96 protein-coding genes, 5 pseudogenes and 1 other annotated feature (1 of these 102 only partly in view) are annotated in these 115,343 nt (G+C 41.6%); of the genes and pseudogenes, 43 read left to right on the top strand and 58 right to left on the bottom strand.

Features of this window, described 5'->3' with window-relative positions:
- Nucleotides 1-290 precede the first annotated feature (290 nt).
- The 4 genes and pseudogenes from AAC852_RS18910 (at nucleotide 291) to AAC852_RS20105 (ending at nucleotide 4,186) form a co-directional block, all read left to right on the top strand.
- A complete protein-coding gene (locus AAC852_RS18910) occupies nucleotides 291-458 on the top strand; it encodes a hypothetical protein (protein ID WP_340622324.1) in 168 nt (55 codons plus the stop codon).
- Between the two features lie 10 nt (nucleotides 459-468).
- Nucleotides 469-1,803: pseudogene (locus AAC852_RS18905) on the top strand (reverse transcriptase domain-containing protein).
- 233 nt (nucleotides 1,804-2,036) lie between these two features.
- A pseudogene (locus tag AAC852_RS18900) lies at nucleotides 2,037-3,055 on the top strand (IS110 family RNA-guided transposase).
- A gap of 822 nt (nucleotides 3,056-3,877) precedes the next feature.
- Nucleotides 3,878-4,186, top strand: a complete 309-nt coding sequence (locus AAC852_RS20105; protein WP_422824321.1) for a GNAT family N-acetyltransferase — start codon at nucleotides 3,878-3,880, stop codon at nucleotides 4,184-4,186.
- A gap of 63 nt (nucleotides 4,187-4,249) precedes the next feature.
- Here AAC852_RS20105 and carB read toward each other — a convergent pair whose 3' ends face one another.
- The 3 genes from carB to dapB form a co-directional block, all read right to left on the bottom strand.
- On the bottom strand, nucleotides 4,250-7,474 hold the full coding sequence (gene carB, locus AAC852_RS18895) for a carbamoyl-phosphate synthase large subunit (RefSeq protein ID WP_340622323.1): 3,225 nt from the start codon (nucleotides 7,472-7,474) through the stop codon (nucleotides 4,250-4,252).
- A 17-nt stretch (nucleotides 7,475-7,491) separates the two neighbouring features.
- The gene (gene carA / locus AAC852_RS18890) at nucleotides 7,492-8,652 is read right to left on the bottom strand and encodes a glutamine-hydrolyzing carbamoyl-phosphate synthase small subunit (RefSeq protein WP_340622322.1); all 1,161 of its coding nucleotides are present in this window, start codon (nucleotides 8,650-8,652) and stop codon (nucleotides 7,492-7,494) included.
- A 436-nt stretch (nucleotides 8,653-9,088) separates the two neighbouring features.
- Entirely contained in the window at nucleotides 9,089-9,910 is an 822-nt protein-coding gene (gene dapB, locus AAC852_RS18885; RefSeq protein WP_340622321.1) for a 4-hydroxy-tetrahydrodipicolinate reductase, read from the bottom strand.
- 616 nt (nucleotides 9,911-10,526) lie between these two features.
- On the opposite strand from dapB, the gene AAC852_RS18880 reads away from it, so the two are divergent.
- The 4 genes from AAC852_RS18880 to AAC852_RS18865 all read left to right on the top strand — a co-directional run bounded on the left by AAC852_RS18880 (nucleotide 10,527) and on the right by AAC852_RS18865 (nucleotide 13,768).
- Complete coding sequence (locus AAC852_RS18880) at nucleotides 10,527-11,369, top strand: AraC family transcriptional regulator (protein ID WP_340622320.1); 843 nt, start codon at nucleotides 10,527-10,529, stop codon at nucleotides 11,367-11,369.
- A gap of 155 nt (nucleotides 11,370-11,524) precedes the next feature.
- Nucleotides 11,525-12,235, top strand: a complete 711-nt coding sequence (locus tag AAC852_RS18875; RefSeq protein ID WP_340622319.1) for an AzlC family ABC transporter permease — start codon at nucleotides 11,525-11,527, stop codon at nucleotides 12,233-12,235.
- Nucleotides 12,232-12,543: an AzlD domain-containing protein gene (locus tag AAC852_RS18870; RefSeq protein WP_340622318.1), complete on the top strand. Its 312-nt coding sequence runs from the start codon at nucleotides 12,232-12,234 to the stop codon at nucleotides 12,541-12,543. The genes AAC852_RS18875 and AAC852_RS18870 overlap by 4 nt, the downstream gene beginning before the upstream one ends.
- A 175-nt stretch (nucleotides 12,544-12,718) precedes the next feature.
- Entirely contained in the window at nucleotides 12,719-13,768 is a 1,050-nt protein-coding gene (locus tag AAC852_RS18865; RefSeq protein ID WP_340622317.1) for a fatty acid desaturase, read from the top strand.
- 181 nt (nucleotides 13,769-13,949) lie between these two features.
- Here AAC852_RS18865 and AAC852_RS20100 read toward each other — a convergent pair whose 3' ends face one another.
- Nucleotides 13,950-14,189, bottom strand: a complete 240-nt coding sequence (locus tag AAC852_RS20100) for a hypothetical protein (RefSeq protein ID WP_422824320.1) — start codon at nucleotides 14,187-14,189, stop codon at nucleotides 13,950-13,952.
- A gap of 141 nt (nucleotides 14,190-14,330) precedes the next feature.
- Between AAC852_RS20100 and AAC852_RS18855 the strand changes: the two genes are divergently transcribed.
- The 4 genes from AAC852_RS18855 to AAC852_RS18840 all read left to right on the top strand — a co-directional run bounded on the left by AAC852_RS18855 (nucleotide 14,331) and on the right by AAC852_RS18840 (nucleotide 16,959).
- A complete protein-coding gene (locus tag AAC852_RS18855; protein ID WP_340622316.1) occupies nucleotides 14,331-14,582 on the top strand; it encodes a hypothetical protein in 252 nt (83 codons plus the stop codon).
- 67 nt (nucleotides 14,583-14,649) lie between these two features.
- A complete protein-coding gene (locus AAC852_RS18850) occupies nucleotides 14,650-15,288 on the top strand; it encodes a LysE family translocator (RefSeq protein ID WP_340622315.1) in 639 nt (212 codons plus the stop codon).
- A 243-nt stretch (nucleotides 15,289-15,531) separates the two neighbouring features.
- Entirely contained in the window at nucleotides 15,532-16,134 is a 603-nt protein-coding gene (locus AAC852_RS18845; protein ID WP_340622314.1) for a hypothetical protein, read from the top strand.
- Nucleotides 16,135-16,392: 258 nt separating this feature from the next.
- Complete coding sequence (locus tag AAC852_RS18840) at nucleotides 16,393-16,959, top strand: GNAT family N-acetyltransferase (RefSeq protein ID WP_340622313.1); 567 nt, start codon at nucleotides 16,393-16,395, stop codon at nucleotides 16,957-16,959.
- A gap of 130 nt (nucleotides 16,960-17,089) precedes the next feature.
- On the opposite strand, the gene ispH is transcribed toward AAC852_RS18840, so the two are convergent.
- The 5 genes from ispH to ribF all read right to left on the bottom strand — a co-directional run bounded on the left by ispH (nucleotide 17,090) and on the right by ribF (nucleotide 22,942).
- The gene (ispH, locus tag AAC852_RS18835; RefSeq protein ID WP_340622312.1) at nucleotides 17,090-18,043 is read right to left on the bottom strand and encodes a 4-hydroxy-3-methylbut-2-enyl diphosphate reductase; all 954 of its coding nucleotides are present in this window, start codon (nucleotides 18,041-18,043) and stop codon (nucleotides 17,090-17,092) included.
- Nucleotides 18,024-18,494, bottom strand: a complete 471-nt coding sequence (gene fkpB, locus AAC852_RS18830; protein ID WP_340622311.1) for an FKBP-type peptidyl-prolyl cis-trans isomerase — start codon at nucleotides 18,492-18,494, stop codon at nucleotides 18,024-18,026. The genes ispH and fkpB overlap by 20 nt, the downstream gene beginning before the upstream one ends.
- Before the next feature lie 97 nt (nucleotides 18,495-18,591).
- Nucleotides 18,592-19,128, bottom strand: a complete 537-nt coding sequence (gene lspA, locus AAC852_RS18825) for a signal peptidase II (RefSeq protein ID WP_340622310.1) — start codon at nucleotides 19,126-19,128, stop codon at nucleotides 18,592-18,594.
- Nucleotides 19,128-21,950, bottom strand: a complete 2,823-nt coding sequence (ileS, locus tag AAC852_RS18820; protein WP_340622309.1) for an isoleucine--tRNA ligase — start codon at nucleotides 21,948-21,950, stop codon at nucleotides 19,128-19,130. The genes lspA and ileS overlap by 1 nt, the downstream gene beginning before the upstream one ends.
- A gap of 47 nt (nucleotides 21,951-21,997) precedes the next feature.
- Nucleotides 21,998-22,942: a bifunctional riboflavin kinase/FAD synthetase gene (gene ribF, locus AAC852_RS18815; protein WP_340622308.1), complete on the bottom strand. Its 945-nt coding sequence runs from the start codon at nucleotides 22,940-22,942 to the stop codon at nucleotides 21,998-22,000.
- Nucleotides 22,943-23,290: 348 nt separating this feature from the next.
- Between ribF and rpsT the strand changes: the two genes are divergently transcribed.
- A complete protein-coding gene (gene rpsT, locus AAC852_RS18810) occupies nucleotides 23,291-23,551 on the top strand; it encodes a 30S ribosomal protein S20 (protein WP_340622307.1) in 261 nt (86 codons plus the stop codon).
- A 116-nt stretch (nucleotides 23,552-23,667) separates the two neighbouring features.
- Here the strand turns inward: rpsT and nhaR are convergent, their stop codons facing one another.
- The 6 genes from nhaR to dnaK all read right to left on the bottom strand — a co-directional run bounded on the left by nhaR (nucleotide 23,668) and on the right by dnaK (nucleotide 31,388).
- On the bottom strand, nucleotides 23,668-24,588 hold the full coding sequence (nhaR, locus tag AAC852_RS18805) for a transcriptional activator NhaR (RefSeq protein WP_047679096.1): 921 nt from the start codon (nucleotides 24,586-24,588) through the stop codon (nucleotides 23,668-23,670).
- A gap of 200 nt (nucleotides 24,589-24,788) precedes the next feature.
- Nucleotides 24,789-25,982 carry a Na+/H+ antiporter NhaA gene (gene nhaA, locus AAC852_RS18800; RefSeq protein ID WP_340622306.1) on the bottom strand — a complete coding sequence of 398 codons (1,194 nt, stop codon included), beginning with the start codon at nucleotides 25,980-25,982 and terminating at the stop codon, nucleotides 24,789-24,791.
- A gap of 404 nt (nucleotides 25,983-26,386) precedes the next feature.
- Nucleotides 26,387-27,028: a LysE family translocator gene (locus AAC852_RS18795; protein WP_340622305.1), complete on the bottom strand. Its 642-nt coding sequence runs from the start codon at nucleotides 27,026-27,028 to the stop codon at nucleotides 26,387-26,389.
- Between the two features lie 350 nt (nucleotides 27,029-27,378).
- Nucleotides 27,379-28,128 carry a hypothetical protein gene (locus AAC852_RS18790; protein WP_340622304.1) on the bottom strand — a complete coding sequence of 250 codons (750 nt, stop codon included), beginning with the start codon at nucleotides 28,126-28,128 and terminating at the stop codon, nucleotides 27,379-27,381.
- Between the two features lie 111 nt (nucleotides 28,129-28,239).
- Nucleotides 28,240-29,373, bottom strand: a complete 1,134-nt coding sequence (gene dnaJ / locus AAC852_RS18785) for a molecular chaperone DnaJ (RefSeq protein ID WP_340622303.1) — start codon at nucleotides 29,371-29,373, stop codon at nucleotides 28,240-28,242.
- Between the two features lie 104 nt (nucleotides 29,374-29,477).
- Nucleotides 29,478-31,388, bottom strand: a complete 1,911-nt coding sequence (gene dnaK, locus AAC852_RS18780) for a molecular chaperone DnaK (protein WP_340622302.1) — start codon at nucleotides 31,386-31,388, stop codon at nucleotides 29,478-29,480.
- Nucleotides 31,389-31,737: 349 nt separating this feature from the next.
- Between dnaK and satP the strand changes: the two genes are divergently transcribed.
- Complete coding sequence (gene satP, locus AAC852_RS18775) at nucleotides 31,738-32,310, top strand: acetate uptake transporter (RefSeq protein ID WP_340622301.1); 573 nt, start codon at nucleotides 31,738-31,740, stop codon at nucleotides 32,308-32,310.
- A 90-nt stretch (nucleotides 32,311-32,400) separates the two neighbouring features.
- On the opposite strand, the gene AAC852_RS18770 is transcribed toward satP, so the two are convergent.
- From AAC852_RS18770 to AAC852_RS18730, 9 genes are all read right to left on the bottom strand, one after another.
- Nucleotides 32,401-33,693: an MFS transporter gene (locus AAC852_RS18770; RefSeq protein ID WP_340622300.1), complete on the bottom strand. Its 1,293-nt coding sequence runs from the start codon at nucleotides 33,691-33,693 to the stop codon at nucleotides 32,401-32,403.
- Between the two features lie 318 nt (nucleotides 33,694-34,011).
- Entirely contained in the window at nucleotides 34,012-34,581 is a 570-nt protein-coding gene (locus tag AAC852_RS18765) for a flavoprotein (protein ID WP_340622299.1), read from the bottom strand.
- Between the two features lie 29 nt (nucleotides 34,582-34,610).
- Entirely contained in the window at nucleotides 34,611-35,453 is an 843-nt protein-coding gene (locus AAC852_RS18760; RefSeq protein WP_340622298.1) for a metallophosphoesterase family protein, read from the bottom strand.
- Between the two features lie 34 nt (nucleotides 35,454-35,487).
- On the bottom strand, nucleotides 35,488-35,955 hold the full coding sequence (locus tag AAC852_RS18755) for a group II truncated hemoglobin (RefSeq protein WP_340622297.1): 468 nt from the start codon (nucleotides 35,953-35,955) through the stop codon (nucleotides 35,488-35,490).
- Between the two features lie 63 nt (nucleotides 35,956-36,018).
- Complete coding sequence (locus AAC852_RS18750) at nucleotides 36,019-37,155, bottom strand: acyl-CoA dehydrogenase family protein (protein ID WP_340622296.1); 1,137 nt, start codon at nucleotides 37,153-37,155, stop codon at nucleotides 36,019-36,021.
- Nucleotides 37,156-37,179: 24 nt separating this feature from the next.
- Nucleotides 37,180-37,905, bottom strand: coding sequence for a thioesterase II family protein (locus AAC852_RS18745; RefSeq protein ID WP_187649727.1), 726 nt, complete (start codon nucleotides 37,903-37,905; stop codon nucleotides 37,180-37,182).
- Complete coding sequence (locus AAC852_RS18740; RefSeq protein WP_340622295.1) at nucleotides 37,895-39,544, bottom strand: GMC family oxidoreductase; 1,650 nt, start codon at nucleotides 39,542-39,544, stop codon at nucleotides 37,895-37,897. Before AAC852_RS18740 ends, AAC852_RS18745 begins: the two co-directional genes overlap by 11 nt.
- Nucleotides 39,541-42,942 (bottom strand): non-ribosomal peptide synthetase, encoded by a 3,402-nt coding sequence (locus AAC852_RS18735; RefSeq protein WP_340622294.1) that lies wholly within the window; start codon nucleotides 42,940-42,942, stop codon nucleotides 39,541-39,543. Before AAC852_RS18735 ends, AAC852_RS18740 begins: the two co-directional genes overlap by 4 nt.
- A 945-nt stretch (nucleotides 42,943-43,887) precedes the next feature.
- Nucleotides 43,888-44,244, bottom strand: a complete 357-nt coding sequence (locus AAC852_RS18730) for a carboxymuconolactone decarboxylase family protein (protein WP_340622293.1) — start codon at nucleotides 44,242-44,244, stop codon at nucleotides 43,888-43,890.
- A gap of 563 nt (nucleotides 44,245-44,807) precedes the next feature.
- On the opposite strand from AAC852_RS18730, the gene trxA reads away from it, so the two are divergent.
- The 4 genes and pseudogenes from trxA (at nucleotide 44,808) to AAC852_RS18710 (ending at nucleotide 49,209) form a co-directional block, all read left to right on the top strand.
- Nucleotides 44,808-45,128, top strand: a complete 321-nt coding sequence (gene trxA, locus AAC852_RS18725) for a thioredoxin (RefSeq protein ID WP_047679118.1) — start codon at nucleotides 44,808-44,810, stop codon at nucleotides 45,126-45,128.
- Between the two features lie 100 nt (nucleotides 45,129-45,228).
- Nucleotides 45,229-46,178, top strand: a pseudogene (trxB, locus tag AAC852_RS18720) (thioredoxin-disulfide reductase).
- Nucleotides 46,179-46,553: 375 nt separating this feature from the next.
- Entirely contained in the window at nucleotides 46,554-47,990 is a 1,437-nt protein-coding gene (locus AAC852_RS18715; RefSeq protein WP_340622292.1) for an MFS transporter, read from the top strand.
- Nucleotides 47,983-49,209 carry an MFS transporter gene (locus AAC852_RS18710; protein WP_340622291.1) on the top strand — a complete coding sequence of 409 codons (1,227 nt, stop codon included), beginning with the start codon at nucleotides 47,983-47,985 and terminating at the stop codon, nucleotides 49,207-49,209. The genes AAC852_RS18715 and AAC852_RS18710 overlap by 8 nt, the downstream gene beginning before the upstream one ends.
- 131 nt (nucleotides 49,210-49,340) lie before the next feature.
- Here the strand turns inward: AAC852_RS18710 and AAC852_RS18705 are convergent, their stop codons facing one another.
- Complete coding sequence (locus tag AAC852_RS18705; RefSeq protein WP_340622290.1) at nucleotides 49,341-50,396, bottom strand: DUF4942 domain-containing protein; 1,056 nt, start codon at nucleotides 50,394-50,396, stop codon at nucleotides 49,341-49,343.
- Nucleotides 50,397-50,764: 368 nt separating this feature from the next.
- Between AAC852_RS18705 and AAC852_RS18700 the strand changes: the two genes are divergently transcribed.
- Entirely contained in the window at nucleotides 50,765-52,198 is a 1,434-nt protein-coding gene (locus AAC852_RS18700) for an NAD(P)/FAD-dependent oxidoreductase (RefSeq protein ID WP_340622289.1), read from the top strand.
- A 330-nt stretch (nucleotides 52,199-52,528) separates the two neighbouring features.
- On the opposite strand, the gene AAC852_RS18695 is transcribed toward AAC852_RS18700, so the two are convergent.
- Nucleotides 52,529-53,026: a DUF2938 domain-containing protein gene (locus tag AAC852_RS18695; protein ID WP_340622288.1), complete on the bottom strand. Its 498-nt coding sequence runs from the start codon at nucleotides 53,024-53,026 to the stop codon at nucleotides 52,529-52,531.
- A gap of 191 nt (nucleotides 53,027-53,217) precedes the next feature.
- Between AAC852_RS18695 and AAC852_RS18690 the strand changes: the two genes are divergently transcribed.
- From AAC852_RS18690 to AAC852_RS18680, 3 genes and pseudogenes are all read left to right on the top strand, one after another.
- A complete protein-coding gene (locus AAC852_RS18690) occupies nucleotides 53,218-53,859 on the top strand; it encodes an ArsR/SmtB family transcription factor (protein WP_340622287.1) in 642 nt (213 codons plus the stop codon).
- A gap of 329 nt (nucleotides 53,860-54,188) precedes the next feature.
- Nucleotides 54,189-55,553 (top strand): annotated as a pseudogene (locus AAC852_RS18685) (PTS transporter subunit EIIC); the annotation flags it as partial.
- 88 nt (nucleotides 55,554-55,641) lie between these two features.
- Entirely contained in the window at nucleotides 55,642-57,036 is a 1,395-nt protein-coding gene (locus tag AAC852_RS18680) for a glycoside hydrolase family 1 protein (RefSeq protein ID WP_340622286.1), read from the top strand.
- Nucleotides 57,037-57,170: 134 nt separating this feature from the next.
- Here the strand turns inward: AAC852_RS18680 and mog are convergent, their stop codons facing one another.
- Nucleotides 57,171-57,746: a molybdopterin adenylyltransferase gene (gene mog / locus AAC852_RS18675; protein WP_340622285.1), complete on the bottom strand. Its 576-nt coding sequence runs from the start codon at nucleotides 57,744-57,746 to the stop codon at nucleotides 57,171-57,173.
- 104 nt (nucleotides 57,747-57,850) lie between these two features.
- Nucleotides 57,851-58,804, bottom strand: coding sequence for a transaldolase (gene tal / locus AAC852_RS18670; RefSeq protein ID WP_340622284.1), 954 nt, complete (start codon nucleotides 58,802-58,804; stop codon nucleotides 57,851-57,853).
- A gap of 197 nt (nucleotides 58,805-59,001) precedes the next feature.
- Between tal and yaaA the strand changes: the two genes are divergently transcribed.
- Complete coding sequence (yaaA, locus tag AAC852_RS18665; protein WP_340622283.1) at nucleotides 59,002-59,778, top strand: peroxide stress protein YaaA; 777 nt, start codon at nucleotides 59,002-59,004, stop codon at nucleotides 59,776-59,778.
- 42 nt (nucleotides 59,779-59,820) lie between these two features.
- Here the strand turns inward: yaaA and thrC are convergent, their stop codons facing one another.
- The 3 genes from thrC to thrA are packed head-to-tail and all read right to left on the bottom strand — an operon-like array spanning nucleotide 59,821 to nucleotide 64,507.
- Nucleotides 59,821-61,113: a threonine synthase gene (gene thrC, locus AAC852_RS18660; protein ID WP_340622282.1), complete on the bottom strand. Its 1,293-nt coding sequence runs from the start codon at nucleotides 61,111-61,113 to the stop codon at nucleotides 59,821-59,823.
- A 2-nt stretch (nucleotides 61,114-61,115) separates the two neighbouring features.
- On the bottom strand, nucleotides 61,116-62,045 hold the full coding sequence (thrB, locus tag AAC852_RS18655; protein ID WP_479715110.1) for a homoserine kinase: 930 nt from the start codon (nucleotides 62,043-62,045) through the stop codon (nucleotides 61,116-61,118).
- 2 nt (nucleotides 62,046-62,047) lie between these two features.
- Nucleotides 62,048-64,507 (bottom strand): bifunctional aspartate kinase/homoserine dehydrogenase I, encoded by a 2,460-nt coding sequence (gene thrA, locus AAC852_RS18650; protein WP_340622280.1) that lies wholly within the window; start codon nucleotides 64,505-64,507, stop codon nucleotides 62,048-62,050.
- Nucleotides 64,508-64,544: 37 nt separating this feature from the next.
- Nucleotides 64,545-64,661: a sequence feature (Thr leader region), on the bottom strand.
- Nucleotides 64,662-65,360: 699 nt separating this feature from the next.
- Here thrA and arcA point away from each other — a divergent pair.
- Nucleotides 65,361-66,077, top strand: coding sequence for a two-component system response regulator ArcA (gene arcA, locus AAC852_RS18645; protein WP_047679140.1), 717 nt, complete (start codon nucleotides 65,361-65,363; stop codon nucleotides 66,075-66,077).
- Nucleotides 66,078-66,217: 140 nt separating this feature from the next.
- Here the strand turns inward: arcA and creA are convergent, their stop codons facing one another.
- Nucleotides 66,218-66,694 carry a protein CreA gene (creA, locus tag AAC852_RS18640; RefSeq protein WP_340622279.1) on the bottom strand — a complete coding sequence of 159 codons (477 nt, stop codon included), beginning with the start codon at nucleotides 66,692-66,694 and terminating at the stop codon, nucleotides 66,218-66,220.
- Between the two features lie 679 nt (nucleotides 66,695-67,373).
- On the opposite strand from creA, the gene robA reads away from it, so the two are divergent.
- Nucleotides 67,374-68,255: an MDR efflux pump AcrAB transcriptional activator RobA gene (gene robA, locus AAC852_RS18635; protein WP_340622278.1), complete on the top strand. Its 882-nt coding sequence runs from the start codon at nucleotides 67,374-67,376 to the stop codon at nucleotides 68,253-68,255.
- On the opposite strand, the gene gpmB is transcribed toward robA, so the two are convergent.
- Nucleotides 68,252-68,899, bottom strand: a complete 648-nt coding sequence (gpmB, locus tag AAC852_RS18630; protein ID WP_340622277.1) for a 2,3-diphosphoglycerate-dependent phosphoglycerate mutase GpmB — start codon at nucleotides 68,897-68,899, stop codon at nucleotides 68,252-68,254. The two genes, robA and gpmB, sit on opposite strands and share 4 nt — an antisense overlap.
- Nucleotides 68,900-68,954: 55 nt before the next feature.
- On the opposite strand from gpmB, the gene yjjX reads away from it, so the two are divergent.
- A complete protein-coding gene (gene yjjX, locus AAC852_RS18625; RefSeq protein WP_340622276.1) occupies nucleotides 68,955-69,488 on the top strand; it encodes an inosine/xanthosine triphosphatase in 534 nt (177 codons plus the stop codon).
- A gap of 117 nt (nucleotides 69,489-69,605) precedes the next feature.
- Here the strand turns inward: yjjX and trpR are convergent, their stop codons facing one another.
- Both trpR and sltY read right to left on the bottom strand, forming a co-directional pair.
- Nucleotides 69,606-69,926: a trp operon repressor gene (trpR, locus tag AAC852_RS18620; RefSeq protein ID WP_340622275.1), complete on the bottom strand. Its 321-nt coding sequence runs from the start codon at nucleotides 69,924-69,926 to the stop codon at nucleotides 69,606-69,608.
- A gap of 56 nt (nucleotides 69,927-69,982) precedes the next feature.
- Nucleotides 69,983-71,899, bottom strand: coding sequence for a murein transglycosylase (sltY, locus tag AAC852_RS18615; RefSeq protein WP_340622334.1), 1,917 nt, complete (start codon nucleotides 71,897-71,899; stop codon nucleotides 69,983-69,985).
- Between the two features lie 223 nt (nucleotides 71,900-72,122).
- On the opposite strand from sltY, the gene ettA reads away from it, so the two are divergent.
- Nucleotides 72,123-73,790, top strand: a complete 1,668-nt coding sequence (gene ettA, locus AAC852_RS18610; RefSeq protein ID WP_340622274.1) for an energy-dependent translational throttle protein EttA — start codon at nucleotides 72,123-72,125, stop codon at nucleotides 73,788-73,790.
- A gap of 149 nt (nucleotides 73,791-73,939) precedes the next feature.
- On the opposite strand, the gene AAC852_RS18605 is transcribed toward ettA, so the two are convergent.
- From AAC852_RS18605 to serB, 4 genes are all read right to left on the bottom strand, one after another.
- Nucleotides 73,940-74,668: an ATP-binding cassette domain-containing protein gene (locus tag AAC852_RS18605; protein ID WP_340622273.1), complete on the bottom strand. Its 729-nt coding sequence runs from the start codon at nucleotides 74,666-74,668 to the stop codon at nucleotides 73,940-73,942.
- Between the two features lie 749 nt (nucleotides 74,669-75,417).
- Nucleotides 75,418-76,644 carry a multifunctional transcriptional regulator/nicotinamide-nucleotide adenylyltransferase/ribosylnicotinamide kinase NadR gene (gene nadR / locus AAC852_RS18600; protein ID WP_340622272.1) on the bottom strand — a complete coding sequence of 409 codons (1,227 nt, stop codon included), beginning with the start codon at nucleotides 76,642-76,644 and terminating at the stop codon, nucleotides 75,418-75,420.
- Nucleotides 76,645-76,804: 160 nt separating this feature from the next.
- Entirely contained in the window at nucleotides 76,805-78,193 is a 1,389-nt protein-coding gene (gene radA / locus AAC852_RS18595; RefSeq protein ID WP_340622271.1) for a DNA repair protein RadA, read from the bottom strand.
- Between the two features lie 45 nt (nucleotides 78,194-78,238).
- Nucleotides 78,239-79,216 (bottom strand): phosphoserine phosphatase, encoded by a 978-nt coding sequence (serB, locus tag AAC852_RS18590; RefSeq protein WP_340622270.1) that lies wholly within the window; start codon nucleotides 79,214-79,216, stop codon nucleotides 78,239-78,241.
- 118 nt (nucleotides 79,217-79,334) lie between these two features.
- Between serB and AAC852_RS18585 the strand changes: the two genes are divergently transcribed.
- Nucleotides 79,335-79,991: a YtjB family periplasmic protein gene (locus tag AAC852_RS18585; protein ID WP_340622269.1), complete on the top strand. Its 657-nt coding sequence runs from the start codon at nucleotides 79,335-79,337 to the stop codon at nucleotides 79,989-79,991.
- Nucleotides 79,992-80,619: 628 nt separating this feature from the next.
- Here AAC852_RS18585 and AAC852_RS18580 read toward each other — a convergent pair.
- The 4 genes from AAC852_RS18580 to metC all read right to left on the bottom strand — a co-directional run bounded on the left by AAC852_RS18580 (nucleotide 80,620) and on the right by metC (nucleotide 84,808).
- Nucleotides 80,620-80,997, bottom strand: coding sequence for a putative signal transducing protein (locus AAC852_RS18580; protein ID WP_340622268.1), 378 nt, complete (start codon nucleotides 80,995-80,997; stop codon nucleotides 80,620-80,622).
- 303 nt (nucleotides 80,998-81,300) lie between these two features.
- Entirely contained in the window at nucleotides 81,301-82,146 is an 846-nt protein-coding gene (dkgA, locus tag AAC852_RS18575; protein ID WP_340622267.1) for a 2,5-didehydrogluconate reductase DkgA, read from the bottom strand.
- Between the two features lie 543 nt (nucleotides 82,147-82,689).
- Nucleotides 82,690-83,361 carry a DedA family protein gene (locus AAC852_RS18570; protein ID WP_340622266.1) on the bottom strand — a complete coding sequence of 224 codons (672 nt, stop codon included), beginning with the start codon at nucleotides 83,359-83,361 and terminating at the stop codon, nucleotides 82,690-82,692.
- A gap of 232 nt (nucleotides 83,362-83,593) precedes the next feature.
- A complete protein-coding gene (gene metC / locus AAC852_RS18565) occupies nucleotides 83,594-84,808 on the bottom strand; it encodes a cystathionine beta-lyase (RefSeq protein WP_340622265.1) in 1,215 nt (404 codons plus the stop codon).
- A 389-nt stretch (nucleotides 84,809-85,197) separates the two neighbouring features.
- Here metC and exbB point away from each other — a divergent pair, with 389 nt between their 5' ends.
- Both exbB and exbD read left to right on the top strand, forming a co-directional pair.
- Nucleotides 85,198-86,244, top strand: a complete 1,047-nt coding sequence (gene exbB, locus AAC852_RS18560) for a tonB-system energizer ExbB (RefSeq protein WP_340622264.1) — start codon at nucleotides 85,198-85,200, stop codon at nucleotides 86,242-86,244.
- A 6-nt stretch (nucleotides 86,245-86,250) separates the two neighbouring features.
- A complete protein-coding gene (gene exbD, locus AAC852_RS18555) occupies nucleotides 86,251-86,676 on the top strand; it encodes a TonB system transport protein ExbD (RefSeq protein WP_340622263.1) in 426 nt (141 codons plus the stop codon).
- 115 nt (nucleotides 86,677-86,791) lie between these two features.
- On the opposite strand, the gene AAC852_RS18550 is transcribed toward exbD, so the two are convergent.
- The 6 genes from AAC852_RS18550 to AAC852_RS18525 form a co-directional block, all read right to left on the bottom strand.
- Nucleotides 86,792-87,178, bottom strand: a complete 387-nt coding sequence (locus AAC852_RS18550; protein WP_340622262.1) for a cytidine deaminase family protein — start codon at nucleotides 87,176-87,178, stop codon at nucleotides 86,792-86,794.
- Nucleotides 87,179-87,215: 37 nt separating this feature from the next.
- On the bottom strand, nucleotides 87,216-87,476 hold the full coding sequence (locus AAC852_RS18545) for an HPr family phosphocarrier protein (RefSeq protein WP_340622261.1): 261 nt from the start codon (nucleotides 87,474-87,476) through the stop codon (nucleotides 87,216-87,218).
- An 18-nt stretch (nucleotides 87,477-87,494) separates the two neighbouring features.
- Complete coding sequence (locus AAC852_RS18540; protein WP_340622260.1) at nucleotides 87,495-88,934, bottom strand: glycoside hydrolase family 1 protein; 1,440 nt, start codon at nucleotides 88,932-88,934, stop codon at nucleotides 87,495-87,497.
- Nucleotides 88,921-89,283: a PTS sugar transporter subunit IIA gene (locus AAC852_RS18535; protein ID WP_340622259.1), complete on the bottom strand. Its 363-nt coding sequence runs from the start codon at nucleotides 89,281-89,283 to the stop codon at nucleotides 88,921-88,923. The genes AAC852_RS18540 and AAC852_RS18535 overlap by 14 nt, the downstream gene beginning before the upstream one ends.
- 35 nt (nucleotides 89,284-89,318) lie before the next feature.
- Nucleotides 89,319-90,554, bottom strand: a complete 1,236-nt coding sequence (locus tag AAC852_RS18530) for a PTS transporter subunit EIIC (protein ID WP_340622258.1) — start codon at nucleotides 90,552-90,554, stop codon at nucleotides 89,319-89,321.
- A 72-nt stretch (nucleotides 90,555-90,626) separates the two neighbouring features.
- The gene (locus AAC852_RS18525) at nucleotides 90,627-90,941 is read right to left on the bottom strand and encodes a PTS sugar transporter subunit IIB (RefSeq protein WP_340622257.1); all 315 of its coding nucleotides are present in this window, start codon (nucleotides 90,939-90,941) and stop codon (nucleotides 90,627-90,629) included.
- Between the two features lie 182 nt (nucleotides 90,942-91,123).
- Between AAC852_RS18525 and AAC852_RS18520 the strand changes: the two genes are divergently transcribed.
- Entirely contained in the window at nucleotides 91,124-93,046 is a 1,923-nt protein-coding gene (locus AAC852_RS18520; protein WP_340622256.1) for a BglG family transcription antiterminator, read from the top strand.
- Nucleotides 93,047-93,133: 87 nt separating this feature from the next.
- Here the strand turns inward: AAC852_RS18520 and AAC852_RS18515 are convergent, their stop codons facing one another.
- Nucleotides 93,134-93,772: a TetR/AcrR family transcriptional regulator gene (locus tag AAC852_RS18515; RefSeq protein ID WP_340622255.1), complete on the bottom strand. Its 639-nt coding sequence runs from the start codon at nucleotides 93,770-93,772 to the stop codon at nucleotides 93,134-93,136.
- Nucleotides 93,773-94,295: 523 nt separating this feature from the next.
- Between AAC852_RS18515 and AAC852_RS18510 the strand changes: the two genes are divergently transcribed.
- On the top strand, nucleotides 94,296-95,447 hold the full coding sequence (locus tag AAC852_RS18510; RefSeq protein ID WP_340622254.1) for a porin: 1,152 nt from the start codon (nucleotides 94,296-94,298) through the stop codon (nucleotides 95,445-95,447).
- A gap of 146 nt (nucleotides 95,448-95,593) precedes the next feature.
- On the opposite strand, the gene rdgC is transcribed toward AAC852_RS18510, so the two are convergent.
- The gene (gene rdgC / locus AAC852_RS18505) at nucleotides 95,594-96,505 is read right to left on the bottom strand and encodes a recombination-associated protein RdgC (RefSeq protein WP_340622253.1); all 912 of its coding nucleotides are present in this window, start codon (nucleotides 96,503-96,505) and stop codon (nucleotides 95,594-95,596) included.
- 278 nt (nucleotides 96,506-96,783) lie between these two features.
- Between rdgC and mak the strand changes: the two genes are divergently transcribed.
- The 6 genes and pseudogenes from mak to AAC852_RS18475 all read left to right on the top strand — a co-directional run bounded on the left by mak (nucleotide 96,784) and on the right by AAC852_RS18475 (nucleotide 103,534).
- On the top strand, nucleotides 96,784-97,692 hold the full coding sequence (mak, locus tag AAC852_RS18500) for a fructokinase (RefSeq protein ID WP_340622252.1): 909 nt from the start codon (nucleotides 96,784-96,786) through the stop codon (nucleotides 97,690-97,692).
- A 133-nt stretch (nucleotides 97,693-97,825) separates the two neighbouring features.
- Nucleotides 97,826-97,954: a hypothetical protein gene (locus AAC852_RS18495; protein ID WP_340622251.1), complete on the top strand. Its 129-nt coding sequence runs from the start codon at nucleotides 97,826-97,828 to the stop codon at nucleotides 97,952-97,954.
- Between the two features lies 1 nt (nucleotide 97,955).
- Entirely contained in the window at nucleotides 97,956-99,911 is a 1,956-nt protein-coding gene (locus tag AAC852_RS18490) for a bifunctional 2',3'-cyclic-nucleotide 2'-phosphodiesterase/3'-nucleotidase (RefSeq protein WP_340622250.1), read from the top strand.
- Between the two features lie 336 nt (nucleotides 99,912-100,247).
- Nucleotides 100,248-101,882, top strand: coding sequence for an ABC transporter substrate-binding protein (locus tag AAC852_RS18485; RefSeq protein WP_340622249.1), 1,635 nt, complete (start codon nucleotides 100,248-100,250; stop codon nucleotides 101,880-101,882).
- A gap of 106 nt (nucleotides 101,883-101,988) precedes the next feature.
- Nucleotides 101,989-102,684 (top strand): annotated as a pseudogene (locus AAC852_RS18480) (IS1 family transposase).
- Nucleotides 102,685-102,787: 103 nt separating this feature from the next.
- Nucleotides 102,788-103,534 (top strand): SDR family oxidoreductase, encoded by a 747-nt coding sequence (locus AAC852_RS18475; RefSeq protein ID WP_340622248.1) that lies wholly within the window; start codon nucleotides 102,788-102,790, stop codon nucleotides 103,532-103,534.
- Nucleotides 103,535-103,638: 104 nt separating this feature from the next.
- On the opposite strand, the gene AAC852_RS18470 is transcribed toward AAC852_RS18475, so the two are convergent.
- The 6 genes from AAC852_RS18470 to AAC852_RS18445 all read right to left on the bottom strand — a co-directional run bounded on the left by AAC852_RS18470 (nucleotide 103,639) and on the right by AAC852_RS18445 (nucleotide 108,241).
- Complete coding sequence (locus AAC852_RS18470; protein WP_340622247.1) at nucleotides 103,639-103,986, bottom strand: hypothetical protein; 348 nt, start codon at nucleotides 103,984-103,986, stop codon at nucleotides 103,639-103,641.
- A gap of 240 nt (nucleotides 103,987-104,226) precedes the next feature.
- Nucleotides 104,227-104,805 (bottom strand): TerD family protein, encoded by a 579-nt coding sequence (locus AAC852_RS18465; protein WP_340622246.1) that lies wholly within the window; start codon nucleotides 104,803-104,805, stop codon nucleotides 104,227-104,229.
- A 97-nt stretch (nucleotides 104,806-104,902) separates the two neighbouring features.
- Nucleotides 104,903-105,961 carry a TerC/Alx family metal homeostasis membrane protein gene (locus AAC852_RS18460; RefSeq protein WP_340622245.1) on the bottom strand — a complete coding sequence of 353 codons (1,059 nt, stop codon included), beginning with the start codon at nucleotides 105,959-105,961 and terminating at the stop codon, nucleotides 104,903-104,905.
- 27 nt (nucleotides 105,962-105,988) lie between these two features.
- Nucleotides 105,989-106,444, bottom strand: a complete 456-nt coding sequence (locus AAC852_RS18455; protein WP_340622244.1) for a tellurite resistance TerB family protein — start codon at nucleotides 106,442-106,444, stop codon at nucleotides 105,989-105,991.
- A 61-nt stretch (nucleotides 106,445-106,505) separates the two neighbouring features.
- Nucleotides 106,506-107,654 (bottom strand): TerD family protein, encoded by a 1,149-nt coding sequence (locus AAC852_RS18450; RefSeq protein WP_340622243.1) that lies wholly within the window; start codon nucleotides 107,652-107,654, stop codon nucleotides 106,506-106,508.
- Nucleotides 107,654-108,241, bottom strand: a complete 588-nt coding sequence (locus AAC852_RS18445) for a TerD family protein (RefSeq protein WP_340622242.1) — start codon at nucleotides 108,239-108,241, stop codon at nucleotides 107,654-107,656. The genes AAC852_RS18450 and AAC852_RS18445 overlap by 1 nt, the downstream gene beginning before the upstream one ends.
- 489 nt (nucleotides 108,242-108,730) lie before the next feature.
- On the opposite strand from AAC852_RS18445, the gene AAC852_RS18440 reads away from it, so the two are divergent.
- The 4 genes from AAC852_RS18440 (at nucleotide 108,731) to AAC852_RS18425 (ending at nucleotide 112,574) form a co-directional block, all read left to right on the top strand.
- Nucleotides 108,731-109,900: a phosphoribosyltransferase domain-containing protein gene (locus AAC852_RS18440; protein WP_340622241.1), complete on the top strand. Its 1,170-nt coding sequence runs from the start codon at nucleotides 108,731-108,733 to the stop codon at nucleotides 109,898-109,900.
- A gap of 36 nt (nucleotides 109,901-109,936) precedes the next feature.
- Nucleotides 109,937-111,016, top strand: a complete 1,080-nt coding sequence (locus AAC852_RS18435) for a cysteine protease StiP family protein (RefSeq protein WP_340622240.1) — start codon at nucleotides 109,937-109,939, stop codon at nucleotides 111,014-111,016.
- 13 nt (nucleotides 111,017-111,029) lie between these two features.
- Nucleotides 111,030-111,980, top strand: a complete 951-nt coding sequence (locus tag AAC852_RS18430; protein WP_340622239.1) for an HpcH/HpaI aldolase/citrate lyase family protein — start codon at nucleotides 111,030-111,032, stop codon at nucleotides 111,978-111,980.
- 90 nt (nucleotides 111,981-112,070) lie between these two features.
- Nucleotides 112,071-112,574: a tellurium resistance protein TerW gene (locus tag AAC852_RS18425; protein ID WP_340622238.1), complete on the top strand. Its 504-nt coding sequence runs from the start codon at nucleotides 112,071-112,073 to the stop codon at nucleotides 112,572-112,574.
- Between the two features lie 46 nt (nucleotides 112,575-112,620).
- On the opposite strand, the gene AAC852_RS18420 is transcribed toward AAC852_RS18425, so the two are convergent.
- On the bottom strand, nucleotides 112,621-113,115 hold the full coding sequence (locus AAC852_RS18420) for a TIGR00645 family protein (RefSeq protein WP_047678335.1): 495 nt from the start codon (nucleotides 113,113-113,115) through the stop codon (nucleotides 112,621-112,623).
- Between the two features lie 379 nt (nucleotides 113,116-113,494).
- On the opposite strand from AAC852_RS18420, the gene AAC852_RS18415 reads away from it, so the two are divergent.
- Nucleotides 113,495-115,343, top strand: the 5' portion of a protein-coding gene (locus AAC852_RS18415; RefSeq protein ID WP_340622237.1) for an autotransporter domain-containing protein. 1,349 nt of this gene lie beyond the right edge of the window; 1,849 of the gene's 3,198 nt are visible here — the first part of the coding sequence; the start codon lies at nucleotides 113,495-113,497; its stop codon lies beyond the right edge, outside the window.

Below are 115,343 nucleotides of genomic sequence, written 5' to 3'. Positions count from 1 at the left end.
CAAAGCTGTACTGATCTTGCGGGTGAAAGTCCCGTCGTAGAAAGGGATTAGCCAGACCACTACGTAGCGAGTCTTGCATCTCCGGCGGTAACAAAGGAGATGAAGCGTAGACAGCGAAACACTCGAGCCGAAACCAAAAGGTGAACGTGATAGCGCCGAAATACATTTAATCGTGTGTGCCGATAGTTTTGTCCAGCCAGCAGGCAGCAGCGTCTGAATGGTCATACTGGCAATTATCCATTCAGCAGCACACACCGGAGCCGCAGGCGTCGGCGAGTTTGTAGAGAACAGTGCGGAACCCAGGAGATCCCGATATTTCTCAAGGGAATGAGTATTTCGGGTACAAGTGCCAAACACAAGGCCTGAGAAATGAATATCAGGAAGTCGGAGTCAGTCATAGTAGCGTTGAAACGGGTAATGACCGTGGAGCGAAGGGCTGGCAGACAGATCGAACGTAAGAGGGCAACAATGATCGTACACAGCAACGACGGAGTATCATGGTTAACGAAACTTGAGCGTATAGGCGAGAAATCAGCAGGTAACAAGCAGCAGGTGTTCAATAATTTAGGGCATTTGTTGAACGGTGACATGCTGAAATGGCAATTCCAGCGGCTGGACGGGAGTAAAGCCGTGGGTATTGATCGCATGACAAAAGCCGCTTACGGTGAACATTTGGATGAGAATATACAACCTCTTATCCTGCGGATACGCAGAGGGACGTATCACCCGAAAGCAGCCCGGATAACCGAGATCCCAAAAGAGGATGGCAGTAAACGGCCTCTGGCCATTTCGTGCACAGAGGATAAACTTGTCCAGCTTACGGTCAGTGATATCCTCAGCCGGATTTATGAACCGTTGTTTATGCCCTGTTCCTATGGCTTCCGGCCGGGATTAAATTGCCATGCGGCATTAAAGGCACTGCAACAGCAAACATTCCATAACTGGAATGGAGCGGTAGTAGAAATTGACATCCGAAAGTATTTCAACATGATACCTCATGATGAGTTAATGAATATACTTCGGAAGAAAATATCAGATCGCCGTTTCCTCAGATTGATCGAGGTATTAATCACGGCGCCCGTCATAGTGGGTAAAGAGATGTCCAGCAATGTGTGCGGATGTCCGCAAGGTTCAATCCTGTCGCCGATACTGGCCAATATCTACCTGCATCATGTCATAGATGAATGGTTTAATGAAATCAGCCACTCTCATATTCACGGACGGGCAGAGATGGTGAGGTATGCCGATGACATGGTGTTTACCTTTCAGTATCCCAGAGAGGCAAAACGTTTCTATAAGGTGTTACCTAAGAGACTGAATAAGTATGGCTTGGCGTTGCACGAAGACAAATCGCAATGAATCCCTGCGGGTCACATCGCGGCAATGCGAGCCAACCAGTCGGGAAAACGCTTGCCCACGTTCAATTTTCTGGGGTTTACCTGTTATTGGGGGAAAACGCGAAAAGGTTTCTGGCGGCTGAAGTTAACCAGCCGAAAAGACCGTTTTGCAGCCAAATTGAAGGGATTCAGGGACTTCCTTTGGAAGAATCTGAATACGACTGACAAAAGGCTTATCCTGAATACCGTCATCAGAGTGATCAGAGGCTGGATAAATTACCACGGTATCTCTGATAACCAGAGACGAGTCGGGCAGTTTATCTACCAAAGTACGCGAATAATCTACCGATGGTTCAACCGTCAAGGGGGACGCCGCCGACTGACGGGGAAGAAACTGAATCTGATCCTGAAAATGCTGGGTTATCCGTTACGATGGAAAACACATTCAATGTTCAATTCTTGCTGAATAGGTGTGGGGGCACGGATCTGTCGGGAGCCGGATGCGGTAGTTCCGCACGTCCGGTTCTGCGGAGGGGGCTGTCTGGGTGACCGGACAGCTCTACTCATCCATCCCAACCATTTAGCCCTCGGCATGATTGTGCTGGGATTGAGAGATGAGGCGTGGATCCTCACCGATTTCCGGCCTTATAGTGCCTAAACGTGGGAGCTTGTTGCTCCCTGATGACTGGAGGAACCCCCATGAAATTTACTCCTTTTGGTGTCGATATTGCAAAACATTTGATGCAAATTCATTTTGTCGATGAATACACCGGTGAAATCATTGATAATCAGCTACGGCGGTAGGATTTTTTAACGTTCTTCAGCAACCTGCACTTTGCTTGATTGGTATGGGAGCGTGTGGCGGTGCGCATTATTGGGCACGGGAACTGAGAAAACTGGGGCATGAAGTGCGTTTGCTTCAAGCTCGGTTTGTCAGGGCATTCAGGATGGGAAATAAAAATGATGTGCAGGATGCCCGGGCCATTTGGCTAGCGGTTCAGCAACCCGGTAAATCCGTTGCAATCAAAAACGAGGAACAGCAGGCCATCCTGTCATTGCACCGGATGCGCGAACAACTGGTCAAATTCAGAACCGCGCAAATCAATGCATTACAGGGTTTGTTACTGGAGTTCGGCGAAACCGTACATAAGGGCAGAACCTCATTGGATAAAGCAATGCCGGAGGTGCTTGAACGGCTAAGGGAAAAGTGGGCTCCCTTCCTGCCTGAGCTACTTGAAGAACAATACCACCGCTTGAACGAAATCGATGAACACATTGAACAGATGGAAAACCAACTGACATCGTGGGCAAAACAGAATGCCGATTGCCAACGGATTATGAAAATACCCGGTGTCGGTGTGCTGATTGCGATAGCCGCCATCGCAACGATGGGCGCCCCCAGTGCGTTCCGGTCGGGCAGAGAATTTTCGGCCTGTCTGGGATTGGTGCCGAAACAGACGGGGACGGGAGGCCGGATCAAATTACTGGGGATCAGTAAACGGGGAGATACCTATCTGAGAACGCTATTTATCCATGGATCAAGGGTCGCCACCTTAACCACAAAAACGCCCTTACCATGGGTGACGGAGCTAAAAAAACGGCGTCCGATCTGTGTGGCTATTGTGGGGATGGCCAATAGGCTGGCCCGCACTGTTTGGGCATTGGTGGCTCATAAACGGGGCTACCCAAAAGATTACGTTAGTGTCAGGCCTTATTGAGGCCTTTCACCAATTAACTTTCATTTTTAACCACAAGGATGAATGCAGAAAGATTGCCGAGGCAATAATAATGATGACAAGGACAGGTAAGACCGTGACTTGCTAAACCTGTATGGTCGCCAGAGCGTCAAGCTCGTCGGAGGAATGAGGAGCCAGCCAGCGGATTACATCGAGGCCCGCCGCATCGGCTGCAATAAGGCTGATGTTATGAACTCCCGCTCCTCACGGAGTAAGATGGGAATTCATCAATAAAATCTAGCCAGTTTTGGGAGGAAATTATGCCTAATCTCATCATCGGCCTTGATATTGCTAAAAATATTTTTCAAGTTTATGGGACCAACCACTGTGGCGTAGCCACTATTAAACAGAAGTGACGTCGAAATAGTGTGTTGAAGTTTTTTGCGACTTTAGATTGGGATTGAAGCCTGCCATAGTGCATATTATTGGGCACGGGAATTGACAAAGTTGGGGCGCACGGTTCATTTGTTGTCGGCGGAAAAAATGATGCTAATGATGCTGCGGCGATCGGTATGGCAGTAACAAGACAGGATATTCACTGTGTGTCCACAAAAAGTGCCGAGCAGCAATCATACAGTCATTGCACCGAATACGGGAAGGGGCTACTCAGGAAAGAACGGCTAAATCAAATCAGATCCGTAGTCTGTTTTCAGAAGAAGGCCATATCAACAAACTGCTCTTTCATGCCGGGTTTGCAGGCTTTAAAGAAAGCTTAGAGTGCATTAACCGAAATTTCTCAGTGCTGGCATCCTGCACGATACATGTTGTGGATCATTTCAGTGAACAAAATCGTGCTCTCAACTTATATGGAACAGCCACTTTAGGGCAACTACTATTGAATTCTGTTTTTACATTTTACCCTTACCTCAAGCCATCAAATGTCTGTATAGATTACTTGTTTCCACATCTGCCACGCCTAAACCGAAAGATGATTCTTGCGTTCTCTACAACCTTTCTGTTGATCCGGAATTTTCCCGTCAAGGGATTGGTTCCCAACTATTCGAACAGGAAATCCTCCGGGCTCGAAACCGAAAGTATAAAATGATTGAGAGCTGGACGTTGCTACTACCAACCAGCGCGCTATCAGCTTATATCAACATTTTCACCAGATAAAAAAATAGCTCCCTGACTTATTGGAGAACCAACTTTGGGGGAGCTGTTTTTTATACGATTAAATTACCCAGTAATTTTTGCGTGCATTTCCTGTACAGAAATTACCTGCTCAGTCGGATCAGCACTGAGAGCCATCGTGGTTGCAAAACCGCCATTCAGGGTGGTGTCATAGTGCACTTTATATTGTAGTGCACTGCGCCGGAGCAGTTTTGAATCTTCAATTGCCTGGCGGCCAGCGGTAGTATTGACGATATAGTCATATTCACCGTTTTTGATTCTGTCCTGAATATGTGGACGGCCTTCATGAACTTTGTTCACCAGACGTGGGTTGATCCCGGCTTCACCCAATACAATGGCTGTACCGTGAGTTGCGTCCAATTCAAAGCCATGTTTGAGCAGTTTGGCTGCTAAATCAACAATGCGTTCTTTATCCTCTTCACGTACTGACAGTAATGCCCGGCCTTTTTTACGCAGAGTGGAGTTACTGCCCAGCATCGCTTTGGAGAAGGCTTCCGCAAAAGTGCGACCAACACCCATCACTTCACCTGTAGAGCGCATTTCTGGCCCCAGAATCGGGTCAACTCCAGGGAATTTGTTGAATGGCAATACCACTTCTTTCACGGAATAGTAAGGAGGAATGATTTCTTTAGTGACTCCCTGTGACTGCAAGGATTGCCCGGCCATCACACGTGCTGCAACTTTCGCCAATGGCAGACCTGTCGCTTTGGAAACAAATGGAACCGTGCGTGCTGCACGTGGGTTCACTTCGATCAAGTACACTTCGTTGTTTTTCACAGCGAACTGGACATTCATCAAACCACGGACACGCAATTCAAAAGCCAGTTTTTCAACTTGTTGACGCATAACATCCTGAATCTCCTTGCTTAAGGTATATGCAGGCAAGGAGCAGGCTGAGTCACCAGAGTGAACACCCGCCTGTTCGATATGTTCCATAATGCCACCTATCAGGACATGTTCCCCGTCACAGATAGCATCAACATCGACTTCAACAGCATCATCAAGGAATCGATCCAACAGAACCGGAGCATCGTTGGAAACACTCACAGCGGTTTGGAAATAACGGCGCAGGTCTGATTCATCGTATACGATTTCCATTGCACGACCACCTAATACATAGGAAGGACGAACCACCAGCGGGTAGCCAATGTTGTTCCCTTTCTCTACCGCCTGTTCAATAGTGGTGACAGTGGCATTGGCTGGTTGTTTCAGACCAAGACGATTTACCGCCTGCTGGAAACGCTCACGGTCTTCTGCACGGTCAATGGCATCCGGGCTGGTGCCGATAATGGGTACGCCTGCTGCTTCCAGTTCGCGAGCCAGTTTCAGTGGCGTTTGACCACCATACTGGACGATCACACCTTTTGGTTGCTCAACGCGTACAATTTCCAGTACGTCTTCCAGTGTTACTGGCTCAAAGTAAAGGCGGTCGGAAGTGTCGTAATCTGTTGAAACCGTTTCTGGGTTACAGTTAACCATGATGGTTTCATAACCATCTTCACGTAACGCCAGTGCCGCATGTACACAGCAATAATCGAATTCAATGCCCTGGCCGATGCGGTTCGGGCCACCACCCAATACCATAATTTTCGGCTTGTCGCTATTTGGATTAGCTTCGCATTCATCTTCATAAGTGGAGTACATGTATGCAGTGTCAGTTGCAAACTCTGCGGCACAGGTATCTACTCGTTTGTAGACCGGATACAGGTTGTAATCCTGGCGCAGTTTGCGGATCTCTTTACCGGATACGCCGACCAGTTTTGCCAGACGTGCATCTGCAAAACCTTTACGCTTGAGCTGACGCAGGAAGTCGGAAGTCAGGCCGTTGATGCCTTGCTCTGCTACTTGTTCTTCCAGACGTACCAGTTCTTCGATCTGTACCAGGAACCAGCGGTCAATGTTGGTCAGGTTAAAGATACCATCAACGGACATACCGGCACGAAAAGCATCTGCAACATACCAGATACGCTCAGCGCCCGCATCTTTTAGTTCGCTGCGGATTTTGGTCAGTGATTGCGGGTCATCCAGATTGACTTTCGGATCGAAGCCGGTTGCTCCGACTTCCAGGCCACGCAAAGCTTTTTGCAGGGATTCCTGGAAAGTACGGCCAATTGCCATGACTTCACCAACAGATTTCATTTGAGTTGTCAGGCGATCATTGCTGCCGACAAATTTTTCGAAATTAAAGCGAGGGATCTTAGTCACTACATAGTCAATTGATGGTTCGAAAGAGGCCGGAGTACGCCCACCCGTGATATCGTTCATCAGTTCATCAAGGGTATAACCAACGGCCAGTTTTGCTGCAATTTTTGCGATAGGGAAGCCTGTTGCTTTGGAGGCCAGAGCAGATGAACGGGATACACGTGGGTTCATCTCGATAACAATCAGGCGGCCATTTTTAGGGTTAACAGCAAACTGTACGTTTGAACCACCGGTTTCTACACCAATTTCACGCAGTACGGCCATCGAGGCATTACGCATGATTTGGTACTCTTTATCCGTCAATGTCTGGGCGGGAGCCACAGTAATGGAGTCACCAGTATGGATCCCCATTGGATCGAAATTTTCAATGGAGCAGACGATAATGCAGTTATCGTTTTTGTCGCGTACTACTTCCATTTCATACTCTTTCCAACCAATCAGAGATTCATCGATCAGCAATTCATTGGTTGGGGAGAGATCTAAACCACGTTCACAGATCTCTTCAAATTCTTCGCGGTTATAAGCGATACCCCCCCCTGTTCCACCCATAGTGAAAGAAGGACGGATGATACAAGGGAAGCCAACGTCTTCGGCTACAGCCAGCGCTTCTTCCATTGAATGGGCAATCCCAGAACGTGCAGTATCCAAGCCGATTTTTTTCATCGCCTTGTCAAAACGCTGACGATCTTCTGCTTTATCAATTGCATCTGCGGTAGCACCAATCATGGTTACACCGAATTCTTGCAATACACCCTGACGTTCCAACTCTAGTGCACAGTTCAGTGCTGTTTGCCCCCCCATGGTTGGCAAAATTGCGTCCGGGCGCTCTTTTTCAATAATTTTACGTACGACTTCCCAATGAATTGGCTCAATGTAAGTGGCATCTGCCATTCCTGGATCGGTCATGATAGTGGCTGGGTTAGAGTTCACCAGTATGACCCGATAGCCTTCTTCCCTCAGAGCCTTACAAGCCTGTGCTCCTGAGTAGTCAAATTCACATGCCTGACCAATAACAATCGGACCAGCACCTAAGATCAGGATACTTTTAATATCAGTACGTTTTGCCATTTTTCCTTTTCTCCTGATTATTTGGTGTTCTGAATATCTTGCTGACGATACTGTTCAATCAATTCAATAAAGTGATCGAACAGAGACGCGGTTTCATGTGGACCAGGGCTGGCTTCAGGGTGTCCTTGAAAACTGAATGCAGGTTTGTCAGTACGGTGGATACCTTGCAGAGTACCATCAAAGAGTGATTTATGAGTCACCCGCAGATTTGCCGGTAATGAATTTTCATCAACGGCGAATCCGTGGTTTTGTGCGGTGATCATGACGACATTACGATCCAAATCTTTAACAGGATGGTTGCCGCCGTGGTGACCAAACTTCATTTTTACAGTTTTTGCACCGCTCGCCAATGCCAGTAACTGATGGCCCAGACAGATACCAAATACAGGGATCTCGGTGTTCAGGAAAGTTTTGATTGCTTCGATTGCATAATCACAAGGCTCTGGATCGCCGGGTCCATTGGACAGGAAAATACCATCCGGTGCCATTTTCAGAACTTCGTCTGCGGAGGTTTTTGCTGGCACGACAGTAACGCGGCAGCCGCGATCTACCAGCATACGCAGAATATTACGCTTAACTCCAAAATCATAAGCAACAATATGGTATGGCAGTTCTTGCTCTTTGCAAGCTTCTGGTAATCCATCTGCCAGTGTCCAGCTTTCCTGTAACCACTGATAAGATTGTGTGGTAGTCACTTCTTGCGCCAAATCCATACCTTTCAAGCCGGGAAATGCTTTTGCTTTTTCAAGAGCAACTTGAGCATTGACCTCATCACCTGCAATGATACAACCGTTTTGTGCGCCTTTTTCCCGTAACAGACGGGTCAGTTTACGAGTATCAATATCAGCAATGGCAACAATGTTATGACGCTTTAAGTAGTTAGACAGATTGTCTTCACTGCGGTAGTTGCTGGTTATCAAAGGTAAATCACGGATTACTAAGCCTTGGGCTTGAATAGTGGGAGATTCTTCATCAGCGGCATTGATGCCGACATTACCAATATGAGGATAGGTGAGAGTAACAATTTGGCGGGAATAGGAAGGGTCGGTAAGTATTTCTTGATATCCGGTCATTGAGGTATTGAAGACCACTTCTCCAACAGCCACACCCTCAGCACCTATGGCGCGACCGTGAAATTGGGTTCCATCTTCCAGAACCAATATAGCTGACTTAATCAAAACGCCCTCCAGAATGAATAACAAATCGCACTCAATGCATATTAATTCAGAATTAATCCTTTAAATCAATGCCAATTATGATGTTTGTCAAAATTTTGGCAAATTGCGCGCATTCTAATGATGAGAGGGGGGCTTGTCTACAAAAAACACCCTTTTTATTGTTTTTTTTGCGACACTCACTGTTGTATTATTGAAATTTACCTGAAAAACATAAGAAAAGTGCGAGTATATTCACGATTAATGTGAAATTAAATTTTAAAACAGAAAAAACAGTGTGATTTTCCGTATCTATGCGATAAAAGGTAGTAAAAAAGTGAGATTAATGTAGAAAATAGGTATAAATGACGTAATATTTATATTTATGTTTCAATTAATAAGAATTACGCAATTAATAATAAATAATTGCGTAATTACAAATTGTTATATTATTAAATAATTATAATTTATCTAGATTAAGGACATCTTTCATGTCATAAAGACCTCTGTTTTTATTGATTATCCAGATAGATGCCTTAACAGCGCCATTTGCAAAAGTCATACGGCTTGAAGCCTTATGGCTAATTTCTACTCGTTCACCAATATCGGCAAAAATAGCGGTATGTTCTCCAACAATATCGCCAGCTCTTACCGTAGCAAAACCAATACTTTTGGGGTTCCGTTCACCTGTGTGGCCTTCCCGCGCATATACAGCGCAAGTTTTCAGGTCACGACCGAGCGTATGTGCAATAGATTCTCCCATTGCCAGTGCTGTTCCTGATGGAGCATCTACTTTATGGCGATGGTGAGCTTCAATGATTTCAATATCCGTATACTCTCCCATCACTGTTGCTGCTTTTTCCAACAGCTTAAGGACAAGGTTGACACCGACACTGAAATTTGCCGCAAAAACAATAGGAATTTCATTTGCAGCATCTTTGATTGCTTGCTTACCTGCATCATCAAACCCAGTTGTACCAATCACCATGGCTTTACGGTATTGGCGGCAAATTGGCAGATATGTCAGTGTTCCTTCTGGGCGGGTGAAATCAATCAGGACATCAAAATCTTCAATGACAGAATGGAGATCATTACGGATCGTAATACCGTTATGACCAATACTGGCCAATTCACCGGCATCTGCTCCCACCAATGAAGAGCCTGGGTGTTCTAATGCTGCACCAAGTGTAACGCCATCCAATTGCTGAATGGCCTGAATAAGATTGCGTCCCATGCGGCCACTGGCCCCTACGATAGCAATGCGAATATCTGTATCAGCCATAAGGCCCTCACTATAGTTGATATTGGTTTTAATTGAGGTGATAAATCAAATTACCTACAGCTTAACTGTCAATGGCTGGTTGCACCAGATTCAAAGGGAGATCATTAGGAAAACAGTGATCGGAAGGACAGTTATAACAAAATCTAAACTGTGGATATAACATGATAGGGTATATAAAAATAACAGATAGAAAGTAAATTAATACAATATTTATTGTAACAATTCTTAAATATATACATTCAAATTATTTTTGACGAAAAAATAATTATTCTGGTTACCTTAGTAACATTGCTATAGCAATTTTATACAAAAAAGAGAAAGCTCGCTAAATCCCACCTGATGTGTTTTTTACAAAAAAGATTTGTTGGTATAAGAACAATGAGTAGTCAGTGATACTTGAAAATGCCCATATTCTTTATACTCTATAGATGGGATCTTAATTTTCTTCAGACTGGAAAAAGCGCATAGTTAATTAAACAAGCGAATAGAGAAATGAGTGATATGCCCGTTGTCTTTCAAGTTGTAGTCTGAAATCTATGGGGGATCTTACTTAAAGATAAAAGGGTTCAATACCATAAAAAGATCAATTTTCATCAGAAACTTGGGTAACTATTTTATGTGGCAACAAGAAAATGTAAAAGAGAAAATTCAGTTCTTTCGTCTGGAAGAATTTAATGGTTTGGAGATGCTCAAAGCCAGTTACCGTAAGCAAGTATTTTCTCGGCATGTGCACGAGACCTTTTGTATAGGAGTAATAGAAGAGGGGGCTCAGCGTTTCTATCGTACCGGTGCGGAACATATTGCGCCTAAAGGTGATATTATTTTAGTCAATTCAGATGAAATTCATACCGGATCTGCTGCTGTTACAACAGGTTGGTCATATCAAGCTATTTACCCTTCACCTGATTTATTACGTTCACTTTCACGCGACTTAAAATATGCAGATGGCAGTATACCGTGGTTCCCTTCTGCTGTGGTTCATGATCCTGGGTTATCTGAACAATTACGTCTGATGTTTAATTTATTGTCACAAAAAGTTAATACTTTATTCAAAGAAACTATGCTGCTTTCTTCACTTTCTTGGTTGATGATGAATTACGGTAAAACACGCATCACTGCACAGAAACTTCCTTCTGCTGAAAAGCAGATCTTATTGGCTAAAGAATATATTGATGCACATGCAGAAACTGATATTTCTCTCAATCGGTTAGCAGAAATGGTACAGCTAAGTCCATGGCATTTTTTGCGGCAATTTAAGGAAATTATCGGAGTAACTCCTCATGTTTATTTAATTTTTGCCCGCTTACGTATGGCGCGAAAATTGTTATTGGATGGACATTCTATACTAAATGTTGCTATTCGCTGTGGTTTTGCCGACCAAAGCCATTTTAACCGCCATTTTAAAAATACCTTAGGGATCACTCCCGGAATGTTTGTCCGTTCTCTACAAGCAGCTTAAAAATGCTCTATTGCTTTATTGGGAAGGATTTCAATCAGATTAGCAAGAAATTATTTCACCACAATTTTATTCAATACTCCTGTATTATCCGTACGTAAGCTATCTGCCAATGGTTCTTTTATTTTGTTGGCGTAGATCTGTTTATGGAAAAAACAATGACTGAATTGCAACCCAAAATATCCTCCTGGCAAGGATTTTGGTCTGGAATATATAATATGTTACCGCTTTGCCTTTCGGTTATTCCCTGGGGAATACTTGCTGGCTCTGTTGCCGTTCAATCAGGGTTAACTCTGGGGCAAAGTATAGGGATGTCTGCAATTTTATTCGCTGGTGCTGCACAATTAGTGACACTTGGTTTATTAGCATCAGGTGCTAGTATCTTTACTATTATTATTTCAGTGTTTTTTATCACAGCTCAGCATTTTCTCTATGGTTTAACTTTACGTGAATATGTTTCTTTATTAAAACTTCGTTATCGACTACCAATCGGTTTTTTACTAACAGATGAATTGTTTGCTTTAAGTTGTGCTCAGAGAGATAAACAGATTTTAACTCCGGGCTATTTGATTGGCGCTGGATTATGTTTTTATGTATGCTGGAATCTATTCAGTCTTCTGGGAATATTAATGGCTTCTTCTATTCCAGATTTAGATAAATATCATCTGGATTTCTCCATTGTCGCTACCTTCATTACTATTGTTGTACCGATGATTAAAAAACTCAGTGTGTTTTTGGGTGTTATTTTTTCATTGTTTTTATCAATGATATTATCTTACCTTCACATTGAAGGTGCCATTATCATTGCTGGTGTCAGTGGTATGTTCTTTTCTGTTTTTATAGCCAGGTTAAATAAGGAGTCAATATGAGTTGGGCCTTGCTTTTTATTTTAGCTGGTATTGTATTATTTAATAGATATGTTTTTCTGGAACCTAAAGTTCCGGTAAAGATTCCTAAAATAATAAATGAATCATTAAAATATTCTGCCCCTTGTTTATTGATTGCAATATGTGGGCCAATTATTTTAATGGAACATGGAGAGTTAAGGGAAGTTTCTAATAATCCTTATTTATGGGGGGCATTATTAACTACCGTTTTTGCTTTTTTTATCAGAAATATCGTAGTGTGTGTTGTTATCAGTCTGGCTGCTTTTTATGTGTTATCTGCTATTTTATAGATATAAAGCGGGATTTTTTATAAAATGTTAACAAATGGACATATATAGATAACTTTGCACATTTACTGCGAATTTATTTATAGATTGTAATAGTTACAATTTATGTTTTGATATTTCACTCTTTGTAATAAAAATAATTATATTAAAATTACTTTGTTCATCAATAGGAGGAATTATGAAAACAGGAATTGATCTTTATAAGGAATCTACCGCTATTCGGAATACATATAAGATATTACCTTTTCAAGGTGTATGGAGTTGGCTAACAGGAAAGGATATTCCCGGCAGAAAAGCATTATGGAAATCCAACTCAATTGAAATGATATGTTGGTCGATTAGTTGGATTGTGGTTGGTACACTACTTATCTACTTGTCACTAAATAATAATATGTCATCACTTATCAAGTTTATCCTCTATTTAGTTGGTGTATTATTTTCCACTTCTGGAGCCAGGTATATTGTTGCTACTATTATTCATCAAGGGGTACATGGAAATTTACTCTCAACAAAATCACGTAATAGAGTTATATGTGAAATTTTATCCACCATATTCATTACTCAACCTTACGATTCATACCGTCAGTTTCATATATATGAGCATCATGGAAAGGATTTTTCAACAACAGAAGATAAAGATTTAGCGGCAGTATACAAATTAGGGTTTGAACCTGGAAAAACAAAGAAACAGCTCTATATTAACCTATTTTTGACCCTATTTAGTCCTTATTTTCATTTTTCATATTTCTATGGCCGCATTAAATCAAATTTAATATATATAATTGTGTACCAGATAGCATCGTTATTACAGTTAATGACTGAGCATGTGTGGTTATTACGTCGTGAAAATGAAACTATTCTTCATAGCCATATCAAAAACTCTTTAGGGCGCTTTTGTGGCTCACCTTGTCCTGAAAGTTTTTCTTTGAAATATTCTCTACAATGGATTTTATGGGCCTTTAAACATTTATTCTACCATTTGCCTGTTCGAATGTTGATAGTGCAGGGGTCACTGATTTGTCATGACTGGCATCATCGGGTAAGTAATATTAAAGAGTGGTATGACTATACAAGATTGAGAGAAATTAATGCAGAAAAATTGGCTAAAGAGGGTAAGTATGATTATACTGAGTTTTGGGGGTTTTATAATTGCTTGGATCACGTGCTAACTATGCTTAGTAATTCCGAACCTATTGATGTTAATAATCTAAAATATAGACTTAATTAAAAACATTAATGAAAACAATATGACACGATCTTTTTATAGGGAATGATAATTCAGATTTTAACATGGAATTATTGTTTTGTTATCAATGGCAATTAACTTATTCATTATTATAAACCCCTTTGAATATTACAGGGAAGAGGTGAGTTAAAATAACTAATTCACCTCTTTTACATGAACATAATTATCCTCCCATTTCAGGTAATTCGTAATGAGTGGTATCGTGAATCTTATCTACCCTTTTATTATCTGCGATGTTTTCCTGACGGAGGCGTTCGGCCAGAAATTCTATAAATACACTGAGTTTTGGAGGTAAATGCCGTGTTGGTGGATAAAGTATCCATAATTCGCCAGTGTAGTTGGCTTTAAAGTTCCAATCAGGCAGAACGTGAATCTCCTGGTTCTTCCCCCAAGATAGATGCAACTGTGATTTTTCAGATCGTGAGGATGTTGTGGTGTGCCATGTTCTGCAAGGTATTCGGGTGTTGCACATAACATATGGCAAATATTCAATAACTGTTTTCCCATGAGGCCCGGAGAAAGTCGGGTTATTTTTAAACCGGAAATGCATGCTCAAACTGTTTTTGTTGAAGCACTTCAGGAAAGCTGTGATCAACTTATCGCTGAAAATTTGTCTTGCCAGATTACTCTGCGTGATGATGGATTTCGGCAAGTCAGTTTTGGTGAACTTCCCCCTTACCCTTGCGGCGGAACACATGTGACATCATTAAAACATATTCACAAAATTCAGATACAAACTATTAAGGAAAAGAAAGGCAAGTTATCAGTGCAATATGACATAGTGATGCCAACGTAATATATTGCATCATAATAGATTCAACTAAGTGATACCACTATAAATATAAACGCTTTTCGGGGTAAATATGCTTTCTGATTACTTGCATGAGTTTTGGGGACTTGCACTTATTCATTTTTTGGCTGTTGTTGCACCGGGACCAGATTTTGCCGTAACACTACGACAGAGCATACGCTTTGGTCGTTGGGTGGGAATTTGTACCGCTATTGGTATTGGTGCGGGAATATCAGTCCATGTTATTTATACATTGATTGGTATTGGAGCATTAATACATTCAACACCTTGGCTGATGACAATAGCAAAAATGATTGGTGGTATATATATTTGCTATTTGGGGATTCAATTTATTAGAAGTAAGCCGGAAAAAACGGATTTTATCCTCCCGAATAAGGCACTTCCGCAACAAAGAAACTTGCGACGAGCTTTTTTTACTGGTTTTATGACAAATGCGACCAATCCCAAAGCAACTTTATTTTTTCTGGCTGTCTTCACAACTGTTGTGAGTGCAACTACGCCGTTATCTGTCCAGATTTTTTATGGTGTGTGGATGTGTATAGTAAATGCAGCATGGTTTATTCTGGTGAGCTGTCTTTTTTCCAACTCTACGGTTCGCTTACAGTTTATCCGGCTAGGGCATTGGTTCGAACGCGCAGTAGGCGTGGTTTTGATTGGTTTTGCTGTTCGTCTTTTATTTATTTCTGTGTAACAAAAATTGACTCAATACAGTAACGGTGTATTATGACTTAATTCAAAGGTGTTTTTATTTTTGGTGTAGATGAGTTTTTATATCAACTAATATGAAAACTATAAAATTATTTTAATCATCCCAACTTTTATAAATAAATCAATCAATTTATTGATAATATTAATTATGGAAAAAGAAAGGTTTCTAGCCAGTTAATGATAGCAATATAATAATAAGAATTTTTTATATCATAAGGAGGTTAATATGATATCCAGATCAAAATCTTTTTCAGAAGTATGGCCAAGATCAACTGATATCAGATGTTCTATAGTTATTAAGGAGGCTAGTCTACCAGAAGCATTTAATGCAGTACAAAAAATAAAGAAAGAAACTATGAATGATGAGTGGTTGTACTCTAACTCTTCTGAGCTTGATGAGGAGAAAATAAAATGGAATTCGAGATATAACCAGGCATTGAAAATATTTACATTTCTCTATACTAATATTGGTGCTCGCCTTCAGATTGAAGGAACTGATAAAAGAATGTTGTTTTTTGTATCTTATTTCAGAGGTGTTCCTATCGGAATTTTACAGTTGTTAGTTACTGATGGGTTACCTAAAGTCGTTTTTTTGGCAACTCATTGTGGTATTCGAGGTTGTGGTGTTTTACTCATTGAATATGCAGTAAATAAATCACAACAATTAGGCATGGGGGGGAAGTTACAACTTTTGCCATATAAGGGGGCGATACCAGCATATATAGAGATGGGATTTACTAGTGTTGGGGAAAATCTAGAATTATATCCTGCTGATAGAAGTGATAAATGGAAATGGGATGAGGCAACGGGTCGTTATAGATTCTGCTGAATATCAGGCGGGACACCTAATACGTTATTCCTATAGATTTCAAGATGTAACTTGAAAGACGACGTTTATATAATATATTTGATTTGGATTTTTATTAGAGAGAAGCCAGGTGAATTATTTACATCTTCCAGAATATTAAAGAGAGGAATTAATGTAATGTTCAGATCAAAATCTTTTAATATTAACAACCATTCTGTAGGATTTGGTCCTTTAACCCGGTCTAGATCCTGTTCGGATATGTACACGACATTGGTTAATATGAAAACATTTATCACAATCAAGGAGGTTAGCCCAGAAGAAGCATTCTACGCGACGGAAAAGATGCTAACAGAAACTATGGCTAAGGATTGGTTCTATTTTGATTCTCTTCAGCTTGATGAGGAACAGCAAAGGTGGAAAATGAGGTATAATCAGACAATTAATATACTTAATTGTCTCTCGACTAATGCAAAGCTTCAATCTATGAGAGATAAACCTGACGGTTCAAAAAAGTTTTTTGTTGTTGCTTATTTCAGAGGTATTCCTGTCGGTGCTTTACAATTATTACTGAAAGATAATCATGAAAATGAGTTACCTGAGGTTTCTTTTTTGGCTACTCATTGCGGTATTCGAGGTTGTGGTGTTTTACTCATTGAGTATGCAGTAAATAAATCACAACAATTAGGGATGGAAGGAAAGTTAAAACTTTCTCCATATGATGAGGCGAGGCAAGCATATATAAATATGGGATTTATGAACGTAAATAGTGATATGGAATTACATCCCGCGGCAAGAAATGATAAATGGAAATGGAATGAGATAATAAGCCGATATGAATGTTGTTAAATTTTGGGGCAAGACATTCATATTCGGCTTTTTTTAGAAAGATGCCGAATAAATTAATTGCATCTTCCAATAGAAAAGCCGAATTTAAGTTGAAGCAACCCTGGAATAGCTACTCTTAGTCAATCCGAAGTTAATGAACTTCTTTCACTTCAACTCGTAACTCTTTCGGTACTTCAAACACAATGTTTTCTTCACGGCCATGCAGTTCATTAACCGTTTCTGCGCCAAGCGTTTTCAAACGCTTAATGACTTGTTGCACTAAAATATCCGGTGCGGATGCCCCCGCTGTCAAGCCAATAGAGCTCACACCATCAACCCATTCCTCTTTGATATCATCCGCAGAGTCAATCAAATAAGCAGGTTTGCCCATACGTTGTGCCAGTTCAGCCAGACGGTTTGAGTTTGATGAATTTTTGGAGCCAACGACTAAGACAATATCGGCATCTGTTGCCAAATCACGAACCGCTTCCTGGCGATTGGTGGTGGCATAACAGATATCATCCTTACGTGGGCCGATAATATTCGGGAACCGGGCATTAAGTGCATCAATCACTTCTGAGGTATCATCCACAGAAAGTGTGGTTTGTGTCATAAAGCAGAGATTATTTTCGTCTTTAACCTGCAATTTCCATACATCTTCCGGTGATTCCACCAGATACATACCGCCTTCGGGATTATTGTACTGCCCCATCGTGCCTTCAACTTCTGGATGACCGGCATGTCCGATTAAAATAGCTTCTTTACCTTTACGGCTTGCACGAGCGACTTCCATATGGACTTTTGTTACCAGCGGGCAGGTAGCATCAAACAGCATGGTTAAATTGCGGGAACGAGCTTCGTTACGGATGGCCTGAGAAACACCATGTGCGGAAAAAATCAGAATTGAGCCATCAGGAACTTCTGAAATTTCTTCAATGAAGATGGCACCCCGATTCCTGAGATCATCAACCACATAGCGGTTATGTACTACTTCATGGCGAACATAAATCGGTGCACCATATAATTCTAATGCGCGTTCTACAATGCTGATGGCGCGATCAACACCAGCACAAAAACCACGAGGGTTAGCCAGCAATATTTGCATGGTTTTCCTCCAATTGAGGGTCTATTTCCAACACTTCAATCTCAAAAGTGACGTTTTGGTCAGCCAGTGGATGGTTAAAATCAACAGTGATAGAACCTTCTGCAACTTCTTTGATAAACCCCGGCATTTCGCTGCCATTCATAGCAGTAAATAGCATGATAGTACCCACTTCAGGAATATCCGAATTGGCAAAATCGCGTGGTGTGAAGTATTGCACCAGATCAGGATTATATTTGCCGAAAACAGTTTCGCCTGCCAGTATGAATTGGTGTTTATCGCCAGCTTTCAAACCAATCAGTTGTTGTTCGAGTGGTTCGGAAAGGCTACCATCACCTAAATGGAATAATGCGGGCTTACCCTGACTATAAGTCGAGTCTGCTGTTGAACCATCATCCAATTTTAAAGTGAAGTGTAACAAAACTGCACTGTGCGTTTGCACCTGCATTGACATGTTGCTCAAACCTTTTAGTAAAAAACGATTTAATCATAAACCATTGAAGTGGGTGAAGCTATCAGCCCCGGTTATATTAACCGGGGCTGGTTTCTTATTATTTTCTCGATGATTGTTGTTTAGATTCTGTTTGTTTTGGTACAGTTTTCTTATCATCCGAACGGATAAAGCTCTCAATGATAATGAGTGCTGCCCCGATACAAATGGCAGTGTCTGCAATATTAAAGGTAGGCCAGTGCCATGCTCCGATATAAAAATCGATGAAATCGACAACAAAACCATGTACCAGCCGATCAAACAGATTTCCCAGTGCTCCACCAACCACTAAAGCATAAGCAATGTTGCTCAGTCTCTGTTTGGCACTGGAGCGATACATCATTACCAGCAGCGTGATAGAGATGACAATCGCAATCAAGGCAAAAAACCAACGCTGCCAGCCACCTTTGTCAGCCAGAAAACTAAACGCAGCCCCAAGATTTTGGGCATAAGTCAGATTGAAGTACGGTATTAATGGTATGGATTCATACAGTCTGAAGTTTTGCAATACTAACTGTTTACTGCCCAGATCCAAAATCAATACCACAGCAACTAACCAAAGCCAGCGAAGGCCAGTGGAACAAATGGGTTTCTTCATCAGGCAAATTTACGCTCTTCACCGTTACCGGCAACGTTAGTCACACAGCGGCCACAGAGTTCTGCATGTTCCGCTACCAATCCCAGGTCTTTAGCATAGTGCCAGCAACGTGGGCATTTTTCACCGTCTGCTTTACGGAAGGCAATTTTCAGCCCTTTAAGTTCGCTCTGTTGTGCATCAGCACACGCAGATGAATAGGCAGCAACTTTGGTTTGTGAAGTCAGTAATACAAAACGTAACTCATCAGCCAGTTTGTTGAGTTTTTCTGCCAGTACTTCATCAGCATAAAGTGTGACAGCCGCTTCCAGTGAACTACGGATGTATTTATCGGCACGAGCCTGTTCCAGTACTTTGTTCACTTCACTGCGAACTTGCAGCAATTCAGCCCAGAAAGTATCGTTCATATTTTCACTACCTGCCAGACCGAATAGACCATCATACCACTCTTCGGTCAAGACGAACTGTGCACGTTTGCCAGGCAATTCATTCCACACTTCATCCGCAGTGAAGGAGAGGATTGGTGCCATCCAGCGAACCAGTGCTTCTGCAATGTGGAATAAGGCGCTCTGGCAGCTACGGCGTGCAATACTGTCGCGTTTTGCGGTGTACTGACGATCTTTGATGATGTCCAGATAGAATGACCCCATCTCTACGGAGCAGAATTGCATCAAGCGCTGAACAACGGAGTGGAAGTCATATTCATCGTAGTGCTTGAGGATATCAGCCTGTGCTGCCTGAGCACGACCTACCGCCCAGCGATCCAGTGTTACCATGTCTTCCGCTTTTACCATGTGCTGTTCAGGATCGAAACCGTTCAGGTTTGCCAGCAGGAAACGAGCAGTATTACGGATGCGGCGGTAAGCGTCTGCCGAGCGTTTCAGTATTTCATCAGAAACTGCAATTTCGCCGGAGTAATCTGTTGATGCCACCCAAAGACGCAGGATATCTGCTCCCAGTTTGTTCATCACATCTTGCGGGCTAATGGTGTTACCGATGGATTTGGACATCTTACGTCCTTGTTCATCAACGGTGAAACCGTGAGTCAGAACCTGACGGTAAGGTGCTTTACCTTTGATCGCGGTTGATAGCATCAGTGAGGACATAAACCAGCCACGGTGCTGGTCAGAGCCTTCCAGATAAATGTTTGCGGAATGACCATTGAATTCAGGGCGAACATCAACAACAGAGGCGTGGGTACTTCCTGAATCAAACCAGACATCCAGTGTATCCTGTGTTTTGATGTAATCGGCTGCTTCATCACCCAGCAGTTCTGATGCGTCAAGATCCCACCATGCTTGAATGCCGTCTATTTCAACACGCTTGGCAACTTCTTCAATGAGTTCTGGTGTGCGAGGGTGCAGTTCTTGAGTCTCTTTGTGCAAGAACAGAGACATCGGTACGCCCCATGTGCGCTGACGAGAGATACACCAGTCCGGGCGGTTTTCTACCATGGATTCAATGCGCGCTTGTCCCCAACCTGGGATCCATTCAACCCCTTTGATCTCTTTCAGTGATTGTTCACGCAGTCCGTTCTGATCCATGCTGATAAACCATTGTGGTGTTGCACGGAAGATGATTGGCTTTTTGTGACGCCAGCAGCAAGGATAGCTGTGCTGAATTTTTGACAGACTCAGTAATGCGCCTTTTTCTTTCAGTAATTCAACGATGACATCGTTCGCTTTGAAAACAAACAGGCCATCCAGAGAAGGATAAGTGCCGGAGATGTAGCAGCCATTCGGCCCAACCGGGTTCGCGATTTCAAGGCCATATTTCAGGCTGATAGAGTAATCGTCTGGGCCATGACCGCCCGCAGTATGTACTGCACCAGTACCCGCATCAAGAGTAACGTGATCGCCCAGAATGGCAGGCGTGTCAAAACCCATGAATGGATGGTTGAAACGCATCAGTTCCAGATCTGCGCCTTTGCAGTCACTGATGACTTCCCATGCAGTGATGCCTGCACGCTGCATAACAGATTCAACCAATTCCGCAGCCAAAATTAGACATTCATTGTCAACTTTGACCAATTGGTAAGTGATTTCTGAGCCCAATGAGATCGCTCGGTTTGCTGGTAATGTCCACGGTGTGGTTGTCCAGATCACCAGAGAAACCGGCAGATTCTGTAGCTCTATACCAGATTTGGCAAATTTGGCATACACTGCATCTGCATCAACGGCTGTGAAACAGACGTCAATGGAAGGGGAGGTTTTGTCATAATACTCAACTTCCGCTTCAGCAAGAGAAGAGCCACAATCAGTACACCAGTGAACAGGTTTAACACCTTTCAACAAATGGCCATTGCCGATGATACGGCCCAATGCGCGAATGATGTCTGCTTCTGTTTTGAAGTCCATCGTCAGGTAAGGTTTATCCCAGTCACCCAGAACCCCCAGACGTTTGAAACCCGCTTTTTGTGTTTCGACCTGGCTCATTGCATATTTGCGGCACTCAGCACGGAACTCAGCGGCGGAAAATTTTTCACCCGGTTTACCGATAATCTGCTCAACCTTGAGCTCAATTGGCAAACCGTGGCAGTCCCAACCTGGAATATAAGGCGAATCGTAGCCTGATAATCCTTTGGATTTAACAACAATATCTTTGAGAATTTTATTGACTGAGTGACCAATATGAATATCGCCGTTTGCATATGGAGGGCCATCGTGCAAAATGAAGGTCTTTTTACCTGATTTTGCTTTTCTGATAGCTTGATACAAACCTTCTTTATACCAACGTTTCAACATATCTGGTTCGCGCTTGGCTAAATCCCCGCGCATAGGGAACCCTGTTTCCGGTAAATTCAGGGTGTCTTTATAGTCACTCATTCTCGATTCTCAGTTCCAATTTTCCGCTATACCCTTATATATGGGTATCAGATATATGACTCGGATCGCTGCAAAAAGTATTCCCTCGCAGCAACCACATCATTTGCGATTTGCTGTTTAAGCGCATCAAGCGAAGCAAACCGCTGTTCATCACGCAATTTTTTGCGTAATACCACATTGATATGACGCCCATACAGATCCATTTGGGTATCAATCAAATGCACTTCAAGTTGCTGGCCCTGACCAGCAACGGTGGGACGATTTCCAATGTTGGCAACACCCGGTAAAGGGGTATTGCCTAATCCATAAACTTCAACAGCATAAACGCCTTTTACAGGAGCAACCAGACGTTTTAAAGGTAAGTTCGCTGTAGGAAAGCCAATCGTGCGCCCCAGGCGGTTACCATGAACAACTCTGCCACTTATGCTGTAAGGATACCCTAATAATGTTTGGGCCAATGTTAGATCATCATTTTGCAACGATTGACGAATAACGGTACTGCTGATCCGCAATCCACTGTCACAAAAGCTGTCTGTACTGGCAACATCAAAACCGTATTGTTTACCTGCTTGTTGTAAATAGTGAAAATCACCGCAGCGGTTTTTACCGAAACGGAAATCATCACCTACAGCCAGAAACTTAACACCCAGTTTTTCAACGAGCAACCGAGAAACAAAGGCTTCTGGTGAATTGGCTGCAAAGTGTCTGTCAAATTTCACACACAACAAATAATCAACGCCATACTGAGATAAATATTTTATTTTATCTCGTAGCCGTGTCAGGCGAGCTGGCGCTTTATCTGCGAGAAATACTTCCAGTGGTTGTGGTTCGAAAATCATAACCATTGTCGGTAATCCAAGTCGCAGCCCTTCTTGCTTCAAGTGTTTCAATAAAGCCTGATGCCCACGATGGACACCATCAAAATTACCAATCGTCAGCACGCAACCATGGTGACGCGCCCGGATATTGTGTATACCGCGAATTAGCTCCATAGCTGGCTCAATACCGTGAAAATTGCCGGATTATACCTTGTACAGCGCACAAGGTTAACCCACGATCACAAAGGGTTTTAATTAATAACCTGATTCATACAATAAAAACAGGTTGGATGCCCGAAAAATATTTAATTTATCGCATTTATCGGTGATTCATTGAGTTTTTTATTGTGAAAGACTGTATTCCCTCTCAGTAAGCTGATAAAATCCTGCCCCATCACAACATAACCAGCGTCGCCGTACAACGACGCTTATTTGCACAAATCCATTGACAAAAGAAGGTTGAACAGGCATATTCCTCGGCCTTTGAATTGTCCTCGATAGAATATATTTGGGAGTTGGACCTTGGCTAATATCAAATCAGCTAAGAAACGCGCCGTACAGTCTGAGAAACGCCGTCAGCACAACGCAAGCCGTCGTTCTATGGTGCGTACTTTTATCAAGAAAGTATACGCGGCTATCGCTGCTGGCGATAAAGAAGCTGCACAGAAAGCATTAAATGACATGCAACCAATTGTTGATCGTCACGCCTGCAAAGGTCTGATCCACAAAAACAAAGCAGCACGTCATAAATCTGCTCTGGCAGCGCAAATTAAAGCAATGTAATTCTTTGCTTTAATTATGCTGAAAAAACCGGCTTTTGCCGGTTTTTTTGTATATCCATCGTCTTTAAAGTTGCATCTTGAAATCCATAGAGTATATCTATTGATGCAGATTCAACGTTATTTTTCAGGTCTGTTTTTTAACGGGACGTTGAAGAGGCCTGAAAAGTCTTTATTACACACGCGTTGAACTGCCGGATGCTGAATCATTCTTTCAGCAAAGATGACGTAATACTCTTCCTGCACTGAATCCAGTCTGCCTATTTCAATAATATCACTGTCAGCAAAAGTATCATTGGCATAGAACGAAGGAGCAATAAAAATAGCATTATGGTACATGCCGAATGCTTTCATCAGTGCTGCATCGTCGAACTCGCCTAATACTTCAACTTGCAGATTTTTATTACGTATCCATGTTAGCAGTTTCCTGCCTAACATTGAACGGCGACCGGGGATCAATAAACGGCGTTCTTCCAGGCATTCAGGGAATGGTTTTTCGGGAATTGGGGTACGGCAGTAAAAACTAATGCTGCATTCTCCCAACTTGACGGAAAATAAACCTTCTTGCTGCGTGGAGTCGACCGGGCAATCTGACAGGATCATATCCAGTTTATGCTGGCTGAGTTGCTCAAGCAGCATTTCATGAGTTGATTCAAAACAACGCAGGTGGATTTTTTCCTGTTCCACAACGGCGGTTTCTAATACTTTGCTGACTAAACGTTTAGACAAGGCATCCGCAACCCCCACATCAAACAACAGGTTTGACTCTCTACTGTAAGTGACAATATCCAGCATTTCCTGACTGAGCATAAACATTTTATCAGCATAGCGAAAAATAAGTTGCCCCAGTTCTGACGGAACTAATCCTCTTCCCTGACGCTTAAATAGTTTTCCACCAAGGCGTTCTTCCAGAGCCTTAATCTGGCCAGTAATAGTCTGTGGTGTCAGGTATAGCGCTTCAGCAGCCCCAACAACAGAACCTTCTTTACACACGTGCCAAAAATAATAAAGGTGGTTAAAGTTTAAATGTGAAACCCGCATATATTTATCCTTTGTGTATCACCTTACATCTGCATAACAGCCATGACCTTATATTTCAGGCCGCCAGATTATGGTGCTCTCCTGTCTTTCTCTAATATGAATATTCACGGCACAGCAGATGAGATGTTATGCCGTGAATATTAAAAGGATGAATTAATTTGGAATTGTTTCTGATTGTGCGCCTAAATTAGTCCATTCGACTACATTTGGCTATGTTTTTTTCTTTGACCAATTTTCTTTGGTAAGAGCGCATTCAGTAACCCATAACCAATGATGGCTGCCGTAGTTGAACCAATTAATATCCCCAGACGCGAGTAGGTACTGAATGTATCACTCAGACCTTCAAATGCCAGACCGGAAATAAAGATAGACATAGTAAAACCAATTCCACAAAGTACAGATACGGCAAAAATTTGCGTCAAACTAATTCCTGTCGGTAATTTGGCAATCCCCAGTTTTACGGAGAGCCAGCTAAACAAGAAAATGCCCAGTGGCTTGCCAATAAACAGGCCAAGTGCTACCCCCATAGGTAACAGCCCTGTCAGACCGTTTAGTGTAACACCCTGCAATGACACTCCAGCATTGGCAAAAGCAAAGAGTGGCAGAATTAAATAAGCTACCCATGGATGTAAGCCATGCTCAAGTGCTTCGGAAGGGGAATGGCCTTTTTTACAACGCAGAGGGATCAAGAACCCGACAATAACGCCTGCCAGTGTAGCATGGACGCCGGATTTGAGGATACATACCCACAAAATTACACCGACCACCAGATAAGCTGATGTTTTAGCGATTCCCCGCCAGTTCATCCAAGCCAGAAGCCCTATCATGGCTGCGGCTAATCCCAGTGCAACTATGGAAACACTTTTAGTATAGAATAAGGCAATAATGATGATGACGCCCAAGTCATCAATAATCGCCAAAGCGAGCAAAAACACTTTTAATGCTGTAGGAATACGTTTTCCTAGCAGGGCCATAACGCCAAGTGCAAATGCAATATCGGTGGCAGCCGGAATAGCCCAGCCCTGACGAGTGATTTCATTATTGCCGTTAAAGAGTAAATAAACCAAAGCAGGGGCGAGCATACCACCGACGGCGGCAATGGCTGGAAAAATGGCTTTATCACGGCTGGCTAAAGCGCCCTCCATCAATTCCCGCTTAACTTCTAGGCCAACAATCAGGAAAAAGATGGCCATTAATCCGTCATTTATCCATAGCAGAAATGGCTTATTGATTTCCAGAGCAGCAAATTGAACTGCAACCGGTAGGTTAAGAAATTGATGATAAATACTCTGAAATGGCGTATTCGCCATTACCAGCGCAATAATGGCAGCAATAATGAGGATGATCCCTCCTGCTGCCTCTAGTTTCAAAAATTGGCGAATAATTGCAGTCATAGATTAGTAACCTATAAGATGAATTAGGTTGTAGATACTATGTTTGTAAACACGATGTTTATAAAAGCTATAGTAGTAAATGTTGTTGTTATAAATAATATGGTTATAAATAATGTAATCATAAGTAAATCTAGTTATGAATACTATGCTAATCATGACCTCGGAAAAAATCGATTATTTGTGTTATATCTATCGAATTATACGAGTAATTTCAATTCGAAAGTAATTCTTTAAAGATGAAATAGATTGAAATCAATGCTGAATTGACTTGAAGTGCTTATATTTGGAGAGCTTATAGAAGTGTCTTTAATGGTTTCATTTCGGCAGACTGCATCAAAAGATCGAAACAGAGAATAACTATATTGATTTTTGTACAATATTTTAGTCTGCCTAGATACAAGGCATTAACGTAAGGCTTCTACAGCTAATACAATAGCTATGAAAATTATGATCCCGCCTCCCACAAGATTAACCAGCTTCATTCTTTTTTCAGTAAAAGACGGACGGGAACTCACTGCATGTGCAGCCGCAACCCAAGCCGTGTCGATTATTAAACCTAAAACAATTGGTATCAGTGAAAAACTGAGCAGGGATGTAATAGGGCTGTCTGTGCCTGTTGTTAAAAAACTCGGAACTATCGTACCGAACAGAATCAATGCCTTTGGATTTGTTGCTCCTACAATGATCCCAAGTATCAGTGTTTGTCTATGTTTATTGGCACCGACATTTTCCCCAGTTTGTAACGGCTTGGAAAAAAACAGGTATTGAAAACCGATAGCGAGTAGGGTGGCGGAGCCCAGTAACCGAATAACCCTCAACGCCATACTGGATTGAATGAGTAAAGAGCCAATTCCGAAAGCAACAATCACAGCAACAAAATAGGTTCCGATTGCATTACCAATCACACCTCGTAATGCATTAGTTCGACCGACAGATAGAGCCTGCCCGACAATAAACATAATACTTGGGCCAGGAACAGCTATCAGCACTGCACTGGTTAGTAAGAGTCCTAACAGACCATTAAATGCAGAAAAATTTGTGAGCATAATAAGGTAATCCTCGCGTTTTAGTGCAGTGACATGAATGTTGCTATTCTTGTTAAACATATCCGGTATCATGTAATCATAACCTCTTGGCAAACAATGCCAGAGTTGGTTGCATACGGAATGCTTCGGCAACCTCCTTTTCACTCATGCTCCATAATTACTGTATTTATAAATACGCAAGAATTTAGTATGCGTTGGTGATTTTAATATCTGTTATACTTTGGTTGATGGCACAGGAGTAGTGATAATACTTTGACTTATTTTTTCAGTGGAATTTTGGGAACAAAAGTGGGATAAGGAGCCACTAAACGAATGTAAGATTAGGGGCTCCTGTGGAATTTGGGATATTTTTACTCGTCATCTGATGAATCATCTACTAGCACCTGTCCATCAGGTTTTATAATGGTCTGATGTGCAGTTATTTTTTCACTATTCTCTACCATAAAATATGTATCCTTATATAAAGGGGAAAATCTATCTTCACATAGTTTTCCCGATATTTTATTAGTTGGTAATTGATGTGACTCACTTAAATTTAAATACTTTCCTTGGGCTTCCCATTGGTGCATCGTGTTTTTCCACTGAGCATTATACTCTTCAGATCGACAAACTATATTTGCCCATGGATCGCATATCCATGCCCCTTTGGGAAGATTTCTGTTTATATATTCATTTTTTATCTGCGAGAGCATTACAAAACTATGATTATATCTTTTGGGGGATGTGGACATTATTTTTATATAAATGGGCTTAGATTTCATTGAATTAATTTTAAATGCCTGATTCAATTCTTTAGCTTTATTATTTGCTAAATACATGAATGCAACAAGGGATAATTCAAAGCAATTCCCAACTAAAGAGTTACCTTTTTCATTTTCACTTACTATATATTTATATTGATTTTCAGGAGTGTATAAAGAGTGGAGAATATTTTGAAGGTTATACAGTCTATTATTTCTATCTTTAATCTTTTCTTGTGAATATTTTGTTTTCCGAGATTGGGAACAAAATTCTAAATCACGATAGAATATATTTGCGGTTTTATGTTTAAACATACTGTGCGCATGTTTAATTGCCTCTTGTAAAATAACATAAATCATTATTAATTACCTAAAAAGTTGAATCCCCCTCTTTATATCTTACTGCATTTGAGATTGCTTTATAAGATAAATGGGGGGGATCATTATCAGAAGGTTTATAGAGAGAGCAATTTACTTAGTTAGGTCATCAAAAAATTTTTTTACACCATCAAGAAAGCTTTTAGAACGCGGGCTGTTGGTTTCCCCACTTTTTCCGCCAAAAGATTCTCCCAGTTTACGCATCAGCTCTTTCTGTTCTTCGTTCAGTTTAACCGGTGTTTCTACGACAACACGGCACAACAAATCCCCCTGAACTCCGCCACGGACAGACTTAACACCTTTGCCTTTCATGCGGAATAGTTTGCCAGTCTGAGTTTCCGCAGGAATTTTCAGGCTGACGCGGCCATCAAGGGTTGGAACTTCAATTTCGCCGCCCAGTGCCGCAGTTGCGAAGTTGATTGGAACTTCACAATAGAGGTTGCTGCCATCACGTTCGAAGATATGGTGCGTTTTAACTTGAACCTGAACATACAAATCTCCTGCTGGTGCGCCGTGTTCACCTGCTTCACCTTCACCACTCAGACGAATGCGGTCACCGGTATCAACTCCTGCCGGGATTTTAACGGACAATGTCTTGTATTTCTCAACACGACCGTGACCGTGACATTTGTTGCAAGGCTCTTTGATGATTTTTCCACGACCATGACACTGCGGACAAGGTTGCTGAACAGTAAAGAAGCCCTGGCGCATATGCACCTGACCAGCACCATGGCAGGTAGAGCAGGTTTCTGGGCTGGTACCTGCTTTTGCACCACTGCCATGACAACTTTCACAGGATTCCAGCGTTGGGATGCGGATTTCTTTGGTCACACCACGGACAGCTTCTTCCAGCGTTAATTCCATACTGTAACGTAAATCAGAACCACGGTTTGGACGCTGTTGACGGCGGCCACCACCGAAAATATCTCCGAAAACGTCACCAAAGATATCGCTAAAGTCAGCTCCACCGAAACCACCAGCGCCACCACCCATGCCGCCGTGTTCAAAGGCAGCATGACCATATTGGTCATAAGCGGCGCGTTTTTGTGAGTCGGTCAGGATCTCATACGCTTCTTTAATTTCTTTGAACTTACCTTCAGCGTCTTTATCCCCCTGATTACGGTCAGGGTGATATTTCATTGCCAGCCGCTTATAGGCTTTTTTTATTTCTTTTTCATCTGCTGTTTTGGATATACCCAAAACTTCGTAATAATCTTTTTTTGCCATTGTATTGTTTACCCCTAACACGCACAAACGGGCGTAGAGTTACCTCAACGCCCGTGCTAGTTAACAAGTAACAGGCGTCCTGTTACTTTGCCCGCTAAGGGCTATTATTTTTTATCCTTAACTTCTTCGAATTCAGCGTCTACAGCGTCGTCATCTTTTTTCGCATTGCCTGCGTCTGCATTAGCAGCACTTGCCTGAGCTTGCTGCTGTGCGATTTCCAGAAGTTTCTTAGAAGCTTCAACCAGAGCTTGGATCTTAGCTTCAATTTCAGCCTTGTCTTCGCCTTTCACCGCTGTTTCCAGATCAGAAACGGCTTTTTCGATTGCAGTCTTGTCATCTGCTGGTAGTTTATCGCCAGCTTCTTCAACTTGCTTGCGAGTACCGTGGATCAGTTGATCTGCCTGGTTACGGATCTGAACCAGTTCTTCGAACTTACGGTCAGCTTCTGCGTTTGCTTCTGCATCGCGTACCATCTGCTGGATTTCTTCCTCGTTCAGGCCAGAAGAAGCCTTGATGGTGATGTTTTGTTCACGTCCAGAGTTTTTGTCTTTTGCAGAAACATGCAGGATACCATCAGCATCAATGTCAAAAGTAACTTCGATCTGAGGCATACCACGAGGTGCTGGCTGAATGCCATCCAGGTTGAATTGACCCAGGGATTTGTTGTCGCTGGCACGCTTGCGCTCACCTTGCAGCACGTGGATAGTTACCGCAGACTGATTGTCTTCCGCAGTAGAGAACACCTGGCTGTGCTTGGTTGGGATAGTTGTGTTCTTCGAAATCAGCGAAGTCATCACACCACCCATGGTTTCGATACCCAGAGACAGTGGAGTTACGTCCAGCAGCAGAACGTCTTTTACGTCACCTGCCAGTACGCCACCCTGAACTGCTGCACCCATTGCAACAGCTTCGTCTGGGTTAACGTCTTTACGTGGTTCTTTGCCGAAGAAGTCTGCAACAGCTTTCTGAACCATTGGCATACGGGTCTGACCACCAACCAGAATGACATCATGAACGTCAGATACAGACAAGCCAGCGTCATTTAGTGCGACTTTCAGCGGCTCGATAGAACGTTTCACCAGATCTTCAACCAGAGATTCCAGTTTCGCACGAGTCACTTTAATGTTCATGTGTTTAGGACCAGTTGCATCTGCGGTGATGTATGGCAGGTTCACGTCAGTCTGCTGAGCGGAAGACAGCTCGATTTTCGCCTTTTCTGCAGCTTCTTTCAGACGCTGCATAGCCAGCGGGTCGTTACGCAGATCAATACCTTGTTCTTTCTTGAACTCATCAACCAGATAGTTGATCAGGCGGCTATCGAAGTCTTCACCACCCAAGTGAGTGTCACCGTTAGTTGCCAGAACTTCATAAGTTTTTTCGCCATCAACTTCGTCGATTTCGATGATAGAGATATCAAAAGTACCGCCGCCCAAGTCATAAACTGCGATAGTACGGTTACCAACTTCTTTATCCAGACCATAAGCCAGAGCAGCAGCGGTTGGTTCGTTAATGATACGTTTAACTTCCAAACCTGCGATACGGCCAGCATCTTTAGTTGCCTGACGTTGTGCATCGTTGAAATAAGCAGGAACAGTGATAACTGCTTCTGTTACTGGCTCACCCAGATAGTCTTCTGCGGTTTTCTTCATTTTCTTCAGAACTTCAGCAGAAACCTGAGGAGGTGCCATTTTCTGGCCTTTTACTTCCAGCCATGCATCACCGTTGTCTGCGTTGGTGATTTTGTATGGCATGATAGCAACGTCACGCTGAACTTCCTCGTCTTGAAAACGACGACCAATCAGGCGCTTGATAGCAAACAGAGTATTTTGCGGGTTAGTAACAGCCTGACGTTTAGCTGGTTGACCAACCAGAGTTTCACCATCCTGAGTATATGCGATGATTGAAGGAGTGGTTCGATCACCTTCGCTGTTTTCAAGCACACGAGTTGTTGCGCCGTCCATAATTGCTACACAAGAGTTGGTAGTTCCCAAGTCGATACCAATGATTTTACCCATCTAAACGCCTCCACAAAGAATTCATATATTCGGTCAAGTTACTAAGCTATATGAGGACAAATGTTTTCTTTTCAATGGCACGATCAGCCAGAAATTCCTCATTTGATGTTTTCAGTTGTTACTGAAACGTCAGTAGTAACTGTAGTTGAGACTTAAATGGGGTCATTCATCTCATCATCAAGGGGCTGATTGAAAAAAAATTGAGATTTAATAAAAAAATTTTTCTGGGGCCATTGTGTAGTTGATGCCATCACATTATGATCCGCCGCCTTTTATGATTTTCTGGCATAGAAATATGTCACGAGAAATTTTCTAGTATTTTGTTTTATCAGTTTTTTTTAGGGGAATTATGAGTTCTAATCAGTTGGCAAATCCAGGCCCATTGGGTTTGATGGGTTTTGGCATGACAACAATTTTGTTGAACTTGCATAACGCAGGTTTTTTCCCATTGGCATCTGTCATTTTAAGTATGGGAATTTTTTATGGTGGTTTGGCTCAGGTATTGGCTGGCATCATTGAGTACAAAAAAGGGAATACATTTGGTGCAACCGCGTTTACCTCTTATGGTATGTTCTGGCTCAGTTTGATTGGCCTGCGGTTCCTGCCAACAATGGGGTTGGCGGAAGCGACTAGCAGTGAGTTCCTTGGTGTTTATCTCGCTTTGTGGGGTATTTTCACCCTGTTCATGTTCTTTGGAACATTCAAAGCTAACCGCACTTTGCAGTTTATTTTTGGTAGCCTGACCCTGTTGTTTGCATTGCTGGCGATTGGTAACATTACCGGCAATGCCAGCATTCTGACTTTTGCTGGTTATGAAGGTATTATTTGTGGCGCCAGTGCTTTCTATCTGGCTATGGCCGAAGTTCTGAACGAACAGTATGGCCGTACTATTTTGCCAATTGGTGAAAGAAAACCCGCTTAATTTTAGTTTCATTTGCTGATTAATAAAAAACAGGATGAGCTACCTCACTCATCCTGTTTTTTTATCTTATATTTCTTGTCTTAATGATTGTTAGTGTCTTGTCTTGCTATCTAATACTGTTCTTTTATTTAAATAAAGAGCCAAGAATATTCCTACAACAGACAACATCAGCATATAGTACGCTGGGGCTAATGAGGTATATTTCATTAACAGAGTGATCACAATCGGAGTTAATCCGCCAAAAATGGCGTAGGCCAGATTATATGAAAATGAAATGCCACTGAACCGAATTTCAGGTGGATAGCTCTGAACCATAACGAAAGGCACTACTCCTGCAACACCAACAGAGAAACCTGCGATAGCGTATGCACTGAAGAGTTTAATGGGGTCATCACTGATATTGTGGTAGAAAAACCATGTTGCGGCAGCCAACAGCAGGCTACCAACCAGTAACACTTTACTGGCACCCCATTTATCGCATAAATGCCCGGCTAATATACAGCCAATAAAAAGTACAATAATTGCCAGACTATTGGCTTTCAGCGTCATTGATGGTTCCAGATGGAAAACGGTCTGCATATAGCTTGGCGTCATCAAGATAACAACTACAATGCCCGCCGAAAGAAGCCATGTCAGTAACATAGAAACAGTGATTGCACGTTTATGATTCAGGATCACAGACTTTAGGGGCAGCTCTTCCGCTAATGCCTTACGTGCCTGCATTTCTTTAAATATCGGAGTTTCATGTAACCAACGGCGCAGGTACATAGCGAACAGGCCAAAAATTCCACCAAGGAAGAAAGGGATGCGCCATGCCCAGTCTAAAACTTCTTGTCTGGTATAAGCTGAAGTAATTGCTGTTGCTATCAAAGAACCAAGCAAAATGCCAAGAGTCAGTCCTGCGGTGAGCATTCCACAGGCAAAGCCGATATATTTGTGGGGAACATGTTCCGCTACAAATACCCATGCTCCGGGGACTTCACCCCCAATTGCTGCACCCTGCATAATTCGCATCAGTAATAATAATAATGGGGCAGTAATGCCGATTGTGTCGTAAGTTGGTAACAATCCGATACTTAGTGTCGGTAAAGCCATCAGTAATATGCTGAGGGAGAACATTTTCTTACGTCCAATGAGATCGCCGAAATGTGCCATGATGATCCCACCTAAGGGCCGGGCCAGATATCCGGCAGCAAAAATGCCAAAGGTTTGCAGTTGCCGGAGCCATTCAGGAATGTCGGTAGGAAAAAAAAGCTCACCAAGCACGACGGCAAAAAAGACAAAGATAATAAAATCATAAAACTCTAAAGCTCCACCTAAGGAAGCTAAAAACAGAGTTTTATAATCTTGCTTGTTTAATGAACGATTTTGATGTTCTGACATAATGTACCGATTTATAGTTATAAAATGGAATGTTCATAAATCATAAAGTAAGAATTATGACTCTATCAGACCTTAATAAATGAAAAAGCAAAATTTATTCAATATTAAAAGACATTTATTCTGCAATTTTTGTAATGGAATTTTTTTGTCAGTCAATGGATTTTGATGATAAAAAATTTCTGATAACCGATAGATTGGATTTAAGTGTTTTTCATTTGTTGATGATTTATCCCCTTTATTTCTCAAGTTGCCAATCTAATACTGGCAACTTGAAATCTGCCGGGCTTTTTGTGACAACCCTTAGTGGGACGGGAGCAGTTACAGAAACTTTTTCAGTAGTCCAATTACAGTTTCAATATCCGGCAAGGAAGGGTGTCCCACCATACGTTGCAATGAGGCATCAAAATTCTCGTGCCAGACGGGGTCAATCACGAAATAACCATCTTCTTGTAATTGGGCGATATTGCGACGGGTGGCTTTTTTCTCCCACATTGCACTTCCCATAACAGGGAAAAATAGTACTGGAAACGTGGAGGCTAAAATCACGGTTGTTAAACGGTTAGGTGCACTACCATGCGCGACGGCTGCCATCGTATTTGCAGTTGCAGGCAAAATTGCCATTATGTTGTGATCAGCCACAATGCGTGAAGGTTTATCTGTTGGCCAATCTTGAGGTTTTTCTCCGCTGATCACTCGATCAGCATAAAGGGCAACGGTTTCTGCGGGTAAAAAGGTGGTGGCACTGTTTGTCATCAATACTGTTAATGTACAATCAATGGTTGTTTTAATGGCCAAAAGATACTTTGGAAGGAGGGTGATATCGATTGACCCTGTTGCTCCAATCAAAATCCGAGGTTTTGTCTGTGGAATTGTTTCATCATCTTTCATAGGTAAATTAGCCCTTATTGTCAGAATAGTTAGCGATACTCGTTAGTGTGTTTCAGCAACGCGTCTAGTTGTACCAAGTAAGAATCTCTTCTATTCCTCCGCCATTCCCGTGGATATCCCAAAGAGACTTCTAAGTGTATAACATTTTGAAAATTCTTAATATTAGGTATATGCAGGTGCCCGTATACCACCATGCGAACGCCTTTTCTTGATGTCCATTGATGGGTTTTTTCGCTGCCACACCAAATGGAAAATTCTGTATTTCTTAAATATTCGAGTGGCTTACGGATAAGGGGAAAATGGTTTACAAGCACAATATCTTCACCATCTGGAATAGTGTTCAAACGTTTCTCGGTGTATTGAATACGTTCCTGACACCAATCGATAATATTTTTATGGGGATAGGTTTTCAGGAAGAATTCGTCAGAACTAATGACACCACAACGGCGAGCACGTTCTATGGCCTGATCTGGTGTATAGTCACATGTATTTCTGAATGAATAATCGTACAAGGTAAAAATAGGGGCAATGGTAAGGGTCTTACCATTCTCCATGTGGTAATGACCGAATCCATCTTCAGGGGTGAGTACGTTATGCTGTTGGCAAATATTGACCAGATGTTGATAACGCAGTACGCCAGGTAACTTCAAGTTATCTCTTGGAGTACACCAAAGTTCATGATTTCCCGGTGTCCAGACCACTTGGGCAAACCGTCGGGTAAGCAGACTGATGACCCATATAAAGTCTGATTCTTGTTCCGCAATATCACCAGCCAACAGGAGCCAATCGTTGGGTGTTGATGGCTTAAGTGATTCAACTATAGCTCTATTTGCAGCATAAGATACATGTAAGTCGCTGATAGCCAACAGCATGAACTCACCTCTCTATTCTAAGGTTCCTAAAGAATCAGGGGGTTCCAGGAGGTGCTTCACCCCAACCCCAATTGGGTACAGTTTCACGACGTGAAGGAGCTGCGTTGGGTTGGGAATTGGCTTCTGCCCTGCGCGAACCCCATTCGATATAACTTGCAAACGCCGCACGAAACTCAGGATCAGAGGGTAAACCGATTTCATCAGCAGACTGCATCAGCAGCTCTACCCATCTTTTCCTTTGTTCTGGTTGAATGCTTCTGCCTCTGTGACGGTTTAACATGACCTTAAAACCACCACGTTCATTGGTATAGCGTTTTTCTCCACCGAGTACTTCTTCCAGCCACATGGCGACATGACCAGGGTGATCGGATTTCATGTTTTTGAACAATGGGGCGAGTAACTCATCTTTTTCAACCTTAGCGTAAAAATGGGTCATGAGTTTCATGAGAGCCTCACGTCCTCCCATCCATTCAAATAAGGTTGGTATTTCATTATTTGCCATAACATAACCTCTCATATGAATATATTAATGATGTTGATTTATCCAAAGGAATATCACTGCGTTTTAAAGTCCAAGTGATTTGCTAATGATTTCTTGCAGCACTTCGCTGGTTCCTCCGTAAATGGTTTGGGCACGGCTATTTAGCCAATTCTTACCAACAGTAGAGTCGCGCATGTAACCCAACCCGCCGTGTAATTGCAGGCAGCGATCAGCCACTTTCATTTGAAGTTCGGTAGTCCACCATTTGATGCGGGCTGCATCTACTAAACTGAAAAGCCCTTGGTTAAAGAGAGCAACGGCGTTATCAAGATAGATACGGGCAATTTTTACTTCGGTATCTAATTGTGCGAGAACAAAACGGTTATATTGAAAGGAACCGATTGGTTGATTGAAGGCTGTCCTTTCTTTCACATATTCCAGTGTGCTCTGCAATATATGTTCTGCACTGGCTACTGCTACGGTTGAGATACTGAGACGTTCGCGGGGCATTGCTGACATGAAGTAATAGTTGCCGAGGTTCTCACGGCCGATTAGATTATTAACGGAGACTTTGCAGTCATGGAAAAAAAGTTCAGCCGTGTCGCTGCCATTCCAGCCAATTTTCTTTAATGGTTCACCTCTGGAGAACCCAGGCATATCCCGTTCTATCGCCAGCAAGCTGATCCCTTGCCCCTGTTTCCCTTGTTCTGTTTTTACAGCTACAATAATTAAATCTGCATTAATGCCATTGGTGATATAGGTTTTACTGCCATTGACAAGATAGTAATTACCCTGACGTTTAGCCACGGTTTTGATATCTGCGGTATTGGAACCACCACTTGGTTCTGTCATGGCGATAGCTGCAACCCGTTTTCCATTACATAATTCTGGCAGCCACTGTTTTTTCTGTTCCTGATTACCGAGAGCAAAAATATAGCTGGCAACAATATCATTGTGAGCAACGATCCCCGGTACAGTGACACCAGCTTTGATGAGCTCTTCTGTCAGAATTACCGCAAACCGATAATCGCTTTTTCCCAGTCCTCCAAACTCAGGACTGACACTCATACCTAATAAACCTGACTGACCTAATTTCTCCCAAAAAGTGCGCTCGACCAGTCCGTTTTCCTCCCATATCTGATGTTCAGGTACGATTTCACGCTCAAGAAATTCACGGCAAAATTTCCTATAATTATTAAAATCATCAGCTTCAATACGCATATTCACTCCTGATTTTTTATCAGTTCATTCATTGCTCAGTAGTATTTGCTTGATAGTGTTCCAGTGTCGGTATACAGCAAAATGATCCCCTTCAATATTGATGAGTGAAATATCGTTAGAGGTGTAGTTTTTCCAGGCTTTCATCTCTTCCAAAGTGACATCAATGTCTTGGGTCGCGGAAATCAGTATTAGTGGGTAATTCACCTGTATATTGTCGAGTTGAGAAAATTGGCTGCGGATCAGGTAATCACTACGTAATTGACGAATGATTGGTTTTATCAGTGCAGGTTCGTTCAATATTGCTTCAGGTGTTCCTTGATCCTCTTTGGTTTTCTGAATCAATTGTTCATTAGTCCATTTATGCCGTTCATCTTTCAGTTGGAGGTGAGGTGGAACAGAGCTGGATACCACACCAAACAGGGGAGAAGTCCCATAGTTTTTCATTATCTCTTGCCCCACAGCGATACTCAGCACACCACCAAAACTATGACCAAAGGTTATCCATTCGGTATTTTCCTGGGCCTTTTTCTGCTGAAAGTCGGCCCAGATATCTGATGATAAGCGCTTAATCAGTAAATCGAGATCGTGGATGGCAGGCTCTTTAGCCAAATGACCACGGCCGGGTATCGCGACAGGCTGTAAGATCGCAGATTGGGTTGTCATGAGATCATTCAGCCAAGGGCGATAAATCGCTGTTGTTGCTCCCGCATGTGGGAAGGCGTAAATGACCCGCCTGCAATTAGTGTCCATCTGTCCTCCTGTCACCGGTGGATTCTCTCTTTATAAGGAAACTGACAATGCGTTCAGCGGTCATGATGGTTGTCAGATTAGTGGGCATGGAGGGAATGGTGGGAAATAGGGAAGCATCAGCGACTGTGACACCAGTAATGCCATGCACCCGACCATCTTCGTGTGTGGCGCTATCAGGATCTCCACAGATACCCATTCTGAGTGTTCCGGACGCATGCCAACCCGGATTGACAAGGTTTTTTATTGCACTGCTCATGATTGTGTCGTTATAAATCATTGAGTCAGACCAAAATTGTATTCCATCAAGGAAAGCATCCACTTCTGGAGAACGTAAAATTTCCCAAATCTTACGCACCCCTCCGATAAGACGTGCAATATCTGATGGGGTACGGGCTAATGGAAGATCAATTTGGGGCAATACTGTCGGAGTCTTGGAACTGATGAAGACCCGACCTTGAATTTCCGGGCGCATTAACATTACAGAAGCCCCAACCAACATTGGATAAGTCACCCGGTCTCTGAATCCCGGTACAGTGTTGCTGGCAACGTTGTTCAGTAAGCCGATTTGTACATCGACTTTTTCGTCGTGACCACTGCTGATACGGGCAGCAATTTGCCGCCATGGCAGGCCGGTTGTACAAACACCTGCTTTGGGAAGTGCCCAAAGTACCACAGATGCATGATCAGTCAGATTTCTGCCAACGGCTGGTACTTGAGCAATAACAGGGACATCTAACGTGTTCAGATGTTCTGGATCACCGACACCTGAACGCTGCAACAATGTTGCTGAGCCAATTGCTCCGGCACAAAGTACGATTTGCCTGCTCCAGTGAACCAATTCTTTCCCTGATTGAATAATCTTCACCCCTGAAGCGGCAGTGCCGTTAAAAATTATCTGTGTGGCGAGTGCATCAGCCATCACATGCAGATTTTTTCTATGCAGGATTGGTTCAAGATAGGAACGATAAACATCGACTCTTTCTGCACCATGAATAACATTCGCGGGCACTGGGCCGACTGCGGGGCCTTCACCGACATTGAGATCATCAACATAAGGCACACCAGATTGTTCGCAGGCACGAGAAAATGCCATATCCAGTGGGTGGATCTCACTGTTTGAAGGCCTGCGCAGACACATCGGTCCCTGTGAACCATGGTTATCATCACCGATACAATCGATGTCATTCTCCAGATGCTTAAACCACGGCAGTACCTGCTCCCAAGACCAGTTTGGGCAACCCATTTGAGCCCATTTATCAAAATCGCTCGGAAATCCTCTCAGAGCAATGGCGCCGTTGACAGCGGAAGAACCGCCAAGCACTTTTCCCGCCCGATAATTGAATGGCTTACGTTTCTTATGCTTGCGATCTTGTTGTTTGTCATTTTGTGGGAAAGCGAGAGGGTGAACGAGTTCAGAGAAGCGCTCATCATCGCGTACATTGGCTTCATAATCCCAGTTATATCCTTCCAGCACGAGCCTTGACGCATCCCTGAGTGGGCTGGCAGGGTTGTGTACGTCAGATTCGTGACCCGCTTCAATTAATAGCACGGACTTAGTACTATTTTCGGAGAGGCGTGATGCTACTACACACCCTGCTGAACCTCCTCCTACCACGATATAATCGTACGCCTTGCTCATAAGTCATTCTCCGTTTGAGATTGAACAATTGTTTTGATAATGCGAGAGAAAGACTGAATATTGGAATTCATGAACAGGCCTTCGATGATGTCCTGTTCGCTGGCTGGCGTAATATTAAATTCTTGTCGCAGTGCACTAAGTAAACCAACCGCATGCAGTGAATCCCCACCAACATCAAAGAAGCCATCGGTGACATCAAAATCATCATGTTGGAGCTGGGCCTGCCAGAGTTTCAGGATGATTGTTTCTGTCTCATTGGCGGGTTTGACTGGAGTATCAGCGTGTTCTTCGTTACCAGACCAAGGGATTGGCAGCGCCTTACGATCAATTTTTCCATTACTGGTTAATGGCATATGAGGTAATACGACATAGTAATTAGGCACCATATAAGAGGGCAACGTTTTTTGGGCAATTTCCCGTAACTGTTCCTGAAAATAGTCTGGGGCATTTAATGTTTCTGCATTCTCAGGGACAACATAGGCGACGATGTGCCGTTGTCCGGTTTTGGCATGAACCGGGGCGTCAATGACAACATGGCTGACATTTTCATGATTCAGGAGGCAGGCTTCAATTTCACCTAATTCAATGCGATATCCATTAATTTTTACTTGATTATCTTCACGCCCTAAAATCTCTATCAGACCATCTTCAATATATCGTCCTAAATCTCCCGTTTTGTACAGTCGTTCACTTGTGGTGGGGTGAGTAATAAAGCGAAGTGAGGTTTTTTCTGCATCGCCCAAATAACCTTGGGTCACGCCAACTCCACCAATGTAGAGTTCTCCGGTTACCCATTTGGGGCAGGGAAGAAGCCAACTATTTAGAACATGAAAAGTCTGATTTGCTAATGGCTTACCATAAGGAATGCTTTTCCAGTTTTGATTGATCTTCTCAATGGGATAATGTATTGACCAGATGGAGCCTTCGGTAGCTCCACCCAGGCTGATTATTGCCGCATTTGGCAACGTTTCACGGATGCGCCCAGGCAGATCAACAGGTATCCAGTCTCCGCTCATGAGGATGAGCCTCAATTTGCTCTCGGCAAGTGCAGAGCCGTTTCTGTCTACCAATATTTTCATGGGGGCAGGAACACTATCCCAGATAGTAATCTGATGTTTGATGAGAATTTCCAGCCAGACTTTCGGATCATTGGCTGTCTCTGGGATAGAAAAAATAACTTTTCCTCCTACTCCCAGTAGTCCGAAATAATCATAAACAGACAAGTCGAACCCCGCAGGTGCGACAGATAATACCGCATCTTTTTCTGTAACGTGGAATTTGTGATTTATATCAAACACAGTATTTGCTGCATTACGGTGGGAAGCCATGACACCTTTCGGTTCTCCGGTTGAACCGGAAGTAAAAATAACATATGCCAGATCATCAGGTCCCTGTACTGAAGGCATAGAAGACCAATGTGTAATATCCATTGAGTTATCCATAGGACATTTGTCCAGATTAATCCGGGGCAGACCCGAAAACTCATTATGGTCAAACACTGTGCTAGCAGTGATAATGCCTTTGGCTAAACAACGAGTAATCAAATTCATTCGACGTTCAGCAGGGAGTTGGGGATCGATGGCTACGTAGGCAGCACCTGACATAAGAACAGCGAGCAATCCGATTACCAACTCAGGGCCTTGTGGCAAGGAGACAGCGACAATATCATTGGGATAAATTTTGGTCGCAGATTGAAGTTGTTGGGTTATTGAGCCGGCTTTGTTAATCATTTCTGCATAAGTAATTTGTTTTTCTCCCTGAATTAGAGCGACTTCATCCGGACATTTTGCGGCTGCCTGCAAAACCATTTCATGTAGCAATTTGATATCGAATGTTGTATCTGTTGCATTAGCGTTTTCCCGTTCTGTCATATCTGACGCGGGTAACTTCACCAATGATGTATTTTTATCCCATAAGGCATCATCTTCTGCACAAGTTTCAATCAGTGTCAGATAGGCATCCAGCATGGCTTCTGCCATCCCATCAGGGAACAATTCACAGATAGTGTTCCAGTTAATTTGAACAAAACCATCAACGCGAACCAGTTGGTTCTCTAACCAGACTTGTGGCGTTTGATTACTGCTGTAAGTCTGGATAGCATCCTCCCAGCTGATCTCTGTCACTACATCATCTAAATTGGCTGTCAGGGTATTGCTGAAGACTATGGGAGCTGTTGCTGCTCGGTTGTGATGCTTTCGGCGGGTCAGCTCTCTAAGAACCTGGATACCATTGTAAGAAGAATGCCAGCGATTCATCATCAAATCAGTTTGGATCTGTACCAAACGATCATTGAGGCTTTCTTCTTTTGTTCCCTGTATTCCAAGCAACATGGGTTGAATAAAATTACCGACAACATTTTCAATGTCATCAAAATAGGGACGCCGTCCAAATTGAGTGATAGTTAGTGTAAAAATTTGGTGTTCCGACCATTGACGTAGGACTTCTGCATACATGCCGAGAAACACGGTTTCCAGAGTTAATTGACGTGATTCTGCTTTTTGTCTGAGAGCTTGTAATGTTTCAGTCGTAATTTTCCGGCTGTAACGTTTGAGCAAAGGGGAAGAAATTAATTCAGGAATCGTTTTCAATGGTAGCTCTGGCGGTTGTGGTAAAATATCCAACTGTTTTTCCCAATAGTCTTTATCACGTAGCCCTTGTGATTCCCCTTGCAGGTAACGCTCTGAGTTTATATAAGTGTGAAAATTCATATTAGTGGTTAATATCGGTAACTCATAACCTTGATAAACATGCCACCAATCACGCAATATCAAGTGGGTGCTATGCAGATCCACAAACATAAGGTCAAAATAAATATGTAAACGAGTCATATCGTCATTAATTATTGTTGCGCGTATATCGAATGTAGGTGTTTTATCAAGAGGTAATAATTGTTTTTCCATTTCCTGACGAATATTTAACAGTATTTGTTTTTTTTCTGATGCAGTGTATTCGCTAATATCCTGAATAGGAATGGTGTAATTCAATGGAATAGGTAAGATCTGTTGTTGTCCGTCTAAAGACAATGTTGCCCTCAACATAGGATGATATTCAATGATTTTGTTCAATGCACAATTTAATGAATTGATATCTAATGATTTAATATCTAACTCTTTATATAAACAGCTAGTTAATCCTCCTAATTCTAATCCAGGATTACGTCCAATTAAATAAGCATATTGAATATCTGTTAATGGGAAGTGTTTTTCTTCAATAATATCTTTTTGTAGAGTTATGGGAGTCGTAATGTTTAAAGGTAATCTATTTCGAAGCATTTCACTGATCTGTTTTTTCAGTTGAGATAACTCGATTTCTGAATTTTTATTTTCTGATTTAAATAATTTGGAAGAAATAGAGGTTTTTAATCCGGATTCTTGTAATACTTTGAGAAAGTTTTGCATGCATTATCCCCTGTGTTTGATTAATAAGTAAATTTTTATTTTTGAAATAAAGAATTGCTGATAATGCAGTCAAGCTTTTTAATAAAGAACCCACTTGTATTTGTTTTTCTTAAAATGTAAATAAAGTTTACTATTGTTGCATTATATAGATTGTTTTTAACTTTATGAAAATTAATGTTTTTTTGAGTGTAAATTAATTCTGGTAAGGTATTAAATTTTATTCTTCGATTCATTTTTACACAAAAAAACATTTTGATAACACTCTATGTTATCAAATAATGATATAAGGTTAACAATTTTTTATATAAAAAATGGAGATCTCTAACTACTTATCTGATTTGAAATAAAAGCGTTTCACGATATGTAAAAATATTTTTAATTCGTGATATGAATCACGAAAAATATTCAAAATAACAGATTAAAGGAACGTTTTTAAAGGTTCACATTGATAGGGATTAATAAGTTAAGACTGTTTTTAGAGATTAAATAAATTTATAAGGAACGCCTATTGGTTTCTTATATGTGAAATCCTAACGATGCAGCTATTTAATCATTCTTGGGATAGTAAACATGATCTGCCTGGATTTTTTGTGCTAACGTTAGATGAATTTTCATAACTAATAACATGACATATTTGAATGAGAAATTAAGCGCCTTCAATGAGGACGGATGTAAAATTTTTCAGGTTGATTCCTGCCCTGATATAACAAATTTTTATTGACTGTTTCACAAACAGCGATTGAGTTTTTAAATTCATTTGAATTCTGTATTCTTTTCTATACCTGTAGGATATGTTGCAAAACACCACGGGAAGATGATAAGTAAGGGAATGATGTGATAGTTTTACTTAAATTAGGTTTAAAATTATTTTAATCACTGACAAACCCCATTGTTTTCAATGGGATTTGTTTCATAAGGATAGGGCTCAATAAGTAATATTGATTTTTAGCGTTCACTGCTTTTCTCAATGTCATACAGAGTTAATGCTTTTGCACTATAAATAAAAGCATTTTCACCTTTCATCAATATTGCTACGTTAATTCCCTCAACGAGCTCTTCTAGCGTTAATCCACTTGCTATACCTGAACGAATGTGGTTTCTAAGTGATTCCTCAGAGCCTGAGGTTATTGCGATTGCTATTGCAATTAACTCTTTAATTTTATGGCTTATTTTTCCATCAATTAATGTTGTTGTGTAAAGTTTCTCAAAGGCAGAGGCGACATCAGATGAAGCTTGAGCCATAGTGCAGATGGCATCAGAAAAAGTATGAATTTGTTCATTTACAGTTTGTATCTTACTCATGTTTTCCATCCTTAATCTTGTACCTATCTCCTTCATTTTCCAATTGCCTTTTTAGTTGGTAGTGCTCCCATACAGCTATGAAGCAATTCGAAATCTGTTGGGTATGGATGCTTTTTATTGGGGCTGATACTCACTATTTTACTACAATATTCAATTATTCTATTTAAAATTTATATTATATCAATGGCTACTCTTCGGAAACCTAAAATGTATGGGTGTGAGAATAAAAAACATTATCTATCAACATATTGTTAATTATTTCTGACTTGTGTTTTGGATAATAAACATATGAAAATACCCTATTAGTGATTGTTTACTACTGATCAAAGGTCATTCAGGGGTTAAACATTTTAGCTATTGCATCTGTCTGGCGTTCTTAGCATTTTTGGATGTAATTTGTTTTGGTTTTTTATAACTAATTGTTATTAATCAATAAAAAATCTTGTTCTTTGATAGGAAAAGAACGGTTGATTGTTTTTATATATTCAATATAATAATTGAATATTATGTTAGATAAGTTAAGTTAAGTTAGTCATTACCTTGCGCATAACTAAGGATTCAATATGAATACATTAATTGAATTAACTGAAAAGAATTTTGATAGTGTAGTCAATACTAAAGGGATCTGCGTTGTCAGATTTTGGGCACCGTGGTGCGGGCCGTGTCGTGCAGTTGCACCAACATTTAGCCAGTTATCAAACGACATGAAAGCGAGTGCCACTTTCGCAGAAGTTAATATTGATGAAGCCTATGATATTGCTATGAAATATGGTATTCGCAGCATACCAACAACGTTAGTGTATAAAGATGGATTGCCTGTTGATTCTCTTATTGGGGTCGCTTCGTTATCACAATTTAAGGATATGGTTTCTCAGAATTTGTAGTTCAGGTTGGATGATATTTGCGGTGTAAGGAGCCTGTCTCCTCTAATGCCTAAGCCAATATTATCATTATGCTGTTAACTGGTAACCCAAGGAGCATTTAATGTCTTTTTATACGAAAGTACTCATTATAGGAACTGGTCCTGCTGGGTATACAGCGGCGATATATGCGGCTAGGGCGGGTCTTTCTCCTATTGTTGTCTCCGGCTTGGAAGTGGGAGGGCAACTAATGAATACCTCTGATGTTGAAAACTGGCCGGGAGAGCCGGGGGAACAACAGGCCCTGAATTGATGCTAAGAATGGATAATCACGCAAAAGAATTTATTTCAGAAATAATTCATGACCATATAGTTTCAATTGATTTTGATTCTAGGCCTTTCTTAGTTTCAGGGGAGAAAAACGAATACCAGGCAGAAAGTATTATTATTGCAACAGGTTCAACAGCGCGTTATTTGAATCTACCTGGTGAAAATAAATTATATGGTCAGGGGCTTTCTGCCTGTGCGACTTGCGATGGTTTTTTCTTTAAAGGCCAGGATGTGGCGGTAATAGGTGGCGGTAATACCGCCGTTGAAGAGGCATTGTATCTTTCTAATATAGCAAGACGGGTTTTTCTCATTCACAGACGCGATCAGCTAAAAGCTGAAAAAATCTTACAGGACAGGCTAATGGCTAAGGTCAAGCAAGGTAAGATTGATATTCTCTGGAATACAGAGGTAAAAGGGTATATAGAGTATCAGGGTCAATTCAAGGGACTTGCCTTAATAAATAAAATTGATGACATATTATGTGATCTTCCAATAGGTGGTTGTTTTATGGCTATTGGTCATACTCCTAACACAAAATTTTTGCAGAATAAATTAGAACTGAATGATGGATATATTGTTGTGAATGGTAAGAGTCATCACCTTGAAACAATGACATCAATCTCAGGCGTATTTGCAGCAGGAGATGTTGCTGATAATAAATATCGTCAGGCAATAACATCCGCAGGTTCAGGGTGTATGGCGGCTCTTGATGCTGAAAAATGGTTGCAGCTTAACTGCTTATGATGTTTTTTTAACTTCAGTTCTTCTTAAACAGAGCTGAAGTTAATATAAAATGGCGATTGCAAAAAAACGTAAAACAGGAACCAGCATCTCTATAATGCCAATAAATAATAATGTGTTATTTCTTTCTTGCCGCAGTTCTGAGCCGGAGCCTTGCTATCGGGTTAACCATTTCATGACGATATAATCTAAAATAATTAATATTAATTAGCCTCATTATTGCTATCAATATATGTTTTATTGATTCTTAAACTAAATGAAAAAGGATTTTTGTATGTTGACGAAGATTTGAATTCACATTACTATGTTATTCAATTATTAAATTGAATGATATTAAAATGTGCTCTTGATATATCATATCGAGCAGGAGATTATATAATGCCATCTAGCAATATAGCCGCTAAGGATAATGAAAAGCCGCAGAAAGAGTCGTTCCAACATGCTCAACGTCTGGCATTTACTATCTTGGCAATCGTTCAATCCACGCTGATCTTTACCATAGCACTCATCACAGTACCGCTGCCAAAAATAGCAATAGAATTCAACCTCACATCTGCTGATTTGCTTTTAGTTCTTGCCGCCTACGGGCTTCCATTCAGTGGCCTGCTACTTTTTGGTGGACAGTTGGCAGACAGGTTTCAGGGACGAAGAATGTTTGCTGTTGGCTTACTCATCTTTGGTATATCTTCTGTTATAGCTGGCTTTGCTCCCTCTTTCGAAGTGCTTGTTGCCATGCGTTTTGCTCAAGGAGTTGGCGGGGCCTTGACAGCACCTGCTGCAATGGCTGTATTGCGTACTTTGTTCCCAGAGCATGGGGCTTTTGCCCGGGCAATGACTATATGGGGAGGTGTTTCTGTTTTGGGGGCTGTCCTGGGATTTATTATTTCCGGTATAGCAACAACGTGGATTTCTTGGCGATGGATGTTCGCTGTTCCTGTCCTTGTTTCACTCATAGGCTTGATCAGCACTCGTGGCTTACTTCCGGCAGGCATGGACGAGATTCATCATAGGTCGAAATTAGATCTGGTTGGTGCGATATTTGCTACTTTCGGCATTTCCTTAAGCAGTTATGGTTTGATATTAACGGGTGATCACCCGTGGACATCATCAGCCGTACTACTTCCGCTGCTAACAGGCCTCAGTTTGTTAATTGCCTTTGCAGTGATCGAACGTTTTGTTCGTGAGCCACTTCTTCCTCCCGGATTTGTTTTCGAACGCTCTCGATTCATCGGATTGTTCGGTATGTTTCTCGCTGCTGCAGGATCAGGTGTTATCAATTTTGTTTTATCCCTTTACTTGCAGCGAGAGCTAGGATGGACACCACTTATGACAGCGGCAGCATTCTTACCATTTGCTGTTGCTCTTATCGTAACGGGACAAATGACAACACATTTAGTTAGTCGCATAGGTGCAGTACGGTTGACAAACTTAGGGTTACTCATCGCTGCAGTAGGATTTGGATTGTTAGTTAGTCTTGACGAAAATACAACTTACTTTGTGGGTTTATTGCCCAGTTTGATTCTTGTAGCAGTAGGTATTTCACTGGTTTTTTCGGGTTCTGCCGTACTTTCCACTGTGAATGTTCCACAACATCATGCGGGCCTGGCTGGTGGAGTCATGAATACTGCCATGGAGCTTGGCCCAACCATAGGCCTCTCAGCACTAATGGCTGTGGCCGCAACACAAGTAGAAGTTATTGTTGGTTATGTATGGGCGTTCGGAACGGCTGCTGTTATTTATGTCATTGCTGCACTGTTGGCGACTCTATTTACAAACCGAAATACTGTTGAATTAGGAGAGCCTGGCCATGAATAAAATGCAATCAGAGAGGGTAAACCCAACTACCTCATCGGGAATAGCTTCACAAAAACCGCGTGATATCCCTATCTCCATCTATTTGCTCGGACTGACGATATTCATACTGACCACCTCTGAGTTTATGGTTGTTGGCATGATGCCATCGTTAACCGGTGTGTTTGGCGTCACTGTTGCAGATATTGGCTACCTGATTTCACTCTACGCTATCGGAATGGTGGTCGGTGGACCGATATTAACCGCATTATTTGTTACGCTACGAGTTCCTAACAAGCAGGCTCTACTTTGGTTATTGGCAATCTATAGTGTTGGAGGTGTGATCGCTGCAACTGCCGGAAGTTATCAGGCTATGGCTATCGCCCGTGTTATCACTGGTGTTGCAGGCTCTGCTTGTATAGGTATCTCTTTAGCTGTCTGTGGTGAAGTCGTCAGAACGGAAATGCGGGGAAGGGCTTCATCAATTGTCCTCAGTGGCATGATGTTGGCAACCGTTTTAGGTGTACCCGCAGCAACTGTGATCGATCAGCATTTGGGCTGGCGTTTGAGTTTTTGGTTGGTTGTTGTATTCACTATCATTTGCGCTTTGATTGTATGGAGGCTAGTGCCTGTTTCTCGTAATACTTCGGATGTCCGTATTGGTGAGCAACTTGCATCATTCAGAAATGGAAAACTCTGGGCGGCTTATGGTACAAGTGCTCTCATTATCGGGGCATCTTATGCCGCTTTCAGCTACATTTCTGTAATTTTAACTGAAGTTACAGGGTTATTGCCTGCTGTTGTGCCTATATTACTCGGCCTTTACGGTATTGCGAATGTCATTGGCAATTCGATTACTGGTCGTTTTGCGGATCAGCATACCTTCTTGGTAATGACTATCGGAATTAGCATACTGGCTATATCGTTACTGATATTCGCGCTTTTCCCAGAAAGTCGCTATATAAGCGTCATTGCCTTTTTAGTGATTGGTCTTGTGGGAGTTCTCATGAGCCCGGCAATGATTACACGTGTGATGCGAGTAGCAAATGCTGGACCTTTGGTCAACAGTGTCCATGTTTCGGTCATTAACAGTGGGCTGGCATTTATTGCGTGGGCTGGAGGATTAAGTATTGGTGCCGGATATGGATTAATATCGCCATTATGGATTGGTTTAATTTTGGCTATCTTTGCCTTGCTTTCACTGATACCGCGTGATGTTAGATTTTCAATGAGATTACCTTAAGTGAGTTTATATTAGACAATAAATGAATATTTATAATTTAAAGTGATAGCGCTGACATCCATCAATGCAGCGCTAGGTATCAAAGAATTCGGTTTTTCTTTCTTAAAATGAAAAAACTACAACAGATGTAACTATCTACCATCTTTCCAAACTTTCAGAAGAATAGTATTACTGTGCGACCCAACACTGACGAATGAATCTTCGGGAAGATCAATCCACTTGGCATTCAAACTTTTCATTAGCGCTCTAAACTCTTTTGATTTCCTCTGATTACGAAATTCAGTACCTGGTGACATAATAGAAACAAGTAAGCCGTTGCTCTTGAGGAATTTCAACGCATGTACCACATGATCGATATCTCGCTCTTCTTCAAATGGCGGATTCATTATTATTCGATCATATAGCTTTTCTTGGTTAGGTTCGATCGTGATAAAATCCGCATTTATAATGTGCCGGAAGAGTTGGGTATTCTCCAGTTCTATACATCTTTCAGTATGCACTTCAATACAATCAACAATACAACCAGCATCTACAGCGAGCTTAGCAAGGTTTCCTAGCCCTGCGCTTGGTTCAAGTACTGTTAAGCGATGGGAATCTGGCTCGTTAGTTAGTTCGGCCTTTGTAATAATCCAACGTGCAACTTCGATTGGGGTTGGGAAAAAACCGTAATTGGTGGCAAGGGATAATGTTGGTTCATGTAATCCTCGATTTTTATCTATTTCTGTGTGATTCAAATCTGTTGCTCCATAGTAATCACCTAAAATATGGATAACTTGTTTGACCAAATCTTCTCGTTTGAACCAAAAATTGCCCCCCTTTTTTTCGTCAATAAATCCAGAAAAATACTCCGAATCTATTGGCTTCTTTTTATCTGGCTCATTGGTTTCTGCATTAATTAAGTTATTGATAATGCCGAATTTATTATTTTCAGATAGGTTCTTGTTGTCTAGAAGTGAAAAGATCACTTCAATATCCTCTAGCATCTCTATCATGTCAGATGAAATTTTTTCCTCATTTTTAGCTTCGTAAAGATTTTTTATGTAAATCTTATCTCCTAATAACCATCCATCATGTGCCCTGAAACGTCTATCTAAGCGCGAAAAACTGCGAGCCACAGCTCTCTTGAAAGTGACTCCATGTTTTTGGATGACGTTATTAAGATTTTTGTCAGAAAAAATTTTATTCATAAATTTTCCTCGATCTTAATAGTATAAGAAAGAATAATTCTTCATTATATTAAATTAATAAATTGAATAATTATATATAATAAAGTTAGTATTTTATTCATATAATTGTATGGGTATAAAGTTTATTTTATGAATATCTATTTAATTTTAGTATGTTATGATAATTTGATACAGTCTGAATATATAAAATATCAAGTTGACATAAATTTATATGAATATATTATTCAATTTATAAATTTAATATTTTATTTTTGATAGATCTATAGAGATGATTATCAAAAAATAAGTCATTTCTATTGCCATACGAAACACATAAATAATTGGCTTTTTCAAACCCTTAAATGGGAAATTTAAAAAGGAGCAATACCATGAAATACGATGTAATCGTTGTAGGCTCAGGTGCAATCTCCAGTTCAATTGCCTACGAATTAGCCAGCAGAAAATATACAGTTTGTCGTATTGGTCGTCTTGATAGAAGTAATGCAGCCTCTAATGCAGCAGGCGCCATGAATGGTTGCTTCGGTGAGGTCACAACAGGTTTAGTTGCAAGCCAGCATGGAAAATTGAAAGTCAGTATGGATTTCAATGCCAAGAAAAGGTGGCCGCAATGGGCAAAAAGACTAGCTGTTTCATCTGGTAATCATCAATCACTTTTTACCGCACAAGGTACACATGTTATTCTTAACACCGCTGGAACTGATGAGATCGATAGTGCTAATTATGATGCAATCGAGAAGATGCTAATATCTTATAATGAACCATATGAAAAGATCCCCCCTAAACAAATCACTTGGTTAAAGCCTAACGAACTTGTCCGGCCGTTAATGAGTCTTTATATTCCCGATGAACACGCCGTGAATTCTCATTTACTACTCAAAGTATTAGATTCTGCATTTTTGGCCGAAGGAGGAACACTCATTTCGAAAAATGCTAAGCGCGTTTTATCGGAAAATGGAAGAGTTACTGGTGTTGAGCTTGAAGATGGAAAAACAATTTCAGCTAATAAAGTCATTATAGCTGCGGGTGTTTACTCGTTAGACATCCTTACTGACATGCCAGATATCAAAAAACGAATCCCGCCATTATTTTCAGGTAACGGTGTTTCCATATTACTTAAGCTGCCAGAAGGGGTGGAACTACCACAGTCCGTAATTCGAACACCAAATCGTGCTTTTGCATGTGGATTGCATTGCGTGCCAAGAAATGACGGTATTCTATATATTGGTGCAACTAATATTCTAAAAAACGATCCCCGAACTCAAGCAACTGTATCGGATGTTCAATTCTTACTTGATTGTGCTGTAGAACAACTCAATATAAATTTATATTCTTCTGAAATCATCTCGATTCAAGTGGGAAATAGACCAATATCGGCTGATGGATTTCCTCTTATTGGTGAATGCGGAATGAATGGGCTTTGGCTGGTGACGGGAACGTACCGGGATGGTTTACATCAATCTCCCTTGTTAGCTGATTATGTTGCCAATGCTATCTATGGGAATGCAAATACGGATATCGATCTTAGTTATTTCACCCCAATACGGGCGCCGTTAGCTGGGCTTTCCCGTGACGTGACAGCCAAAGAAACCACTTCACAGATGCTTGGTGTAGGGTATGAATGTCTCTGGGATATCAAGCCAAATTGGACACCTATAATTCAAGAAGGGTTGTTACAGCGTTACGAAAGTTTCATTCACTCTCTTCATCCTAATTTTACTCCGCCCCCGGAGGTTATCGCTTTCTCTTATTACAACGATAAGATAAAAGAACGATTGTTGAAATATTATGATGCGTGGTCATAAATAAAATCTATAACTTTATAGTTGAATACTTTTGCAGAGTATTAACTTTTTGATTGAATCTATTTCTAACTATTGGAAATTCCTAAAAAATTCCAATTTAATATGTTGAGACAGGACAGGGGTTAATTTTATTTATATTCACGATAAAGTTAACCCTGCTAAAAATAAATATTCCGTAGTTTCAGGTTGTAATGGACATATTTTTTTAACAAAAACAGTATCATAGAACTTGATGGCCTACTATGGATTGATCTGAACGCTTAGAAATTATTTACATGCTGTAATTCGCAATTTATTCAGTTTGATATAAACAACTCCTAAAAAATAATATCAAGAAAATAATGTTAAAAAAAGCGCGGTTAAATACAGACCAATACCATAAGATGTATGTGCCATCAAGCTCTTTAGCCTTAATGTATTAGGTGTGGGTGTTTTGGATGCGGCTATCCCCATTCCCATGCAGGGCTGCATAATAAAAAAAGGAGCAACTAACGTCACTAAACTGATACTTAATGCTGGCAAAAAAGTTGGATTATTTGCCCACTCTAATCCCCACATGAGTAATAGAATACCAGCAAAAATGATGCCAATAAGATAGTGAAAGAACCAGCCAATTCCCCTCTCACCTTTTACAGGTTCGGCCTGTAACATACTTGTATGAATAAATTTTCCTTTGGGTATGTGCCCAATCCAGCGTCCCACCATACTGTAGTTTAATGAGGAAATACCGAAATAACGTTTTATAAAAACAGCCCAAAGATCCATGACGACTGTTGCTCCACCACCAATCAATGCAGAATAAACAATAAACACCAGTCCTTCATTCATCAGTTTTTAAGCTCCAAATTATGGTTATACCCGTCGTCTTTCGAGTTGCCGCTTTGTTAGCTGCATCTTGAAATCTATAAGGTATCCCTAATGGTTAATCAATCAGCAAATACTCGAAATGATAGAAAAAGTCTGATAATATGATAATCAATTAATTTATTGAGTTTAATGATGACGGAAGTATAAAGTCAATGTTTGATAAACAAATTCTCGTTGAGATAGCAGAAATTGCTAAAGTACTGGGAAATATTCATCGGCTAATATTGATTGAATGTCTGACTGATACGGAACAATCCGTGGAAAACCTATCGGAGCTTTCCGGTCTGTCCATTGCCAATACTTCCCAGCATCTCCAACATTTGAAACGTGCGGGGCTGCTTCGATCCCGTAAGGTCGGCAAAAATGTGTTTTATCGCTTGGGGGAAGGGCCGATTATGGATATCGTTACAGCCATCCAGAGATATGCCGAATTTAACCGGGCAGAAATGCGCAGATTAATTGATGATACGAATAATCAGGAAGCGATTTCATGGGATGAGTTGTTGGAGAGAATCAAGGAAAAAAGCACATTCTTGCTGGATGTCAGACCCAAAGAGGAATTTGAGCAAGGTCATTTACCCAATGCTATCAATATCCCTGTTGATGAACTGGAAAACAGGCTGGATGAGCTGCCTTCCCGTCAGGATATTATCGCCTATTGTCGTGGGCCTTATTGTGTTCTTTCTGCTAATGCCCTTGAACTATTGCGTGCTAAAGGTATTCGTGCCAGCCGTTTTAAAAAAGGCTTTTCAGGCTGGACAGAGGCAGGGATGGGAGTCGAAGTTGGATCTTAGACTGCTCAATATCATCGGTTAATAAGTCTCTATGAATAGAGCTTCGCGATCACAGTCACATTTCTATTATTCTAAATTTGAGTAATAACTAAAAGCAACTAATATCAGAAAGTGGATTATTACTGCTTTTAATGGTAACAGGAAGTATACCTGTTGTCGTTCAAGTTGCAGTTTTTTGTTGGCTGCATCACTTGAAAATCTTTAGGATATGACACCTGACAAGAATTCCCCGCATGGTATGCAAGGGAGGATTGTCAGTTTTTTTTGCCTGAATAAAATTCACCGTTTTGCACTTCCCAGTCTATCTAATGGAAAAATGGGGAAATAGCATGAAGTACCAACTACTGGCTCAGGAAATTATTGCGGATGTCGGCGGGCAAGAGAATATTATCAGTCTTATCCACTGTGCAACCCGGCTGCGATTTAAACTGCGGGATAGGGCACTTACTGATATTGGTAAGCTAAAAGCTCAGTCAGAAGTTATGACAGTTATTGAAAGTGGGGGGCAGTTTCAGGTAGTTATTGGTAATGAAGTGAGTGAAGTTTATCAGGCAATTCAACAAGCGCTAACTCCTCCTGATAAGATAGAAGCCACAACAGTCTCAGCTAATAAGAAAGACAACCTTTTTAACCATTTCATTGATATAGTTTCCAGTGTTTTCACCCCATTTTTGGGTGTTATGGCGGCGGCGGGTATTTTAAAAGGATTGCTTGCAGTTACTGTTACTCTGAAATGGATGTCTCCCGACAGTGGTACTTATCATGTTTGGTATGCTGCCAGCGATTCTCTGTTCTACTTTTTTCCGCTGGTGCTTGGTTATACAGCAGGTAAGAAATTCGGTGGTAATCCCTTTATTTCGATGGGTATTGGTGGTGCGTTAGTTCATCCCATGATTATCTCTGCCTTTCAAACATCGACGGTAGCTGGTGGTACAACTGAATATTTCATGGGTATTCCACTCTCCTTCCTGAACTACAGTTCTTCAGTGATCCCGATTATTCTGGCCTCTTGGGCAAACTGTAAGGTTGAAAAGGCATTAGATGCTCATCTTCCTGCTGCAATCAAGAATTTCATTATCCCCCTTGTTTGTCTTATGTTGATTGTTCCTCTTACATTTCTTGTCATTGGACCAACAGCGACTTGGTTAAGCCAGTTGCTGGCTCAAGGTTACCAAATTGCTTATGGATTCGCTCCGGTACTGGCAGGGATGATTACAGGAGGAATATGGCAAATTTGTGTTATTTTTGGTCTGCATTGGGGATTGGTTCCTATTTTCATCAATAATTTAACTACTGTTGGCTACGATACGTTAATGCCTTTGATACTCCCCGCAGTGATAGGACAAACAGGAGCGGCCTTTGGTGTGTTTCTGCGTACCCGCGATGCTAAATTGAAAATGTTATCTGGCTCGGCTGTAACCACCGGGATATTTGGCATTACTGAGCCTGCGGTTTATGGTGTGACCCTGCCTTATCGACGCCCATTTATTTTTGGCTGTGTTGCTGGCGCAATTGGCGGTTCAGTGGTTGGTTATTACCAAAGTGCTGCCTATTCATTAGGGCTGGTTAATATTCTTACCCTTACTCAACTTATTCCACCAACAGGTATCAATAATACGGTATGGGGTGCGCTTATTGGTACTGCGCTGGCTTTTGTCATTTCAACTTTATTGACATGGTTGTTCGGGCTTCCTGTCTCAACCAAACTCTCCACAACATAAAATAAGGATGAAAGAGGCCACTAACATCGTTATTCATCACGTGCCCAAAGAGGAGATCCGCATGAAACCGTTTCCAACACATTTTCTATGGGGTGGTGCAGTTGCTGCCAATCAGGTTGAAGGGGCTTACCTAACCGATGGAAAAGGGCTTTCAACATCCGATGTTCAACCGCAGGGTATTATGGGACCTGCCACTGAGCGAGAGAGTGATAACACACGGTATCTTAAAGATATTGCTATCGATTTTTATCATCGCTATCCCGAAGATATTGCACTGTTTGCTGAAATGGGTTTTACCTGTTTGCGTACGTCGATTGCATGGAGCCGGATTTTTCCTCAAGGCGACGAAACGCAGCCTAACGAAGCAGGGCTGGCATTCTATGACAAGTTATTCGATGAAATGGCGAAATATGGGATTAAGCCATTGATCACGTTGTCCCACTATGAAATGCCGTGGGCACTGGTCAAAAAATACGGTGGATGGGGTAATCGCAAGCTGATCGGTTTTTTTGAGCACTATGCCCGCACCGTCTTCACCCGTTATCGGAAAAAAGTGAAGTTATGGCTGACGTTCAATGAAATCAATATGTCACTGCATGAACCACTAACAGGCGTCGGATTACCTAAAAACAGCACACAATCAGAGATCTATCAGGCCATCCACCACCAATTAGTAGCCAGTGCTCGTGTGGTGAAACTGTGCCATCAGATTATTCCTGATGCCAAAATTGGCAATATGTTATTGGGTGACCTGGTGTATCCATTGACGTGTAGACCAGATGATGTACTGGCAACTCTCCAGCAAAATCAGAAGTGGCTGTTTTTCGGTGACGTACAGTGTCGTGGTGCTTATCCCGGCTATATGCTGCGCTATTTCCGCGAAAATGGCATTGAGGTAACAATAACTGAACAAGATAAGCAGGAAATGAAAAATACGGTTGATTTTATCTCATTCAGTTATTACATGAGTGGCTGTACATCAGGGGATGAATCTGAATATCAGAAAAAACAGGGTAATATCCTGAATATGATCCCGAACCCACACCTATCCAGTTCAGAGTGGGGATGGCAGATCGATCCAGTCGGTTTGCGTACCTTACTCAATTTATTGTGGGATCGTTATCAAAAGCCACTGTTTATTGTTGAGAATGGTCTGGGAGCCAAAGATACCGTGGAAGCTGATGGCAGTATTCAGGATAATTATCGCATTGATTATCTTAATGACCACCTTGTGCAGGTCAGGGAAGCAATTGAAGATGGGGTGGAGGTTATGGGATATACAAGCTGGGGGCCGATTGATCTGGTCAGTGCCTCAAAGGGCGAGATTTCCAAGCGGTACGGGTACATCTATGTTGATCAGAATGAACAGGGAACAGGAACACTGGAACGACGCCGTAAGAAAAGCTTCTATTGGTACAAGCAGGTTATTGAAACTCATGGTGGCAGTCTGACCTGAGCTACTGGAACAGATTTTTTTCAAAGGTTCTGATGTTATCCAGAACCTTTTTAAGGTGTGCTTGCTGACAACCGTACACTAATCACCGAGTATTAATGGCCGGAAATCAGCTACTGAACACAGGGAACCAGGGATTAACGGCGCGCGTTTTTGGGTCTGAAAGCGGCCACAACGGTTTCATCCGTTTCGATATAAGGGCCATCCAATAGTTGAATACAATAGGGCACACTGGCAAAAATTCCTGGTACTAAAACTTTGCCGTTGTCATCTTTCAACCCTTCCAGTGTTTCTGCAATAGCTTTTGGTTGTCCGGGCAAGTTAAGGATCAACGCCTGGTTGCGGATCACACCGACCTGACGAGATAAAATTGCTGTTGGTACAAATTGCAGACTGATTTGACGCATCTGCTCGCCAAATCCGGGCATTTCACGATCAGCAATTGCCAATGTTGCATCTGGTGTCACATCACGACGGGCAGGGCCTGTTCCCCCGGTAGTCAGTACCAGATGGCAGCCTAATTCATCGACTAATTCACACAGGATCTGCTCAATCAGAATTTGCTCATCCGGGATCAGTCGGGCTTCGATACTGAAAGGCGTGGTGACTGCTTTCCTTAGCCATTCTTCCAATGCAGGCAGACCTTTGTCCTGATAAATACCGCTTGAAGCACGATCAGAAACAGATACGAGGCCAATGCGTAATAGATTCATACGAACCTCAATTAACAGTAAAAAATAAAAACAGCAAAAAATAGTGAAAAAGGCGACATTATTATGTCGCCTTTATAGAATAAAAAATAGCAGATTGTTCAAGATTACAGCAGATCAGCGATCATGCTCTCAAGTTTGCTCTGATCAATAGCGAATTTACGGATACCTTCCGCCAGTTTTTCGGTTGCCATCGCATCCTGATGGTGTTCCCAGTAGAACTCAGCTTCAGTCATTGGTGCTGGACGAGGCTTAACTTCGCCCTCATAGCCCAGTTTGCATTCAACTTCGCCTTTTGTTTCAGATAGCTCTTTCAGCAATGCAGGAGAAATAGTCAGGCGGTCACAGCCGGCCAGTTCCAGAATTTCACCGGAATTACGGAAGCTTGCTCCCATAACAACCGTGTTGTAACCATGTTCTTTGTAGTACTGGTAAATTTCAGAAACAGAAATAACACCCGGATCTTCGTGTGGCGCGAACTCTTTTTTATCGCCATTTGCTTTGTACCAGTCAAGAATACGGCCAACAAATGGGGAGATCAGGTAAACGCCCGCTTCTGCACAGGCCCGCGCTTGTGCAAAAGAGAACAGCAGAGTCAGGTTACAGTTGATACCTTCTTTCTCCAGTTGCTCCGCAGCACGGATACCTTGCCAGGTGGAAGCCAGTTTGATCAGGATACGGTCATTGCCGATACCCGCTTCGTTGTACAGTTTGATCAGACGTTTTGCTTTCGCAACACTGGCTTCGGTGTCATAAGAGAGACGGGCATCAACTTCAGTGGAAATGCGGCCAGGGATCAGTTTCAGAATTTCCAGACCGATGTTAACTGCCAATTTATCGCTGGCATCAATAACTTGTTGCTCACGGGAGTTGCTCTGACGACGAGCCCATTCGATGGCTTCATCAATCAGTTGGCGGTATTCAGGGATCTGTGCAGCATTCAAAATCAGGGAAGGGTTAGTTGTTGCATCTTGCGGCTGATACAATTTCATTGCCGCGATATCCCCGGTATCTGCTACTACTGTTGTCAGTTTACGCAGGGAAGTCAGTTTATCGGTCATGGTTAATATCTCATCGTTATACGTAAAATCTTTGGCACAGTTGCCTCGCCATCTCGTGATAATAACATGGTCAAGCGCAGCTCGTCAGGTCGGAAAATTCTATCGTTGTTATTCCCCTTTTTCAGGTTAATTTTGCTAAATTGAAGTGGAAAAGCCGCGATTATTGAGAAAACTATTCAGAAATTTGGAACAGAATCATGCTTATTACTATTTCACCAGCCAAAACGCTCGATTATGAAAGTCCGCTTGCAACAGAAAAGTATAGTCAACCAGCTTTGCTGGAGGAGTCAAAACAGTTAATTGATGTCTGCCGCACATTAACACCCGCACAAATCAGTAGCCTGATGGGTATCAGCGATAAACTGGCGGGATTGAATGTAGCCCGTTTTGGTGAGTGGAAACCCGATTTCATACCGGAAAATGCTCGTCAGGCGATCCTTGCTTTCAAAGGGGATGTCTATACCGGTATGCAGGCAGAAACATTCTCAGATGCCGATTTTGATTTTGCCCAAACTCATTTGAGAATTTTATCTGGATTGTATGGGGTCTTGCGTCCTCTCGATCTGATGCAGCCTTATCGTTTGGAAATGGGTATCAAACTGGCGAACCCTCGTGGTAAAGATTTGTATAAATTCTGGGGGGATCGTATTACGGAAAATTTACATGCTGCATTGGAACAACAAGGTGATGATGTTCTGATTAATTTGGCCTCTGATGAGTATTTCAAATCGGTAAATACCAAAAAGCTGTCAGCCAACATTATCAAGCCGGTTTTTCTGGATGAAAAAAACGGCAAATATAAAGTTATCAGTTTCTACGCTAAGAAAGCCCGTGGATTAATGAGCCGCTTTATTATTCAAAACCAACTGACCGATCCAGCACGGTTGGTGGAGTTTAACCTGGAAGGATATGCTTTTGATGAGTCTCTTTCTAAAAGCAATGAATTGGTGTTTAAACGCCCTGAACAACCGTGATAAAGGCCACTCCACAAGTCATTGTGGAGTGACAAATGCGACTTATTTCGGTGCTCTTTCCATCAGGAATTCGCGTAAGGTGGCGAAATCAGCAGGCAGGACGTGGGATAACAATACCATATCTGCACGTTCGGCCAGCTCTTGTGGTAACGGCAATGGCTGGCTGAGGATTGCTTCCACGCTTTCCTTAAATTTGGCGGGATGAGCCGTTCCCAAAAACAGTCCGTATTCACCTTCCTGCAATTGATCCCGTAATACCCGGTAAGCAATAGCTGCGTGAGGTTCGGAAATATAGCCTTTGGCCGCTAATTCCTGGATTGTGCTTTGAGTGATATTGTCATCTACAACACCATTGCCCAGTTCACTGAGTGACCAACCTTGGCGACGGAAAAGTTCTTCAATACGCGGCCAGTTATTTGGCTGACTGACATCCATCGCATTGGAGAGAGTGGCAACGGTCTGGTTCGGTTGCCATGTGCCTTCGGCCAGATAACGGGGAACAGTATCGTTAACATTGGTTGCTGCGATAAAACGTTTTACCGGTAATCCCATTGATTTTGCCAGTAAGCCCGCAGTCAGATTGCCAAAGTTACCGCTAGGCACGGAAATTACCAACTGTTCGCGTTTTTCTGCGGGTATCTGTGCAACGGCTTCAAAGTAATAGCAAATTTGTGCCAGTAGGCGACTGATATTAATTGAGTTCGCAGAGTTGAGGAACAAAGCTTCTTTCAGTTCTTCATCATCAAAAGATTGTTTAACCAGCGCCTGACAAGCATCAAAATCACCTTGAACAGCGACAGTGTGAATATTGCCACCCAATGTGCAGAACAGTTTTTCCTGTAATGGGCTGATTTTTCCTTTTGGGTAGAGGATCACCACCTGTACATTCTCTAAGCCATAAAAGGCATGAGCAACAGCCGCCCCGGTATCACCGGAAGTCGCAGTCAAAATAGTGACTGGTTGTTCTCCTGCAATTTGTGCAAGGATTTGAGCCATAAAACGGCCGCCAAAGTCTTTGAAAGCCAGTGTCGGGCCTTGATAAAGCTCCAGTGAAGCGATGTCATCTTCGACAGTTGATACGGGAGCAGGAAAATTGAAAGCATTTTTAACGCGTTTTGCCAGTTGTTCAGTAGGAATTTCATCGCCAATAAATGCAGAAAGAATACGCTGGCTGCGGCTGACAAAATCCAGTTTTAATAATTCATCAACTTCGGCACGACTGAATTCAGGTAAATCCTGTGGGAAGAACAATCCTTGTTGTTTCCCCAATCCTAGTTTAACTGCCTGTGAAAAACTGACCTGCTCGTGATTGTCTTTTAAGTTATATAGTTTCATTGTTACCCTACCTGTCGTGCGCCTGCGAGATCCAGACGGCAAATATGAACAAAACCTTCGTCATTCTGTACGTAATGGTGTTGCAGCCACTGGGCGACTTCTTTCGCTATCGCCATCTCATTGCAAATCGCAAATAATGTTGGGCCAGAGCCAGAGATGCTACATGCCAGAGCACCCAGTTTTTTTACGCCGTCACGTGCATTGGCAAAACCGGGTAGAAGCTGTGTGCGATAAGGTTCGGCAATAACATCTTTCATCAATTTAGCCGCTAAATCAGATTGTTGGGTGTAGCAGGCGTGAATGAATCCTGCAAAATAACGGCCATGGTTAATAATATCGCTGCGGGAATAGCGAGCCGGCAAAATTGCGCGTGCTTCTGATGTCGAAACCTTGATGCCGGGGTATGCCATCACCCATAACCAATCATCAAATGCGGGGATTGACTGACAAATGCTATCTTCCTGAGCCAGAATTAATTGCAACCCACCTAAATAACACGGTGCAACGTTGTCATAATGCACACCACCGGAAATTCGTCCTTCTAATTCCCCCATCATGTCCAGTAATTGACTACGCTCAAAAGGACGGCCTGCATACTCATTTAATGCCACTAATGCGGCAACTACTGAGCAAGCACTGGAACCTAATCCAGAGCCAATCGGCATGTTTTTTTCCAGTGTCATGGCAACAGGCAGTTCTTTATCCAGTCGCTGGCAAAAGAGCTGCCAACATTGGTAGACAATATTATGTTTCGGATTTTCAGGTAGTTTGCCGATAAATTTCCCTTCATTACTTAAAGTAAAACTTTCTGCTGCACTGACAGAGACACAATCCCCAAGCAGTGAACCATCAACAGGAGAAACTGCCGCGCCAAGCACATCAAAACCAACCCCAACGTTACCGATAGAGGCAGGCGCATAAACCCTGACCACCATTAAACCCCCAATTTCCATGACAGAGTGCGTAATATATCAGCAAAAACACCTGCTGCCGTCACATCATTCCCTGCACCGTAGCCACGCAGCACCAGTGGGATTGGTTGATAATAACGGGTATAGAAAGCCAGTGCGTTTTCGCCATTTTTGACTTTATAAAGCGGATCATTGCCATCGACTGCGGCAATTTTCACCATACAACGGCCTTGTTCAATAATGCCGACATAGCGCAACACTTTTTTTTGCTCTGCGGCATCTGCAACCCGGCGATTAAATTCCAGATCTAGCTGTGGTAAACGTTGCAGAAAATTGCTGACATCACCACTGGCATTAAATGATGTCGGTAAAACGGGCTCGACATGAATATCTTCCAATTCCAGTTCATAGCCAGATTCACGTGCCAGAATTAATAGCTTACGTGCAACATCCATACCTGATAGATCATCTCGTGGGTCGGGTTCCGTAAAGCCTTTTTCTTTTGCCAGCAACGTTGCTTGCGAAAGTGTCATACCTTCATCCAGCATACCGAAAATATAAGACAGAGAACCTGACAGGATACCGTTAAACTGAACTAACTCATCCCCGGCATTCAGTAAATTCTGTAAGTTTTCGATGACAGGCAATCCTGCGCCTACGTTGGTGTCATACAGGAACTTACGCTTTGACTTTCCAGCCGCCTGACGGACTTCTCGGTAATAGGCCATTGAAAGTGTATTGGCTTTTTTATTCGGTGTGACAACGTTGAAGCCATCGCTCAGGAAGCTGGCATACTGTTCGGCAATGGATTGATTTGATGTACAGTCTACAATCACCGGGTTCAGGAGATGATACTCTTTTTCAAGCCGGATCAACCGGCTCAGGCTGAAAGGCTCACTGGCTTCTGACAGAGCCTGTTGCCAGTTATCTAAACTGATGCCCTGCATATCTGTTAGCATAGCCCGCGAGTTGGCAATCCCACAGACGCGTAGATCAATATGTTTTTGTTTCAGCCATGATTGTTGGCGGCGGATTTGTTCAATCAATGCGCTGCCCACACCGCCCACACCGACAACAAACACTTCAACCACCTGAGCGGTATTAAACAGCATTTGGTGACAGAGACGAACCGCCGTTGTAGCAGCATCATTGTCAATGACTGCGGAAATAGAGCGTTCCGATGAACCTTGAGCAAGAGCGATGATGTTAATATTGGCACGGGTCAATGCTGAGAAGAAACGGGCAGAGATGCCACGTTGTGTGCGCATTCCATCACCAACCACAGAAATGATGGCGAGATTATCTATCACATCAATGGGATCAAGCACGCCATCTTTCAATTCCAGATAAAATTCCTCTGTCAGTGCTTTTTGTGCTCTGTTCAACTCTTTTTGCGGTACACAGAAACTGATGCTGTATTCTGATGAAGACTGTGTAATCAGCACAACAGAAATGCCTGAGCGGGACATAACGGCAAATACTCTTGCTGCCATGCCGACCATACCTTTCATGCCGGGGCCTGAAACGTTGATCATTGCCATATGATTCAGGTTAGTGATGCCCTTGATAAGCATACTTTCGTCTTTTTGTCCTTCACCAATGAACGTTCCTGGCGCATCAGGATTGGCGGTATTTTTAATCAGGCAAGGGATCTGGAATTGAGCGATAGGCGCAATAGTGCGGGGATGAAGGACTTTAGCACCAAAATAGGAAAGTTCCATTGCTTCCTGATAGGACAGGCTTTTCAATAGACGGGCATCAGAGACGGACCGTGGGTCACAGGTATAAACACCATCTACGTCAGTCCAGATTTCACAGCAATCCGCACGTAAGCACGCTGCCAGCACTGCGGCCGAATAATCGGAGCCATTACGCCCAAGAATAACCAGTTCACCATTATCATTACCCGCAGTGAAGCCTGCCATCAGGATAATAGAGTCAGAAGGAATATTCAGTGCTGCAATACGTTTGGTGGATTCGTGGATATCAACAGTGGATTCGAGATAGTGTCCGTGAGCAAGAAGGTTTTTAACCGGATCGATAACAAATACTTGATGTCCGCGAGCTTGTAGTACGGCGGACATAATAGCAATGGATAATTTTTCACCACAGCAAATCAAGGCTGCGTTAATGCTGTCCGGGCACTGTTTTAACAGAGAAATACCATGCAGGGTTTGCTTTAGATTAGCCAGTTCACGCTCTATAACACCTTTCAGATGTTCATAATCGAAATTTGGCTGATGTTCTTTTAATCCCGACAACAAATCAGTAAAGATTTGGGTGGTATCGCTCATATTGGAAACAATGTCTTGTCCTGCAACCGTTTTGGTTATCATCGCTACTAAGTGGTTTGTAATTTTTGCGGGTGCAGAAAGAACCAGGGCGACTTGCCCAAGGGATAGTTCACTTTCAGCGATATCAGCCACACTCAGTACGCGTTGGTAGTTTGCGACTGAAGTGCCCCCAAATTTTAGTACTCGCATTGGTATTTCTCTCCTGACTTTCTGTTAAAAAAAGTGTCAAAAAAAAGCCCGTATCTTGTGGGATACGGGCTTTTTACTATTTTATTTGTACGCGTCAGCCCGCACCGTAACTCGTGGTTCCGGTGGTAATCGTAGTGATTGTTTTAGCAGTAATTGTGTTTGCAGTAATTGTATTTTTCGGGCTAATGTAGCGCATGGTTTCCTGTCTGTCTTTTTATTCTGTGACCCCTATTGGTTAAAGGAAACTGTGGTTGAAGTCAAATAATTTTTAAAATTATTGTGGAAAAAAACATCATTTTCTGTGTTGTAATCGTTCAAAATATGATTCGATAATTGAGCCATTATCTGGTTTGAAATATTTTTATCAGCATTTAATTTTATAAAAAACATATTTTGTAATTATTTCATCTTTATGATAAAACACGCTAATTTTAACATTTAAGTGCTGGGTTGATCTCTCTAAGCATTAGAGGCAACATAGCAAATAATTAACATTAATTTTTCAAATAAATAACAAAATGGTTAATTTTAAATTAACAATTACAAATAATGTTATCGTGCTACAATTGATTTTGATATGTATCAACAAAAGTTGGTTTTTTTAGAGGGCAAATGCATTACTAGCTGTTATATTGCTGTTAATAGACTAATATAGCCCCTGCTGAGATGGGTTTTCGGGTATGTACCTTCAGAGAGAAGCAATAAATGCTTTTAGCGTAAAACATATCAACAACATTTTTTAGACATGAGCTGCGTTTTCTGTAATCCAGAGCGAGAGTGGGATTTTTACTTTTAATAATAACAGCTTATGTCATACAGGCTCTGTTTTTTTAGCGATTTTTAGGTAGCAACCATGCAAACCCCGCACATTTTGATTGTTGAAGACGAAATTGTCACACGCAATACCTTAAAGAGTATTTTTGAAGCTGAAGGGTATGTTGTTTATGAAGCCAATGATGGCTTAGAAATGCACAATATTTTGTCAGATAACGATATCAACTTAGTGATTATGGATATCAATCTGCCAGGCAAAAATGGGCTGCTTCTTGCCCGTGAATTACGTGAGCAGGCAAATGTTGCCCTGATGTTCTTAACTGGGCGTGATAATGAGGTGGATAAAATACTTGGGCTTGAAATTGGTGCTGATGACTACATCACCAAGCCTTTCAACCCGCGGGAGTTAACTATTCGTGCGCGGAACTTGCTTTCCCGTACGATGAATCTGAGCCATTCAGGTGAAGAACGCCGTCAAGTTGAAAGTTATAAATTCAATGGTTGGGAATTGGATATCAATAGTCGCTCACTGGTAAACCCAATGGGAGATCACTATAAGCTGCCACGCAGTGAATTTCGTGCGATGCTCCACTTCTGTGAGAATCCGGGAAAAATTCAGACTCGTGCAGAGCTGTTGAAAAAAATGACCGGGCGTGAACTGAAGCCACATGATCGTACTGTAGATGTTACTATTCGTCGAATTCGTAAACACTTCGAATCGACACCGGATACCCCAGAAATTATTGCCACTATTCATGGTGAAGGTTATCGTTTCTGTGGTGATCTGGAAGACTAATATTTGTTTCCGCCATTTATTGTATTTATAAAAATCTTTATTTTAAAAATACGATATCAACAAAAAGCCCTGAATACTTAAGGGAGTTCAGGGCTTTTTAATAGCTATTCTTTTTTTAGGCTGCGGTTTCGTTGGTTGCTCTACTCTTTCCACGGCATAATTGGTACGGCGCTGATGGCATTTTTAGGTGAACCATCAATGACTTTGTCGGAATAAGTCAAGTAGATCAGTGTATTACGTTTTGGATCGTAAAAACGGACAACCTGAAGTTTTTTAAATACCAACGATGTTCTTTTCTGGAAAACGACTTGCCCTTTTTTCGGTGAATTAAGGATCTTATCTGCCAGTTCGATTGGCCCGACCTGCTGACAGGAGATCGCGGCGTCAGAAGTATCTTCTGCTAATCCTAAACCGCCTTTAATTCCACCTGTTTTAGCTCTGCTTAAATAGCAAGTTACATTTTTAACATCGGGATCATCAAAAGCTTCTATCACTATTTTGTTATCTGGCCCAAAAAGTTTGAACACGGTATCAACAGATCCGATCTCTTCGGCGTGCAGGATCACCGGAGAACAGAGTAGGGCAACAGCAATCACTATTTTCTTAATTGTTACCATATTTAGTCCACTTTAATTAAATAAACACGGTGAAAATATCTATCATTGACATATAATGCGAATCAATGGCTTTTGCAAAGGCATTTTCAAAGTTAATGTATCTATGAAGAAAAACATGGCATTATAGCTGAATATACATTCAAAACGAGTAAAGAGTATGTTTTAAATCTGCTTTTACGGATGCTCATGCTTTCTCAAAGATATACAAAACATGTTTTCTTTATAGAAAATTTCATAGGGTATAACTGTTGTTTATCACCCATTATTGGTAATGGCCTAAAGGTAAGCTTGACAAATGAACAGATTTGCCATTAGCTTATTCCAAGATTTATCTTGTTTAATTTGATGTCAGATTTTATCTGTTGTGATTGTGCCACAATATTCTGCTTTCTTATGTCAGGAAGAATTCTTGTCAAATTAGGAAATTCAATGAAAATAGCTGCTTTGGGTAATTTTACAATAGGTGTTGCTGTCATGACAGGGAAAAGGACTGTGTTGTGAAAACGACAGTATGCTTGGTGGATAAAAAAATCAGGTAGTTAAAGCCATCTTAGAGTTTGGAAATGATAGGTGCTAATTATCAATCTATATAACATTTTCATTCTGAAAATTTTTCTAAACATTTAGTTATCTTAAAATTGTATGGTTTTCTTTTTGTCTTGATGAATTAGGGAGATGTATGGATCAAACCAACATCATTCGAGATCTGCTGCATTGGTTGGATAATAATCTGGATCGTCCACTATCCCTTGATAATGTTGCAGCAAAAGCAGGTTATTCCAAGTGGCACTTACAGCGCATGTTTAAGGATGTTACGGGACGAGCTATTGGCTCCTATATTCGTGCCAGACGGTTATCCAAGGCTGCCATTGCATTGCGTATAACCGGTCGCCCCATTCTGGACATCGCTCTGCAATATCGTTTTGATTCTCAACAAACTTTTACCAGAGCTTTCAAAAAACAGTTCAACCGGACACCGGCCTCTTACCGCCGAAGTGAAGAGTGGTGTGCTACCGGGATTTGTCCTCCGATTATGTTGGATAATAAACCGTTACCTGAACATAAGTTTGTGACGTTGGAAGATAAATTACTTATCGGTACTGAGCATACCTGCACCTATACATTGGAACAATGGTCAAAAGCCTGTACGGAGATGCGCAATAACTTTTGGGTTTTCTATCTGCAACATGCTGAAATTTTACCTCCTAAATTGTATGGATTGTATCATTCCACTATCAGTACAGATCATGATGATGAGCAGACGGTTTTTTATACCACTGCAATAGAACCGGAATATGCGACTTTTGACACCAAAGATAGTCAGCCGGTTGTTTTACCCGGAGGGGAGTACATTTCATTCAGTTATTTTGGTAAAGAAGATCATCTCAATGAGTTTCTCTTCAATATCTATACTGTTTGTTTACCCCAACTGAATATCACTCGTAGGAAGGGATACGATGTCGAGCGATACTATCTTACTAATCTTGAAAGGAAGAAGTTGGAAGATGAGTCCCAAAGCCATGTTGTGGAGTTTGAGTACCTCATCCCAATTCAACGTTAGCCTTGTAGTTCATCTAATGCGGGCATATTCAGATGTGTGATATCGCCCGCTGTTTCAACAATCCAACCAGAAGCCAGCCATGGACTATCCTGATAATCTACCCTTGAGATAGAGCAGTTCCTCAGCCGTAGGCGACGTTCAGAGTTGGCTGGTAATCCCAAAATAGAGAAAATCAGACTGACTAACGCCATGCCATGACTCACCAGTAAAGGACGACTTCCTGCTGGTAGGTCAAGACAGCTTTCCAGTGCTGCACGCATACGACTGCATACCTCGTTCATTGATTCACCTTCTGGTATCCGTCCCTCTGGTGTTCCATCGACAAGACTTTTGCGCCAGGATTCTTCTTCTTGTGTCAGGGAACTCAGTTCACGGTTTTCCAGAATACCCATGTTTATTTCCCGCAAGCGTGGCTCTAATATCACTTCACAGCCACAGGCTTTTGCAATAATTTCTGCGGTTTCGCGTGTTCGACCAAGGTCACTAGTGATAACATGTGTAATGTTCTCTGACTGCACTCTTTGTGCTACCAAAAGTGCCTGACGCCGCCCAATTTCAGTCAATGGGCTGTCAGATTGCCCTTGAATACGACGAGCCACGTTCCATTCTGTTTCGCCATGACGAACAAGATATACCTGTAACATAGTTATTTTCCGTTATACTGCATCATGAAATAGTTCAAAGGATTACTTATTTATTATGTATCATGTTATTGCTGCAACAACTAACCCTGCGAAAATAAAAGCGATTAGCCTTGCATTTGATGATGTTTTTGGCGCGGGAACATACCGTATAGAAGATGTCAATGTAGACAGTAGTGTCCCTCAACAGCCAATGGGTAATACCGAAACTCGTACTGGCGCTCGCCATCGGGTTATGGCAGCTCGTCAGGTTCGGCCGGAAGCCGATTTCTGGGTCGGTGTTGAAGCCGGAATCGAAGATGACATGACTTTTGCCTGGATGGTTATCGAGTATAAGCAAATCCGGGGTGAATCGCGTTCTGCCAGTCTGATGCTGCCTGAAAAGGTACTGGAAGGCATTCGTGAGGGACGTGAGCTTGGTCACGAAATGGCTTATCTGACTGGTGTTGATAACATCAAACAAAAAGGTGGGGCCATTGGCTTTTTCACCAATGGCATCCTGACTCGTACTAGTGTTTACCGTCAGGCACTGATACTGGCTCTCGTTCCTATCCATCATGAAATTTATAAAGAATTGAACAATCAACCTTAATGGCATAATGACAATAGCATAGCTACCGGAGGCCATAATGATATGGCCTCTGTTACTGATTACTTAACCGCCATTGCCAAAACAGATATCGTCAGAACAGCTATTATCATAGCTGATTTACTTCAATAACTGCGTCTCCAACCACTCTTTGACGTGAGCTGACGCTGATTTCAAGCTATTTGAGCCACGAGTGATTGTTGCAATCCCAACACTAAGTTCGTTTTTGAGTTCGCGTTGACTCATTTGTCCACGCATCAACTCTTGAATAATCCGAACTCTGGTTGATAACGCTGTACGTTCATCGGGGGTCAATAATAACTGTAAAATTTGATGTTGCAAATTTTGTTCAAATGCCGTTTGTAATAACTTGACAAAAGCAAGCCAGTCATCGCTATCTTCCGGGGAAAGTGCCGGGTCAATCAAATGATTTTGTGTCATAATTTATAGCCATACTATTTAACTAGTACAAAATCATATCACAATTAGATCTGAAATTAGTAACGTCTTTGCCATTCAGCATCAGTCAATACATTAGATAATTTTCCCATAAAATTATGATAGAACACATCATAAGCCAGCACATTTTTGACGTAAGAGCGTGTTTCAGAAAAAGGAATACTTTCAATAAAAGCGATAGCATCAATGTTTCCCGCACTATTGGTTAACCAACGTTCGACATTTCTGGGGCCTGCGTTATAGGCAGCACTGGCGAGAATACGGTTATTACCAAGACTCTGATATATCGATTCCAGATATGCAGTTCCAATTTTGATATTTATGGTCGGGTTCATTAATTGGCTGCTGCTGACATAGCCATTAATTTTTTTGCTCTTTACCGTATGTTCTGCCGTTTTGGGCATCAGTTGCATTAATCCGCTCGCTCCTTTTGAAGACTGGGCTTGTGGATCCCATGCACTTTCCTGTCGTGCAATAGCCATTGCATAACTTTGTGAAATACTTTTATCTGAAGTGAAGTGAGCAAATTCATTTTGCCACGCTAAAGGAAAACGTTCTTCAAGATGATCCCACATCTTGCCGGCGATCGTTGCCTGAACACTCAGCGCAGGCCAATTTTGCTCAAAAGCATAACGAGCCAGTTGTTCTTGTTTAGTGCTGTTTTGTGAAGAAACTAAGTTGATCCATTCTGAGCGGGCCAGATCATCCATATGCCAATACATTAATTCACGCACCCGTTTAATTTGCGGTAACTTCGTGATGGAAGCATCAGGTCTTTCTGACTTATTGATCACCAGAGGATAGGGCATATGTAATTTCTGTGCTGCTACCATGGGGTAGAAACCACGATGCTCCATTAACTGACGTAATATGGCCTCTCCTTCCTTCTTCTTACCTGTATTCAGCAGGACAATCGCACGCCAATATCGCCATTCATCTTTTTGCAGGACATCTTTAGGTAATAAGTTTAACCATTCCGCCAGCCCTTTTTTATCGGCATCCCGTAGTGCCAAACGAGTACGGCGTTCAATCAGGGCGCTGGAGTGTGAACCTTGTATTGCATTATCCCGCCATTTTGCTTGCTCTGGTGTAATATCCCCCATTAATTGCCATGCCACGATGTCCTTTAATCTCTGTCTTTCCAGGTTATTCATTTTTTGTGCCCGTGCAATGGAGGTGAGACTGAGTCTGGCCTGCTCAGCATCTTTACGGGCAAAATGAGAAAAAGCATTGGTGACCATGGAACGGGTGAAGTCAGTTGGTCTTATTGTCCTGGCAAAGTGTTCAACAGTTGCAGGATCACTTTGCAATTTCAGTAAATGAGTTTTTAAATTGCGATAATTCAAAGGCAAGCGCTTGATAAGATAACTCGCGAGGGTTGTATTATTCTCCTCTACTGCTAACTCGATACGCTGTAATATTAAACTTACGGATAAGTGCCCGGAGCGTTCCCAGACATTCAACAAATTATCGCAATCATCGGGTAATGAGCTGCCACGTAACCAAATTTCCCTAGCGCCTTTCCAGGCAACTTTCTGGTTTCCGATTGCCCACTTAGCAAAGTAATAATTACAACGTGCTGCTACGGTATTGGGTGCATTGGGACTAAATGCCAGAATGCCATACCAATCTCCGTCACTTGCCAGGGAGTTGATGTATCGGGATGACAGAGAGTGAGCGGGTGGCAAGGTCGGGTAAGTGGTCATGAAGTGGCGAACTTGCTGAGGAGAAGCAAGTTTCAGGTTATGAACTAATTGGCGATACTCCAGATAAGGATACAGAGGGTAATTCCTTAATGTTGGCATCAACCGATCAACTTCTGCCATATTTTTCGTATCCCACGCGAGTCTTATTGCCTGATAGCGCTTCCGTTGCGCTTCCAGAGAATCTGCATGGGCCATTCCAATAACAGAAGCCAGACTAACAGTCATTATAAAATGCTGCCATTTACTTATAGCCACATACTCCTCCAGAAGATTGACCGATAGTGAACGAGATATAAATTGTTTTAATTATAATAATATTGATGTGATTTATCACAACGATGAACGTAATTGAACATAATGCTAAACAGGTAGCAACACGATCGGCTAAATTTGAGGTAAAATACCCCATCCAAGCCCCACAAGCGTAAACTAATATTAAATATTTCCTTAATTATCAAAAAGGTACATTACTTTGGCTCAATATGTTTATAGTATGCACCGGGTTGGAAAAATTGTTCCCCCGAAAAGGCATATTCTGAAAAATATTTCCTTAAGTTTTTTCCCTGGAGCAAAAATCGGTGTTCTTGGTCTGAATGGTGCTGGTAAATCGACCTTACTGCGTATCATGGCTGGTATTGATAAAGATATTGAGGGGGAAGCGCGTCCACAACCGGGCATCAAAATTGGTTATTTGCCGCAGGAGCCTAAACTCAATCCTGAACATACCGTTCGTGAAGCGGTGGAAGAAGCCGTCAGTGAAATTAAAAATGCACTGACACGTCTTGATGAAGTTTATGCTGCTTATGCTGATCCAGATGCGGATTTTGACAAACTGGCTAAAGAACAAGGCGAACTGGAAGCGATTATCCAGTCTCATGACGGTCATAATCTGGATAACCAACTTGAACGAGCGGCTAATGCTCTGCGTTTGCCAGCATGGGACGCTAAAATTGAGCATCTGTCCGGGGGAGAACGTCGCCGTGTTGCGATTTGTCGCTTGTTGCTGGAAAAACCAGATATGCTATTGCTTGACGAACCGACCAACCACCTTGATGCTGAATCTGTAGCATGGCTGGAGCGCTTCCTGCACGATTATGAAGGTACTGTCGTTGCTATTACTCACGACCGTTACTTCCTCGATAACGTTGCGGGCTGGATCTTAGAGCTTGACCGTGGCGAAGGTATTCCATGGGAAGGTAACTATTCTTCGTGGCTGGAGCAGAAAGATGCTCGTCTGGCACAAGAAGCCTCAACAGAAGCTGCTCGTCGTAAATCCATTGAGAAAGAACTGGAATGGGTTCGTCAGAATCCGAAAGGACGTCAGGCCAAAGGTAAGGCTCGTCTGGCTCGCTTTGAAGAACTCAATAACGTTGAATACCAGAAACGTAACGAAACCAGTGAATTGTTCATTCCGCCTGGGCCACGGATGGGGGACAAGGTACTGGAAGTGAGTAACCTGACTAAATCTTATGGTGATCGAGTTCTGATTGATAACCTGAGTTTCTCTCTGCCAAAAGGGGCGATTGTTGGGATTATCGGTCCGAACGGTGCGGGTAAATCAACTCTGTTCCGTATGTTGTCTGGTCAGGAACAACCGGATTCCGGCTCAATCACTTTGGGTGAGACGGTGAAACTGGCTTCCGTTGATCAGTTCCGCGATAACATGGATGACAAGAAGACAGTATGGGAAGAAGTGTCCGGTGGGCAGGATATTATGCGCATCGGTAGCTTTGAGATCCCAAGCCGTGCTTATGTAGGCCGCTTTAACTTTAAAGGCGTGGATCAAGGCAAGCGCGTTGGTGAGTTGTCCGGTGGTGAGCGTGGTCGTCTGCATCTGGCGAAACTTCTGCAAGTAGGCGGTAATATGTTGTTGCTGGACGAACCAACCAATGATCTGGATATCGAAACTCTGCGCGCACTGGAAAATGCGCTGTTGGAATTCCCAGGTTGTGCAATGGTGATTTCCCATGACCGTTGGTTCCTTGACCGTATCGCAACACACATCATTGATTATCAAGATGAAGGTAAGGTGAGTTTCTTTGAAGGAAACTTCAGCGAATACGAAGATTACAAGAAGCGGACACTGGGTGCTGAAGCGCTGGAGCCTCATCGTATTAAGTATAAGAAAATCAGTAAATAAGATTTATACCCTATGGATTTCAAGGTGCAGCGCGATGGCAAGGGAGCGAAGCTAACAAAGCTACAACTTGAAAGACGACGGGTATATTCAGTTAAGATAAGAAACGGCCTGATATCAGGCCGTTTTTGCTCTTTTAAGGAAACATACAGTTATGACACCATAACTCTTTGCTCTTGAAAGGATTCATAAGTTTTAATGACTTTACCTCTTTCTAGAGTAATCATACTATCAGCGTATTGGATCAGGCGCTTATCTTGAGAAGCGATAACTACTGTGCCTTTCTGCTCATGTGCGATAAATTTAAAGATATCAACAAACATCTTTAATTCCTGATGGCTTAAGTGACGAGTCGGTTCATCTGCAAATAGATACTCAGGTCTTCTTATGAGTGCTTTTGCCATAGCCGCTCGTTGTCTTTCGTTTTCAGAAAGCTCTCCTGGATAGTAACCACTCTTGTCACTTAATTTCACAATATCTAACGATTTCTGAGCAATTCTTACTGCTTGTTCTTGAGAAAGAGATAACCCATAAGAGTTGGATAATAACAAGTTATCTAACAGTGTAAGCTCACTGGATAAATTAAAACCCTGAAAAATAAAACCACTATTTTCCGAATGAAACTGACCTAACTCGGAATCACTCATTAGTTTTAACTTGTTATTATTGATTAATACATCTCCTTGATCTGGTTGTAACATACCCGAAGCAATCGATAACAATATGCTGTTAGTTGATGTCTTCGGCCCTGTTATCAAAGTAATTTCACCTGGTATAATAGAAAATGTGATGTCTGAAATCATTTCATAATTAACTGTATTATCAGTTAGACCATATGAAATATTGATAACTTCAATCGATTTAAATTGATTTAAGTTCATATTCTCAACACAATTAGGTTAAAAAGTTAAAGCTTTTTCCTTAAATATGTTATCTAAATTTATTGGCGGCTTATTAATATCAATAAGACATTGTGAAAATTTAAATAGTTCACGCATGAAATATCTCGACAATACAAAACTTATGTCAATTGTTATTTACAATTATTATATAATAAATGAGATATTTCTTAGTCTTAGAGCCAACTGTTAATGATATCCGCTATTACTGAGAAGAAGATAACATAAATAAAAAGGTATAAATTATTCTGTTTTTATTCCAATTTTATAATAAGGAAAAAAGTCATTTTACTCATGTTAAAAGGCTAATATTTTTACATCACCTCCATCCTTAATAAAAATCACACGGAAATTATGTGGTTTTTGTTGATAATAAATGAATTTTATATAGATAAATCAATAGGTCCGTTAATTAAATGACTTATTTCTCGACAATTCAAGCCTAAACAGTAAAACCTAAGCATCAAAAAATATTATTATCACAATTTATTTTGTTACTGACGAAAAAATAACACAATGAAATATTTAATTATAGAGTGTTTTAGAATAAAGCATGAAATAATAAAAATTACTATAGAAAATAAATCATCTTAATTAATAATTATATGGTAACCGTTCAAGTTATTAGTATATATGTCCTAATTTTTCAAGTTGCCGCTTGGTTATCTGTGCTTATTTATCTGCTTTATCTGCCATTGCGGCTACTTGAAATCTATTGATATAAACATGAATTATATCATTAACATTTCCTGAACAAGTTCAACACAACGAAGAAAACGTTGGTCATAATCAGGTGAGTTAACACATACATAATCAATGTTATTTTTCTTCAACAAGCTCTTAAGCAATTGCTGAAACTCTTTACGCTCTTGTTCATTGCCCAGACTTCTCAGTCCATCTGCCACCCAGGGAGTGTTATTTTCTAAGAGAATGACCAGATCAAATCGATATTCATCAATCATTGCCTGAACAAAGGGATGTTCTTTCCCTTCGTAGCGTTTGCAAAATGCTTGTGTTGTTACAAAATCAGTATCTATAAAGGCAACTTTGTTGGCATATTTTACTGAAAAATCAATATATTGTGCGTGACCTAAAGCTATTTTATCGTAATCGGAGTATTGCAGAGCCATCTCATCTCCCCCTAAATGAGAAAATACATACTCACGCCCATACTCCCACGCACTCGTCGTGTTAAACATATTCGCCAGTTTGTTTACCAACGTAGATTTCCCACTTGATTCACCACCAAGGATAGCGACAGTACGCACAAAAAACGGCTTCACTTCTGTCGGAATATATTCCCAATAATGAAAAGGAGCCTGTCGTATCTGACTTCCACTGATATTCATGAATGAGCGTTGTGGGTCAATAAGGATAGTTTCAATACCAAAATGCTCTTTATAGCAGGGGACATCTTGTGCTTCGCTGGAATAGATATAGTCGGGATTGATGCCTTTTGTGGCCATAAATCGTTTTGTACTTTGGCTCCAGGATCCCCAACCGTGTGGATAGGGCTCCATACCTTGTTCATCAAAAGCATGGATGTGGATATTTTTTTGATATTTAAACGTTTGTAACAGCCATCTCAGACGGTCACTGACCGTAGGCTGTTGAGACATTGAGCTATTGATAAACAACTCCCGATCCCGTAACTCGTCATAGCAGAGAATGACGTGCAATTCATCGACTTGGCTGGATGCTCGTTGGATCAAATAAATATGCCCGGTATGTAACGGGTAAAATTTACCAAACACGACACCGATAGTTTTCTTTTCCATAGGGTACGCCAATCCTAAATATTGATGAAGAGATGCTAATTTCTGTGCGCTCGGACTTTTTATCTTGCCGTTAATAAGTTGGCTTAAGTAGCCTTTTGTCATACCACATGCATCAGCGATTTGCTGTAGTGTGTGATTCGCCTCTTTGATCACCTCTTTTAAATAGTCAAACTGTCCCATATACCCTCCTTGTTTAGTATACTAAACAACATAGCATGCTTACTGTGAAAGGTAAAAATAAAATTAGTAATAATTAAATTTCTAGCTTACTCCCGGAATGAGGCAAATAGACGATGATTAAATAAAAAATTATATCGTCTGTTTCCTCATATATTCATGGTTAGTCATCCAGTTCATCAAGAACAGATAAAGCATCTGTCAGTTTTTTGACTCCAAAGACTTTCATTCCCGGTAATGCTTTTTTCGGCATATTAGCATAAGGCACAATTGCCCGTTTAAAACCGTGTTTGGCCGCTTCTGAAATACGCTCCTGACCACTGGGAACAGGGCGAATTTCCCCGGCCAGCCCAACCTCACCGAATACCACTAAATCACGGGATAAAGGGCGATCACGAAAGCTGGAAACCAAAGAGAGCAGTAATGCAAGGTCAGCGCTGGTTTCAGTGACTTTTACCCCACCGACCACATTAACGAAGACATCTTGATCTGCCATTTGCAAACCACCATGCTTGTGCAATATCGCTAATAGAATTGCCAGGCGGTTTTGCTCAAGCCCTACGGCTACCCGACGAGGATTAGACATCATAGAGTGATCAACCAAAGCCTGAATTTCCACCAGTAAAGGACGAGTGCCTTCCCAGACAATCATAACGGAGCTGCCTGAGGTGATCTCATCACCACGACTCAAGAAAATGGCGGAGGGATTATTCACTTCCCGTAATCCCTGTTCGGTCATAGCGAATACCCCTAATTCATTGACTGCACCGAAACGGTTTTTATGACTACGGAGAGTACGGAAACGAGAATCGGCTTCACCATCCAGCATCACCGAACAGTCTATACAGTGCTCCAATACCTTTGGACCAGCCAGAGAACCGTCTTTTGTCACATGGCCAACCATGATGATCGCAACACCGCGAGTTTTAGCAAATCGGGTCAGATAAGCCGCTGTTTCTCTGACTTGTGCCACACTGCCAGGTGAAGATTGGATATCAGCCATGTGCATAACCTGAATGGAGTCAATAACCATCAGCTTAGGTTGCTCCTGTTCGGCAATCAGACAAATCTGCTCAATGCTTGTTTCCGACAACATGTTCAGTTTATCCGTCGGCAAGCCTAGCCGATGTGCTCTCATTGCCACTTGCTGCAACGATTCTTCACCCGTTACATATAAGGTTTTCATCTGCTCAGATAGTTGACACATGGTTTGCAGTAACAGGGTACTTTTGCCTGCACCTGGGTTACCACCTATCAAAATGGCACTACCGGGTACGACTCCACCGCCCAGAACACGGTCAAACTCTTTAAACCCGGTGGAAAAACGAGGCAGCTCTTCCAAACTGATTTCGGAAAGTTTTTGTACTTTACTGACTCCGGTATCTCCTGCATAACCGTTGAAACGATCATTGCGGGAAGACGATGAAATTGCGGCCAAACGCACTTCTGTAATGGTATTCCATGCCTGACATGCAGTGCATTGCCCCTGCCAGCGAGGATAATCCGTCCCACATTCGTTACAGACAAACGCCCGTTTTGCTGCTTTTGCCACTGTAGACTCCCTGATATGACTGCTCTGGGCAGATAAAAAATGATTTTAACGCTCTTCGTGTTTTAAGCCGCCGCTTAAAATACACAAAACACCCATCAAATCCGCATGGCGAATACCCACTTTAGCGTGTGTATATACTTTCGGTTTTGCATGATAGGCAATACCCAATCCTGCCTTGCGGATCATTTTCAAATCGTTGGCACCATCCCCGATTGCCACAGTTTGGCTAAGTGGAATATCCAACTCTTTTGCCAGCCGTAGCAAGGTGGTGGCTTTATATTTTGCATCAACAATTGGCCCTTTGATTTTGCCTGTCAATTTGCCATTTTTTATTTCGAGCTGATTGGCAACTGCGGCAAAAAGGCGTAATTGCTGGCGAAGATTATCGGCAAAGAAGGTAAAACCCCCGGATGCAATGGCGACATGCCAGTCCAGAGATTGTAGTTTACGGACAAGGCTGGTCAAACCCGGCATAAGGGGGAGTGTATCCATAACTTGCTGTAATATAGTGGCATCAGCACCAGCCAGTTGGGCAACCCGCTGATGTAAGCTCTCTGAGAAATCTAATTCTCCCTGCATTGCCCGTTCTGTAATCTCAGCGACTTTGTCACCAACACCAGCCAGTCGTGCGATTTCATCAATACATTCAATCTGAATAGCGGTTGAATCCATATCCATGACTAATAACCCTGGCGAACGCAAGCGTGGGATTTGTCCCAATGGAACAACATCCAGATGACACTCATCTGCTAATCGTTTTATGCGTGGGGAAAGACTTCCTGCGATGCGAACAACTTGATAATCATCAATGCGCCATGAGGAGACGACAACGATGGCGGCTCCCAGACGATGCTGGAAATCACTGATGCGTTGTTTATCCAAGTTACGACCATATAGTAACCAGCCACTGTCTCCTGCTCGGTAATCCAGTGGCATAACTTCATCCCCACTGAGGGATAACGGTAATCCCGGCCATTTATGGATTTCATCGGGTAAATAACGATAGGCCAGATTGTTAGACATGAATATTGGCTCCTGTAATTCCATGTAATTTTGGCAGGTAAAAAATGCTTTTCAAACTATCCTATCACTACTACATCTGGCAACATTGGAATATTACGAGTTTGGGAGTGAGATAATTATGAGTAAAGCAAAACTGAAATTTCGGCTGCACAAGACGGCAATTATTTTAATATGTATAGCCCTGTTGGTATTGCTGATGCAGGGTGTTTCCTATTTTAGCCGTTCACAGCAACAAGCCCATATAGATCAGTTTGAAGATTTAGCGAATACGTTGGCAAAACAGGTTGCATTCAGTCTGTCTGATTATATGGATAACGGTAGCAAGGATCTTAATAATAAGAAAATTATGGATAATCTGAACTATTTGACTAACAAAAGCCGCATTCTGGATGCCAGTGTTTATCTGGAAAATGGAACACAGGTCGCACGAAGTGGTGAACTTGTCTCTGTTCGTGAGCGGTTATCTTTGGATGGTAAAAAAGCAGGCAGCTATTTTAACCAACAAATTGTTGTTCCCATACCGGGCAAAAATAAACCCAAAGGTTTTCTCCGTTTGACGTTGGATACCCACAGATTAGCAACAGAAGCCAAGCAAGTAGATAACACAACTAATTTGCTCAGGGTTATGCTGCTGTTAGCATTGGCGATTGGGATTATTCTTGCTCATAACTTACTACAACTTGCCCCCAGCCGTTGGCAGCAATCACCTTATTTGCTGACTGCTAATACCAAATCACCGGATGGAGAAGACAGAGTAGATAATTCCACCCGCTAGCCGGGTTGGATACCAAAACAGAAAACAATTCGGGGTGAAGGATAGGGTGTTGCCTGAGCGAAATGACTCAGGATGGCGCTGTTTTTAGTGATCATCGTAAAAATCCTTATCATCGTAATACAGCTTGAAGCAGATGGAATAGATCAGACAATGTAATAGTGCTGCTGCGATGGAGCCATAAAAAATGATGGCATGATGTGGAAGTGCCGAATGAACAAGAGGAGGATGCCCAAAACGGAAAACATACATATGAAAAGAGATAGCTAATATCGTTAGTATAATTCCGAAAACATTGTAATGGACATGGCTTGATAATAGGAACCGTTTTACTATAAAGAAAAAAGGAATCAACATTAATAGAGAAATTATTATGTAAGTCATTATCATTTACCCTGATACTATTTAAAAATTCTTTAAAAATTCACCATGGAAATATTTATGACGCTTATCACTATAAATAACGTTTTCACCGATCAGTTTATTTTTTCTGTTATTTAAAGTAATAAAGCAAGAGTAGCTCGTGGTTTGTATATAGATAGTAAACATAGTTATTATTTATATTTCTTATAAGTTTGATTGGTTTTTTAATTATTGATATAGCAGCGAATTATACAGGGGTATTTTATATTTAACTCTGTTTTGATAACTGGTAATTAAATTTTAATGGTAATGCAATACCAATCATAAAAAATAATAATATAACCAAAAAGGAATTGATTAATACAGAAAGTGGTCGTTTTGGTGGTGTTGAAGCAGGCGCTTCAAGGTCAGGTTTTTTTTCATCTAATAAATATTTGTTATCGTTAATCTTAGAAAGTATTTCTTCAGCGCGCTTACGGTCAGAACGATGTACCAGTAGCTTTACTCCGCCAAACGCATGGGAATACATATGGTTATTCCATACTAGGCCTTCATCGATTATTTTTGCGTGGATACCCTCAGATAACATCCTGCCAAGGATAATATTAGCCTCTATAGGTGACATAAAATTAGCTAAAAATTGCATATGTCCTCTTTGCGGAGATATGTTCCACATAAGCACCTCTCAATCATATTTTTATCAATTAGATACATTATCAATTAAATAACCAAATCTACTGAGTATTGTTAAAGTATAATTTCATATCGGATACAAACAATAAATTATACAAATACATTTCAAACCGTAGATTAATAAACGAAAACCTATCACAAAAAGTCATGAATAAAAAACTTTGTATTTAAACTGCCTGAACTCTGTAGGGAGCAGAATTCAGGCATGATTTTTTAGTTTATTGTTCTGGATTATCATTAAGATTTTATATGAGTTCTATCCTAAATTGAGCACAGTCAGATTATAAGTATCGGGATTGGGGCCGAGACGTTTACCTATATCTAACCTGGCGATGGTAGCCAGATCTTCTTTCTCTAATTTGAAATCAAAAACGGCAAAATTTTCTTTAATACGGTGAGGTGTTACTGATTTGGGAATAGCAATCATGCCAGAATCAAGATGCCAGCGAATAACAATTTGAGCTGGTGTTTTTTCATATTTAACAGCCAGGTTTTCAATTATGGGGTGATCAAAAACGCCTTTTCCACCGCGAGACAATGGGCTCCAGGATTCAGTTGTAATATGGTGGGTGGCATTCCATGAATGAAGTTGTCGCTGTTGCATCAGTGGGTGCAGTTCGATTTGATTGATGACAGGTGCGACGCCTGTTTCTGATATTAATTTCTGTAAATGTTCAATGTGAAAATTACATACACCAATACTGTGCACCAGCCCCGACTCTTTCAACTCAATGAATTGCTTCCAAGTTTCAACATACTTATCTTGCTGGGGCACGGGCCAGTGAATTAGGAAGAGATCGACGTAATCCAGTTTTAGCCGATCCAGACTTTCTTGTAATGCAACTTGTGCATCCTGATGGCGATCATTCCACAGTTTGGTTGTGATAAAAATCTCTTCGCGTGGAATATTGCTTTCTTGTAATGCTTTCCCTACGCCTTTTTCATTGTGATAAATTGCCGCAGTGTCAATAGAACGATAGCCTACTTCCAATGCGGTGTGGATAGCGTTAATAACCTGCTCATTACTCGCTTGCCAAACCCCAAGCCCTAATTGTGGCATAAGGTTTCCATCAACGAGTTTAATGATTGTCTGCTGACCCATTTTTACCTCCTTCAGATTTGGCATATCAGATGGACGCTTCGTAAGTTCGCTTACTGGCAGCAAGCGTAATATCCTGCTGTTCATCTAACACAATCAAACCTTGCTGTTTTAGTTTTCTGAGCATATTCGGTATTGGATTGGCATCAAGTTGAAATTCCGAATACGTTCAGCATATTGCAGGAGTTTTTCACGTTTAGCATCCCATTTTTCTTACAGAAGATGCGGTAAATTTTGTCAAAAATGACTTTGGCAGGAGGATGGAAAGTGAGATTTTGCATAATAACCGTCCTTACTGACTGAATAATGTAAGCTTTTGGCTATATCACTAACATGCTGTCGCTTGTCTATGTCGGTTTATTGCAGTAACAGAGTCCACTCTATTCAAGGTTACTTAATTTTTCTGTCAAAATTTGTTTAGAATTCAAATCATTGACAATCATGATACCTGTCGGAGCGGACTCTAATTGTTTTACTTTTAAGATTGATAAGTTAATAACCAGAGAAAACAAAGGGTTTTGAAATAGCGATGAATAACCAATATATTCATTTACGTTTTCTTGATGACGCTTTTTTGTGGCGCCAATACATCAATAGAGATGCGGTAAGACCGCTGATCAACAGAATGACAGGCAAGATCATCAAAATATTCATGACCAAATCCTGATGCGCTTTGACAAAAGGGATTTGATTCAAGATATAGCCAAAACTCACGATTATGATGACCCATAAAAAGCCACTTAACCAATTAAAAAATTGAAAGCGTTTATTATTCAGTCCAGAAATACCTGCAAAAGTTGGCAGGAGAGTACGGACAAAGGCGAGAAAACGCCCGATGAGCAACGCCGCCAGGCCATGTTTGGCAAATAAGATATTGGCACGTTGGCGGTACTGTAGAGGAAGCTGAGCCAACCAGTTCTTGACGATCCGGGTATGGCCTAACCAACGTCCCTGCAAATAACCTAACCAGCAGCCGAGACTTGCTGCAATAGTTAATAAAATGATGGTCGGAAAGAATCCCATAACACCTTTGGCTATTAACGCACCAGCAAGGACCAGAAGAGTATCGCCGGGCAAAAATGCGGCGGGTAACAAACCGTTTTCTAACACCAGTGTGACAAAGATAACACCATAAATAATCCAGATGACATCGGGATTGGTGAGTTGGGTAAAATCATGCTGCCAAAGTGCATACACGATCCCGCTTAACGTTTCCATTATTTATCCTGTAATTTCTGCACGATACCTTCACACAACCGTTTTTGAACAACAACAAAAAGTATCAAATAAACACATGTGTCCCAGTGTACCGCAAAATTGCTGTGTGGGAGTTGATTTGATCTAGCATGAAGAGAATCAATTGAAGATAAGGAAAGAAAACAGTGGCCATCTGTAGTCGGAAGATAGCCATTCAGGGGCACGATCATTATGTATTAAGTTATTTATTATGTTAACGCACAGCAATGCGGGTAAAAGCGGCATCCAAGTCAGCAATCAGATCTTGGGGATTTTCGAGCCCGATATGTACACGGATTAACGTTCTTTCTTTTTTGGGGAAATGATAATGTTTGGGAAAATGATAGTGGCGTAAACTCGCGAGTGATTCAGGTGATATACCCAAAATTAACGATTCAAATCCTCCCCAGGAAAACGCCATTTTAAAATGTTGTAAATTATCAAGATAATCAGAAAGTTGAGTGGGGTTCAGGTTAATATTCAGGCGGAAAGAGAACAACCCGCTGGAGCCAGTGAAGTCACGTTGAAAGTAGTGATGCCCGGGACAAGAAGGTAGAGCGGGGTGATAAACCTCAGCAACTTCAGGCCGTTGGGATAGCCACTTGGCAATTTCGAGGCTGTTTTCTTCATGTTGTTTTAAACGGAGAGCCAGCGTATGTAATCCACGGGTTGCGGAATAAACCGTATCGGGGTCGGCAATTTGTCCCATCAGATAAGAATTTTCCCGCAATTGATCCCAACAGCGTTTATTGGCGACAGCCGTGCCCAACATGCCATCCGAATGGCCGATGATATATTTTGTGGCGGATTGAATAGAAATATCGACGCCAAAATCCAATGCCTTGAAGAGAATACCGGCAGCCCATGTATTATCGATCATAATGACAATTTCAGGATTAACCTGCCGGGCAGCCTGCACGATAGCAGGGACATCCTGAACCTCCATCGTGAGGGAGCCGGGGGATTCCAGAAAGATAACCGTTGTATTTGGTTGAATGAGCGTGGCAATCTCTTTTCCGATCATTGGGTCAAAATAATCGGTGGCAATATTCAGCTTCTTGAGAATGTGATTGCAAAACTCTTGCGTCGGCTCATAGGCTGTCCCTGCTACTAAAATATGGTCGCCTGTTTCTACAAATGACAGAATGCTGTTGGTAATAGCGGCTGTACCGGATGGATACAGTGCACACCCCACGCCACCTTCCAGTTCTGCCATTGCTTCCTGAAAAGCAAAATGCGTCAATGTGCCACGACGTCCATAGAATAGTTCACCGTTAGCACGATGTTTTATGGCGTGTTTCAAATCTTCAACCGTTTTGAAAATGACGGATGAAGTTCGTTGGATAATGGGGTTGACAGCATTAAGCGTGAATTTATGCTTTCTTCCGATATCAACCAGTTTGGTCTCCAGTTTCTTTTCTTTTGCCATATGATTTCCCCCTCAATTAACGTTGATTACTCAAATAATCATTGCAAGTTAAAAGATTTGTCATGTTTTTTACAAAGAGATTCTTGCAACTTGACGAAAATTCAAGGTAATCGGTGATAGCGAAAAAGAGGGTTGTGGTGCAATCGCCCCTTTTCATTACCACTTTTTTATTAAATAGTAATGATAATTACTATCAAATCGCTCAATGTCTGATATCATTTGGAATGGACTTTTCCCTCACGTGATGAAAAGCATGAAATAGGGTTAAACGGAACCTTATCAGGTGGAAAAGCGAGCTATGGCTCAGGATATATTAGGATTAGCAAGATGAGTAAATGCGATTCATTGCTAAGTAACAGAATCTATAAAAAAGAGAGTAAGGCTAACTGATGCGTAATTTGACAGCTTCTATTCTATTGGCACTCGGGTTAACAGGTTCAGCGTGGGCTAATACCGCACCAGCTAATACCGTACCAGCTAATACCGTACCAACAACAGCGGCTGCTGCGCCAGAAAATCAGGCTGCCACTCAGGTAGCGGCCCCGGCAACACCAGTCTCTTCCACGGCTCCGCAAGCAGGGGAGACGAAAGCAGATCCACAGCAAGGCGAAGCTCAGAAAACGGATACGTCAGCGACGGCTGAACAGCAAACAGTCACTACCGAAGTGACTGAAATAACAGAAGCAGGCGCAGCGGAATCAATTGCTGTGGAAGGTTCTGAAAACTTGTCCAGCGGTTTTGCAACGGATCTTTCCGTTTGGGGGATGTATCAGAATGCGGATGTTGTAGTAAAAAGCGTCATGGTAGGTTTGGTGATTGCTTCTATTATCACATGGGCACTTTTCTTCTCCAAAGGAAGTGAGTTATTAATGGCTCGTCGCCGTTTACGCAGAGAGCAACTGGCATTGGCTGATGTTGCTAATCTGGATGCAGCCGTGAAAATTGCCGCTGATTTCGGTAAGAATAGTATCAGCCGTCTGTTATTGAACGAAGCACAGTCTGAACGCAATTTATCTGCTGAAAGTACTGACAAAGATGGCACCAAAGAGCGTACCTCATTCCGCATGGAGCGAGCTGTTGCGGCAATCAGCCGTCATCTGGGACGTGGAAACGGTTATCTGGCGACTATCGGCGCGATTTCACCGTTTGTCGGCCTGTTTGGTACAGTCTGGGGGATCATGAACAGCTTCATTGGTATCGCGCATTCACAAACGACTAACCTGGCGGTTGTTGCTCCGGGTATCGCAGAAGCACTCTTGGCGACAGCATTGGGTCTGGTCGCTGCAATTCCGGCGGTAGTTATCTATAACGTTTTTGCCCGCGTGATTTCATCATATCGTGGGCAAGTAGGTGATACGGCGGCACAGGCAATTCTGTTGCTTGGTCGTGATCTTGATTTGGCTGACAGAAAAACGGAACAAGCAGAAGCAAGGTAATCAATTATGGCAATACGTCTTAATGAAAATTTGGACGATAACGGTGAATTACACGAGATTAACGTCACGCCATTTATTGATGTGATGTTGGTGTTGTTGATCATCTTCATGGTGGCAGCACCACTGGCAACAGTTGATATCAAAGTCGATTTGCCTGCATCGTCAGCCAAACCACAACCGCGACCAGAGAAACCGGTCTTTCTGACAGTAAAAGCAGATCTTCAACTGTATGTTGGTGATCAGTTGGTTGAGCGTGATACGCTGTCTTCGGTACTGGATCAAACAACTCAATCCAATAAAGAAACCATAATTTTCTTCCAGGCGGATAAAACTGTGGATTATGAAACGCTAATGAGCGTGATGGATTCTCTGCGCAAGGCTGGTTATCTGAAAGTTGGTTTGGTCGGAATGGAAGCGGTAGAGGCTAAATAACATTATCAGTGGTTAACTTACCTGAATAATAGAAATTGCCCGAATGATTAAATCGGGCAGTTTTTCTATTAGGCCAGACATAAATAGGCCAGACACAAAATAATAATAAAATACCCTACGCGTTTTTCCAATCAAACGGCAGTAACTCGCCAAGCGATAAAACTAACTCTTGGTTTACTTTCACTTCGGCGTGGATATTTTTTCTATTGATCTGACTGATAAACTCCCGACAGCGACCACAAGGAGGAATAATATCCCCGCGTTGATTAACCGCGATAATTTTCACTATCCGGTTTTCTCCATGTTTTATCATATCTGCAATGGCACCATGTTCTGCACAAAATCCCATTGAACAGGCAGTATCAATATTCATACCGGTATAAATATGCCCGGATTCACATTGAATAACCGCAACTACATGACCATATTTAACATGTTTATTTAATTGTGTCGGGGAAATAAGTTGATGTGCGATATTTTCCATTTCATCAAAAGAGATCATAAGATATCTCCAATAGGCAACCGATAAGATGTAGAATTTATTCTTTAATATTACGAATAAGATCCACAACTGATTGTGCCATTTCCTCTTCATTTTCTCCTTCAACCCGAATAGTGACTTCCATGCCACTTTTAATTCCCATTGACATAATTTTGAACATGCTTTTTAAATTGGCACTCTTATCTCCCCTGATAATTTCTATCGTGCCATTGTAAGTTTTGGCTAAATTACAAAGTTGGGCAGAAGGCCGGGTATGCAGCCCCGAAGGGGCTGTGACTACGACGGAATATTCGATCATAAATTTACCTAAAGAAAATCAGGATTCAGTTAATGAACCGCCACGTGTCTGAATAACTTTCTGATACCAATAAAACGAATCTTTCTTATAACGGTTGAGGTCTTTTAGATCGTCATCAGTGCGATTAACATAAACAAAGCCATACCGTTTTTTGTAACCATTGCTGGTGGAAAGAAGGTCAATAAAACTCCACGGATTATAAGAGAGAACCACAACACCCGAATCCATCGCCCGTTTTATAGCCTGAAGATGTTTTTCCAGATAATCAATGCGGTAACTGTCATTAATGGTGCCATCAGATTCCAGTACGTCATCAGCACCGAAACCATTTTCCGTGATCATCAATGGCTTCTGATAACGGGTATATAAATCGCGTAACAGATATTCAAGCCCAAGTGGGTCAATCGCCCAATCCCAGTCTGTGGTATCAAGTTGTGGGTTTTTATGGATCTGATAGTAATCGGGTTGGATCTCATAGCCGTCAATTTGTCCTTTGATACCTGTTGGATTAAAACCATCCATTCGTCTCTGAGCATGTGCCGGCGCTGCGGCAGCGGTATGGCTGCAATAATAATTGAGTGCCAGAAAATCAGAATAGCCCTCTCTGATTAATTCCATATCGCCGTCTTCGATATTGGGAGCCAGTCCATGCTTTTTCAGGTAATTCAATGCGGATTGATGATATTGTCCTTTCAGATAGATATCGGTGAAATAGTAATTGCGTAGATCATTGGCGTTTTGGGCCGCCAAATTATCTTCCGGTTTGCTGGTCAGCGGATAAATAGCGGAATATCCTAATGCTGCGCCGACCTGACCGTCAGGCACCCATTGATGAACTAACTTACAGGCAATTGCATGAGCCAGATTCATATGGTGATTTATTTGATACTTAATCTGCTCATTGTGGAGATATTGCTCAGGGATAAAGCACTTTTTCGTCCAGAATTGTACGATAATACTTTGTTCATTGATGGTCAGCCAATATTTGACTTTCCTGCCATATTCTCTGATGACAAATTCAGCGTAATAGGCAAAATCATTTACACTTTGTCTATCGATCCAACCATGATATTTTTCCACCAATGCCATAGGCATATCATAATGGTAAAGTGTCGGGATTGGCGTAATACCGTTTTCCAATAGTTCATCGATAAGATTGTGGTAAAACTGCACGCCTTTATCATTAGGCTTACCGATCCCATCAGGGAAAATACGCGACCATGCGATGGAGAAACGATAGGCTTTCAAACCTAGCTCTTTCATTAATGCAACATCTTCTTTATAGCGATGATAATGGTCACTGGTAATATGAGTATCTGCTAATCCGGGGTTATTATTGAGAATATCTTGCTGTGATAATTTCTTGCCATATTCTTCTGCTGCTCCTTCAACCTGATAGGCACTGGTTGCAGCTCCCCAAAGAAAATTTTCAGGAAACAGAGTATTATTTTTCGACATGCTGTTTTTCCTCTTTATTATTGTTCGTAGTGTGAAGGTATTTATATAAGCTAATCATTTCTTCTCTCAGAATTAACTCACTGCGTATCGCCATCAATGTATCCTGAGCATGAATAAACAGTAGACTTAAATGAAAGTTATCTCCTTGAGTCTCTTTCTGAATAACTTCAGTCTGTGTCTGATGGGCAGATAACATCATTTTGCGTGCTTTTTCCATATATAAACGCGCATTGTCAAAATCACCATCACGGGCATATTTCATGGCTTTTTCACTTTTTTCTCTGGCATTACCTGCATCGAGAATTATTTCCATAGAAATAGGAATTAGAATATTTTCCTCACTGTTCATGGTTATTTTCCTTGTAATGGAGTTGGATATATAACTTATGCTGCATTGGTGCTCTCTTCCTCAATTCGTTTTTTCTCATACACCTTAAAGAAGGGATACCAGGTAATCAGGAATACAGCCATTAGTACGGCGTAACAGATGACAGCCCGCCAGTCTTCCGTAATCATGACACTGGAGAACGGGGCAGGTATTTGACCGACCTGAATCATTTTTGCGGGAATATTCAGCCAGTCTGAGCGCATGAATACCCAGACGATAATGGGGCTGGTGATTGCGTTAATCCACATGGGAAGCATTAACAGTGGGTTGAGGACAATCGGTGTACCAAACACCAGCGGTTCGTTGATATTGAAGAAAGAAGGCCCTATGCAGATATAGCCCGTGGCTTTAAGCTCTCTGGATTTAGAAAACAGCATTAAAAGATTTAATGCGAGAGTGGCACCGGTTCCTCCCATTGTAATCAAAGCCGCTGTATACATGGTTTCATAGGTCACAATATTGGTAGGGGACTGCCCTGCTGCCACCAGAGTAATATTGGCACTGATACCAAGCATAAAGATAGGCATTTGCAGGCCGGTAAATGTCCAGACTGAAATCCCCATCGACATTGCGATAGCAGGGATTAATGCCATGAGTATGAATCCCGGCAGTGTTTGCCCGAATACAGCAATGGGAGAAAAGAGAGAAAGTAGCCGGGAGAAGACATCAACTTCAAAGGTGAATACCAATAATGTTCCTGCGCCAATGGAAATCAGAATCGGGATAATGGCATGTATCCAGCCGACAACAAAATCAGGCAGGGAACTCTCTTTCAATAAACCCATTTTGGTATATAGATGAAACAGATAGGAAACAAACAAACCAGTGACAATACCCAATAAAATGCCTGCGGGGCCGAATCGTTCAAAACTGACAATCATGTTGCCATCAGAAAATTCCGGCTTGATGAACATCATATAGATGCAAATGGAAGTCAGACCGGCAATTAGGGTATAGCGAAAATGATGAAGTTTTTCCATCATCTGGTTAGCTACCATAAACGCGGTAATTAAACCGAGCATACCAAAAGAATATTCGGCAATCCGACCAAGATTGGGCAAAAAAGGAAGATAAGCACGAAATACATTATAAAAAAATATAAGTGATCCCGCTAAAATAAAAGGAATATTTTTCTGCATGGAGCCAGAAATAGCGGCTACCCACGGTCGCTTAGTAAAATTTTGCATCGCGGGTGCAAACGAGTCAGATAACCACGACATAAATGCTTTCATTTCGCATCTCTCTTTATTATTGTCTTTGTCTATTCTGAGTAAGTGAAATCCCTGGTGTTATAAAGAGTAAAACTAATGATTTAATGTGGTTATGGCTAATTCCAGTAATGCTTTTCCGTCTAATTTTCCATAAATATTTTGGGGTACGACAAGCACAGGAATATTGTAAATATCAGCATGTTTTTGGAACTCATCTTTTTGCGAAGCATAGTGAGGGCCAAGAAATAGGATATCGATAACTGAAAAGTATTCTGCTACCTCGCTTTCACTTCTGGCTTCGACGGTCACTGATACACCTTTTTGTCTGGCAGCATTTCTGGTTTTTGTTGCTAACATACCACTGGAAATACCTGCACCACAACACAACATAATAAAAATATTTTTCATATGAATTCCTTATTATTTTGCTGCTAATTGATTTTTGTTTTCTGACATATAAACTACTATCTTGAATTTTGACTTTATATTCAATTATGTGTTTTCACTTTAAGAGGGCAAAATTATATTTTTATAACTTAATTATCTAAGTACATTCAAGGTGTTATTTATTCATTTAACAGGGGGTTATAATGCTAAGACCTAAGCAGAAAGAATTATTGGACTATTTACTGAATAAAAATACCCCGACGTTGGCAATAAAGTTATCTCAGATCTTAAACGTCTCCATTAGAACGATAAAAAATTATGTAGCGGAAATTAATGAAGCCTATGGCGAGAAAATTATTCTTTCTGGTCGATCAGGATATTCTTTATCACTTGATAAAAATATCAAATTACACTACCAAACCAGTAATCAGCCGAAAACCTATCAGGAAAGGGCCTGTTTTTTGATTAAGACTATTCTGTTATTTAAGAAAAGTAATAATATTTATGATATCAGTGCTGATTTGTATATCAGTGACTCAACATTAAGATCATTGATATATAAAATGAATAGTTCATTTGAAAAATTTAATGTCAGGTTCTTATGCAGGAATAACCATATTGAAATTTTGGGGGCAGAACAAAAATTAAGAGAGTTAATTTATCATACTATTATCGAACAAACAGATTATCGTTTCAATGAATTAAAAACATTGGAAACCATATTTGGTATTCAACAGGTAGAAATGGTATCTAATCTTATTAAGGAGATATTTTATAAATGGGGATATTCTGTTTATGATCTCTCTTATACTAATCTTGTCTTACATTTTCTGATACTGATAAATCGGTTAAAGCATGATAAGTGTTTAGATACTCAGCTAACTTTTTTCGGGAATAATCAATTACATTCTATAACTGATGAGTTATGTGATAATCTGCAACATAAATTTAATGTTTCAATATCAGAGAATGAAAGGAGCGCCTGTTATACTTTGTTGAAAATCAACATCAGTTCTAATTATACTAAAAATAGTGAATCAATTGATTTAGTGGATGCTGACTTATACCGATTTACAAAAAAAGTTACTGAATCTGTACAGGAACACTATCTGATTGATTTTGGGACAGATGATTTTATCTCATTATTTTCTCTGCATATATCAGGGCTGAAAACCCGGCTGGAATATAATATTTATACTAAAAATCCTATGTTGGAGGTAATAAAAAAGGAGTGTCGCATAATTTTTGATATCGCTGTTTTTATCTCTTTACAATTAAATGAATTTTTCGGGAAGAAACTGAATGAAGATGAAATTTCTTTTATTGCCCTGCATGTTGGTGCTGAATTTGAACGGCAGAAAAGTCATGATAATAAAGTACGGGCAGTGCTTTTATGCCCCGGCTACCGGGGTATTGAGAATAAAATCTATCATCAGTTATTGTGTGATTTTGGTAATGAAATAAGTGTGATTAAGCGGATTTCCCAGCTTTCTGAATTGGAGACTCTGGAGTTCGAACTATTGATTACAACAATAAATATTCCTGCCAGCCATCATTATGAAATAGTATGTATTTCTCCTTTTCAGTTACGGAATAAGCGCGCGCAGTTGATTAGAAAAATTGATATTGCTAATGCAAACCGGAAGAAGAGGACGCTACAACGTAATTTTGATCTATTTTTTGAACAAGGTCTGTTTTGGTTTGAACCTGGCTTTCAGCACAGAGATGTACTTATTGATGATCTTTGTCAGACAATGTTTGCCAAAGGTTATGTTGAATCTGATTTTGTCAGATATGTTTATCAGCGTGAAAATGCTTCCTCAACGGCTTTTGGTATTCTGGCCTTACCTCATTCAGTAAAGATGGATGCGATAAAAACGGGTGTTGCTGTTGTTATTAGTCCGAAAGGGATACGTTGGGGGAAAGATGAACGTGTGCATGTTATTTTTTTAATAGCAATAAACAGGATAGACAAGGTATGTTTTGCAGAGTGTTATGATGCGTTATTAGATGTCTTTAGCCATGATAAGATTATTAATCAACTGCATAAAATAACTTGTTTTGAACGCTTTCGGCAAATGTTGATCGGAACGAACAAATATCAAGTTATAGATGATAATGTTTAAAATATGATTGTCTATTATAAATAGAAATAAGGCGATGAGTGATTATCATGAACTCAACGCCTTATTTATTGTTGTGAGAAAAAATTCTTATTTCTCAGGTAATCCAGACTTAAGTAAATTTATTATTGCTGTAATGCGGTAGGAAATATCAGTTTCTGGCAAAGGTGGCGTTTGCCCCAATGCCATTTGTCTGAGCGGCTCTGAAATCACCATAGAGATAGCCAACTCACTGAATATTTTATAATTAAATTCTTTTAATAATCCTTGTTTATATTGCTGTTCTAGCCAGTTTGCTAAAATAATTTTGTTTTTTTCAATACCGCCTTGTTGATATTTTTCTAAGAAGGTATCCCGATGAGGAAAATCAGACTGTAATAATTTAAATAATCCGACGGCATCTTTAGATAAGGATTTTTCAGCGATTCCCATTAAATAATTTCCCAATGAAATTATCATTTGTTGGTAATTATTGGCATTCTTAGTCAAAGGAAGGACTGTGTTATCTGTCCATTTTAATATAACTTGTTCAATCAAATCTTCTCTATTTTTAACGAAACGGTAGAGTGTCTTTTTGGCGATTTTTGCTTTTTGGGCAATAACATCCATGGTGGTTGTGCTATAGCCCTGATTTAACAGCAGAGAAAGAGTAATATCATGGATTTTCTCACGTATTTCTTGTTCGGGAATTGACGGGCGACCTCGTGGGCGTGGATGATTTTCTGCCATTTTAGCACCTTATAAGTTGTCGATATTTAATGTACCGCATTGGCTTTATTCCATTAATAAGGAAGAAATGTTTACTTGAAATAAATGGAAATTTATCAATTTCCACCAAATACAGAACTTACAGTCACTTGTCAATATTTAAAATAAATAATTGCCACATTATCTATGGTAATTAGCAGTAAAAAATGCTGCTCAGAACACTTCTTTTATTTTTCATCAACTCTATTATTATTTATAACTTACTGTTTTTAATAACTAATAATCATAATTGATGTTATTCAATTATTGAAAATATGCTTACTATGTGATCTGTCTCACAGGGTAGCACTTTTGGTTAAATTTTGTTAGCAAAACGTTAATTTGCATCTTAGTATCGCTATTGTTGATTACAAAATTAACTGTAAAGTAACAAGTATTGCTAAATGTTAATCCGCCTAACTATTTCTTCTTAGAAAATGTATTTCCTGTCGGTGGAAAAGGTAGGTGACAAAAGGTAATAACAACACTAGTGAGGACCATAATAATGATAAAACACAACGTAATAGCAATGGCGATTCCGGTTTTCCTTATCGCTGGGGCTGCAAATGCGGCCGAAGTTTATAATAAGGATGGTAATAAAATTGATTTATATGGAAAGGCTGAAGTTCAACACTACTTTGCTAAATCAAAAAGCAAAGAAGCAGGTGATAACTCCAGCGGCCGTATCGGTGTGAGAGGGACAACCCAACTTACAGACACCATTTCAGGATTTGGGCGTTGGGAATTCAATCTGGGTGCCAACAGCACCGAAGTTGAAAGCAGCAAATTTGCAAGAACACGTCTGGCTTTTGTCGGCCTTAAACTGGGTCATTATGGTACCCTGGATTATGGTCGTAATTTCGGCGTGGTATATGATGCCAACACGTTTACAGATATGCTTCCCGTTTTTGGTGGCGATAGCATGGCGGCAACTGATAATTTTATGATGGGGCGTTCGACAGGGTTATTAACTTATCGTAATACTGACTTTTTTGGCCTGGTGAACGGGTGGAATTTTGCCCTGCAATATCAGGCCAAAAATGATGGTGGCACTAAAAATGCCCGTGATGATGTTATGCGGCAGAATGGTGATGGTTTTGGCCTTTCCAGTTCTTACGATTTTGGCAATGGTGTGACTGTTGCAGCTTCTTATGGTAATTCTAGTCGTACTCAGGCACAAAAACAGGGCACGCCATCAGCTAAGGTACTGGCGAAAGGGAACAAAGCTGAAGCATGGTTGGTATCAGCTAAGTACGATAGAAATAATGTCTATCTGGCAGCGATGTATGGTCAGGCTCGTAATTTGACCCGATTCGGCAGCGCTGTAGATAATCATGTGATGTTTGCGAATAAAACGGAAAATATTGAGTTAACTGCGCAATATCTATTTGATTTTGGCTTGCGTCCGTCTATTGGTTATGTCTATTCCAGAGGCAAAGACTTAGGCAACGATTTGGGCGAGAACAATTTATTGAGAACCAAAGGATCTGAAGATCTGGTGAAGTATATCTCTATCGGAGCATCTTATAATTTCAACAAAAATATGGGTACTTATGCTGAATATAAGATCAACTTGCTGAAAAATAATGACTTTACTAAAACAGCTAAGATTAAAACAGATAATGTCATGGGTGTTGGCTTGATATACCGTTTCTAATTGTGTGAAATAACGATAGCCATAGTAACAGCCTCAATGGAAATACCATTGAGGCTGTATCCTTTTTATATCCTGTCTATATCAAGTTCTGTCTATATCAATAGCGTTGTTAGTTGCTTTTTGAAATCTATTGGGTAGATAAGACATTATCTTTCTGCCTCACCACCCAGCGCATCAATGGTATTTTTTATCAGCGCACTTAATTCACCCGTCATCAGCGTGAAATCAGCATCGAATCGTTGAGCAACATCTTCACGATCAATATCATCATTTTGTTCACGCAATGTTTCACTGAATTTAATACGTTTGTAAGAACCATCATCTGACAACATGAATTGGATACGCTCTTCCCAGTCCAGTGCCAGTTTGGTGACATATTTCCCGGACTCAATGTGTGCCGCGATTTCGTCAGATACTAACTCTTGTTTCTTGCAGCGAATAACCCCGCCGTCTTCCAGAATAGCTTTTAATTCAGCTTCATCCATCAGAGCATAACCGGCAGGTAAATTACCTGAACGAACCCATTCAGTTAATGTCAGCTCAATGGGATCTTTGAAAGTCAGGGGAACAACAGGCAATGAGCCAAGTGTTTTTCTTAATAAAGCCAGATTATCTTCGGCACGTTTAGCACTGGCTGAATCAACAATAATCAGATTGTTAACGGTATCTATCCAGATATAAGTCTGGCTAAAACGGCTAAATGCTCTTGGTAATAAAGTGTGGATCACTTCGTCTTTCAGTGAATCTTTCTCGGTTTTTTTCAGTTTCCGGTGCTGTTCTCCTTCCAGACGGGCAATTTTGGTTTGCAGTTCCTGTTTAATGACCGGAGAAGGCAGCATTTTTTCTTCCTTGCGTGCACAAATCAAGATCTGATTACCGGCAGCATGAGTTAATGCTTCACCATGGGCGCCCATTGGTGGAACCCAACCCGTTTTCATCATGTCCTGACTGCCACATGGGGTGAATGCCAATGGGCTTAATTGTTTTTCCAGTTCATCCGTGGAAAGTGAAATTTCTCGGTTTAAACGGTAAATCATTAAATTTTTGAACCATAACATGCTGTTACCCCATATTTGTGCATTATGACAAATGTCATATGAAACGTTATTTGAAAAGCATAGCTGCGCATGATAACGAATCATGCGGCGAAGCCCTAGAACTTCATCTATTTCCTTTCTGGAATTTCATTCATTATCTAAAACGCCCATTTCCTAAAACAAAGTGACGTTATAGTTCTTGATTGTTAATGCTGCTCAGGCAATGATCTTACGACAACACGATTCAATAGCCTGAAAAAAATTCGGCTGACGGTAAACCACAGAGAAAAAGGTAAGCTATGCGTATAGGTATTGATCTTGGTGGAACCAAGATTGAAGTGATCGCATTGGGCGATCAGGGTGAAGAACTGTTTCGGAAACGGGTGGATACTCCCCGCAATGACTATCAGCAAACACTGGCCGCCATTGCGGGTTTGATAGCGGATGCGGAACAGGCAACCGGGCAGAAAGGCACAATAGGAATTGGCATTCCGGGAGCGATTTCACCTTTTACCGGAAAAGTGAAAAATGCTAATTCGGTCTGGTTGAACGGTCAGGTTTTGGACAAAGATATTTCCGCTTTTCTGGGGCGTGAAGTACGGGTTGCCAATGACGCAAACTGTCTGGCTGTTTCGGAAGCGACTGATGGTGCAGCAGCAGGTATGCCAATGGTGTTTGCCGTTATTATCGGGACTGGCTGTGGTTCAGGTCTGGCATTTGATGGCAAGGTACATGCAGGTGGTAATGGTCTGGCTGGAGAATGGGGGCATAACCCATTACCGTGGATGGATGACGAAGATCGGGCATATCAGGAAGAGGTTCGTTGTTTCTGCGGTAAACCAGGCTGTACCGAAATGTTTGTATCGGGAACCGGTTTTATGAAGGATTATTTCCGCTTGAGTGGCGTGCACAAAAAAGGCCATGAAATTATGGAGGCTGTAGCTCAGGGAGATAAAATTGCCGAACTAGCCATCCAGCGTTATGAAAGGCGTCTGGCACGGGCATTAGCACAGGTTGTTAACTTACTTGATCCTGATGTCATTGTGCTAGGTGGCGGTATGAGTAATGTTGATCGCCTTTATCAGACCTTGCCGGGTTTAGTGAGTGAGTGGGTTTTTGGTGGCGAGTGTGCAACACCGATTAGAAAAGCACTGCATGGTGATTCCAGCGGAGTGCGTGGTGCGGCGTGGCTGTGGCCTAATAAATAACTATACCCTCTATTTTTGCCCTTCATTTTTATTCGAAAAATGAAGGGCATATCTATCTGTAACCTGATTTAAGTTAATTTTCTGATTTTGTGAGCGAATTCCGTTTCTATGTTACGAGTAATATCAGACATAAATGAACAATCAGTACAATAGTATACGTCTGTTTGTTGAAGCGGCATATGATGATGCCCGCAGTGACAATCCGGTTCACAGAGATAAGAAACAAACCATTCTGGAAACTCTATCTATAGAAGGGGGATAACATGTTGAAGTATGGCTTGAGAATTTCAACGTTGGCGATGTTGGTGGCATTTAATGTCAATGCGGCAACCGTTGATTTACGGGTTATGGAAACATCGGATATTCACAGCAACCTGATTGATTTCGATTACTTTAAGGATAAACCGACTGAGCAGTTTGGTCTGGTCCGTACTGCGGGTTTAATTAAAGCCGCTAAATCTAAAGCTACTAACGTAATTCTGGTTGATAATGGTGACCTGATCCAGGGAAACCCGATGGCAGATTACATCGTGGCAAAAGGACTCAAACAGAATGAAGTCCATCCGGTTCACCAACTGATGAACACAATGGATTATACCGTGGGTAACTTCGGTAACCATGAATTTAATTTTGGTCTGGATTATCTGAAACAGGTGATAGCAGGGGCTAAATTCCCTTACATTAACGCCAATATTATGGATGCCAAGACTGGCAAAAACTACTTCACACCTTATATTATCGTTGATACCCCGGTTAAAGATCGTGAAGACAGAGAACACATAATTAAGATCGGTTATATCGGTTTTGTTCCACCGCAGATCAGTATTTGGGATAAGGCCAATATGGATGGCAAAGTCGTTGTCAACGATATCACTGAGACGGCAAAAAAATTCGTACCTGAAATGAAGAAAGCGGGTGCTGATCTGATTATTGCTATTCCGCATTCCGGCTTCTCTCAAGAGCCTTATAAAGCAATGGCAGAAAACTCTGTTTATTATTTGAGTGAAGTTCCCGGTATTAATGCCATCATGTTCGGCCATTCGCACGGGGTTTTCCCAAGCGAGGAGTATAAAGGTATTAAAGGTGTTGATGTTGCTAATGGTACAGTCAATGGCATTCCTGCCGTAATGCCGGGCCAGTGGGGAGACCATTTGGGGGTTGTTGATATGGTTATCAACAATAGCAGCGGTGAATGGAAAGTAGAATCGACTAAAGCTGAGGCGCGTCCTATCTATGATAAAACGCATAAGAAAGCACTGGTTGAAAGTGATAACAAACTGGCAGCGATTATTGAAGAAGCCAATCAGGGAACCCGTGATTTCGTCGGCAAGTTCATCGGTAAAGCCTCTGCCAATATGTACAGTTATCTTGCGCTGATCCAAAGTGATCCAACGGTTCAAATCGTTAACGATGCTCAGGTTGATTACACTAGGCGTTTTATTCAGGGTGATCCTGATCTGGCAGATCTGCCCGTTCTGGGAGCTGCTGCACCATTTAAGGCGGGTGGACGTAAAAATGCACCGGCTGAGTTTGTGGAAGTAGAAAAAGGTGACCTGACATTCCGTCACGCGGCTGATTTGTATCTCTACCCGAACACGTTGGTTGTGGTGAAAGCGAGTGGGGCTGATGTTGTGGAGTGGCTGGAATGTTCAGCCGGCATGTATAACCAGATAGATCCTAACTCCACCAAACCACAAGAGTTATTGAACTGGAAGGGTTTTCGAACTTATAACTTTGATACCATCAGTGGTATCAATTATAAGATGGATCTGACTCAGCCAGCGAAATACGACACAGATTGCCAATTGATCAACAAAGATGCGAACCGTATTAAGGACGTTACTTATCAGGGTAAGCCTATCGATCCAAAAGCGACATTCCTGATCGCCACCAATAACTACCGAGGTTACGGTGGTAAATTTGCAGGAACAGGTGAAGGCCATATTGCATTCGCTTCACCGGATGAAAACCGCTCTATTCTGGCTGCCTACATTTCCAGAATGACCAAAGAGAAAGGTGTGGTATCAACACAGGCGGAAAATAACTGGTCATTCCTGCCAATCAAAACAGACAAGAAACTGGATATTCGCTTTGAAACTTCTTCATCAGAAAAGGCCGCAAAGTTTATCAAAGAACAGGCTCAATATCCGGTGAAATACCTGAAAAATGATGATATTGGGTTTGCAATTTATCAAATTGATCTAACTGATAAAAAATAAACCTTAACTGTATTGATGCCTGTTCGACGGAGCAGGCAACATCATTGACTGCTGATACCTTGATTTGTGATTTAAAGAGATAATGTGATGATGATTATAGATACGAGATATTACTGTAGATAAAACTGTCATCGAAACAGTATGGTAGATTTCTTATTGTTTTAAGTAGTAAGTGCAATCCTAATCATTATGCGTTGCACTTATATCTTTAATCTACTCAAATTACGTAAGAATATTACAAGTAAGAGTAATGTTTTTAAATGGTTAATAATAAAAATAGTAATTATAAATATGACAGTAATTCAATAATAAAAAACAGTTATGGAGAGCACTAATATGCAAAAAATGTTGGTAAAGCTAATAAAAAATAAAATATCTAAGGTATTAACTTGCCCGATAGGAATTATACTGGGCAGTATCAGTTTGGCTCAGGCTGCCGTTATCCCTCCCGGTACAGAGTTAGCAGAGAAACAGGAAATTGTGCGCAATAACGGCTCATTTCCTGCTTCTCTGGATGTGCATAAAGTAGAAAGTAATACTGAGTTAGATATTATCCATGATTTTTTTGATGGCTTGGTTTACACCGATAGAAAGGGAAATATCGAACCGAGATTAGCAGAGCGTTGGGAAACGGCTGATAACCAGACATGGATTTTCCATTTAAGAAAAGGCATTAAGTGGTCTGATGGTACGTCGATTACTGCCCATGACGTGGTATTCAGTTGGCGGCGACTACTTGATCCAACTATGGGGTCCCCTTATAGCAGCTATCTTGCAACTGCTCATGTGATAAATGCAAATGATGTATTACTTGGCAAGAAAAAAGTAGAAGAGCTTGGTGTAAAAGCGCTGGATGATTTTACACTGGAAGTGAAATTGGATAAGCCTGTTGCTTATTTATTACAGATGCTAACCCATCCGATTCTGGTTCCCATCAGCGAAAAAGTGGTGAAGAAATATGGTGATAAATGGACACAACCAGAGACTTTTGTTGGTAGTGGGGCTTTTAAACTTTCAGAGTGGCGGGTAAATGAAAAAGTCGTTGGTGTCAGAAATCCTCAATATTGGGATGATAAAAATACAGTCATTAATAAAGTTACTTATCTTGCAATCGTATCAGAAAAAGCAGATCTGAACCGTTATCTGGCAGGGGAAGTCGATATAACTAAAACGATTGAATTAGACTCTTTTACATCATTAAAAAAAGAGTTTAGTGATCAAATGCATATTATTCCCATGCTATCTACTTATTATTATGTTTTTAATACTAAGAAACCACCATTTAATGATATCAGAGTCAGGCAGGCTTTAAGTTTAGCTATTGATAGAGATATTATTGCGGATAAGGTTTTAGGGCAGGGGCAATTGCCTGCGTATGATATTATTCCGCCTAATATTGGCGGATTAAGTTTAACACTACCTGAATATGCTTCCTGGACACAAGAACAACGGATTAAAAAAGCCAGGGAGTTATTAAATGAGGCTGGTTTTAATAAAGATAATCCACTGAAATTTAATCTGCTTTATAATACAAGAGAAACCCACAAAAAAATAGCTATTGCAGTGACTTCAATGTGGAAGAAAAATCTTGGTGTTCAAGCCGCTTTGCAAAATCAAGAATGGAAAGTCATGCTGGACAATATGCATCAAAATAAATTTGATGTAGTCAGATATGCATGGACAGCAGATTATAATAGTCCGATGTCATTTTTGGATACGTTCCTGACAGGAAATAGTCAAAATATTCCTCTCTATGAAAATAGTGATTTCGATCAGATGGTAATTAAAGCTGGTGAAACTAATGATGTTATGTATTATCAAAAGGCGATAGATATTTTAACCAATGATACTCCTGCTATTCCTGTCTACTATTATGTCAGTAATAAGTTGGTAAAACCCTATGTCGGTGGATTTTATGTTACCCTAATGGATTATATTTCGACGAAAGATCTTTATATAATAAAACATTAGGAAAAATTCAGAGCCTGTGCAAACAGGCTCTGATTATATGAATGGTCGGTCACGTATTCAACCTGTTGATGATTGTGTATAATCGCCATTTTTTCGGAGAAATCACATGGCGACTGTTGAAGTAAAATGTCGGTTTTGTCAGCAAACTGAATACGTCAAAAAGCACGGCAAAGGTGAGGCCGGACATCAACGCTATCGTTGTTTCTCCTGCAAACGAACCTTCCAACTGGATTACGCCTATCGCGCCTGCCAAGCGGGTATAAAAGAACACGTTGTTGATCTTGCCATGAATAATGCGGGTATCCGTGATACAGCCCGTGCATTACATATCAGTATCAATGCGGTTGTCCGTGTTTTAAAAAACTTAAACCACGATGCGTAACGACACTCCCACTGGATAATGTCAACGTTCAACTCATTTGTGAAGTTGATGAAGTGTGGTCATTTGTCGGGAATAAAAAATGCCAACGTTGGTTATGGTATGCTTGGGAGCCTCGTTTAAAACGCATCATCGCTCATACGTTTGGAGCGAGAAGCAAAAAAAAACCTCAAGAAACTCCTCAAAAAACTGGCTTCGTTCAATGTTGTTTTCTGGTGTACAGATAATTTCAAGGCTTACAATCTATTACCTAAAAGCCAGCATCTTGTCGGAAAAACCTTCACTCAACGTATTGAGCGGGAGAATTTGACATTGCGCAACCGACTTAAACGACTCAATCGTAAGACGTTGGGTTATTCGAAGTCACCGGAAATGCATGATAAAGTCATCGGGACTTTCATTGAACGTGAATACTATGTTTAACACAAATCAACGGATTGAATACGTGACCATGATTTCCTCAGCGTATCATAGTCACAGTTAATTAAAGGAATTACATCAGAAAAATAAAGAGGAAGAGTTTATTATGCAGCAAGTCACAATTATTACAGGCGGTTCCCGTGGTATTGGTAAAGCGACAGCTTTGTGTCTGGCAAAGAGAGGGCACCATATTGGTATTGGTTATCGTACTCGTGAAAACAGTGCTCATGAAGTTGTGGATATGATCCGAAATCTGGGGCAGTCGGCAATTTCTGTTCAAGTGGATGTAACAGATGAAAAACAGATCGTGGCCTTGTTCCAAAAGGTAGAAGGGGAACTGGGTTATATATCCGGGCTGGTGAATAATGCCGGTATCTTAAAGCCTCAGGCTACCATTGAGCAGTTAACAGCGGAACGGTTGAATGACATATTTGCCACCAATGTGACAGGGTATTTTCTTTGTGCCCGCGAAGCTGTCAAAAGAATGGCCTTTCGTCATGGAGGTAAAGGAGGTGCGATTGTTAACGTTTCATCGGCGGCTGCAAGGTTGGGTTCCCCTTATGAATATATTGATTATGCTGCATCAAAAGGTGCTGTTGATACATTGACTATCGGATTATCTCAAGAAGTTGCAGCACAAGGGATTAGGGTGAATACGGTTCGGCCCGGCTTTATTTATACAGAAATGCATACAGATGGAGGTGAGCCGGATAGGATCGAGCGTATTAAAAATTCCCTACCAATGAAAAGAGGGGGGCAGCCAGAAGAAATTGCAGAAGCCATTGCGTGGTTATTGTCTGATGAAGCATCGTATGTAACCGGTAATTTCATGGATCTGGCGGGAGGAAAGTAGGTTTTTTCGGCTGTTTAAGATTAAACAGTCAACCGGAAAAGAATGGATAATCTTTCCGGTTGATATCTCCAAGAGATTTTTGACAAAAGACGGCGAGCTGTTGCTCAGGCTAACAGTTCTGCTAATTTGGGCTTAAGAATAATTTTTCCAGATGTTATTTCAATATTAATTGGCTGTTCTATCAATTGACTGTCAGTTAGCCAATCACCTGCAATATAGAGTTCACCGTTTTCTCGAATATTGTCTATTCCTTGCTCTGGTTTGTTTTCAATTTCATTGATCAGGCTGGCAAGATCAGTCTGAGGAGTAAGTAGAGAGATGATTATCCCATCTGAATATTGATAGATATGGAATAATGAATCAGCAATAAATCCAGCCTCGTTGAGAGCGCTACCATGCAGAATTAATTCAGGGATATCATTATCATGGCGAAATAAAACATGAAGACTCATTTGACGTTCCTTGTGTTATTTGGATATGTGGAGATACTTTAGCAGTACTTTATGTTCTGAGAAAATCATGTTGTGAGAAAACGTTAACCCCGTTTGATAAGTTAAAACCCTGCCAATATTATCAGACAGGGTTTTTAAGTACGGTGTGATTTAATCACGATATGGTAATTAATTCACGATATTAATGGCTTTATATTGAAGCTCGTTACCTGAAAGTCCTTAGATTGAGATCGGCTAGGATCAGGCTGCGTTAATGCCATACTGAGCGCAAACAGAAGCCAAACCGCCAGCATAACCCTGACCAACTGCACGGAATTTCCATTCGCCATTGTGGCGATACAGTTCACCGAACAGCATAGCCGTTTCAGTAGAAGCATCTTCTGTCAGATCATAGCGAGCAACTTCAACTTGCGTATCATCATTAGCCAGACGAATGAAAGCCCCTGAAACTTGACCGAAGCTCTGACGGCGTGTTTGCGCATCATGGATAGTGACAACAAAGACGATCTTGTCTACGTCAGCAGGGATCTGGTCCAGTTTGATTTTCAGTGTTTCATCATCACCATCCCCTTCACCAGTACGGTTGTCGCCAGTGTGCATAATAGAGCCATCAGCAGATTTCAGGTTGTTGTAGAAAATGAAATCGGAATCACTGCGTACTTTGCCGTTTGCTGCCAGCAAGAATGCGGAAGCATCAAGGTCAAAATCTTGTCCGTCAGTCGCGCGGGCATCCCAGCCGAGACCGATCAGAACATTTTTCATAGTTGGAGCTTCTTTGCTCAGAGAAACGTTACCACCTTTAGAAAGAGATACACCCATTATTATTTCCTCACTGATTAAATAGTTATTTATTCCCGTCGTCTTTCAAGTTGCAGCTTTGTTGGCTGTAGCTTGGAATCCATAGGGTATACAGGATTCAGCTTGCTTTTTCTTTCTGGGGAAACAGAAGGCTGGCTATAATACCAGCAGCCAGAACCCCAAGCACCACAAACAGGCTGGTTGTTGCCGAAATGGAATAACCGTGGTGGAACATATGTTCAGATGCGTTAAGCCCTAATTTAATAGCAATAAAGAACAGCAACACAATCACGGCTTTTTCCAAGTGCACCAGATACTTTTTCAATGCTTCCAGTACAAAGTAGAGTGTACGCAGGCCTAAGATAGCAAACATCATGGCACTGTAAACGATTAAAGGCTCGCGGCTGACCGCGATAATCGCAGGTACAGAGTCAAAAGCGAACATGACATCGGACAGTTCAACAACGGCCAGGCACAGCAGTAGTGGAGTGGCATAAAATGCTGCTTTGCCAGCACGACCTGTTTTTTCTCGATCCGTTTTTTCTTGATCAATAGCTACATCTGCGTTTTCCGGTTTGGCCAGTTCCGTATTGACTTCTTTATGGCTGAGTATGAAGGCATGACCACGCAATTTCGGCCAGATTGGGAAGAAGCGCTTCACCAAACGGTAGGCAAGATGCTGTGAGTAGTCTTCAATTTCATCATCATTGTCACCACTTTTCAGCATCATCACTGCCGTCCAACCGACCACAACAGCAAAGACCATTTCAACCCAGGGCCCTAGCATCAGCAGGCTTGTCCCGATAGCTACAAAAATACCACGGAAGATAATGGCCCCGATAATGCCCCAGTAAAGAACACGGTGGCGATAACGATCCGGGATCGCAAACCAAGAGAAAATTGCCATGATGACAAATAGGTTATCGACAGAAAGTACTTTTTCCAGCGCATAGCCGGTAATGAACAGACTTGCTACTTCAGCACCGTGATGGACAAATAAGAAGCCCGCGAAAACAAAAGCAATGGCGACCCAGAAAACAGACCAGAGTGCGGCACTGCGCAACGAAATTGGCTTGTCATGACGATGCATGAAGAGGTCGATAAAGAGCGCACCAACCGACAGAAGGATAAATACAGCAACGGTTTCCATCGGAAAACCAATGTGCGTGGATACCATGAAGTAAGCCTCTTAAATTAACTGCGATTACAGTTCAAAATCTGCTGGAGCAAAGCCTAAGGATGTGCATATTTCCCTGGCAGCATTTTTTTCATCGTTATCAAAGTCACCATCACTCTTGGCAACGGCAATACCGACGCGTAAAGCAAGTTGTGCCGCCTCCGGCTGCTGTTTCAACGCCATAATGTATTTCATGGCTTCACCTTTGCCGATATCAGCATCAAATTCATAGCTACTGACCAGCTTATTGAAGAATTCGATAATTTCAGTGGTATCGAACACTTTTAGTTCGGGGGAGTTTTTGATAAATCCCACCATTTTTTGTTTCTCTTCAGAGCTGACACCATTGCTTGCCATCGCAACGTGTGCGCATACCGCTACAGTACCTTCCATGAATTTTCTGTTTTTGAAACGGCCAACTTGATTGGTTAATTCTTCGCGACCAGCATTGAAAGCTGACTTAATTTTATTTAAAAAGGACATAAATCCCTCCAATTATGTAATAACTGATTGATATAACAGCGCCTATATCACAGCATGAGTCTTATTTACTGCCTGATGTCCAGCGAAAACCCCATCCGAAGGCTCTGTCCATTTCTTTGTGCCCACTGAAGTATTGGTTGATGCGTTCTACTTTGATGGCACCATTTTCATTAACAAGACGGGCAACGGCACACATATTTTTGCGGTTGTGGCCTTCCGTCAGACGCGTTTCGATCGGAGGTTGCCCATTGACATAAATTGTGACAATACCGTCAGTGCTGTTCCAGTTAGGTACACCTTCGTAGATAAAGGCGTAGATCAGAACTTCACTGATGTTTTTCCATTCAAGGCCATTGATGTGGAGCCATTCACCGTCTTTGACATTACCCGTACGATCATCCCCTTGTAGCTGTACGTAGGGATCGTGATGGTAAGCGCCAAAGCTCTCTCCTAATGCTTGTATAACTTCACGTGTACCATTACGGAGCCGGACGAATGCACCGAGATCCAGATCCACGCCTTTGTTGGTGTTAAAGATGTTCTGGAACATTCCCCGATTAGCAGGAGCAGCGCTCTGATTCCAGTTCAGATTGATGCGTATCTCTCCGTAGTTATCACGTTTATTCAGGCTGATAGCTGGTTTTTCTTTGGTAAGAGAAACCTTACTCAGATTAACGCTGTTAGGAGCAGGCGTCGGTGTTGATGTTGGCGCCTCATCAATAATATCGACACCAAAATGCTCAGCTAAGGGCTTGAGACCGCCATTAAATCCTTGAGCAATAAAGCGGAATTTCCACTCGCTGTTGCGGCGATAAAGTTCCCCCAGAATCAAGGCGGCTTCTGAACGACCGTGAACTTCAACATGTCCTTGTAAGATCACGCTTCCGTTCAGTTCTACCTGAATAGCGAGATTGTGCAGGTTGGAGATGGTCTGATTGTCGTCGCAAGTCGCAGTAAATGCCACTTTCTGAACCTCTTGCCGCAGAGCTGGCAGGTTAACAGAAAACGCAGTATCGGTATTACCGCCGGACAGACGAATGGTGTTATCGTCATTATTGGGCTGACCATAAAACACCATGTCCGGATCCCCCTGAACTTTCCCGTTAGCATAAAGACGGAAAGCGGAGACATCGACTGATGATCCGGAAAGTACCCTTATGGTCAGTGCCTGGTTGGAAACGGGGGCATTTCCTCCCGGAGTCAGGTTCATTAGCGCACCACCGTTGCAACGATTTGTGGAAACATATCTTCGATGGTACGCCCACGGCAAGCAACACCATGTGCGGTAAAATCCCACTGACCACTGTTACGGCACAGAGAAGAGATAATAATGCCAGTATGAGCGCCTTGTTCGTTTAACTGATAGCGCGCCAGCTCTTTACCGTTTTGATCAACAACGCGGCAGAAAGCGTTTTCAACATCATTAAAGGTTTGGCCTCGAAAGCTATTAACGGTAAAGGCAAGATATTCAACATCGGCAGGCAGCTTGATCAAATCGACGCTGATGACTTCATCATCTCCGTCACCTTCACCAGTCAGGTTATCGCCGCTGTGTTTGACAGAACCACATTCTGAATTCAGTTGACCAAACCAGACAACATCAATGGTATTACCGGATTTATCAAGCAGGATACAGCTTGCATCCAGATCGATTTCATTATTGTCTCCGCTGAATAAGCGTGACAAGAAACCTTTTTTGGGAGCTATAGGATCCCATCCCAGACCAAAGTCAATTTTATCCAGTGAAGTGCTCTGTTTGCTGAGAGAGACTGACTGATTTTTACTTAATGAAACCATTAATAACACCTCTTATTTATCGGTGAATTGCTTTTATCGGTGAATTGTTTTTATCGTAAATCATTATCAATGAATTGCGATAATTTCACTTATGGAAAAAATCATAATATGACCAGATATATGGTTAAAATCTTGTCATATTATGATCCCCACAAATTGCATACTTCCATTAAATGCATGATAGAGAACAACCTGGTTTCGCTTTTTATGATTTCTTGTCCGTGATAAAAAGTCAAACAAAATTTGATCATAAAAAATCATATTATGATTGACATAAACAGAATCTCGGTTCTAGACTGCGATGCATATTTCGCCGAATTTAGACCGGAAAACGAATGTATCCATTGTGACTAACGGCAATTTAGCAATAGGCATTTTTTGAGTAACAAGATTGAGTTTATGAAAGGGAAATTTGTTTTATGAAAGCATCGCAACTGTTACCGCACCATTTCTTGAAATGGCTGAAATTTTTTTAAAAGGCTTCTCTGTATGACAGCATGTAATCATCTTCAGTGTTACCCATCTCAGGTTGATAACAGCCAGTTCTATAAGAAACAGTTAAATAGTGGAACTTTGACTGTCATGGCTGAACGTGGGGTAACGTCTTTGGAAACATTGTTTGATATTGCTGAACGCCGTAATCCTAAAAGAGCATTCTTATTTGTCAGCAAAGTATTAGGCCGCCATATTCCCGTCAGCCCATCTATTATGCGGGCTGTTTATCGACAGTTGTCAGAACAGTTTCCGATTAATTTGCCTGGCCCTGTGCTCTATATCGGTATGGCAGAAACGGCGGTCGGATTGGCCGCCGGCGTTTTTCAGGAGACGCGGCAAAAAGTGGCTTCTCCGGTGTTTCTGACATCAACACGCCATCCGGTAGAAGGTGATTTGTTGTGTGAATTTAAAGAGGATCATAGCCATGCAACAGATCATCTGATTTACTGGCCGAAAGAAAATCATCTGCGTCAACGGGTAAGCAGTGCCCGTACCCTTGTTCTGATCGATGATGAAGCGACTACCGGTAATACCTTTCTTAATCTGTTCGAGGCTTTGTGTCATGCCGGGCTGGATCAAATAGAACATATCATCACAGTGACACTGACGGACTGGAGTGGTCAAAGCATCATAAGACGCTGTCCGCTTCCTGTCTCTACTGTTTCTTTGATTGAGGGAAATTGGCAGTGGGAGGCAGATAGTTCTGCCCCTGTTCCTGTCATGCCTCAAGTCAATATCACAGCACGGGGAAAGGTCGATATTATTGGTATTCAAAACTGGGGACGTCTGGGATTGGATAATATTCAGTATGATCTTGGTACTGACATTCAGGCCAAAGCTGGTGAGAAGGTGCTGGTACTTGGTTCCAGCGAGTTTGTCTGGCAACCATTTTTGCTGGCGGAACGGCTTGAACAGGCAGGTGCATCTGTGAAGTTTGGCTCGACAACCCGTTCTCCTATCTCCTGCGGGCATGCAATTCAGTCTGTTATGGCATTTACAGATAATTACGGATTAGGGATACCAAATTTCCTCTATAACGTTGCACACCAACAGTTCGATCGTATACTGCTTTGCCTTGAAACACCGAAAACCTCGGTTGATCCAATGTTAATCGCGCAATTATCTCTTGTCGCTCCTTCTGTAGAAATTGTAACTTATGATTAAACCAGTTTTTAATACAACGACCGGAACTAAAAATAAATGAATGGCTTTGCTCCTTTTTCTGGGTCATATGCTGCCAATGATATTCAATTTTTGCTAGAACCTGTTCAGATTGAAATGACCCTGGTTGAGGTTAAAGAGCAGTTAATTCAATCTGGTGCTCGTCATTATTCCGATATGTTGAGTCAGGAACCAGAGCCAACCTCTTATCATTTGGATTTGTTCGATAAAGCGTTGCAACTGGGAGCCGCCAGACTGGCGACGGAAGTTGTAATGCTTGCCAAGTCTCTGATATTACGTTTTGGTGATACACCGATTGTGCTGGCGAGTTTGGTCAGGGCGGGAGTGCCTTTAGGCGTCATGCTGCATCAGGCTTTGCGGAAGATGGGAAAACGCTCTTACCACTATGGGATCAGTATCATACGGGATCGTGGTATTGACAATGTAGCACTGTCATTTATAGAACAGCAGCATGGCACGGAAGGGTTGGTGTTTGTAGATGGCTGGACAGGCAAGGGCGCAATCATGGCAGAATTATCCCGCTCGCTGGTGGGACGAGCTGGCTATTCGGCGATTCCCCGTTTGGTGGTGCTGGCTGATCCTTGTGGATGTTCATGGCTGGCAGCTTGTGATGATGATTGGTTAATTCCTTTCGGCATCATGGGGGCCCCTGTATCTGGGCTGATATCGCGTTCAATTTGGCGTGAAGAAGGGTTGCACGGTTGTGTGAAATGTGGTCATCTGAGTGAGTTTGAATGCAGCAGGTTGTTAGTTGATACTGTCGCGGAATACCGTGATCGCTTAGATTTAGCGACCGTACCAGCAGCGGATTGGCAACCGCAGGAAAAAATGGCTTTGCTGCAATTGAGTAAGACCGTAATTTCAACTCTTGCTGACATCTATAAGATCGATAGTATTAACCGTATCAAACCCGGAATTGCAGAAGCAACCCGCGCGGTCTTGCGGCGTGTACCGGAACAGGTACTTGTCCGATCACTGCATGATCCTGATATCGCTTTGCTGGTTTATTTAGCGCAGCAGAAAAATGTTGCTATTACAGAAGTGGGCGATCTAATAGGCCAATATCGCGCGGTAACGATTATAAAAAAAGTAGCATGAAAAAGGTAGTCTGATGAAATCGATCCCTTCCGCAAATCAGCTTGGTGCAACGTTGTATATGCCAGCGACCCGCCAGAACATTACTGAAATTGTGCTGCACAATAAAGTTATAGGGCTGCGTTCTCTGGTGATCTGTCTGGAGGATTCAGTCACTGAACAGGATATCCCCCATGCTATCGAAAATCTCGTGTTTGTATTACAGGCACTGGCAGAGTCAAAGAACGCTGTTGCCGATATTAAACATCATCCTCTGATTTTTATCCGTCCACGCAATGAATCAATGGGACGATATTTGGTCGATACTGTTAATCTTAGCGCTGTCGCTGGCTTGGTTTTGCCTAAATTTACGCAGGTGTCATTATCTGAGTGGTGGGAGATTATCGCTGCAACCCATCTTGGGATCATGCCGACATTGGAAACTGAAGATGTTTTTGATGTGCAACAAATGAATCAGCTCGCCGATAAGCTTAAATCTCACCCTTGTTATGAGCGTATTATTGCTTTACGTATTGGTGGTAACGATCTGATGAACCTGATTTCTATGCGGCGCTCGCGTAACCTTACTTTATATGATGGCCCGATGGGGTATGTGATCAAAATGCTGGTCGCTGTTTTTGGCTCGCGGGGTTTTTATTTAACTGCACCAGTTTGTGAGCATATTGATAATCTGGAGTTGCTTGAGAAAGAGCTGGCACTGGACATAGCTCATGGCCTTGTTGGGAAAACGGCTATTCATCCGGGGCAAATAGAACATATTCATCGGGCCTTGATGGTAAATACTCGTGATTACGATGATGCTTTACAGATCCTCAATTCAAATCAGGCGGTATTCAAATTCCAGGGGGCAATGTGTGAACCTGCTACGCACTGGCGTTGGGCGGTGAATATTCTGGAAAGGGCGAAATATCACGGCCTCTGTTCGGGAGCTGGTGGAGAAAACTATGGAACTTTTAACCTGTTTTAATATTGATTTACCAAAACGAAAAGCTATGCTGGATGTTGTGTTTATAGTTGATATTAGGAATTAGTATTCCTGACCTGGTAATTGAAAACGATGTTACTTAGCCCCAAACAACTTAGAAATTTCAAATTAACTTTGCTGCTTTCGCATGAAAAGCCTGTCAGTAAGGTGAAGGTGATCGAGGCACTCAGTTGTTCTGAACCGACACTGACTCGCACCTTAAGAGAATTGAAGGATCACTATTGTGCTGACATCCGGTTTAGCAAAATGGGAAACACTTACCAATTAGTTGATAAGGGGATGTTAACCAGGAAAGAAGTTCGCAGAATTGAAGAACTGCTTGCTCAGCATAACAACTTTAAATCTAAGGAAGCGACCAGCCATGTATACCTTGATAAGGAGAAAAAAAGATCGATTTCTCTGTCGTTGAGGATGTCTGTTATCAGAAAAATAGATGGGCTGTCCAACAGGCTCGGTGCGACCAGAAGTGAAACGGTTGAAATGGTTGTGGACAGGTTTATTGAGGAGTTACAGAAAGAAACAGCCCGTAACCATTCATCACGAAAAAAAGGAGTTTCCCGTAATGCCAGCAAATGATATCAGGCTGGCATCAGGGGAGAGACATGCTGAATAGAGTTCCTTGTTAATGATGGTGGCGTGTAAGTTTATCCAGATATCCCATCACAAATGCTGATATAACAAAAGTGAGGTGGATAATGACATACCACATCAATTTATTATCTGGAACATTGCGGGCATCCATAAAGACACGCAGTAAATGAATTGATGAGATGGCAACAATAGAAGCTGCAACCTTATTTTTGAGTGACGTCGCGTCCATTTTTCCCAACCAATTCAACTTTTCCTTGTTTTCCTCAATATCCAGTGTGGAAACAAAGTTTTCGTAGCCGGAAAACATAACCATTACCAACAACCCACCAACCAGTGCCATGTCAATCAGAGAAAGTAGGGTCAGGATAAGTTCTGATTCAGCAACCGAAAAGATATGTGGCAGGATATGAATAATTTCCTGAAAGAATTTTATAGCCAGAGCAAACAGGGCCAGTGATAAACCAAAATAAACTGGTGCAAGTAACCAGCGAGAGGCATACATAGCGTTTTCTATAAATCGTTCCATGGTGTTTTAAATATGTTGCAAAAGGAGCAATATTATAGATCAAGATTGTGTGAGCTATGAAATATATCTCATTGTTTGCTCCTCCTTTATTGAGAATTATCTCTGCCAGTAGCGGGAGATCTCCTTCCTCCTTTAGAAAAAAACTTCTCCATTATAAATGTTATTCGTTGGTACACCCTATTAAATAAAGTTACACAAATGAATATTAATTGTTAATTAATTGTGCAATTCTGCGTGTGTCATTATTGATTCATGTGGGATTTATTGGCAGAGAAAAATATCGCAGCGTTATTTTCGTCAATCCCTTTGAGTTCGTTACAGAGTTTTTTTGCGGTATGGCAATGATATTTTGGCAAATCAACAATGGACAGTGATTGAAATGAATAAGCGAAAGACAGGTCTATTTAAGAATACCCCATCCGAAATTAATCTATTCAAAACTAATTTATTCAGAACGAAACCATGTGCACTTTACTATGCCGTAGCTTGTTGTCTTGCGGCTGGCAGCGTCGGAGCATATGCGGAAAATTATATTGAAACTGGCAAGTTGGGCGATCCTGCCAGTTGGCACTCTGGTGAATTCCTTGCAGAGTGGGGGCTTGGTGCGATTCACGCAGATGAAGCATATGCAAAAGGTTATACTGGCAAAGGGATCAAACTAGGAATATTTGATCAGGTTGTTTACGCTAAGCATCCTGAGTTTGTGGGAAAAGATAAGGTGATCAATCTTTACACCTTCGGAATACGTGAGTATACCGATCCCTATATTGCGGTGAAGAAAGGTGATCCCTTCTCTTACGACGGTACACCAAGCCGACAACTGGGAGGCAAATTAGGAAATCACGGTACTCATGTTGCTGGTATTGCTGCCGGTAGCCGTGATGGCGGGAAAATGCATGGTGTGGCCTATAATGCCCAGATCATTAGTGCTGAAAATGGCGATCCCGGCCCTGAGGACGGCATTATTTTAGGTAACGACGGCGGTGTATATCAAGCTGGCTGGGATGCACTGATAGCAAGTGGCGCCCGTATTATCAATAACAGTTGGGGCATTGGTATTGATAAAAAGTTTGAAGATGCGGGGAGGGATCCCAGAGGACCACATTTCCATCTGGAACATGCCCAGAAACAGTTCGATCAAATCAAACCAATATTAGGAACAAAACCGGGTGGTGCGTATCAGGGCGCAATTGATGCCGGGCGTAGTGGCATTGTGACCATTTTTGCTGCGGGTAACAGTGGTAACTATAATGAACCGGACGCTATAGCGGGTTTGGCCTGGTTTGTACCAGATATTGCACCAAACTGGTTGACGGTTGCCAGTGTGCAGAAGGATGCTAATAGCAGCAATAAAATTCCCTACAGTATCAGTAGATTTTCATCCCGCTGTGGTTATACCGCCAGTTTGTGTGTCAGTGCGCCTGGTAGTTACATATATAGCTCAGTGATAAATGGAACAAGTGTGGATACGCTAAAAACCGATTACGAAAAATTCAGTGGCACTTCAATGGCAGCCCCTCATGCTGCCGGTAGTATTGCTATTCTGATGGAGCGTTTCCCGTATATGAATGGTGCTCAGGTTTCTTCTGTGCTCCGTACTACTGCTACTGATATGGGCAAGCCAGGCATTGATGAGATTTACGGTTGGGGAATGATTAACCTCGGTAAAGCGATAAATGGCCCTGGCATGTTTTATACGGCAGAGGATATTCCAACGACTTTTCGTATTCCTGATCCAGAGGGTGTTATTTATGGGGATGGACAGTTTATCGTTGATATTCCCGGTGTTGGTGCTGTTCTCGACAAAGGCAAACCGACCGAACGTGTTTGTGAAGGCAGACAGTGTGAATCTGATATCTGGAGTAATGATATCAGTGGCCACGGTGGGTTAATCAAACAGGGTAGTGGTGCGTTATTTCTCACTGGCAAGAATACTTATTCTGGCCCGACATTAGTTAAACAGGGATTATTGGGGATCAGCGATTCACTGGCTTCCTCAGTTCTGGTAAAAGATAACGGTGTATTCAGTGGCTATGGCACTATCGGTTCCCTTGCGGTTCAGCGTGGAGGAACGGTCAGTCCAGGTTATTCTATTGGTAAACTCAATGTTTCCCGTGAAGTTACCTTTGAGTCTGGCTCCCGTTATTCTATTGAAATCACATCTGATGGACGCAATGACAGCATCCATGCAGGGGATAAGGTACAAATCAACGGCGGTAAGGTAGAAA

Origin of the sequence: Xenorhabdus siamensis, assembly GCF_037996745.1 — a bacterium.
In the GTDB taxonomy this organism is placed as follows: Bacteria; Pseudomonadota; Gammaproteobacteria; order Enterobacterales; family Enterobacteriaceae; genus Xenorhabdus; species Xenorhabdus indica.
Note: the sequence above shows the minus strand (reverse complement) of the source record. Positions and strands in the feature narration are given on the sequence as shown.

Coding starts and splice junctions, on each gene's coding strand:
- carB (WP_340622323.1), bottom strand. CDS start 7,474: ATGGCAAAACGTACTGATATTAAAAGTATCCTGATCTTAGGTGCTGGT.
- dapB (WP_340622321.1), bottom strand. CDS start 9,910: ATGGCTGATACAGATATTCGCATTGCTATCGTAGGGGCCAGTGGCCGC.
- AAC852_RS18880 (WP_340622320.1), top strand. CDS start 10,527: ATGTGGCAACAAGAAAATGTAAAAGAGAAAATTCAGTTCTTTCGTCTG.
- AAC852_RS18875 (WP_340622319.1), top strand. CDS start 11,525: ATGACTGAATTGCAACCCAAAATATCCTCCTGGCAAGGATTTTGGTCT.
- AAC852_RS18870 (WP_340622318.1), top strand. CDS start 12,232: ATGAGTTGGGCCTTGCTTTTTATTTTAGCTGGTATTGTATTATTTAAT.
- AAC852_RS18865 (WP_340622317.1), top strand. CDS start 12,719: ATGAAAACAGGAATTGATCTTTATAAGGAATCTACCGCTATTCGGAAT.
- AAC852_RS18855 (WP_340622316.1), top strand. CDS start 14,331: ATGCATGCTCAAACTGTTTTTGTTGAAGCACTTCAGGAAAGCTGTGAT.
- AAC852_RS18850 (WP_340622315.1), top strand. CDS start 14,650: ATGCTTTCTGATTACTTGCATGAGTTTTGGGGACTTGCACTTATTCAT.
- AAC852_RS18845 (WP_340622314.1), top strand. CDS start 15,532: ATGATATCCAGATCAAAATCTTTTTCAGAAGTATGGCCAAGATCAACT.
- AAC852_RS18840 (WP_340622313.1), top strand. CDS start 16,393: ATGAAAACATTTATCACAATCAAGGAGGTTAGCCCAGAAGAAGCATTC.
- ispH (WP_340622312.1), bottom strand. CDS start 18,043: ATGCAAATATTGCTGGCTAACCCTCGTGGTTTTTGTGCTGGTGTTGAT.
- fkpB (WP_340622311.1), bottom strand. CDS start 18,494: ATGTCAATGCAGGTGCAAACGCACAGTGCAGTTTTGTTACACTTCACT.
- lspA (WP_340622310.1), bottom strand. CDS start 19,128: ATGAAGAAACCCATTTGTTCCACTGGCCTTCGCTGGCTTTGGTTAGTT.
- ileS (WP_340622309.1), bottom strand. CDS start 21,950: ATGAGTGACTATAAAGACACCCTGAATTTACCGGAAACAGGGTTCCCT.
- ribF (WP_340622308.1), bottom strand. CDS start 22,942: ATGGAGCTAATTCGCGGTATACACAATATCCGGGCGCGTCACCATGGT.
- nhaR (WP_047679096.1), bottom strand. CDS start 24,588: ATGCGGGTTTCACATTTAAACTTTAACCACCTTTATTATTTTTGGCAC.
- nhaA (WP_340622306.1), bottom strand. CDS start 25,982: ATGACTGCAATTATTCGCCAATTTTTGAAACTAGAGGCAGCAGGAGGG.
- AAC852_RS18795 (WP_340622305.1), bottom strand. CDS start 27,028: ATGCTCACAAATTTTTCTGCATTTAATGGTCTGTTAGGACTCTTACTA.
- AAC852_RS18790 (WP_340622304.1), bottom strand. CDS start 28,128: ATGATTTATGTTATTTTACAAGAGGCAATTAAACATGCGCACAGTATG.
- dnaJ (WP_340622303.1), bottom strand. CDS start 29,373: ATGGCAAAAAAAGATTATTACGAAGTTTTGGGTATATCCAAAACAGCA.
- dnaK (WP_340622302.1), bottom strand. CDS start 31,388: ATGGGTAAAATCATTGGTATCGACTTGGGAACTACCAACTCTTGTGTA.
- satP (WP_340622301.1), top strand. CDS start 31,738: ATGAGTTCTAATCAGTTGGCAAATCCAGGCCCATTGGGTTTGATGGGT.
- AAC852_RS18770 (WP_340622300.1), bottom strand. CDS start 33,693: ATGTCAGAACATCAAAATCGTTCATTAAACAAGCAAGATTATAAAACT.
- AAC852_RS18765 (WP_340622299.1), bottom strand. CDS start 34,581: ATGAAAGATGATGAAACAATTCCACAGACAAAACCTCGGATTTTGATT.
- AAC852_RS18760 (WP_340622298.1), bottom strand. CDS start 35,453: ATGCTGTTGGCTATCAGCGACTTACATGTATCTTATGCTGCAAATAGA.
- AAC852_RS18755 (WP_340622297.1), bottom strand. CDS start 35,955: ATGGCAAATAATGAAATACCAACCTTATTTGAATGGATGGGAGGACGT.
- AAC852_RS18750 (WP_340622296.1), bottom strand. CDS start 37,155: ATGCGTATTGAAGCTGATGATTTTAATAATTATAGGAAATTTTGCCGT.
- AAC852_RS18745 (WP_187649727.1), bottom strand. CDS start 37,905: ATGGACACTAATTGCAGGCGGGTCATTTACGCCTTCCCACATGCGGGA.
- AAC852_RS18740 (WP_340622295.1), bottom strand. CDS start 39,544: ATGAGCAAGGCGTACGATTATATCGTGGTAGGAGGAGGTTCAGCAGGG.
- AAC852_RS18735 (WP_340622294.1), bottom strand. CDS start 42,942: ATGCAAAACTTTCTCAAAGTATTACAAGAATCCGGATTAAAAACCTCT.
- AAC852_RS18730 (WP_340622293.1), bottom strand. CDS start 44,244: ATGAGTAAGATACAAACTGTAAATGAACAAATTCATACTTTTTCTGAT.
- trxA (WP_047679118.1), top strand. CDS start 44,808: ATGAATACATTAATTGAATTAACTGAAAAGAATTTTGATAGTGTAGTC.
- AAC852_RS18715 (WP_340622292.1), top strand. CDS start 46,554: ATGCCATCTAGCAATATAGCCGCTAAGGATAATGAAAAGCCGCAGAAA.
- AAC852_RS18710 (WP_340622291.1), top strand. CDS start 47,983: ATGAATAAAATGCAATCAGAGAGGGTAAACCCAACTACCTCATCGGGA.
- AAC852_RS18705 (WP_340622290.1), bottom strand. CDS start 50,396: ATGAATAAAATTTTTTCTGACAAAAATCTTAATAACGTCATCCAAAAA.
- AAC852_RS18700 (WP_340622289.1), top strand. CDS start 50,765: ATGAAATACGATGTAATCGTTGTAGGCTCAGGTGCAATCTCCAGTTCA.
- AAC852_RS18695 (WP_340622288.1), bottom strand. CDS start 53,026: ATGAATGAAGGACTGGTGTTTATTGTTTATTCTGCATTGATTGGTGGT.
- AAC852_RS18690 (WP_340622287.1), top strand. CDS start 53,218: ATGTTTGATAAACAAATTCTCGTTGAGATAGCAGAAATTGCTAAAGTA.
- AAC852_RS18680 (WP_340622286.1), top strand. CDS start 55,642: ATGAAACCGTTTCCAACACATTTTCTATGGGGTGGTGCAGTTGCTGCC.
- mog (WP_340622285.1), bottom strand. CDS start 57,746: ATGAATCTATTACGCATTGGCCTCGTATCTGTTTCTGATCGTGCTTCA.
- tal (WP_340622284.1), bottom strand. CDS start 58,804: ATGACCGATAAACTGACTTCCCTGCGTAAACTGACAACAGTAGTAGCA.
- yaaA (WP_340622283.1), top strand. CDS start 59,002: ATGCTTATTACTATTTCACCAGCCAAAACGCTCGATTATGAAAGTCCG.
- thrC (WP_340622282.1), bottom strand. CDS start 61,113: ATGAAACTATATAACTTAAAAGACAATCACGAGCAGGTCAGTTTTTCA.
- thrA (WP_340622280.1), bottom strand. CDS start 64,507: ATGCGAGTACTAAAATTTGGGGGCACTTCAGTCGCAAACTACCAACGC.
- arcA (WP_047679140.1), top strand. CDS start 65,361: ATGCAAACCCCGCACATTTTGATTGTTGAAGACGAAATTGTCACACGC.
- creA (WP_340622279.1), bottom strand. CDS start 66,694: ATGGTAACAATTAAGAAAATAGTGATTGCTGTTGCCCTACTCTGTTCT.
- robA (WP_340622278.1), top strand. CDS start 67,374: ATGGATCAAACCAACATCATTCGAGATCTGCTGCATTGGTTGGATAAT.
- gpmB (WP_340622277.1), bottom strand. CDS start 68,899: ATGTTACAGGTATATCTTGTTCGTCATGGCGAAACAGAATGGAACGTG.
- yjjX (WP_340622276.1), top strand. CDS start 68,955: ATGTATCATGTTATTGCTGCAACAACTAACCCTGCGAAAATAAAAGCG.
- trpR (WP_340622275.1), bottom strand. CDS start 69,926: ATGACACAAAATCATTTGATTGACCCGGCACTTTCCCCGGAAGATAGC.
- AAC852_RS18605 (WP_340622273.1), bottom strand. CDS start 74,668: ATGAACTTAAATCAATTTAAATCGATTGAAGTTATCAATATTTCATAT.
- nadR (WP_340622272.1), bottom strand. CDS start 76,644: ATGGGACAGTTTGACTATTTAAAAGAGGTGATCAAAGAGGCGAATCAC.
- serB (WP_340622270.1), bottom strand. CDS start 79,216: ATGTCTAACAATCTGGCCTATCGTTATTTACCCGATGAAATCCATAAA.
- AAC852_RS18585 (WP_340622269.1), top strand. CDS start 79,335: ATGAGTAAAGCAAAACTGAAATTTCGGCTGCACAAGACGGCAATTATT.
- AAC852_RS18580 (WP_340622268.1), bottom strand. CDS start 80,997: ATGCAATTTTTAGCTAATTTTATGTCACCTATAGAGGCTAATATTATC.
- dkgA (WP_340622267.1), bottom strand. CDS start 82,146: ATGGGTCAGCAGACAATCATTAAACTCGTTGATGGAAACCTTATGCCA.
- AAC852_RS18570 (WP_340622266.1), bottom strand. CDS start 83,361: ATGGAAACGTTAAGCGGGATCGTGTATGCACTTTGGCAGCATGATTTT.
- metC (WP_340622265.1), bottom strand. CDS start 84,808: ATGGCAAAAGAAAAGAAACTGGAGACCAAACTGGTTGATATCGGAAGA.
- exbB (WP_340622264.1), top strand. CDS start 85,198: ATGCGTAATTTGACAGCTTCTATTCTATTGGCACTCGGGTTAACAGGT.
- exbD (WP_340622263.1), top strand. CDS start 86,251: ATGGCAATACGTCTTAATGAAAATTTGGACGATAACGGTGAATTACAC.
- AAC852_RS18550 (WP_340622262.1), bottom strand. CDS start 87,178: ATGATCTCTTTTGATGAAATGGAAAATATCGCACATCAACTTATTTCC.
- AAC852_RS18545 (WP_340622261.1), bottom strand. CDS start 87,476: ATGATCGAATATTCCGTCGTAGTCACAGCCCCTTCGGGGCTGCATACC.
- AAC852_RS18540 (WP_340622260.1), bottom strand. CDS start 88,934: ATGTCGAAAAATAATACTCTGTTTCCTGAAAATTTTCTTTGGGGAGCT.
- AAC852_RS18535 (WP_340622259.1), bottom strand. CDS start 89,283: ATGAACAGTGAGGAAAATATTCTAATTCCTATTTCTATGGAAATAATT.
- AAC852_RS18530 (WP_340622258.1), bottom strand. CDS start 90,554: ATGAAAGCATTTATGTCGTGGTTATCTGACTCGTTTGCACCCGCGATG.
- AAC852_RS18525 (WP_340622257.1), bottom strand. CDS start 90,941: ATGAAAAATATTTTTATTATGTTGTGTTGTGGTGCAGGTATTTCCAGT.
- AAC852_RS18520 (WP_340622256.1), top strand. CDS start 91,124: ATGCTAAGACCTAAGCAGAAAGAATTATTGGACTATTTACTGAATAAA.
- AAC852_RS18515 (WP_340622255.1), bottom strand. CDS start 93,772: ATGGCAGAAAATCATCCACGCCCACGAGGTCGCCCGTCAATTCCCGAA.
- AAC852_RS18510 (WP_340622254.1), top strand. CDS start 94,296: ATGATAAAACACAACGTAATAGCAATGGCGATTCCGGTTTTCCTTATC.
- rdgC (WP_340622253.1), bottom strand. CDS start 96,505: ATGTTATGGTTCAAAAATTTAATGATTTACCGTTTAAACCGAGAAATT.
- mak (WP_340622252.1), top strand. CDS start 96,784: ATGCGTATAGGTATTGATCTTGGTGGAACCAAGATTGAAGTGATCGCA.
- AAC852_RS18495 (WP_340622251.1), top strand. CDS start 97,826: ATGAACAATCAGTACAATAGTATACGTCTGTTTGTTGAAGCGGCATAT.
- AAC852_RS18490 (WP_340622250.1), top strand. CDS start 97,956: ATGTTGAAGTATGGCTTGAGAATTTCAACGTTGGCGATGTTGGTGGCA.
- AAC852_RS18485 (WP_340622249.1), top strand. CDS start 100,248: ATGCAAAAAATGTTGGTAAAGCTAATAAAAAATAAAATATCTAAGGTA.
- AAC852_RS18475 (WP_340622248.1), top strand. CDS start 102,788: ATGCAGCAAGTCACAATTATTACAGGCGGTTCCCGTGGTATTGGTAAA.
- AAC852_RS18470 (WP_340622247.1), bottom strand. CDS start 103,986: ATGAGTCTTCATGTTTTATTTCGCCATGATAATGATATCCCTGAATTA.
- AAC852_RS18465 (WP_340622246.1), bottom strand. CDS start 104,805: ATGGGTGTATCTCTTTCTAAAGGTGGTAACGTTTCTCTGAGCAAAGAA.
- AAC852_RS18460 (WP_340622245.1), bottom strand. CDS start 105,961: ATGGTATCCACGCACATTGGTTTTCCGATGGAAACCGTTGCTGTATTT.
- AAC852_RS18455 (WP_340622244.1), bottom strand. CDS start 106,444: ATGTCCTTTTTAAATAAAATTAAGTCAGCTTTCAATGCTGGTCGCGAA.
- AAC852_RS18450 (WP_340622243.1), bottom strand. CDS start 107,654: ATGAACCTGACTCCGGGAGGAAATGCCCCCGTTTCCAACCAGGCACTG.
- AAC852_RS18445 (WP_340622242.1), bottom strand. CDS start 108,241: ATGGTTTCATTAAGTAAAAATCAGTCAGTCTCTCTCAGCAAACAGAGC.
- AAC852_RS18440 (WP_340622241.1), top strand. CDS start 108,731: ATGACAGCATGTAATCATCTTCAGTGTTACCCATCTCAGGTTGATAAC.
- AAC852_RS18435 (WP_340622240.1), top strand. CDS start 109,937: ATGAATGGCTTTGCTCCTTTTTCTGGGTCATATGCTGCCAATGATATT.
- AAC852_RS18430 (WP_340622239.1), top strand. CDS start 111,030: ATGAAATCGATCCCTTCCGCAAATCAGCTTGGTGCAACGTTGTATATG.
- AAC852_RS18425 (WP_340622238.1), top strand. CDS start 112,071: ATGTTACTTAGCCCCAAACAACTTAGAAATTTCAAATTAACTTTGCTG.
- AAC852_RS18420 (WP_047678335.1), bottom strand. CDS start 113,115: ATGGAACGATTTATAGAAAACGCTATGTATGCCTCTCGCTGGTTACTT.